Genomic DNA, 115,343 nt, shown 5'->3' with positions numbered 1-115,343 from the left:
TGGTAGGAAGAAAACTGTTGAGATCCGGTTTCTCCATACGATCCTCTAATCCGAAGATTATTCACGATATTCTGATTCTGCATGAACTTCTCGTTATGCACGTTCCACCCGATACCGGCACTCCAGAACGGGGCAAATTTATTTTTTGTCCCGAACAACGATGAACCATCCACACGGAATGATAAATCCATGAAATAACGATTGTTATAAATGTAATTGACATTCCCGGTAAAACCAACCCGACGAGACAACTCTTCCGTACCTTTCGGTACCCCATTTTTCTCATACTGCAAAGCATTACCAATGAAATCCAATTTACCATCAGGAAATCCTTCCACGATAAACGTGTAGAAGTGATTTTTCTTCTGGGCTATAGAGTAATCGAATCCGGCATATAGCTGGTGTTTTTCATGAAATATCTTTGAATAACTCAACGTCACGTTTGCATCGATATTAATATCCTCACCCGTTCCGTAAGTATACTTTCCTTTGCGAAAATAACTATCACTATCTGTAGCAGTCGCAAAAGTCGTGTGATCGGCAGGTAAATAATTATCAGAAGTACTATTTTTCTTTTGTAAGCCTAATTGAGCTCGTAAACGCAAATCATGATTAATGCTCCATTCAATAGAAAAATTATTCGTGATCAAGGTATATTTATCCTCGTCGATTACCCCCAACTGGGCATTATAAAGCGGGTTATACTGTTTTGTCCCTTTTATCGTGTACACCTTGATATATTCTCCATTCTCATCTTTTATCCGGTAATACGGATTCATTTTGGCATAATCAGAGAATGTTCCATATTTACTTTCTTTTCCTTTGTTTATATCAATACTAGTCTGATTCTTAAAGAGCACATTCTTCACGGAATATGACAAAGTTACCGTACCACTGAAAGTATTTCTCTCGGATCCCTTCATCGCTCCTATAACAGAATTATAAGAAATATTTGTTCCCCAACGAAAAGACTCATTTCCACCCTCTAGACGCAAATTATATTTCTGACCAATACCGGTCTGTACCGGTTGGCTCAACCAATGCGTGTTCACACCTTTCAACACCTCCGAATATAATTGACCATATTTCTCCTTTAACGCCCGATCGTTAACGACATCATCTTCATCATCATAGAGTCCGACAATCCGCTCCAATTCCAACTTGTCACGGGCATTCAATAAATCGTATGAAGAAAGGTCTGGCATTTCAATATTCATTCCTCCTTGCACGTAAATTTTCAATTTACCGGCTTGAGGAGCCTTCGTGGTAACAACAATAACACCATTTGCACCCCGAGAACCATAAATTGCCGTGGCAGAAGCATCTTTCAGTATGTTGATACTTTCAATCTCCTCGTCATTAAAATCCATTAATTTCTGCAAAGTAATCTCGAATCCATCCATGATTACTAACGGAGCATTCAGTTGTTTGGATGCTTGTTGATTTAATTCATCCACGCTCATGGGTAAAGAGGAATTACCCCGGATATTAATCTCTGGTATCACGTTCGGGTTACTTCCCAAAGCATTGTCCATCACTACATTGATTGAAGGGTCGATGTTACGCAACGTGGCTAACAGATTTTGGCCTTTGTACATCTTCAACTCTTTGGCAGAAACGGCCGTAACAGCCCCCGTGTAACTTTCCTTGGATTTCGTGAAAATACCGGTTACAACCACGTCGTCCAATGTTTCCGAATCCTCGACTAACTTCACGTCTAGTTGCGTCTTCGAACCGACGGCAATTTCTTGAGTCTTCATCCCGACGAAAGAGAAGATCAAGACTTGCTCACTATCACCGGGTATTTCCAATTTATACTCCCCGTCAGCACCAGTTGCCGTTCCCAAGGTCGTACCTTTAATGATAATCGTAACTCCCGGCAACACGTTTCCTTGCTCATCCGAAACCTTACCTGTAATTGTTTTCGATTTTTTTTCTTCTTGGCTTACAGCCTTTTTACGAATAATGATCGTCTTACCATTTATCTCGTAACCGAGATCAGTCCCTTTAAGACAATCCGTTAAAATTTGTTCAATCGTTGCATCTTTAAAAGCAACATCTTGCCGGGCAAATGATTCCAGATTCACGTCACGATAAACGAAATCATAATCAGAATTCTTACGGATCTCACTGATAATCTCTTTTAAAGACGCATTTTTCAATGAAAACGTAATCTTTCTTTCCTGCGAATACGCATTCAGACTAATTTGGGTTGTGAAAATTAAGAAAAGGAGGAATAAAAACCGCCTCTTCCCGACGACATTAGAAATTTTCTTCATAACTTTGTTTTTTGAATTCAACAATTCCTCACGCCCTGTGCCAACAGGGAGTGAAATACGAAAAGTAGTGTTAGCAGCGCTACTTTTTATTTTACAATAACCGTGTTATCTTTTATTTCAAATTGTACTTCTCCGGTTTTACCAATTAATTCTAATACTTGAGTAAATTCTTCGTGTTTTTTCATGTTCAAAGAGAATTGATATGAACGCAATTCATCCCGACTATAGAATACATCAATGTTATACCATCGTCCCAAGTCGGTCAGGATTTTTTCCAACGGACAATTATCATACACCAAACGTCCGTCCACCCATGCCAAGTACAAATCGACATCCACGTCCCGAACTTCCAACCCCATCGTTGATTTATTAAACAACACTTGTTTATTCGGAACAAGCTTCACACTTTTACCTTCCACCCTTACCGTTACTTGACCACTTTCCAACGTGGTTTGTATATCCTTTTCGTCTTTATATGCCCGAACACCGAAAGTAGTTCCGGTAACCAGCACTTCCAATTCTCCGGCTGTCACTACAAAAGGATGTTCCGTATTTTTCGCCACTTTAAAATAGGCTTCACCGGTTAAATACACCTTACGCTCCTTACCCTGAAATTTCACAGGGAAGCTTAACGTTGATTCCGAATTTAAATAGATCATCGTACCATCCGACAGGGTAAGTAAATATTCTCCACCCCGAGGAATCTCCAACGTGTGAAAAATTTCCGTCGTGTCGGGAGAATCAATATCCCTGTATTTTAAAGATCTGGCGCTAACCAATAATAAACTGTCACTCTGAGCCAGATCAGAACGTAACACCTCGTTTTCCAGATCAACTTTACGCCCATCGGGTAAAATCAAAACGGCCCGGGAACCGGGAACTTGCACCTCATTCTTAGCTATCGGAAGAATTTCGGTTTGTTCTTTATCCCCGGAAAAATAAAAAACACCTCCCACGCTTAATATTAACACAATAGCAGCCGCATACGGGAACCATTTTATCTTCCGAACAGAACGACCGGATCGTGCTTTCTGTTGGAGTTGCCGCCATCCTCTCTCCTCCTCTTCTTCCGTTTTCACGAAACGGGAAATACTTTTTTCCACGTGTTCGCTTGACAACATTCGTTGAAAAAGTTCTTCATGCCTCGGGGAAACCGATCTCCATTCGTTCAGTTCTTTCTCCTGCGCATTGTCCGTCATTCCCTGTACATGCAGGAAAATCAACCGGGCTATATGTTCTTCTTTGCTTAACATCTTTTTTGGCTTTTATACTAAAGCGATTTGGGGTGCGTTTGGTGTAATAAAAAAATCACTTTTTTTCTCACTTTTTTATTATCATCTCTGTATTTGCAAGTTAGCATCTTCGTTTTCTGGCAATAGATGTAGAACTGATACAAGAGCATCTATTTATAAATCATTGATTTACAAGAAAGATATTTATAACGCTCCAAAAGATGCAATCAACGGGGTTACAAGTTAAAATATAATCCATATTTTTGCGAAAGAGAATTCAAATGATCAAAACACAATAAAATGAGAAAACTATTATTTTTATTCATGCTGATCTGTACCATGCAGTTACACGGGCAGACAGTCAGGGAATGGATGGGATTACCTCCCGTCCCGGTAGAGTTTCCGGCTTTCGGGGACATGAAAAACGTGGAAAACAAAACATTTTCCCAAGCGGATTTACTAACTCTTTCCACGTTTAATATCGAAAACCTAACCCCTGCCGTGGGCGAACAAGAACTACAATATCACTCTCTGACTTGGGAAACTGCAACCGTGAATGATAACATTGTTATCTCCCAAAATAAAAGTACCGTTCCGGCAATTGGATTGTATGCCGTTTACGCGGAAAACACGCAATGGATGAGCGGGAAACTGCAATTTTCATTTTACGGGAATGCCGAAGTTTACGTGGATGGAGTGAAAAAAATCACGTACACCAGCCACAAGGGAACCGAAGCCGTAAACCAAGAATGTACCCTGCAATGGGTTCCGGGAAAACATTCCATCATCGTGAAAAGCTTGCAAACGAAAGAAAGCGACAAACTATTTTCAGCTCAATTTATTGCAGATCCCGATTTCAAGGATGCCCCGGTGGAATTTACCTTATCCCCCAAACGCGGGAAAAATATACTGGATGTGCTTAACGGTCCCAGGATCGGAGGAATTCAAGTTTCTCCCAGCGGAAAATACCTGATCATGACAGAAGGTGAGATTATAAAAGGTAAAAGCAGTTCCATGACGAACGTGTACAGAATTGCCGACAAAGAAATCGTGTACACGTTCTACGGCAACAATGTCAGTAACTTGACTTGGATACCCGGAGAAGACAAGTTGTCTTACCTGATAAAAGAAGGAACGGGAAACTCCCTATACACCTACGACATTGAGCAACAAAAACTGGAACGCCTGTTCCGGGACGATCAGACGATCAGTTCTTTCTCGTGGTCACCGGACCGGAGTTATCTTATCTATTACAAAAATGAGAATTACACCCCGAAAGAATGGGAACTCCGCAAACTCGACGGGATCGAAGATCGACAGGCTTATTATCGCAATCGGTATTTCCTATGCAAATATGATTTGGCAACGGGCATACATACTCGCTTAACTTGGGGAAACCAAACGACTTCCATCATGGACATCAGTCACGATGGTAACCAAATTTTAATCAGCACCGGACGACCGGATTATAACGAATACCCGTACCGGAAACAATCTGTCTACCTGTTAAATGCCCGCACGAATCAACTTGACACGCTCTGGAAAGACCGTCTGGTTGACATTCAATGTGTCTTTTCTCCCGATGATTCAAAATTATTAATTGCCGGAGCGGCTGACGCTTTCGGACAAATCGGGGTAAAGATTGCTAAAGGACAGATCGTGAACGGATACGACACGCAGCTATACATTTATGACTTAAATTCCAAAGAAGTAACTCCGATTACAAAAGATTTCAATCCCGCTGTCTCCAACTACATCTGGCACACCGACGGGAATATCTATATCGTGGCCGGGGATACCGATTACGTTTACTTATTCCGGTATGGGAAAGACGGGAAAATCACGAGAATAGAATGTCCGGGTGATCTCGTACAAAAGATCAGTTTGGCTCAAAACGGGAATACCGGGATCTACACTGCCTCAGACGAGAGTTACCCGACGCGGGTCTATACCTTGGACTTGGCAACCCTCAATGCACAAGAATGGGCCGATCCGCAAGGTGAACAATACAAAAATATAGAATTCGGACAAGTAAAAGACTGGGACTACAATTACAAGAAAGGAACCACGATAGACGGACGCTATTATCTTCCGGCAAATTTCGATCCCAAGAAAAAATACCCGATGATCGTGTATTACTACGGGGGAACAACCCCGGTAGAAAGGACTTTCGGAGGAAGATGGCCATTCAATCTATACACTGCGAATGGATATGTTGTATATGTAATGCAACCCTCTGGTGCAACCGGGTTCGGACAAGAATTTTCAGCCCGTCATCAAAACAACTGGGGTAAAATCACGGCAGACGAAATCATTGCCTGCACGAAATCATTCTTGAAAGCACATCCTTTCGTGGATGCACAACGTGTCGGATGCATGGGAGCCTCTTACGGTGGATTCACAACCATGTACCTGCAAACCCGCACGGACATCTTCGCTTGTGCCATTTCACATGCCGGAATTTCCTCCATTTCCAGTTACTGGGGTGAAGGCTACTGGGGATATAGTTACAGCACGAACGCATCGGCTCATGCTTTCCCGTGGAATCGAAAGGACATCTACGTGGATCAAAGCCCGCTATTCAACGCGGACAAGGTAAAAACCCCCATGCTTTTGTTGCACGGTACGGCCGATGTAAACGTACCCACGGGTGAAAGTATCCAGTTCTACACCGCGCTGAAACTCTTGGGTAAAGACGTGGAACTCGTATTAATCAAGAATGCCGATCATGCCGTCGTGGATTACAACCAACGAATCATCTGGGGTAACACCATCATGGCTTATTTTGCCAAATACTTGAAAGGTGAACCCGCTTGGTGGGAAAATATGTACAAGGACAAGAACTTATAAATAATTTAAAATTGAGGATGTAGAATTTAAAATTGAATGCATCTAAATTCTACATCCTACATTCTACATTCTACATTCTAAATTAAAAAAATGGCACAGGAAATTGAACGTAAATTCTTAGTGAAAGGGAAATTCAAACCGGAAGTATTCAAATCTACCCGCATCACGCAGGGGTATCTCTCTTCCGTGCCGGAACGTACCGTTCGGGTGCGAATTAAAGGAGAACAGGGATTCCTCACGATCAAGGGAAAAGGGAATCATTCCGGCATCAGTCGTTACGAATGGGAAAAAGAAATACCTTTAAACGAGGCGGAAGAGTTATTACAACTCTGCGAACCCGGTGTTATCGACAAAACCCGTTATCTTGTAAAAGCCGGGGAACACACCTTCGAAGTGGATGAATTTCACGGGGAAAATGAAGGTTTGATCATGGCAGAAATCGAATTAAAGACAGAAAACGAGAATTTCATAAAACCTGCATGGCTTGATAAAGAGGTGACTGGGGATGACCGGTATTATAACGCCATGTTAACAAAACATCCGTACACGAAGTGGTAAAGTTTTTAGATACTTTGATTTCCCGACAGAAAAGCATACCTTTGCCGAAAATTTAAAATTTTCATCAAAAAAATATAGGCATGGATAAGATCCTTAATCGAGCAGCGGACAACATCCGCATCCTTTCAGCTTCTATGGTTGAAAAAGCCAAATCAGGGCATCCGGGAGGTGCAATGGGTGGCGCTGATTACATTAACGTGTTGTATTCTCAATTCTTGAACTTCGATCCGGATGATATGACATGGGCAAACCGGGACCGTTTCTTCCTTGACCCCGGACATATGTCCCCGATGTTGTATTCTATGTTGAGCCTGATCGGCACGTATAGCATGGAAGACTTGAAAAACTTCCGTCAATGGGGAAGTGTAACCCCCGGACACCCGGAAGTGGACTTCAAACGAGGCGTGGAAAACACCTCCGGTCCTCTCGGTCAAGGTCATGCCATGGCTGTCGGAGCTGCTATAGCAGAGCGTTTTCTGGTAGCTCGTTTCGGAGAATGGATGGCTCACAAAACGTACGCTTTTATCTCTGACGGTGGTATACAAGAAGAGATTTCACAAGGAGCCGGACGTATTGCCGGAACATTGGGATTATCCAACTTGATCATGTTCTATGATGCAAACGAAGTGCAGTTATCTACCCGTGTAAATGAAGTAACTCACGAGGACACCGCGGCCAAATATCAGGCTTGGGGCTGGAACGTGATCACGATCAACGGGAACAACGCTGACGAGATCATCAAAGCATTACAAGCCGCCAATGCCGAAAAAGAACGTCCGACATTGATTATCGGTAAAACCTTGATGGGTAAAGGGGCCATGGGTGCTAACGGGGAAGATTTCTCCGACAAAGTTTCCACTCACGGACAACCCTTAACCGGGGCCGGGGCTTCTATCGAAAAGACGATTGAAAACTTGGGTGGCGATCCGCAAAACCCGTTCACAATCTTCCCGGAAGTAGCCGAGTTCTACGCTAAAGTACTTGATGAAAAACGGGCTTACGCCAAAGCTAAAAAAGCAGAACAGGCAGCTTGGGAAAAAGCAAACCCGGAATTAGCAGCCAAACTGCACAAATTCTTATCCGGTAAAGCTCCCGAAATTGACTATAAAGCAATTCAACATAAAGCAAACATTGCCACACGTGCCGCCTCGGCTGACGTGCTGGTAGCCTTGGCTCAACAGGTAGAGAACATGATCGTTTCTTCTGCCGACTTGAGTAATTCTGACAAGACCGACGGATTTATCAAAGGTGGAGCCCGCAACCTCGTGAAAGGAGATTTCAGCGGGGCATTCTTCCAAGCCGGAGTTGCAGAGTTGACCATGGCTGTAATCTGTAATGGTATCGCTCTTCATGGGGGTATCTTCGTGGCTTGCGGAACCTTCTTCGTGTTCTCCGACTACATGAAACCTGCCGTACGTTTGGCAGCGTTGATGGAAGTTCCGGTGAAATACGTTTGGTCTCACGATGCCTTCCGCGTGGGAGAAGACGGACCGACTCACCAACCGATCGAGCATGAAGCCCAATTGCGTTTGATGGAAAAATTAGAGAATCATTCCGGAAAGATGAGTTTGTTGGCTTTGCGTCCTGCCGATGCAGCCGAGACTTCCGTTGCCTGGAAAATGGCTATGGAAAACACCTCCACCCCTACCGCTTTGATCCTGTCCAGACAAAACATCACGGATCTTCCGGGAACAGATCGTTATGACGAGGCTTTACAAGCAGAAAAAGGTGCTTACGTGGTATGCAAAACCGGAGAGAACCCGGATGTCGTGCTAGTTGCTTCCGGTTCTGAAGTTTCTACTTTAGTGGAAGGAGCCAAACTTCTTCAGGAACGGAAAGGGATCACCGCACAGATCGTGTCTGTGATCTCTGAAGGTTTGTTCCGTCACCAGCCACAAGCATACCAAGAACAAGTTATCCCGGCTAACAAATCGAAATACGGACTGACAGCAGGTTTATCCGTTACCTTGGAAGGTTTGGTTGGTTGCAATGGTCGTATTCATGGTGTAAACCATTTCGGATACTCAGCCCCTGCCAAAGTATTGGATGAGAAATTCGGATTCACCGGAGAATGTGTATTCAACGAAGTATGTGAAATGTTAGGAAAGTAATTTTCTAACACGCTAAATATCAAACGGGAGTAACCATGGTTACTTCCGTTTTTCTTTCCTTTCGTGACAACTAATTTTATTTATTCTAAAAAAAGAAGGAAATACTTGCATACACGATAAATATGTACTATCTTTGCCGACGCAAAACAGAAGATGTTTTGACTGATATTGCGGGATGGAGCAGTTGGTAGCTCGTTGGGCTCATAACCCAAAGGTCGTCTGTTCGAGTCAGGCTCCCGCTACAAAATAAGGATCGAGAAATCGATCCTTATTTTTTTTCCTCTTCCCCCTTATAGCAAACTTAATTTTCAGCCACCCCTTCTCTATCCTTACACTAAAACACCAAGGGAATACAGACACGACACTAATATAGCATATACATATACCAATGTTCATGCTATGTACTTGATGTGTTCATGCCATGTTCATGATCAAAGGAAAGGATAGTTCAACTTTAGCAAAAGTGTAGGTTATCATTAAATAAGTAGCACGCCTAAAGAAAGTTTCCTTATTATCGATTTTCTCTATAAGCCACCTGTTTTATCCGCTCTATGAACTCCTGTAAACGATCGGATTTCCGGTTACCCATAATCCAAAGATTACCGACTTCAATGTCTTTATCGTAAGAAGGCTGCATATACGTCTTGTCGAGAATCTCATACCCGTTACGACGATAGTAATTCACCCGGCGAGTGGTCATCTCATCCGTGGTCGGTTCCACTTCCAACAATCGCATACCGTCTAAATGTTCCGCAATATAATCCAACACCTGTTGCCCGACTTTCAGATTACGCATTGGGGTAAAAACGGCTAAATGTTCAAGGTAATAAAAATCCCGCATATCCCAGTAGATAAACAAACCGGCCAAAACACCATCCGTCTCTATGGCATTAAAATGCATCTCCGTTTTTTCCCGTATCAACCGTTCCAATTGCTTGATATTTCGCCTCTCCTCCTCCGGGAAAGCCTCCTTATAGAGTGGGATAAGTTTTTGTAAACGAATATCTGTCGGCTCCGTTATTCTAATCAAATTTACCATAACACGAATCTTTAATTTTATTTTCTTATTCTTATAAATGCCGGGATCAAACGTTTCATAGAAAAATGTCCCGGATGACTGGATAGGATCACGATGAACACGGCTACCAGCACGATAACAACTCCCAGTATCTGCCCCAACCCGAAACGTTCTCCCAAAAACAAAACTCCCATACTTACTGCCGTCAAGGGTTCCATACATCCCATAATAGCGGCCGTGGTTGACCCCACGTGCTGTATTGCCAATATTAACGTTAAATCGGACACAAGGGTTGGGATTAAAGACAGCAAAAAGATATGCACCACGGCATTCGCGTTCGGCATCATATCCAATCCCTGCCCTTTTAACAGGATGTTGGCTCCAAAGATGATTGTACAACAGAACAACATATAAAAGGTCATTTTTAATCCACCCATGTGCTGTATACAGGATTTATTTACCCCAACGATATATATGGCATAAGTCACCACGGTCGACAATACCATGAAAAGTCCTTTCCAACTCATCACTCCTTCCCCTTCACCACTACTTAATAAATAGACTCCCAGAATAGCCAGAACCGTGGCAATGATTACCGAGAGTGATATTTTATCTTTGAAAAAAGCAATCATGATAGCGGTAACCAACACCGGATAAAGAAAATGAATCGTTGTGGCCACCCCGCTAGGAATGTACAGGTAAGATGCTGTCAGAAAAAGTGAAGTAGAGGCATACGCTCCTCCTAACAGGAACATCGTTCCAAACTCCTTTAAAGTTATCCGAAGGTCCACACGCCGTAAAAGCAAATAGGCTCCCACGACCACCGCGGAAATGGCAAAACGATAAAATAATACGGAGTCCAATCCCACCCCCTCTTGCATTGCCGGAAGGGCAAACAATGGAATCAACCCGAACGTGGATGATGAAATCATCGCTAATAGTACACCTTTCAACTGCCGCATTTTATTTTCTGCTTTTTAAATTAACGGCCCCAAAGGTCTGTAAAATTCCCGACTTTTCAATTTACATATGTAAAAAATGTAATTCCTATGTCCTTAATCTGCAAGAGCCTCCCGTCTCCGTTGAATAATGCCTATTAATTCTATCAATTCCTTCTGTCCGGTTGTTGTTGCCAAATCAATGCAGGAATTCCCCTTGGCCGTCTTAATTTCAAAGTCAGCTCCACTCTCCAGTAAATACTTAAACAGATCTTTATTCTTACGTATGGCAGCAATATGCAAGGCTGTCTGGTGGGCATCATTGAGAGCATTAATATCAGCACCTAATTCAAGTAACAATTGAACCATATCCTTGTACCCATGATTTGCCGCCCAATGAATCGGAGTATCCCCGTCAACATCAGCACGGTGTACATCCGCCCCATTCTCCACCAGCATTTTCACGATTTCTTTCTGATTACCGACAACGGCATGTTGCAAGGGGGTCACTCCTGCATTATTCTGCGGGTCCGGTTGCACCCCGATACTCAACAACAAGCGAACATTTTCCTTCGCCCGACGATAAGCAGCAATATGCAAAGGCGTATCCCCGTAATCGGTTGGCGTTTCCAGATCATAACCCAGTTTCCACATTAAACCCAAAACATCAAACTGACCACTCCGGGCAACATAGTGAATCGGTTGTAACCCTTCATTATCACGGATATTCCCATCAGCACCACGAGACAACAACAAGCGAACCATTTCCTTTTGACGGAAAGCCGCGGCGATATGCAGGGCTGTCTGTTCATCCTTATCCATGTAATTAATATCCAACCCCTTATCCAGCACGAAACCCGCTAGCGCCACCATTCCCGCTTTAGCGATATAATGCAGTGGAGTACGTCCATGATCATCTACATAGGTAATATCAATATTCCCGCTTTTAAAGAGCATTTCCGCCACGCCCCGTTGCCCCGCAATACAGGCTTTCATAAAGGCGGCATCTAAATCGTCCGGGGTTGCAGTGATCGTGATTTGTGACTTTTCGATCAAACTGATAATCGCCCGTCGATTCTTTTGTAAGGCCAATTTATAAGGACTGACATTCTGTTCATTTCTACAATTCGGGTCTACACCTGCCTTTAACAACAGACTTACCCGTTCCAAATCATCATCCTGTACGGCATAGTACAAAGGATTATTCTGCCGGAAATCCTGAGTATCAGCATAAGCACCTCTGGTCAACAAGTGTTTTAATAATAAAGCATTACGGTTGCGGAATTGTCGGTCAGTTGCCTGCGCGCAGACAAAGAAAGGCGTACACATACCATTATTTAATGCATTTATATCCGCTCCCTTTTCCAACAACAAATCGATACATTCTATTGTCTGGGGAGTTGTCTCTTTTACCAGTATATGTAAAGGAGTATTACCATACTTATCTCTCTCTGTCACGTCAGCCCCCTTTTCCAGCAAACAACGAATCAACTCTATATTTTGCTTTTTACAAGCTAGATGTAATGGTGTCTCGCTATCCGTATTGGCCACGTTCACATCAACCCCGAAATCAATCAATAGCGACACGATTTCCACCTTTTCCCCGTCACAAGCTATATGTAACAAGCTATTATTTCCTTTCCCGCAAAAAGTCCGAACATCCGCACCTTTCTCCAATAACTTACGCACAATACGTCCTGTCGTGTGCTTACATCCAAAATAGAGAGGTGGAAGATCGTCATAAGTCATCAGATTTACATCCAGATCGTCTCTTTCCAACAATACATCCAACATGATATCAGGTTCATTTTCCTCTGGCGGGAATACTTTATTACGATCAAAAAGTCCAATATAAGTATTACGATAACTTTTCAAACGTTCATGCAGAATAGAATAACCACTCCGATCCTGTTCATTGATCTCTCCAACATGGGATACTAGTAAACGAATGATACGTTCGGTATACTCATCCGCGTTAATACGGCCAAAACTCTCCAGATCCAAACCATTTAACGGTTCCACCCGTTCAAGAAACAAGGGCAAAAGTTCCATCAAATCATCATAACGATTATAAAAAAGATAACTTTGAAGTAATTGACCTATATAATAGTATGGCTGTTCCCTCCCACCTGAAGTGACCGGGGTATCCGTGAGATCAAATCCCGTTTCCAGCAATTGACGAATAGCTCCCGTATCACGGCGACCAATAGCCACTCTCATTGATTCAAATTCAGATTGTTCCATTTTCATATTCCATGAATTATTTACCTCATATCCATAATTTTAATTGTAGTTTAGATCATTGGATTCCTGCCCTGATCCTACTTAACGACACCTGAGAAATTCCCAGAAATGATGCGATATGACGAAGCGGAACCTTCTTTAGAATCTCCGGTTCCCGTTCAACCAATAAATGATAGCGTTCCGAGGCAGACATGAAATAACGTTCCATGAATAATTTCTCGAATTTCAATATAATTCCGTCAGACATCCGTCGTCCCCAATTTGCCAGTTCAATATTGGAATCAAATAAACGATTTAATGTTTCGTTTGATATTTTCAACAGGTCACATTCTTCCAGTAACTCCACGTTCTCATACCCGGCAGTTGAAAACATATACCCGTTCATCGACAAAAGGGACATACCCTCGGAGGCAAACCAGATCGTAATATCCTTATCCTCCTTATGGAAAAATCCCCGGGCAAATCCTTTTATTACAAAATAAGTATATTTTGCAACCGTTCCTTCTCGCATCAATAATTCACCTTTAGGAAGAACAACTCTTTCCGTGTGACCGAGCAATAAACGAACGGTTTCATCCGATAACGGGTAAGCCTCCCTTATTTTCCTGATAAAAACCTCCATGGTCCAAACCTTTTCGGCAAAGATAATGTAAAATTGAGCAGAAACTTAAAATTAACTGCTCACATGTATAATTTTTCTATAAAAGAAATAAAATCTACATTTCTATTTACAATTTTGGTATACCTTTTGTCTATTCGACACTGTGTCGCCTGTTATAGGGTGTTTTTAAAGTTATACACGAATACAATTAATTAAAATCTAGCATATGAAAATTAGAAAGTCAATGATTATTTTGTCTCAAAGATTGATTGTAATTATGTTAGGAACTACACTTTTTGCCTGTGGAAACAAACAGATTGGACATCAAGCGGGAGTTCCTGAATATGCGGTCATCACAATTGAGCCTAGCGTATCAAAGTTGAATAATTCTTACCCGGCAACAATCAAGGGATGTCAGGACGTTGAGATTCGTCCAAACGTGAGTGGATTCATCACGAAGTTATGCGTGGATGAGGGTTCGGTAGTAAAGAAAGGTCAAACGCTATTTGTTATTGACCCCGTACAATACGAGGAAGCCGTGAACGTGGCCCGTGCTGCTGTTAAGGTTGCGGAAGCAGGAGTTGCAACAGCGGCGCTCACCGCCGAGAATAAAAAAATGCTGGCGCAGAAAAACATAATCAGCCAATACGAATTACAAACGGCAGAGAACACATTAGCACAACAGAAGGCTAATTTGGCCCAAGCCGAGGCACAATTAATCAATGCAGAGAAGAATCTGTCCTACACGCAAGTCTCCAGCCCCGCGGATGGAGTTATCGGGAAAATTCCTTATCGTGTCGGTAGTCTCGTTAGCCCCAGCATGACAACGCCTTTAACCACGGTATCAGACAATTCCAAGATGTTCGTTTATTTCTCCATGAACGAGAAAGATCTTCTCAAACTAACCCGTCAAAGCAATGGAGCTACCCAAGGAGTATTAAACCAAATGCCGGCAGTGGAATTACAATTGGTTGACGGATCAATCTATTCCGAGAAAGGAAAAATTGAAACGTTAAGCGGGGTAATTGATCAAACGACGGGTTCTGCCAGCGTGCGTGCCACCTTCCCCAATCCGAACGGGATCTTGCGTAGCGGTGGATCGGGAGTAATCCTGTTGCCGGAGGAATCAGACAACGCAATCATCATCCCTCAAAAGGCAACCTCGGAAATTCAGGATAAAAAGTTCGCTTTCATCGTGACGGACAGTGCTGTTGTGAAAACCAGAGAAATTACCATATTACCCATTAACGACGGCAAAAACTATGTTGTTACTTCCGGGTTAAACATCGGGGACCGTATCGTGGTTGAAGGCGTAGGTACATCCGTGAGAGACGGGATGTCCATTAAACCGATCACCCCGGCTGAATCGGCAGCAAAACGCCAACAGGCAATTGCCCGGTAAGCGGGAATGGAAGAACATAAACAAACTACTTTGAATGAATTGAGATTATGAAATTAGATAATTTTATTAAACGTCCCGTTCTCTCCACGGTGATTTCCATCATCGTCGTGATCTTGGGTATCTTGGGGTTGATTTCCATCCCCGTCACGCAATACCCGGATATCGCACCTCCTACTGTTCGGGTTAGCACGTCTTACACCGGGGCAAACGCAGAAACGGTGCTAAACAGTGTGATTGCCCCGTTGGAAGAGCAAATCAATGGTGTGGAAAACATGATGTACATGACTTCTACCGCTACCAACACGGGAGAGGCCTCTATCGAGGTATATTTTAAACAAGGAACAGACCCGGACATGGCTGCGGTTAACGTGCAAAACCGCGTGGCCAAAGCTCAAGGATTCCTACCTGCCGAGGTGACTCAAGTAGGTGTGATCACTAGTAAACGCCAAACCAGTATGTTGTTAGGTTTCACCGTTTACAGCACGGATGACCGGTTTGACCAAACGTTCCTTCAAAACTATATGAAGATTAACTTGATTCCGCAAATCCAGCGTGTTCCCGGAGTGGGCGACGTGATGGCGTTCGGTGCCGATTATTCCATGCGTATCTGGTTAAAACCTGACGTGATGGCACAATACAAGTTAATGCCTTCTGATATTACGGCAGCCCTGGCAGAACAAAACATCGAGGCTGCTCCCGGACAGTTTGGGGAAAGTGGCGATCAATCGTTCCAGTATATCATGAAATACAAAGGACGTCTCCAGACGACAGAAGAGTTCGAGGATATAATCATCCGGGCCACTTCCGACGGGGAAATCTTACGATTGAAAGATGTTGCCCGCATCGAACTGGGAGGATTAAGCTACGGCTACTCGAATAACGCGAACGGTCATCCCGGAGTTACCAGTATGATCTTCCAGACCGCGGGCTCCAACGCCACGCAGATCATTAAAGACATCGAGGCATTACTGGAAGATGTTTCCAAGGACTTCCCTCCCGGTGTTGAGTATAGCATACTGCTAAGTGCCAATGACTTCTTGTATGCATCTATTCATGAAGTACTGAAGACATTGATCGAGGCATTTATCCTCGTGTTCTTGGTTGTATTTATCTTCCTGCAAGACTTCCGGTCCACGTTAATTCCTGCCATCGCAATTCCGGTTGCATTGATTGGTACCTTCTTCGTGCTTTACCTGATCGGGTTCAGCATGAACTTGTTGACACTTTGCGCCCTCGTTCTGGCTATCGCGATCGTGGTCGATGATGCCATTATCGTGGTCGAGGCCGTCCACGCGAAACTAGATCAGGGATATAAATCCCCGCTTAAAGCCTCCATTGACGCCATGAATGAAATTTCCGGTGCTATCGTATCCATCACCCTCGTGATGATGGCCGTGTTCATCCCCGTAAGTTTCATCACCGGTACTTCCGGTACTTTCTACCGCCAATTCGGTTTAACAATGGCTGTTTCCATCGGTCTGTCTGCCATCAATGCCTTGACACTAAGTCCCGCATTATGTGCTATTTTCCTAAAACCGCATGACAAAGGTGAGGATCACAAGAAAAAAGGACTTATCAACCGGTTCCATGCCGCCTTCAATGCCGCTTATGACGTAACGTTAAACAAATACAAAAAAGGAGTTAGTTTCTTCATCAATCACAAGGTGACCACATTTATCACGGTCATTGCCAGCATGGTAGTCCTTGTATTCCTGATGCAGAAAACCCCGACCGGGTTAGTACCCAACGAGGATACGGGAACTTTCTTCGTGATCGTGGACCTTCCACCTGCCACATCGTTGGAAACCACGGAAGCCGCCTTGGCACAAGTGGACAGCTTGATTGCCAGCAATCCGGCCGTTTCCGACCGTACAGAAATTGCCGGGTATAGTTTCATTGCCGGGCAAGGTAGCTCTTACGGTACATTCATCTGTCGTCTGAAACCGTGGGATGAACGAAGTAAGGGACAGGATGTAAACAGCGTGATCGGACAATTATATATGCAAACCCAAGGATTGATCAAGGATGCCCGTGTTCTTTTGTTCGCACCTCCGATGATTCCGGGATATAGCTTGACGAACGGATTCGAATTCAATCTTCAGGATAAAACAGGTGGTGATTTGAACGAATTTTTCAATATAACCCAGAACTTCCTGGAAAAGTTAAATGCTCGTCCGGAAATTGCCGCAGCACGAACCTCATTCAACCCGAATTATCCACAATACATGGTAGACATTGACGTGGCCAAGTGTAAAGAAGCCGGGTTATCCCCCAGCGTGTTACTTTCTGCATTGCAGGGATATTACGGTGGTCTGTACGCCTCTAACTTTAACCGTTTCGGAAAATTGTACCGTGTCATGATTCAGGCGGATGCCAATTTCCGTGCAAACCCGGAAACCTTAAATCAAATTATGGTCAGAAACGGGAATGAAATGGCACCAATCACCCAATTCGTCACCTTACGTAAAGTATACGGTCCGGATAATATCAAGCGTTTCAACATGTTTACGGCCATTAGCGTGAACGGTTCTCCTGCCGACGGGTACAGCTCCGGGCAAGCCATCAAAGCCATCGAGGAAGTGGCCGCCGAAACGTTACCTACCGGATACGGATACGAATTCTCGGGTATGACCCGTGAGGAACAAAGTTCCAGTGGAAACACCACTGCATTAATATTCGTACTTTGTCTCGTGTTCGTGTACCTGCTGCTGAGTGCCCAGTACGAGAGTTACATCCTACCCTTGGGTGTTATTCTTTCCGTACCTTTCGGGTTAATGGGTAGTTTTATATTTGCACAATTTATGGGTGTTGAAAACAACATCTACATGCAGATTGCATTGATCATGTTGATCGGTCTGTTGGCGAAAAACGCCATCCTGATCACCGAGTTTGCTCTCGAAAGACGTCAATCCGGAATGAGCATCGTTTCCGCTGCCGTGCTAGGAGCTTCTGCCCGTCTCCGTCCGATTTTGATGACCTCACTGGCCATGGTTATCGGTTTGTTACCGATGATGTTCGCTAGCGGTGTTGGTGCAAACGGTAACAGCACGTTAGGCTCCGGTGCAATTGGCGGTATGTTAATCGGTATGATTTGCCAGATTTTCACGGTACCTGCCATGTTCGTTGCATTCCAGTATCTGCAAGAGAAGATTAAACCGATCGAATGGCATGACACGGATAACACGGAACTTGAATCTGAAATAGAACAATACACAAAATAAAGAAAGATGAAACAAGTTGTTATATACACGATATGCATGGGCGCCCTGTTAAGCAGCTGTAACATTTACAAGAAATACAACCGTCCGGACGTGGATGTGGAAGGCCTGTACCGGGACCCGGTTTCTGTAAATGACACGCTGGTATCGGATACCACGAATATGGGTAATTTACCCTGGGAAGAGGTATTCACGGACCCCCAATTACAGAAATTAATTCGTCAGGGACTGGAACAAAACAGTGACCTGCAAACTGCCATCTTGAAAGTGAAAGAGGCAGAGGCAGGGTTAATGTCCTCCCGCTTGGCATACCTACCTTCCCTGGGATTATCTCCCCAGGGAACAGTAAGTAGTTTTGACAAGGGCGCCGCCACGCAGATTTACTCGCTCCCGGTAGTCTCTAGTTGGGAACTTGACCTGTTCGGCAAATTAACAAATGCCAAACGCGGAGCAAAAGCGACCTTATTACAAAGCGAGGCATACAAGCAAGCCGTTCAGACACAAGTCATCTCGACTATTGCCAACACCTACTACACGCTGCTCATGCTGGACAAGCAACTGGCCATCACGGAAGAGACAGCCGTATTATGGCAAAAAAGCGTGGAAACCATGAAAGCGATGAAAGAGGCCGGGATGGTAAACGAGGCCGCTATCGCGCAAAGTGAGGCTAACAGCTACATGATTGCCGCCTCCATTCCCGACTTGAAAAAAAGCATCCGGGAAGCAGAAAACTCACTTTCCCTGTTATTGAAACAAGCCCCGCAACGTATCGAACGGGGAAAACTGGAAGACCAATCCCTCCCTACCCTGCTGAATGTAGGTATACCTGTTCAATTGCTATCGAATCGTCCGGACGTGAAATCCGCCGAAATGGCATTGGCCAGCACGTTTTACAACACGAATCAAGCCCGTTCGGCATTCTACCCGCAAATCTCGATCAGCGGAACACTCGGATGGACGAACAGTTCCGGCTCATACATCACGAACCCGGGTAAGATGATTGCCTCTGCCGTGGGATCACTGACACAACCGATCTTCAACCGGGGAGCCCTCACCGCCCGTTTAAGAGTTGCCAAGGCACAACAAGAAGAGGCCTTGATTAGTTTCGAACAGGCTATATTAAACGCGGGAAGTGAAGTTAGCAACGCGTTGGTGCAGTACCAAACGGCACAAGATAAAATCGAACAACGTGAAAAGCAGATATTTTCTTTAGAAAAATCCGTGGAATACACGCAAGAATTACTAACTTTAGGAACATCCACTTACCTGGAAGTGCTCACGGCACAACAGTCCTTGCTTAGCGCACAACTCTCCGGAATATCCGACGAGTTCCAACGCATACAAGCCGTTGTTAACCTGTATCATGCCCTGGGTGGTGGACGAACCGAATAACCTTTAAATACAAATTATCATGATAAGTCCACTAGCTTACGTTAATCCCGATGCAAAAATAGGAAAGGATGTTACTATCCATCCTTTCGCCTATATCGACAAGAACGTCGAGATCGGTGATAACTGCACGATCATGCCGTACGCCAGTATCCTGAGCGGTACCCGCATGGGAACGAACAACACGGTCTACCAGGGAGCCATTATCGGGGCGACCCCGCAAGATTTCAAGTTCAAGGGGGAAGATACCCTTTTAAAAATCGGGAATAACAACACGATCCGGGAGAAGGTTATTATTAACCGGGGAACTAACACGACGGATTGCACGATTGTCGGTGACGGGAATTTCCTGCTGGAAAGCGTGCATCTGGCACACGACACCCATCTCGGTAACAACTGCGTGCTGGGAAACGCAGCCAAGACAGCCGGGAATTGTATTATCGACGACTACGCAATCTTAGGTGGTGGCGTAATCGTGAAACATGGATGCCGCATTGGGACTTGGGCCCTGGTGAAGGACGGATGCCGGGCCAACAAGGACGTTCCCCCTTACATCGTTGCCGCCCATAACCCGATCGCTTACTACGGGATCAACGCTTACATTCTGCGTAAAGAGCAGAAACTCACGGAAGAAATCATTGATGACATAGCCAAAGCCTACCGCCAAGTATATCAATGTGGGACAAGCGTTGAAAACGCCCTACTGAGAATCAAGGAGACCATTACTGTCGGACCGGAAATTCAACGCATTATTGATTTCATAGAACAATCCACGAAAGGACTGATCGGTACAACCATGTGACACTAACACTTTTCTAGCAAATAACGATTCGGGGCTGCCAATTCACATTGAACAGCCCCGAATTCATTTACCCCTTATGCCATCAGTGTCCCTGTACTCTCTCGTCGGTATCATGAATGAATATCAAGGATAAATCAGGAATAAATTGACGACACGTGTCGAATACTTATCGAACACTTATCGAATAGTTATCGAACACTTACTAGCGAATCACAAGTACAACAAGCTTTATAGTGTATCTCGTCCAATACTTTCACGCTCCCAGCATTCTCCACATTCCCCATGCCACGAGCATAACTAATAGCAAAATTCCCAGAAAAGCAAACATGAAACGGGTGTAATACACCTTTTCGTCATGTTCTCTCGATTTTATGTCTCTTTCGATTTGTTCCATTTCCCCTTCCGCCAACTTGTTCGGATAACCCATTAAAGGTTTCTCATTCATTTTCTCAACGAGATCTTTCATCCGGTCACGACGCTCCTGAATCATTTTTCGATTCTGTTTCGTGCGTCGAATCATATCAAATACGTGTCCTTCGCCTCCCATGACGTTCATAATTTAGTTAGTAATATCGTACTATAAATATATGAAAAATAATTATAAAAACCAATTATTTTATAAATATCGCTTCATAATTAAAACCCGATATACATTATGACTATTGGCCGTAGATAAGGCGCTCGCTAGGGACAGGAGCTGTCCAAAAAGTCATTTTATTTCAAAAAACTCCTCCGTCACTTCGTGTCACCTCCTCTATAAACAGAGGAGGTGCTGGTAACTTATCCCGAAGACAGGGAGTATTTCAACTCTCCCTCTGTTTATAGAGGGAGTACGGCGAAGCCGGGAGGGAGTTTGAAAAATGACTTTTTGGACAGTTCTAATTTTGGGAACTCCCGTCTATTTCGTGTAAGTCAATGGAGTCGTGATCCAGTCCAGATGTTGCCACGGACGTACTTTCTGCATGATATCAAAACTGGATTGCAGGAATTGATGTACGGCATCAAACGGGTCATCATAAGCCAAAGCATCTTCCAGTGTCAGAAAAAACTCTTTCTTCTCGGGCTTGAATATTGCCATCGCGGGACGAATCAAATGATCATTACCTTTTATATCACTTATGAAAGGATAAGGCAACCCGTAGAAAGCAGGACGAGGATAATTTACGTCTCCCGGCCAGAAACCGCACTCGAAATAACGTTCATCAAAAGCATGATCTGAAATCGGTTTATTCATGCCAAACGGAGCCGATTCACCGCTATACACAATTCCAGTGAGGTCCATCGTACCGAAATAATAAGCCGGTCCATCCACTTTTCCCCGGAAACCGGAAAGGAATCCCCGTAATGCCTCATGTGCAAAAAGATGGTTCTGGTGCCAAAGTTGTACGGCCTCCTTATCGTAATGATGATGTTTAGTGTCCTTGTCAAAATCAATCGGATCGTAGAACTCCTGCGCACGGACATTGATCGCTGTCGGGGAACCGATCTCTTCCAGTCCCTTCATGAACTGTTTGTAGAATTCCATCACGGAAAGCCCGTTCTGTAAAGTAAACGTAACCACTTTCCCGTTTCCGTTACGGAAAATGACCAAATGTTTCATAAAATTTGCCTGAATCTCGAAAGGAGAATCATCACCGGGTATAATTCCCGTGGATACCCCTTCCACCGTCAAGTAAAGACGCACGTGAGCCCACTCGGGACGTTGATGACAACGCATCAATTTCACTTTACCCAACATCTGAAGGTACATATGCAGCGTGTCGGCAGTTCCTTGCCAATCCGTATAATTTAAAAATTTCTTGTTCATCTTATTATTTTTTATTTCGTTATCTTTTTTCTTTAACGGCCAAGGAGTTAAAAAGGTTCTACTTTTCCACCGTCTAGTTACTTTAAAGTTGATTTTACTAACAAATGATAAATTTAAGGAAACTATTTTTTAACATTCCCGTTATACCTTGAAAGATAAAAATGGATATGAAATATAAAAGACTGTTTCTAGGAATATGCCTAACGTTACTGGTGGTGATAAGTCAGGCACAAGAACGGGTGTTACCGAAGTTCAAACTCGGGGGAGCGCTCCGTTTTAATTACAATTTCTGCGATTGGAAACCCGGACATCGTGACCGGGGTGGAGATTTTGGTTTTGACGTGTTATACTTCAAATTGTCAGGTTCCTACCGAAATATCATTCTAAGTGCGGACTACCGCTTTTACAGTAAAGATTTCGGTGGTCCTATGCTGAAATACGGGTGGATCGGCTACCAGTTCAACGACAAAAGCCAAATGCAACTGGGGCTAACGGGAGTGCCTTTCGGTATTCAACCTATCGCCTCGCACAACTTCTTCCTGCAAATCGCTTATTACATCGGACTGGAAGACGATTCTGATATGGGAATCAAGTATTTATATCAAGGTGACACGTGGGATTTTACTCTCGCTTTTTTCAAGAATGCAGATGAACTACTTTTCGGGTCAGATAACGAAACTTCCGATGATCGATACGGTTACGACGTGGCCGGACGGAACAAAGAGATCAATCAATTCAACGGACAAGCCTTTTATAAATTCGGGGAATCTACCCGGCAACGATTAGGCGGATCGGCAGAGTTCGGACAACTTTACAACCTCGACACCCGCAAGAACGGTACACATTACGCTTTCGCCCTACATTATGAACTAACCACGCAAAAAGTCAGTCTGAAAGCACAATTGACAACTTATGCCATGAATCCTAAAAATGGCGAGGGAGACGACGATGAGCTGATCTCGATGACGGCTTACGGGGCTCCCTATCTGGTAGCCGCCAAAGCAAACGTGTACATGTTGGGAGTCGGGTACACGATCCCGGTAAACAGGAAATTTCTAAAGAAAATACAAGTGTACAACGACTTCGGTTGGCTCGACAAACAGAACAACGATTACAAAGATAGTTTCCAGAACGTCACGGGATGTATGCTGGACGGTGGTCCCGTGTGTATTTACGTGGATTACGCTCTAGGTAAAAATCACGGGTGGCTGGGACCTGATTTCAACGGTTTCGGTGCCGGTGGCGAAAGTGATTCCTGGCATGCCCGTTTTAACGTGAACGTGGGTTATTATTTTTAACTTTTAAACGTAATGCAAATGATAAAAGAGATTTACACGCTATACGTGGAACGTTGGCACTTTTTCTTGGACCTCACGTGGGAACACCTGCAAATATCGCTGACATCCATCGTGATCGCCACGATTGTCGGATTGGGGCTAGGAATCATGATCAGTATGTACCGCAAGGGTTCATCCACCGTGTTGGGCCTCACGAACTTCATTTACACCATCCCATCAATTGCCTTGTTCGGTTTCTTGATTCCTTTTTCCGGAATCGGTAACACCACGGCCATCATCGCTTTGAGTATTTACGCCCTGCTCCCTATGGTCCACAATACCTACACGGGAATTATCGGTATCGACAAGGAGATTATCGAGGCGGCACGGGGAATGGGCAGCACAACCTTCCAGATACTCTATAAAATACAGATTCCTCTGGCATTTCCTGTTATCCTGTCGGGAATACGTAACATGGTCGTGATGACCATTGCCCTCACGGGTATCGCCGCATTTATCGGTGCCGGAGGATTAGGAGTAGCCATCTACCGGGGAATCACAACCAACAATTCGGCCATGACGATTGCCGGGAGTTTATTAATAGCCCTGCTGGCCTTGCTGGCAGATTGGGGCGTGGGACGCTACGAAAAGTATATTAAAAGAAAACGTAAATTACTATGAAAAAATACATGAAAAACGGACTACTTGCACTATTCATTGGCCTCGTATTCCTGTCGGGATGCGAGTCGAAAAAAGACACGATCCATATTGCCACCAAACCGATGAGCGAACAATTCATTCTCGGAGAGATGCTTGCCCTACTCATTGAAGAAAACTCCGATTTGCACGTGAAAATCACGAAAGGCGTGGGTGGTGGCACGAGCAACATTCATCCGGCCATGATCAAGGGAGATTTCGACCTTTACCCGGAATACACGGGTACAGGCTGGTTGGTGATCTTGAAAAAAGACACGCTACTCCCACCTGACCAATTATTCTCCGAGTTACAAAAAGAATATTCCCGGGAATACGGGCTGAAATGGGTTGCCCCGTACGGCTTTAACAATGCTTATAGCTTGGCTGTAAGTAATGAAATGGCAAAAAAATATAACTTAAAAACATTTTCCGATCTGGCCCTTTATCCCGATTTATTCACTTTCGGGGCGGAATATGACTTTTACGAAATTAATGACGGGTACGCAGATCTCTGCGCCTACTATAACCTCAAATTCAAGAAAAACTTGGATATGGACATTGGATTGAAGTACGAAGCCATGAGATCCGGCAAGATTGATGTGATCAACATTTTCACGACGGATGGACAGTTAAGTCACGCAAATCTTACGATTCTAAAAGATGACAAACACTTCTTTCCTTCCTACTATTGCGCAACAATAGTACGAGAGGAAACATTGAAGGAACACCCGGAACTGGAAAGGATACTGGAAAAGATGAACGGTATACTGACTGATCAGGAAATGGCCGACATGAATTACAAAGTCGACGTGGAACATCGCACGGAACGGGAAGTTGCCGTGGAGTTTTTAAAGAAAAAAGGTTTACTTAATCCACAATTGAGTTATGGAAAATAATGTTGCTATTCGTTTTGAACACGTCAATAAATCATACGGAAACCGGGAAATATTAAAGGACTTCAACTTGGAGATCCGGAAGGGCGAGTTCCTAACCATTATCGGAAGTTCCGGTTCTGGGAAGACAACCGTACTAAAGTTAATTAACGGGCTGATCTCTCCCACTTTCGGGATCATTTATGTCGATGGGAAAGATATTTCGAAGGAGAACCAAACACTTTTACGTCGTAACATCGGGTATGTCATTCAAGGTATCGGACTGTTTCCTCACATGACCATTCGTAAAAACATTGCTTACGTCCCCAGCCTACTGAATCACAGGAATAAAGAACGTACCCGCAAAGCGGTGGAACGATTGATTGACGTGGTCGGTCTTGACAGGGATATGCTCGACCGCTACCCGGCAGAACTGTCCGGTGGTCAACGCCAACGAGTTGGTATCGCCCGAGCCCTTGCCGCAAACCCGGATATCCTACTCATGGACGAACCGTTCGGGGCGGTTGATGAGATTACACGCAAAATGTTACAGAGTGAAATTATTCGTATTCACGAGCAGTTAGGAGTGACTATCGTGTTTATCACCCACGATATAAAAGAGGCCCTAAAACTGGGTACCCGAGTTATGGTCATGAACAAAGGGCTTGTTGAGCAACTGGACACCCCGGATCATATCAGGAATACCCCGGCAACACCTTTCGTGAAAGAATTAATAGAAGGCTGACATTTACAAGTCAGTCTTTTTCTTTCCATTTCACATCACTATTCTTTTTGATGTATATCCGCAACGCGACATAAACATTCCAAAGTAAAATAACCAAACCGACAAACAGTATTAGTTTTAACACCACATACAAAATTCCAACCACTCCTCCTAACATCATACTTATTATTATTGATTAAACACTTATTTCTATCTAGTTAGGAAAGTTAATGAATATTTTTAATATCTCCTAATAAATCAGCTTTTATGAAAAAATACTTTCTCCGTTTTATTTATAAAATTTGCTTATATTTGCACGAAACGTGCGTACTATGAGAAATTACAACCAGTGTGAATCCGGTCTTATCTACAATGAATTTTCCGTCATTCTGATACAGACCTTTACTTCTGCCGGAATTGAAATTCCCTTGAACCCCGAAACGAATTTCTTCATCAAAAAGGATGATGACGGGCATTTTGACGACCAGTTGTTTACCCATTCGGATAAAGTCATCAACCGTTATCGTTTGAAAGGGTTCGATATATGTATTGACATTGACGGGAACGCTCCCGCTAGGCTATGGGGACACGTACATGTACGGGCTGCCGTATTCTTCAACAAGACAGTTGAAATCTCCTACCGGATTATCGTGAGCCCGACAGGAAGAATTAACGGGACCAAATTTTGCCAAACAGATGTTCCATTCAACACGGATCAACTGATTGCCGTGGCGGGGATCGTGCAACATGTGGAACATTGGGTTTACAACAACAAGAAGAAAGGCCAAGAAATCGACGGTTCCTTGAAAGTCGTTTCAATCAGTGACCTGCACATCGACGAAGAATCACACGTCCACACGACAACCGTGAAAACAAAAGGTGTTACTTTCGATGAAGTACAAAAGCGTTACCGCTATTTTTTTGACGGGCAAAGACAAAAAGATTCAAGAAAAAGTAAAGAATCCAAAGAGTTCGAATACGGATGGCATAATTATATCTTTCTGGATATTTGGGAAAGTATCGGTCACGAGGGACGAATCCGTTTTGACCAGATGCGGGAAGACCAAGTTATCGAACATATCGAACAATGTCACAAGGCGGAACTCGTGGGCCTCATGAGTCTTTACCCCGAAGAGTGGCCCTACCGCATGGATTCCAGTTTTGAAGATATTTGTGGGAAAAACATCGCCATTGACACCGATGATCTTGTGCTGGCAAATGAAAACATGAGTCTCGTTATCGGTACGTACGGAAACCGTGGGAAAGAAGCTCCCACCGACTGGAAAAAACACTTGGCCCGACGAGACCGTTATCACGTCAGTTGGCCGGAATATCTTGTGTTAGTCGAAATCCTGTTGGCTAAAAAACACACGATCAACTACGTGCTGAATAAATATATCTTCAATTCCCGACAAGCGATCAAGGATAACAGTCACCCGGAATCAAAGGACGGACAACAGGGATTCACAATCATCAATGACAAGATTCTGGACATGATCGAGCAGAATGCCCGCCTAAGCATCAGCTTATCCGATGTAATACTGCAACTCGATTCGGTACGCTACCTGCGCTATATGTCTCACAAACACATGTACCACGAGACAAGCCGAAGACTACGAATTGACGCAGACGAGCAGCAATTAAAGGACATCACGGAAAGAGTGGATAAATCCTTGACAAATGCCAACAATATAGCTGATCTGAAAGAGGCTAACAGCACGAAGAATATTCTTCTTTTCATTTCCATAGCCTCCCTTTTCGGAGTATTATTGGAAGGTAACGGCGAGGCTCCCGTATTTTCGATGATTTCCAAAGAATTTGGGATATTCACAGCTGTCGTTCTGGTCGTTATCACTTCTATTGGTATATATTTCAGTATGAAAATCATGATCCGGGTAATTATTCACTACCTTCGGAAAAAACATAGTAAAAGAAAATCACACCAAATTTAATTTATGTATATGATACAGACATATTCTATCGATTACAGGACGCAACTCTGCGAGTTTTTCTCTCGCATTATCGAATCACACAAAGCCTACATTTCCCACGGGGAACTACAAATGGGAATCGCTCTCGATAGTAACGAGCTTGCTCCTAATTACAAGGAAATGTGGCTAAATTATCTCGATCGACAAGTAGAAAACCCGGACAACACGCTCCTGCTATATCTGGAAAACGGAACAATTATCGGGTTCGTATTGTTCGGCATCACGAATGACGGAGCCAGACCTTACGGGGTTATCTTTGACCTCAGTGTCGATCCCGCGTACCGGGGAAAGCGTATCGGACAGGAACTCCTGCAAAAAGCGACGGAAAGTTTCCGGGACAAAGGAATACAGGATTGTTATCTCGAATCGGGCGTCAACAACCATTCTGCCCATCAATTCTTCGAGCATCACGGCTTTAAACAAGTATCCGATATTTTCCGGTTAAAATTGTAGAAAACGAAATTAACAGATTAATTTCTTCAAAGGGATTCCGGTTGTGTTGATTGTTTCAAGATTATTGATTGCCAATTGACACCACGTTTCCCATTTTTCCCCGATATTGAATTGACATTTCCAATACTCCTGCAATTCAGCATCATCAACCTGCTGAATAAATTCTTTTATTGCAGATAATTCCCGGTAGAGTTTCCCAATCACTTTTGACACACCAGGATAACTCTCTCCGTTTTTCGTAATACACTCCTTCCCTCCTGCCGAGAAAATATCTCTTAGATTCGGACAAACAACTCCTTCTTGAGTTGCAAGCCAAACAGCCATACGATTGAATTTATCCGAACGATTACTTAATAACTCTGGGAAAAAGATAAATCCTTTAATTTGGTATTTCTGTTTCTCTTGCGGAGATAGCGAACTCCACATACGAATCACAAGGTTAGATACCTTAGAATGATCATTATCCAACCACCATAATTCTTCCCCTTCTTTAAGCCGGGAACGATAGTAATCAAGAATGGTTCGAATCGGATTCGGTTGACAACGCAATTCATCATAAGGAATTCCCAACTTGTCAAAAATTGTTTCTCCTTTTAATAAATTCATATCTACCAAATAACGAGGAGAGTGGGTTACCACGACTTCCGATAAACACTCTTCGTAAGGCTTGCAAACAAAACAAACCGGTTCACACATTTTTCCAAACAAAAGGTATACTCGCTCCACATCTTCCACTCGAGTCCCCTCGGCAACACTACTTCCCGTAGACTTCCAATGATTAGCTTTCGTTGTTTTCACCTCAACCCCGTAATAACCACCAATAACAATATCAGGAAAACGTTGCCCGGAATATTTCACGATCTGATCTTCAAAACATGTCCCGACAGCACATTGTTGCAATACCTCCACGACTTTGTCTTCTAATTTACTACCTAATAAACCAGTATACCTTTCCGGAAACGTCAATGCTTCCCGATTCATGAAGTCTATTACTTTTGCTAATAGCTCTTCGAAAGCACGATCATCTTGCATATGAAAACTAAATAATGACTTCATCAGGTTCGAAATAAAGATCCCACAAATTCTCAATTCGTTTTCCTATATGGTAAGCCAATAAAGGCGGAACAGCATTTCCTATAATCTTATAGGCTGCCGAAGGACTTAGAATATATCTCTGTTTGTTTTCCTCATGAGGAATCACAAATTCATAATCAAGAGGGAAAGTCTGTATCAACGCACATTCTCGCGGGGTTAAACGACGCTCTTTCAATCCCTTTTTCAATTCCTTGTCAATGATACCGCCATGTTCTTTTGACAGTCGTCGATATTCAATGTTACCATGATGTTCAGCCCGAATCGTCGGCCCGATCCCGTTAACATCCACCTCTGTCTGACCTTGACAATGAGTACCCATAAACTTGGCTTTGGAATAGACCTTTTGTGCAGGATCATCACTATCTTCCGGTTCCTTCAGCCCGGCAAACATCCCTCCCACCGTCTGGGGAGGCATTAATCCCTTATTCTTAATATGATATGCATGACTGGGCGACGGATAAGGCACGTATTCATCGGGGATAACATCACGCATCAAAGCCTCACGGGCTGCGGGTGTTAACGCAGATTTACGTATACCGATAAAAATTACCCTCTCACGGGATTGGGGGACACCGTAATCCGCAGCGTGCAGAACACGAGGTTCCAGCACGATATACCCATCTCCATCTGCCCGGGAAAAATCCTGCTGAATAATCTCCTTTACATTGGAAAGATTTACCAATCCTTTCACGTTCTCCGCGATAAACAGCTTGGGCTTCGTGATTTCAATCACCTCTTTCATCCACATATATAACTTACCGCGGGTTTCTTCCGAGGCAATCTCCCCATCAATAATTTTTCCCTTATGATCTTTATGAGAATTGAAACCGTTACGTTTCCCCGCCACACTGAAATCCTGACACGGGAAACCTCCTGTAACCACATCTACTTTTTCCGGGAAAACCAATTCCCCTGCCCTGTGCCGTTTCACGAGATCCACGATACTTTCCTCCCGGTAAACATCCGGCGTGTAACCGTACTTGGCGAAATAATGGGTCCAAGCCGTCCGAGCCTCTTTCAAAATATCATTGGCAAAAACAAGTTGAAAACGAGTAGAATGTAATTTTACCAAATCACCTCGCTCTTGCTTTTCAATAAAATCAGGATTACTTTTTTCATTAATACATCCCTTATGGATAGAGAATCCTCCTTCCAATCCTAAATCCATTCCACCACAACCTGAAAATAAAGATAATACCCGAATCGTTTTAGATGCCATTTACTTGTACGTTTTTACACCTACAAAAATAACAATATTTATCGGGTTATTGACACTGCTCGGAAAATTTATCCGCCATTTATTCCTTCCTTGGTTAATCTACCATTTAACCAATTCCCCCAAGTGTTACATCCCCGGGTTCACAACGTTAATTCCGTTACAATCCCACCACTTTCATTCCCGTGAATGCCTCGCTCGCAGCATGATCAAAGAAATTGATTAACTCCGCGAAACTTATCCACGTGTAAACAACAATACTCGTGATGACGACCAGTAGTAGAACTACGATTACCATTTGATTCCATTTAGTTTTCATCTCTTTTCATTTTAAAAGTTACTAACTCAAATCAAACTCTCGCTCCTATCATTGCTCACTGTAAATATATAACATTATTTTGTATTTACCAAACATTTTCTTAATAGAATCATAAATTTAACATCGTGTAAAATATATTCCGAAACACCACTCACAAGTCCAGTTCCCGACGACAATGAATCAGCCGGTCACGCAAATATTTGATACTTTTGTTCTTTTGAACCTTCACCGTGTTCACACTAATGCCCAATTTATCGGCAATTTCCTTCCCGGAGAAACCACTAATACTTAATTTCATGATCTGCCGTCTCACTCGCGGTAAATGACCAATATGAAGATGTAGCAAGCGCACGATCTCTTCCTGCACGGTGTCCAGCATGAAATCCTTCGAGAAATCCTCGTTTTCTTTCTCTTGGTCTATTTTATCAAGAATCATCGCCCTCTTTTTCTTGTTACGGATATATAATAAAGAATTATTATACAAAGATTTATACAAGTACCCCATCAATTCCCGGCCGGAAGCGAACCGAATATCCGAGTGCCAGAGATTCACCAGCAAGTCCTGCACGATGTCCTTGGAGCAATCCATATCCTTCACGATCGACTCCACGTACACACACATCGCCGCATAGCAAGACGTGTAGAGTTGCTCCCAGCATCTTTCATTCTTCGCATTAATGCCCGACAAAATAGATTCAAGGTTTACCATATCTATTTCTATTAGACTTCAAAAACCATTTACATCGAGATAAAACATCAATTGAAGACACAAGAACAGCCAAGGAGCGAAGATTCGATAATCAAGCGATTATCTACCCCTCGTCAGAAGAATTCGTTTACATTTTCCTTTGTCAGCTCTGCGTTTGTTACAATTTGTTTATCTAATAAATCCTATCACTTAGTACCACGTATTCAGAATAAAAATACCTAAAAATGAGATAGGTACTACTTTAAAAGACAAAAAATAAACGACTTTAATAAAATTGTTTAACAATCCAGCCGTGTAGCCGGATTGTTAAACAGCCTTCTATCAACACTCCTTAAATCCTATATTGCATGTTTAGCCGGACCATCATACCGTATATCGATAATCTTGCCATAACTCTTGGTTGACATCCACTTCGGGGTTATACCCGTGCCAAAATGAGAGTTATTCACGTTGAACATATATATTTCCCCGGTTTCAAGCGCCACGGTTAAATCCATCCCCATCGCACCTCCCCCACTTCCTGATTCTGTCGATGAGATCCGGGTAATCTTCCGTCCACCAAAATCAAACAACTTCACCGGATCCGTTCCTCCCGTTCCCCGGAATATATATCCCCACAACTCGCTGTCATTCACCCCGGAACTAAAGAACAGAAATTCATATTGCCCGTTGGGAGAAACAAAGAATTGGCCATCTTCATGAATCGCATATTGGAAAGCCGCCGGGAAAGCCCTTTCAATCTTGGGTGTCGCCTTGTTTATCCACAAATCATAATCTCGAGCAAACAGGAAGGTATAGATACAATATTGCCCTACGTTCGCACTCCCTGCCCGGTTATCCTTGTAAAGCATAAACACGTCGGCAGTATTCCTTGGACGACCCGATTCCGACTCGACTTTTCCCACGTAAGAACCACAATAAAGAATGTCTATATCTTTTAAGTCATTCAAAGCGAGAGTTATTCCATTGACAGGTTCAGTAAACACTTCAGTAATCGCATTCGCATCCCCCCAAACTCCCTCGTATTCCAAATCATTCTCATTCTGAATATAAAGCAAACGATCATGCAGAACATCAAGAGCAAAAGTTCCCGTAATATCCCCGGAGTAAGACATCCGTATCAAACGATCAATTTTCATTCCTCCTTCTATCGTGGCAGGAACATCAATGTATTTACCCGTGAACCATACATCCAGATTTTCCACCGCTTTCAAATATACCCCCCCATCTTCAGAGAGTAGAACATGACACTTTGAATTCGCCACTGCATCCTTGAAGTTCACGTTAGGTAACACACCATTCATGAAATCATCTTTCAAGTAAAGCGCCCGACGATAATCCTGATTTCCCATGTAAACTGGGCCAATACCCCCATTTTGAAGAAGAAGTAACATTCCGGGGGCTGACGTACTTCCACCTGCCAACCAATGGTTCATGATCTTCACCGGACGACCACCCAGTTCCTGCCCCTCATTCTGCGTCGGGTAATAATTCAACATTTCGCGGAAACGATACACGTAATTATCCCCCTCCCAACTACTCACGTCTTCAAGTATGGAGAAACAGGCCTTGCCATCCACCTCGGAAAGCACCATCCACGCCTCTGATGTCGATTCACTATTCGTTGGCCACATGGCTAATTCTTCATGAATGATTTGATAACCTGTCACCGTGTCTGTAATAAACAGGGAAATCCTTATGAAACCACCCATATCCGTCTCCCAAACCAACTTCTTGCCGAACCCGATCGTTTTCAACTCATCGGTAGTCCCATTCTCGGCAATCCACTCGAATTTCAAAGCGAGAGCCGTGGAATCACCCGTGTATTCAAGAATAGGTTCGACCTCCACCACGTCACCTACCGTTAAAGCCCAGAAACTCCCAAGCTCTTCCTCGTTCGTGATATAACCGAGAACTTTCACCTCAGGAATCCCCGTGTAGTCATAATTTCCCTTATCGTCAAAACAGCCGTAAAGGAAAAACATCACAACCGCACACCATATATATTTATGTATCTTCATGACATTCATTTTAATTATCCAACAATAGGAACACTCATTTCCACGTCTCCATCCATGACCGGAGTTCCGGCATTTTTCAATTCCAGCAAGTGGTATTTCAACTTCAAAGCGTAATACCTTAATTCGGTAGGACCAAAATTAGTCATATCACTAATGCCGGTAGCCTCGATAAATTCCGCATATTTAGCATCACTATAATCACCCAGGTAATAACGTGCGATATGGGCATCCCACCAAGCCGGAGCTATCGCCTTCGAGGTAAAAGCAATCCGCTGACTACGTGCATTTTTTGTCGGTCCGATTTCGAAATCAGTTGTCGGAGAGACTTTCAAAACTACCCGGAACATCTGGTTATCCAATTTTGCCGTTTTGATCAATTTCAACACGAGCGTGTCACGTTCCTCGCCTGCCTGCCATGTCCTCTCGGATTCGAAATCGAAATCCGTTCCCTTTACGGCAGTAGTCAAGCTCTCATCTACTTCAATCCGGTAGGTCATGTTCTCTGTCACCGGGTCACCGGCAAATAATAACTCCAACCGAATATCATGCGTGGTCTCGTCCGGGTAAAAGAAAAAAGACTCGGTAATACTATCGGCCGTTATTCCCTTCGCGAAGTACAAGTACCTCGTCGAATCGTAAGTCGTGAACTTATCCTCGGAACAAGCCGCAAAAACGCATATGGCCACGAGAATTATAATTATGTATCTCATCTCAATTTACTTTTTTAGGTTTACAAATTCTAAAAGACCACTTCTTCGCTTTTAGGAACAGGCAACGTGTACAGGTTCCGGAAATCAACATTTTGTAGCCCGTCAAAAACAGGCAGGTTCAAGCGCTTGAACAAATAGAAAGATTGTCCTTCACCGATAAATTCCTTCCGGGCATCTGTCAACATCGCCTCGATATACCCCATTTCCGTGGTGATCGTGTTCAAGTCATCCATAGAAATATCACCCCGGGAACTTCTGATTTCTCGTAGCAAATCCACGGCCTCACTTACTTGCCCGATAGATGCCAAGTACTCACCCTTGATGTAATACAATTCACTCTTGCGTAAAATAGGAAGATATGCAACATCATTATTCCCTTTTTTACTCTTGATAGACAAGTAATTTCCGCTCAACATACTGAGCAAGCGTTCAAATCGCCCGTCAATCTGGTGCTGTGCCGGGAACAAATCATAAACATTACGTATATAAAGCGGTCGCTCGGCCGTCATAAACGGGGCATTTATATCTCCCGCACGGGTATTGTAAACATTAAAAACCACGTCACTCAACAGGCGACCATGCCCCGGCTCAATCCAGTCCATGTCTTCAAAGCCCCACGGTTCCCACTTACCGCCCATCGCGAAAGCCTCCTCGATAGCATCGTACGCTTTCTTTTTCTCTCCCATATAGGAATACACGCGTGCCAACATTCCCCGTATGGACGCCATGTTCAGACGAGAACGTTGGTGACCGAAGAATTCCGCGATTTCACTCTCGGTATTCCAATCCGTCCAAAAACGTTCCATGATATGCCACATCCGGATAACTTCCTCGTTATAATAATCACTATAAACAATGGCTGAATCCCACGGGACCATACACGTGTGAGCCTCCAGTAAATCACGCTCCACGTTCTCCAACACTTGTTTTACAGTCAATTTATTATTAATCACGGACTCCGAGCTAGTCACGTAAGGAATCCACGAGCCATTTTCATTCACCGTGGGAGCCGGGGCAAAAAGTCGGAGCAAATCGAAATGTACAAATGCCCGCACGGCAAGAGCCTCTCCCCGTATTTTCAACCGTTCGGGTTCACCAAGCTCGAAAATACTGTTGGAGGCTTTATCCACGTGTTCGATAATATTATTACAATCGGCAATGACCTTGTACATCCCCGACCAAATTCCGTCGATTATCGACAGGACATTGGCATTTTCGTACTGGCGATCATTCACCTCTTGGTAGGCATTATCCAAATTCTGCCGGACATAATACTGTCCTAGAACATCCAGAAAACCCCACGTCAATTCCTGGGCATACAGACTACTGCTCCCCAGACTTTTATACAAACCGTTCACCTGCATCCGGAAACCGTTTCCCTTCTCGTACAGGTCATCACTACTCACTTGGGTTTCCGGGCTTACCTCGAACCAATCATTACAGGAAGTCAAGGCAAAAAATAGGAAGAATCCCATGATATATCTTATTGTTTTCATAATCACAAATTTAATTCGATTAGAATCTAACATTCACGGAAAAGTTTACCGAATTTGCATACGGGTAACTTAAACCTCTTTCAGCCTTCACCGTGGAAAGCCGCCACAGATCGTTCGTTCCGACTTCAATCCGGATATTCTCGATCCCGATCCGTTTCAACATCTCCCGGTCCAACTCGTAACCAATCGTCATGGAATTCCAACTCAACACGTTATTCCGCTGCATAAAACGGGAAGTCGGATCGGTGGTCTGCCTGTTATCCTTAATATCCTTATACATGACGACATCCCCGAATTTCTTCCAACGTTGGCTCATTGCACGACGATCCACGTTATATTCCTCAATCTTGGCATTTTCCACCTTGTCAATCAGCGTCTCGTTATAGAAATCGCCACCAAATTCATACAGGAAACTGGTACTGAACGTGATGTTTTTCCACCGTAAATTCACGCCGAAAGAACCGGTACCCCAAGGCATTTCATCCCCGATATTTCGCATCTCGGTGGCTATCCAATCGTAGCTCACCGTCCCATCCCGGTACACGTAAAGTTCCTGCCCGTTTGCAGGGTCTATCCCTAAGGATTTCAACCCGTACTTCGCAGAAAGGGATTGCCCTTCCTCGTATTTCGTCATCACCCGGTTCAAATTTGGATTGTCCTTGTCCCAGAGACTTTCGATTTCTTGGTTGTAATACTCGTTCACCGCATCATTATAAGCCTTCAAGGCATCGGATATTTTCTTTATCTTGTTCGTATTGTGTGCTAAATTGGCAAAAACAGCCACGTACCAATCCGCAGTACTAAGCAAGTCACTCCGAAACTGGATCTCGAACCCCTTGTTCTCGACCTTTCCCATGTTACTCTTGTACGTTCTGAACCCCGTGGAACTCGGCAACGTGACATCGGTGATCAGGCCGTTCGTGATTTCATTATACCATGAAAATTCAAGGTAAAGTAGATTCTTCAATAAACCCAACTCAAAACCGACGTCGAATTTATTGGTCTTTTCCCATTTCAGATCCCGGTTTCCGCGGGTCGTCATCAAACTTGACGCCGGACCGGAAACATACCATTCGTCAATATCAATCTCGTGAGTAGGAACTGCCGCGTATGGTGCAAAATTCACCTTACCCGTTTGCCCGAAGGAACCCCGTATTTTAAGATGATTGACAAAACCGTATTTCTCCATGAATGCGTACTTGTGAATATTCAATCCCAAACCTCCTGAAAAGAAAGGAGCGTAACGTTTGTCGGAACCGAACTCGGAAGAACCGTCAATTCGAAGAGATGCATCCAGAAGGTATATATCCTGATAAGAGTAGTTCAAACGGGCGAACATACCGAATAGACGAGTTTGCACTTCTTGGAAATTAGGTTTATAAGGCATCGACCGGGCAAATTCGGGTGAAGAAAACTCGGCAGACTGAAACCCTTTATAAGTTCCGGTATTCGTGCGCCTGCGTGTCGTTTTTACTTCCAATCCACCCCCGACATTGATGTTATGACTATTGATCGATTCATTATAGGAAATAGCCAGTTTCCCCTCCCACGAGGTGTATTCCGTGTTCGTTAAAGTTAAACTCCCCACGTTAGTCCGGTCATCACCATATTCCAGATTATTTTTAACGGACAAAGGATCAATAAAAGCCTCCCGTTTACCCGTGGAATGGCTGATGCCCAACTCTCCTTTTACCCAGAAAGTAGGCTTGATAAACCAATTCACGCTCAAGTTCTCAACCAGCACGTTAGTTTGTCCCTTGTCATAATTACCCAAATCGGCCTCGTATAACGGGTTGTACGGTTCGAAATCCAGTACCCGCGACCATTGTAAAATACGCAACATTTTACCGTCATCATCCTTGTAGCGCTCGTAAGGTAACATCTTGGTATATTGCGAGAATTCCCCGTAAGGAGATTCCTTCTCTTTGGTCACACCATAACTGATATAATTACTCACCTGTACTTTTGAGGTCGTGTAATAAATCGAGAATCCAGCATCGATACGATCCCGGTAAGATCCTTTCATGACCCCATTCTCGTTATTATACCCTAAATCAATTCCGTAACGGAATTCCTCGTTTCCCCCTTCCAGGTACAAACTATGCTTATGATTAAATTCTGTACGCAAGGGTTTCGCCAACCAATAGGTGTTCACTCCCTCCCGCACGTTTTTCAGTTTCCCCTGGTACTCCTCTATTCTTATTTTTTTAAACCAAAAATCCTCTCCTTCGGCCTCGTACATTCCGGATGCCACTTCTGCCTCCAGTTTCTGACGGGCATTCATCAGGTTATAATCATTCAAGTTAGGCATTGAAATCGTCCCGACCATGTTGTAAGTCACCCGCACTTCCCCCGATTTGGGGGCTACCGTCGTGATGACCACCACGCCATTGGCTGCCCGGGAACCGTACAATGCTGTCGCCGCCGCATCCTTGAGAATGGTTATACTCTCGATACGGTTCGGGTCCATATCATACACTTTTTGTATCGTGGTCTCGAAATTATCCATGATGAAGATCGGCAGATTGGGATTATTTTCCAAAGCTGATTTAGAGAGCGTGTTACGGTCCAAATCCTTCACCCCAATACTCGATTGTCCCCGGATCTGCATCTCCGGCAAGGCGTTCGGGTCGGAACCCCATTGGTTATTGGTCTTCACACGGAACGATGGATCGTATACCTCCAAGGCTTTCATGACGTTGGTTTTAGAAACCTTCAGTAATTCATCCCTAGAAACAGTCACGGAATTACCCGTAAAACTCGTTTTCCGGACATTACCGTAACCGGTCACGACCACTTCTTCCACCTCTTTCGTGTCAGATTTCATGCGCACCACTACTTCCCGCGTAAAGTTCGTGATCGCAACCTCTTGGGTCTCCATACCGACGAAGCTTACCAACAAGTAGATCGTATCCATCTTGGGTAGACTGAACACGAACATTCCTTGGTCATTCGTACTTCCCCCGATGCTGGTTCCCTTCACGATCACCGTGGCTCCGGGCAGACTCATTCCCCTCTCATCCAACACTTTTCCCCGGACGGTAACGGGCTCTAAGGTCTTCTGCCGCTTTTGGATCACGATCATGTTCTGAAACAAGCGGAAAGTATATTCCGTTCCTTCCAAACAAGCTTGAAGTACCTGTGAGGCAGGAACAGATTTGAAAGCATGTGTCACGGCCGGAATCTTCTGGATTTCCTCGTTATTGAAAAGGAAATCAAGTTTCGTGTGACGTTTGATGTAATTGATCACGTCTATAAAAGGAGCTTCGCTGAACTCCACGGTCAATCTCGGTTCATCGTTCGACTGTGCCCGACTGACTCCGATTCCAAAGGACTGCAACAGGATCACCAGCATCAACAACGTGCCGACTCTCCCGCGTTTTGCAGATAGATTAGACTTCTTCTTTTTCATATAGATCAGTTTTAATTTTCATAAGGGTGAAACCTTGCTTGACATCATATCCCATTACAATCTCCCGCACGGGTTTCACCACGGTTTGTAGATTAGTTAGCAGGTATACTTCTCCCATTTAGAATACCTATGATTCTATCAATTCATGTTTAAATGTTAATTTCTTGCGTGCTCTAATTTTGTTTAATGGTTATCATTCCATCCCTCAAGGAGAATTGTAGATTTGTCGTGGTACTTAATGCCTCCAACAGCTCTTTCAACGGCATAGTACTGGCAGGCGCCCCGGTGAAACGACGCTCTCTAATTCCCGGAACCGCATACAGTACTTCTACATCGTACCAACGACAAATCTTCCTCATGATCACATCCAGTCTTTCGTTACTAAAACCGAATTTTCCATCCATCCATGACACTACGACATTTATATCTGTTTTTTGAACCGTCATCCGGTTATCACTTGTTATCGACACTTGCTCGCCCGGTAGCAACCGAACCGTATCACGCCCGGAAGTGGTTTCCACTTGCCCGGTTAACAAGGTAACACTCGATGCGAATTCATCATCATAACTCATCACGTTAAAGCTGGTTCCCAGAACCCGCACGTCAAAATTCTTGACCGAAACGATAAACGGGTGTTCCTCGTCTCTTGTCACCTCGAAGTAGGCCTCTCCTTCCACGTATACTTTTCGCTCTTCCCCACGGAAAGCCACCGGATATTTCATTGTTGACTGTGCATTCAGCACGACCCAGCTGCTATCAGAGAAAATGACTTTCTGCCTCTCTCCTTTGGGTACGATCAGCGTGTGGTATTCGACCACGCTTTCCAAGGTATCGTTCTTCACGTACTTGTAGTTCAAGGTTCTCAGACCCTCAGAATGTAATATTCCTCTCATATCTAACACGGTAGCCTCGTTTTTATGAGTCAACGGGATCATTTGATTATCCCCTAGGATTAGACGAACGCTACTCCGGTCGATGGTTGTCTCGATCACGACTTCCAGATTCTCTTTAGGAAAATCCACCGTCGTCCGCTCCGACCACCACACGCCACCAGCCATGATAAAGACAAGCAAGGAGGCTGCCACGTAAATCGTACGACGCACGCTCGTGGTCAAGATTCTCCGTTTCTTATGTTTCCGGATTCGTTTCAAGAAACAGGAAAAATCGGCAATCTTATCGTATTTCTCGTATTCTTTAAAACGTCCCATGATAAAACGATCATCTTCCAGATCCCGTTTCAGTTGTGCCCACTCCGGATCTTCCAACAACTCGTCCAAGCGCTCCTCTTCGGGTTGCGTGAGCGTTCCTGCCCAGGATTTTAGAATCAAATCCAATATGATATGTATGCTATCTATACTCATAACTATCTAAAGAATACTTGAAATACAAATTGGTACTACTTTTCCAAGGAAATTATCTTCCCCTTCTTCTGATGGACACGAAAATCGCACCGATCAGTAGAGCAATCGGGATAAACCACTTGAATAGTATATCCGTGACTTTTACTCCGGTTTTTCCCAAGAACAAACGATTGTCTATCGACTTCGGACGACGCACATCTACAGGAGCTTCCCCGTCTGAAAGCCACGAGAAGGAACCCAAGATTATGTAGAAATTACCAGACTCGACTTCTTCACGGGATTTAAAGAGTTCCACGTTGCTGATACAATCCGCGTCCCCCAGTATCACGATCTTCTGTTCCCGATCTCCCATCGGACGGGACAGAGCCACTGCCGTCGTGTATAGTTGTTCTATCTCCCCGACTGCCGGGTTAAAGCGAACCGTGTCGTCGATAAAGTTTATCGTTTCCAACTCGTTCCACACGCCAAGGGTATCGGCCTGCAAGACCGGGGTCACCTTGAATCCCTTGTCCTCAGTATATTTCAATCCGGCAGCCCCCGGCATAACGGCACTCATTTTCCAGTTATCCATTGTCTCGTAGAAATACGATAGCTCTAATGCTCCGGGCGTCGGTCGGGACATCACCAAATCAGGTTGGAAGTTCTCCGTCGGTTTGACCAGTACTCCTTCCATGAGTTCCACACCGAAGAGCTGAGTCAACGGGTTCATGTAGTCCCGGCTATTCGGATCACCCACGATAAACAGGTTACCTCCCCGGTCTATATATCGCTGTAGACGTTCCATCTCTTCTCCGGTGAGGGGTTTTGCCATGTCGGCAATGACCAGAATATTAACTACGGTCGGGATGTCCTCGTTCAGGTTCACTTCCTGCACATCAAATCCTTGATTCAAGAGAGCATAGCGGAAACGTTTATCACGGGCGAAACAGGCATAATCCCGGTCTCGATAAAGATTCATGTCCCGTTCCCCGTGTCCGGTCAGGAATCCAACCGTGGGCAGTTCCATGACCATCCGTTTAAAGGCGGCTGAAATCTCTGCCTCGGAAGGGTCACGCCGCATGTCATCAAATTGTCGCAGGAACATCTTCTCGCCACTTTCCCGGGTCACTTGACGGACAAAGCGATTATCCTCCGGAGTTAAGTCAATGATCTGTTTGATCTGATCGGGACTTAAATACCTCGAAAACTTGATTTTATAGGAGTGTGCAATCTGTCTGGCTCTTTTTTCTAAAGGAAGATCAGATAGAAATCCCCTTCTTTTTGTGTTTTGAACCGAGTCGTAATAGTACACGTATTCCATCTTGATCTCCGGTTTAAAACGAACGTATTCCCGGAAATTGCCCTTATCGTAATTCTGATAACGAGGAATGGCTTTCATGAAATCATCATCCAACAGGTTACTATAGGTTGTGATTGTCAGACCACCCTCCAGTTTTTTAACGATTTCCTGGCTATTCGGGGTGAGCGTACGGCTCTTTTCCCGGGTCGTATCAACATATCCCATCAGATGAGGGCGGGAACTCAGATAACCGACAACAGCCACCACGAGGAAGACTCCCACGTATTTCATGGCATTCCGTCCCTTGGAAGCATGGCTTACCCGAGACGATAGTTTAATGATCGAGAACCAAAGGAACATTCCCGGAACCATGATGAAGTAAATCATATCCTCGCTGGAGATCAATCCTCCCGTGAAACTTTCTGCCCGTCCCCGAAGCGATAACCAGAAGGTTATATCCCGCACGAAATCAATATCCTGCCAAATTCCACTCACGAAGTTTAAGAACGTCAGAAGTACGAAGGTTCCCACCGCCGCGATGATCTGGTAAGAGGAAATCGTTGACATGAACAGACCGATCGAGGCATACGTGCATATCAGCAAATAAATACCCAATATCCCGGTAAGAATATAGCATAGGTCAAAGTTTTCCACCACGAACAGGCTGTAAATCACGTAAAGCACAAAGATTCCCACCAACAACAGGGCAAAAATCATCATGGAAAGGAATTTTCCCAGAATGATCTGTGAATTCGTCATGGGCGAAGAATGCAGTAACTTAATCGTACCCCCTGCCAAATCACGGCTAACCAATCCCATCGTCAACAAAGGGATATAAAGGAAAAGATAATCCTGTATATTATAGAACAGGCGATTGAAAAGCGAAGCACTGATAAATATCGTATCATAGCCCATGGCTTGCTCCCGTTCGATCATTTCAATCATCCCGGAGAAAATCATCCCCGATTGAAACGTAAATATAATCAAAACCAACCAGGCTACAGGCGAGTAGAACAACATCTGCAACTCGGTCTTTGCTATTTTATATATCATATTCATAAAATAAACTTTTAAAGATTAACGGCCGCGGCGACGCACCCATATAATGATCCCGGCAAGAGCAAGGAGAACAGGTATCACGATCATGAACACGATAGACCAGACTTCCATGGCAGCCTCGCTGATATACAATTTCCGATCGATAGGTTCAGCTCCTGATGTATTCACTGGTAGCTCTTCATGCGACAACCAATAAAAAGCGGCATGCTTCAACATTCCATTAAAATTCCTAACCTCTCGTCGTCCCATTGCAAATTCCCCGTTACTAAGGAAATCCGTGTTTCCGGCAATAAGAACCCGTTGTTCTTGACCATTCACCTCACGGGTTAATGCTAAGGTTGTCGTGAAAGTTCCTGCTTGATCACCCGTTTCAGGAGTATACCGAACGGAATCCCGCACGAAATCCGTTGACACGATTCTATTCCAACAACCCGTCGTATCCGTTGAAAGTAACGGTGTAAATGTTATTCCGTCTGTTTTGGTATATTCCAAGCCCACGCACCCCGGCATGGCCACGCAGCCTTCTGTCTTTCGGATAAAATCCAAATCCGACCAATATACTACACCTTCATCCGTCGGGATAGCCTGAATCAAATCCGCTTGGAGTAACGGGGTCGGTTGTACTAATTGACCCGGCATGAAACGTACCCCAAACCGTTCGATAATCGGGTTCATCAATTCCTGCCGTCCGGGACCTCCCAGAACAAAAAGGTTACCTCCCCGGTTAATAAACTCTTGCAAATGATCCATCTCTTCTGCCAATAAAGGAGATCTTAACTCGGATATGACTAGAATACTGATACTATCCGGAAGCGGTGCATTTAAATAAACCTCCTCGATATCAAATCCTTGGTTAATCATCGACGAGCGGGAGTTTTTATCACTGGAAATCCGCTTGTATTCCCGATCTCCCTCCCGATAAATATTCCGTTCGCCATGTCCGGCAAGAAAACCGATCGTAGGTACATCTGATACCAACCGCTTGAACGCAGCCGAAATCTCGGCTTCTCCCGGTGAATCCTTCCAACCTCCTTGGAAATAGAAACGTAGATATGCCTTCTGGCCATTCTCCCGTTCAATGACACGGATCGTCTTGTTTCCCTCGGCACTCAAATCTTCAATCTTCCGCATCTCTTCCGGGGATAAGAATATAGAGAAGGGCACACCGTAGCTTTCACTAATTTGCTTTGCCCGCTCCTCGTCGCTCATATCAGGATACTGTTCATCCAGTTCCGAATTATTCGCATTATCGTAGAAATAAACATATCTGATTTTCAGATCCGGCTTAAAACGTGCATAAGGACGGAAAGTTTCTTTATCGAAATTAATATGATTGGGCAAAGTACTCCAAAAATCCTTATCCAATAAGTTCGTGTAAGTCGTGATTTTCACCTTTCCATCTAGTAACGCCACGATCTCCTGACTACTTTTACTCAATGAATTACTCTTGGTACGGGTAGAATCATGATATGCCATCAATGCCGGACGGGAACTCATGTACCCCAACATAATCGACACCAAAAACACGCCCAGATAAATTCCCCAGCGAGTAGTCCAGCTCCGTTTCTGTACCCGATTGATGAGCCGATAAACCGTCCATGTCAAAAACAGGAAAATCACGATCAGGAAATACAACACATCCTCGCTACAAATCAACCCGTAAATAAATTCTTCCGTCCGTCCCCGTATAGACAACCAGTAAGTAATATCCCGCACAAACTCGTAATCCTGCCACACGCCACCCACGTAATTAAACATGGCCAAAATAAACAACGTCCCGAAAGCCGCCATCACTTGATAAGAAGTCAAACTGGACACGAACAAACCAATCGCCGCATATGCACACAGCAACAGGTAAAGCCCCAACATTCCCGTCAACACGTAAGGAAAATCTATATTTTGAATCGTACATACCCCAAAAAGTACGTAAAACAACAAAATACCCATCATGGCCAACCCGAATATCATCAATGCCAAGTATTTACCCAACACGATTTCGGCATTACGCAAAGGAGCCGATTGCAGCAACTTGATCGTCCCGCCACTCAAATCCCGGCTAATCATGTTCATCGTGAGCAAGGGAATATAAAAATACAGGGTTCCCTGTACATTCCCGAAAAGTTGCCCGAAAATACTAGTCACTCTCCACGATTCGTATCCCATGGCCTGCCGAACTACAATATCTTCCAGCATCCCGGACATAATCATCCCAACCTGGTAAGCAAACACCACCAAAAGCAACCAAGCAATTGGTGAATAAAACAAAGACTGTAACTCCGTCTTCGCTATCTTGAATATCATTTTCATAAGCTCTCCTTTTTAGCGGTTCTTACTCTTGGCCGACAATTCGGCAAACACGCTATCCATGGAACTCTTCTCCATACGTATCTCCAACAATTGCCAATTCCGGGTCACACTCGCCTCCACGATCTGGGTAATCGCCTCCCGGGAATCCGAAAAGTTCACCCGGTAATCCATGCCTCCCATACTCACCGCATCCTCCACACCGGAAAGCATCTTCAACTCGTCCACTGGCGGGGCCGATGCCAAGCTCACGAATATCGTGTTCGGTACGATATAATTATCAAACTCTTCCACCGTTCCGGCAAAAACGACCTGTCCTTCCTCGATCATCCGGATATAATCACACGTAGCCTGCACTTCCGACAAGATATGCGTGGAAAGAATCACCGTACGTTCCTCGGCAATCTCCTTGATCAAATGCCGAATCTCCACGATCTGATTCGGGTCCAGTCCGTTAGTCGGCTCATCCAGCACGACAAATGCCGGGTTATGAATAATCGCTTGGGCTATCCCCAAACGTTGCTGATACCCTCCCGATAAATTGCGCACCAACCGTTTACGGAAATGGCTTAACCCGCATCGTCCCATCACCACCTTAATCGCCTCGGCCACCTCTCCCGTGGGAATACGACGAATATTAGCCGTGAAAGCCAAAAATTCCTCCACGGTCAAATCATTATACAGGGGTGGTTTCTGGGGTAAAAAACCGATATAGCGCTTGGCCTCCACCGGGTTCTCTCTCATACTTACACCCTTGATGAAAACCTCCCCTTCCGTCTGTTTCAACACCCCGCACATAATGTTCATCGTCGTCGATTTACCCGCCCCGTTAGAACCCAATAAACCGTAAATACCGTTTTCCGTTATCTCAAAATTAATATCCCGAATCGCCCATTGTACACTGTAACGATGAGATAAATGCTCTACCTTAACAATTGATTCTTCCATAAAGTATAGTTTTGAATAAATATTACCACACGTCTTACTTACACTTTATAGAATACCTGAAATAGAAAACGGTACTATTTTCTACCCTTATTTATCCCTGTTTAGGGCTTAGGCGATGCACATCCAAGACATCAAAAAAAATAAAGACGACACAACTCGGCTGTATCTCAGCTTTGTGTCGTCTTTATCTCGGCTTTGTTCAACGTTCTGCCAATTATATCGGTAGAAACACGATTAAATTACGCCATATTCTCCAAGGCTTGGGCCAACTGATCGGGACATGAAGTTGACTTTCGTCCGCAGCATATTCCCCGCAACCGACGGATGGCCTCATCTTTTTTCATTCCTTTCAACAAGGCCGCCACCCCTTGCGTATTCCCGGCACATCCCTTCTTGAAACCGACTTCCACGATCACATCGTCTTCCAACACGATATGAATCTCTTTCGAACAAACCTCTGCCGAGGGAATATATGTAATTTCTTTTCTTGCCATAATGACCATCTGAATTTGACGCTGCAAAGATAGAATTATTTCAAGAACCTCTCTTTCCCACGATATTAAAAAAGGAGAAATCCGCTTTACCGGAAATCTCCTTTCACACTTACACGATTCGTATTACAATTTATTCAGCCAGTAAATATTTCGTGAAATAATCCCTTTTCTTCTTTTCGAAATAAGATTTATAAGGTCCTTCAAAAGCATGGCCTTGATTCGGTAAGATCAACAAATCGAAATCCTTTCCTTGCAAAATCAACTCGTTCACCACCCGGTACGTGTTAGCCGGATGCACGTTATTATCCACCTCTCCTGTCACCAGAAGTAAACGACCTTTCAAGTATTTTGCCAGTTTCTGATTCGTTTTCACGGTAAACTTATAATCGTCCCCGATTCCTTGATAAGTCTCTCCCCACGTACGATTATAAATACGATTATCGTGATTACCCGATGAGGCCACAGCCACTTTGTAAAAATCAGGATAAGTACAGATTGCAGCAAAAGCCATCATACCACCCCCCGAGTGTCCGAAAATACCTACCCGATTCGTATCAATAAAAGAATATTTACGTCCCAATTGTTCCAATCCCGCCTTGTCATCCGCTAACGCATAATCCCGTAAATTCCCGTACCCGTAGGTAGCGTACGCTTTGTCCCGGAAGGGAGAACCGCCCCGATGTCCGAAACACACCACGATAATCCCCTTTTGTGCCAAAGCCGTGTTATTATAACGATCCAGCACGGTAAAATCCGTCCACACGGTTTCCGTTTGTGGCCCCGGATATACTTGCGACACGATCGGGTATTTCTTGCTAGGATCAAAATCATAAGGTTTCCACATAATTCCGTAAAGATCCGTTTTCCCGTCAGCCGCCTTCACGGTAAACTGTTCCGGATACTTCCAACCATACGCCAACAAACGAGAAACATCTGCTTTTTCCAAAACAGTCAGCAAGCGCCCGTTTATATCACGTACGGAAATTTGTGGTACCGTGTCTATACGGGAAAAATTATCCACGATCAGACCTCCTCCCAGATGAACAAACGTGCTATGTGTTGCATTTTCAGGGGTTAACAAGGTCAATCGTTTTCCATTAAAACCCACACGATACAAATAAGTATAATTCGGGTTTCTCCCCTTTTCCTTACCGAACCCGTACAGATAAATCTGTTTTTTCACCGTGTCAATCTTCATTATGCGTCCCGCTGTCCATTCCCCGGAAGTCACCGAATTCAGCAACTTGCCATTACCATCATAGTGATAATAATGTCCCCATCCAGAACGATCGGACCACAAAAGAATATCCTTTCCTCCATTCAACACCCGGCAACTAAATAACTCTTCATTCAGATATGGTTTACTCACTTCATGCAAAATCACCTTTACTTCCCCTGTTTTCGCATCGACCGAGCATAATTCAAATTCATTTCGGGTCCCTTTTTTACGGATGAAAAAGACCCGATCCTGTACATCTGCCACTTTCAGCACTTCCAATAGTTGCCCCCGCCATTTCACCACATCCACCTTTTTAAACATCCCCGTCTTCACGTTCCCGATAAACAACTCCTGTTTTAAAACAGCGGTATCTCCCGGTAATTCGTATTTGTACTCGCTGACTGTCGGTGCCGGTTCCCGAAGTGAATACACCAGAGGAAACGTCCGGATATTTCGTTTATCTTCTCTTGTAAGATAAAAAGTCCCGTCATCCGACAACCATTCGGTATTTGCCGTTTCAAACTCGTAATCTTTATCCCCATCAAAAGTCAGTTGTACCTGTTTTTTTTGCTCTTTATCTTCCAACCAAAGATTATACTCTTTCACGATCAGCTCGTATCTCAGATCGGGAGAAACCCCATACGGACGAATAGAAGGATATTTTTTGCGTTCAGAAGGAATCAAAGCCTTATTCTTGGCATCATACACGAATATCTTTCCCCCGACCTCTAATTTAGCCACCAACCCATTATCATCAAATTCCGGGTTATAATATATTCTCTCTTCTTCCCCTGGCAACATCTCCCGGACCAAACTATCTATAATCCGGTAGTTATATACCTCTCGTTTCCCCTCCTTCGGATCATAGGCATAATACGCTCTCTCGCCCGGTTGGTTCTCGTAAGAGTACCAAAACAATGGTTTGGTCGGGTGAAAGAAAGGTACAATCATCGTGGAACCGATCTTATCCTTCAGATTCTGCACGTCATATTTCTCGCCCACGTATGCCTCATCCGGATTAAGTAAAGTCTTTAAATAGTTGGCCAAATTAGAGGTTGAACCACCTTGAACCACCTTTCGGGCAATTTCCAATAACTGTTCATGATATACCCCGTTATAGGAAGGGAACCATCCCATCCCACCGAACATGATTTGTTGATTTTCATTGCTAAAATCGGCAACATGATCTTCCAGAAGTCCCCGAACCTTCAAGGAATCATTTAATACAACTGCTTTCGCCACGTCCATCATAACCAAGTAATCATTCTGACAAGGCAGAGGAATTGCCGAAATCCGTTGCCGATAGTACACGAAATCATCCGGATTACGTTCAAAATCCCGGAAATACCAACCTTGTAATACCCATTCCGTCATATCCCGGTAGAGAGCCGTAATTCGTTCATACACTTTTTCTTCTCCTTGTACCCTCACGAAATCCTGCCAATGCTCAAGCAAGTATCGCATATTCGTACTATTGACCCCTCCCAATGTTCTATCCGCAAACAAGAACCAGTTCTCCGGTTGTAAACGTTCTTCTGGCGAAATTTTATCGAAATACTCCTTCCCCAATCTAAGGCTTTCCCCTTTCTCAAGCAACTGCAATTTCAACTGCACGTACTCCCGTAAAAAATCATTGGAATACTTGCCCGTGGCATAAGTATCATCCATTGATTTCACCCGGTTATCAGGTTTCATCCCCTTTCTAATTTCGGCCATAAACACATCAGCCGATTTTCCCCCGACAAACTTATAAAGCAACTCACCCTTACCATTCAAAAGTAGGAAAGAAGGATAGGCCCCGATTTTGTACTTATCCGCATATTGTTTCCCATCTTCCGACAGCATATCCAATTTAACATTTACAAAATTGGAATTAAAAAAGTCGGCAACACTATCCAACGTGAAAACCAACGCCGCCATTGTCTTACAAGGGCCGCAATATTCCGTGTAACAATCCACGAAAGCCATTTTTCCCGCGGCAGTAGCCTTATTCAACGCATCCTGCAAAGTGGACTTTTCAAACTCAATTTCCCTGTTTTGTGATTCTGCCTGACAATATGCCAACAGTCCTACAAGTAAAAATAAAATCTTTCTCATATCCTTATTGTTTATCAAAATACTCTCGGTTCATTCGCATCAGCATCACCCGGTAGTTTTCCCGGGTAAGGGAATCTTGGTGAGTTTCACTCAATTCCTTCACTTTTCTCGCCAGTTCCACGAAATAGGCATGAAGAACTCCCGCAGACTCGTTTCCCAAGCCAAAAGAGATATTATTCTGTGCCATTGTTTGGGCAAAATCCGAAATGAAACAAACCTGTATTCCTTGTTTATAGGTAGTAACAGCCTTCCGGGTATCGAAATTTTCAAAAATAACCCGATCAACATAAGTGAATAATTCTTTCGCCGTGAACGCATTCTCCCCGTATGCACTTTCTGCCGCCACGAGGGAAGTTATGACTTTCGGATCTATAAAATGTTGCGTGATTTTCTCGGCCAATCCTACCATCATGTGGTTTATATCGTATGTCCCCGCTTGTTGCATCTCTTTGGAATGAACCCACTCCGGACGTTGTGTCAAAATTTCTGTCTCTAAATATTGTAAAGCCTTTTCCTGAAGTTCTCTCGGGACATAAATAACCGGAGATTCATTCACTCCTTTTATGACCGGACGAATAGAACGACCTCCCACCAATTTCACAATCTGAGTCAGATAAGTCTGGTATAGTGCAAGCGCTTTCAGCGAGAAATCGGATACACTTTTCCATGTATTCTGATCTTTCGGTAACTGGTTCATCCATTCTCCCAGTTGAGGATAAATCTCCCGTACCGATTCGATGCCTTTCACACTTGCCGACAAAATATCATTTGACAAGAAACCGTCTTGAGCATAGGGATCCCATTTATCCTCCGGGGCATAGAAAGCCGCCCGCATGGAAGGTAAGGCATCACTATTGCCATAAGCATAGTTAATCGCATCATAATCATACACGGAAACACGAGGGAAAAGATTCTTGACACTTACCCGGTCACCCGGTTGAGCGAGATAATTAAATACCATACCGGAAGTAATTGATGCCGATATTCCATATTTATTCAACCATTTCTCGGAACGAATATTGTCCGGGGTAAAAACGGTATTTCCTGCTTTATTAGGTTTCATTCCCAATACCTTGGCCAAAATCGATGCCAGTTGAACGGTCAACACATCTTGCCGTACCCCCAAACTATGAAGATCCTTCCGGATTCTCCCGTCCAGCCACCCACATTGCAAGAAATAAGTGCCTAACAATTCATCTGCCATGACATCCATCACGTTAATTCGGGCACATAATATTTCACCGTTCACAGGATTGGTAATCATGGAAGAATTAACATCGCTAAAAGCATTTCCCCAACGGAAAAGAATCGTCCGGTAAGTCAAGGCAGCATCTTTCGTCTCCGAACTATAACGGAAGACATTCTTCCATCCGGCACTCTCGAATGCTTTTTCCCATTGTTGCATGGCCTTCTTGATACTCTCAACAAAAGGAACCGGGGTGATCGGATCGATGTACACGCAAATCTGATTTTCCGGTTCAATAGTCAAACCTTTCTTCTGTTTTCTCAACTCCTTCACGGGAGCCGAAAGATGCCACCTCTGTATATACTCTTTTTTACGGGCCACGTATCTCTTGGTATCATATTCGGTAATCCCAATTGTTTCAAAACCATAAGCCGGATGGTTGGCTTTCAAGGTCACGGAATGTTCTGGCAGTTGCTGAATAACCATTTCCAATGTAAAAGTAGAGGCGACATCCGATCCCTGTTGCATTTGAGGATTCGCATAATAATCCGACTGGGTACGTGTCACAGAGAAGACTACCCCTTGATCTAAGATCCGGAAACCGTCAATTCCAGAAAGATTAGGATCCGGATGGCTTAATAAACTATAAGAACTCACTTTAAATAACCCACTTCCGGGATTATTCAATTCGTTCGTCAACTCGATAATCACCGACTGCTTATTTTCTCCCCAAGCCACTATCGGCAAGGTAAAATCTACTGGTACAAGTCCTGATTTTCGAATCGCATTTGCCATGCAATAATCTGTTGAATCCGCGGCAACATCTGTAACCCGGTTACGAATCACTTGAACCCGATTGTTTTTCCCGATCGAAAACCGGACAACTCCTGAGGCTTCGGAAAGAAAAGCCGAATATCCCCGCACCACTTGTGTCGTGATCAAAACCTCTTTTTCCATTCCTTCCATCGGAATCTCCAGGTAATATTTATCTCCTAAACGATAAACCGTGTAAAAACCGTTATCTATTTGTAAATCTTTCTGTTCCTTAAATTGACTGAATGTCATCGGTTCTGCATTATTTTGCGCAACAACCGGACGAAACATCAATAAAGTTACTATCAGTAACAAACATACATTCAATACTTTCATTCCTAATATATTTAGTTCAATTCAATCAATGATTTATTCTTTCCGCTCTCCCACAGAGTAATAAAATTATAAAGTGTTTTGTAGTGACTGACCGTCAACGCATCCTGTCCCTCCTCCGAAGCGGTCAACGCATATTGTTTTATTTTCGAAACCAGTTGCTTGATACGAACCCCAACCCCATTTAATAAAGTCGTTGGATTCTCCCCGTTCACGACAAGATCCTGCACGAACCCCTTTTGCAATGCCTTGTCATACCGGGATAATTCTCCGTTCCGGCCCTTTTCTTCAAAGAGAGTCACGTACATACGATCCAGCAACTCGTCAATGGTCAAACCATCCGGGTTTAATTGCCGATTTTTATGTAATATCGTATACTTTAATAACATTTTAGTTATCACCTTATTGGCCGGTTCTTGTTCATAATATTCGAAATTAATTCCGGTCTTTTCCATCAAATTAGGCCGAAAAAGCCATTCCGGTTCCCGACACACGTATTCTTCCAAGAAAGCAAGTGCCTCCTCTTCCTTTTCCTTAGGTACAGGTTGATACACCGTTAAACTTTCTTCCTCCCTCGTCGGGTTATCCGTGTAACTACCACCCACGTAACGAATCACGTGGTTCACATAATTCTGGTACTGACTCAACACTGAAAGATAGCGTCTTCGTAAAGCGTAATAATCCGGATCACTCGTTTTTGTCCATTCTTCCAGATGCTCCATGATATATTTCAAATTTTTCATTCCCAAGCGATTCGCCTTGATGATGTCATCTCCACTATCTTCAGATTGTACCCGGGGATCACTATAATCCGTTTCCACGATATAAAACATCTTCGGGTCCTTCCGCTTTTCATCCACCCAAGCACGTAACTTCAAATTGTTTTCCACCAGATTATTTGTTTCCTGAAGACAACGATACCCCCATTCTATCGCAAACTCGTCGTATATCCCGATACGAGGCAATAAATCTTGCGGTTCCAAACCATCTTCCGGTTGTGCCAGATAATTAAAACGTTGATAATCCATAATGGAAGTTCCCAAACCATGTTCACGGATAAAAGTCTTGCTACGCAAACTATCCACCGGATAGGCCGTACTACCGATAAAATTATGCCGAAGTCCTAACGTATGTCCCACTTCATGAGTCAACACGGTTGCCGCCAGTTCTCCCATTACCTCATGGCTTAGAGGGTATTCTCTTGCACGGGAATCAACCGCCCCACACATCACGAAATACCAACGTTGTAACAAATCCAGAACCGAATGAAATATCGCAATATGCGAGGTAATAATTTCCCCGGATCGAGGGTCAAACACCATCGGACCGTAAGCATTCGGGATCGGGGAGGCTTTGTACGATACTAACGGATAACGAATATCACCTTCACAATATTCAGGGTCTTCTTCCGGCGAGGGAGCTAACTTTCCGTAAATCGCATTCTTGAATCCGGCTTTCTCGAAAGCACCCTGCCACGCATTTACCGCTTTTATAAAATAAGGCACCAAATAGCCCGGGGTTGCCCGATCAATATAGAAAACTATCGGTTTCACGGGCTCCACAAGTTCTCCCCGCAAATATTTCTCCATATCCTCCGGTTTCGGCTCCAAACGCCAGCGGGTTGCAAATGCCACTTTTTCCATCTGGTCATTCCGTTTCGTCATCCCATCCAATACGAAGGTAAAATACCCCACCCGATCATCAAACATTCTTTGTCTCATCGGTTTCTCTGGTAAAAGATACCATGACGCCCCCACCTCCCAAAGAGAAGAAGTGTACCCGCCATCCTTCACTTCCCCGTCAACAGCATAACCACGCATGGAACGGAAGTTTATATTTTCCGGGAAAGCTTTTACATCCAAAGCATAGGACTGCTCCTGCTGATAACCGCCTAATTTTAAGGCGACCTTCGCTCCCTTCAAGGAAAACAAATCACAATCACTCAGAAACAAATCGGTAATATCTACCAAATAACTATCAGCAGATTTGGCTTTAATCTCCAAAGAATACATCACGGGAGAGATCACATTTTTAATATAATCATCATACAAGGCGGGAGTATCTCCCAAGTAAAATACCTGGGGAGATACAATTTCAATTCTATCCTGATTCTTGATAAAACGAATCAACCGATCATACACGGAGTCCCCGCCATACCCAAAACGAGCATCCGTACTCCGCTCTTTCTGTGCCGTTCCCTTTATGATCGTTACGGCCACCAGAATATCCCGTTCAAGTTTATCATCTGGTACTTCCAGATAATATCTTCCATCCTGCACATAAACATGAAAGAACCCAGCATCTTTCGGGGTATCTTTATGAATAAATTCATCTATAGACACCTCTTTCTCATCCTCTTTCTGAATCACACGATTCCCAGCCCCGCTACTTAATACGTACAGGGAAAACAATATAATCAACAAATATTTCATACTAACGATTTAATATATTGCCCACTTTTTGCAAATCCATATTATAATTCTCGATAAAATAATCCCGTACCATATCATACCGCTTTTTCAAAAGACCGTTTACATCTTTGACCGGATTCAAGATACCATCCCAATTCTTTGATGTTGAATCCCAATCACTATTATATTCAGGAACCCGAGTTAAAAACTCTTCCGGGCAAAGTACCATCATCATCATAAAGGTCTTCCAATCATTATCTTCTGAAATAGCGGAATTTACTAACTGAGGGATTCCCGCCGCCCAAAGTTTCGAAGCAGTATACATATCAGAAGAACTAATATCGTAATTGGCACTTTCTCCAAATTCCGTTGTCGGAGCCGTTTTACCCCGCCCAATCATACTCTCTATAAAGGTTCGGCTAATGCTACTCCGGAATGCTAGTGAATCCTCCTTTGTCATCTGCGTTACTACAATATTCCCGTATGACACACATATATTGTCATAATTATACCAAGATTGAACTTCTTGGCTTAAATATTTCATCTGCACGGGTGTCACCGAAAAATCCCAAGTCACATACACAGAATCAATTTCTGAACAAAGCATAATTTTCACTGGAAGAAATTCCTTCAAAAAATCATCTGAATAAGAGGAGAACCATAACTTTTCGATCACGTCTAACTGCTCTCCCACGTACTTTTCATCGGCAGGGGTAACTAGGTATCCTTTTGTACCATCCACCCCCAAAACACCATTCATCCACCCGGAAGGAGTCCAATAAGTATCCTTATCTGTAAATTTATATAATAAACAAGAACCGTACTGATTGTAATATTCCACAATTACATCATCATAATCATGTTCCCCTTGAGGAACTGAATAACTGGAAATAATCTCCGATGGAGATAACTCTTTCTCATCATAACAAGCTACCGCACACAAGAGCCACGATAACAATATCATATAAAAATAAATTTTCCGTTTCATATTTATCTGGGATTTTGTTCTAATCTGTAATTTCTCTCTATCGCATCATAAGGAATAGGCAAAGCATAAAGCGGGGAATTACTTTCCAATATATATTCTCTCTCTACCCCCTCGGTGTCAATATATACATGAGTAACCGATAATCCCAAGCGTTTGATGTCAAACCAACGGAACCCCTCTTCTAGACTCAATTCCAATCTACGTTCCATCAAACAGAATTCCAATAACTCATTAGCATCCGTAATCTGTTCGTCAACATAAGAACCCGTCATATACCTTGTCTCTCTTAACACGTTCAAGTCATTTAACGCCAACACCCGGTCTCCATCGTTCCCCGTGGCTAAAGAACGACGAATAAAAGCCTCCGCCCGGTTTAAATAAGCTTCTGCTATACGGATACCATGGTCTGAACCATTGGAGGTATTGTAAGCTACTTTAGTTCCGTACGTACACCCGAATGGAGTACCATAATACATTTTATATCTCAAATCATTCGTTGCATCATAAAGACGTAACAAATCAGAAGAGACTTCCCAAGGTACATCATATCCCCAAGTTACATTTGTTGTGAAGAAAGCACCTCCTCCACTAAATGAATTTACTCCATAAATCCAAATAACTTCCGAACTTACATCACTATTATAAACACTCTTACCACTTCCATCCAACAAAGCCAAGCGGGTCAAATCCGGACCTTGAGCTATAGCCAAATCCGCATATTTAATCACGTTATCCATATCTTCATCACGTCCCATATAAAGATATAAACGAGAAAGTAAAGTATAGGCAGCAACGTTTCCTACACGCCAAACATTATCTGGTGTATAATTTTCTTCTAATAAAGTAGCTGCTGTTAACAAATCTTTTTCAATTTGCTCGTACAATGCTTTCAAAGAAACCCTACGAGGAAAATCATCTGTTAATTCCATTGTTAATATTAAAGGAACTCCCAATGTCGTATTTACGTCTATTCCCGGAGCATTATATGGCTGACAATATATCGTCGCTAATTTCAAGTAATAAAAACTCCTCAAAAATAACGCTTGCCCTACTAACGCATTCTTCTCCTCCTCTGTACCAGATATTTCAGAAACATAATCAATGACAACATTACACCCTTTGATTTTTTCATAATACGTTTTCCAAGAATTCACATCTGTCGGAAAAACTTCAATTCCATCAAACATCATCGGGTTAAACGTAAACACCGGAGTTCCATTTTGATGAACGGTGGCATACGTATCATTCGACAACCCGTTACACTGGACCTCATCGGTCAATAGCATTAAAAATGTCCCAGTTGCCAGCTGGTAAGGGTAAGCTTCTTTATACATTACCCCCCTCAAATCTTCTACGGAAGAAGGTTTTATCTCGTCCTGACTCGACTCTTTGAAGAAATCATGACAGGAAGTACATAACAAATACAGAAGTATTCCTAAACAATATATAGATCGATAATTCTTCATAGCAATATCAACTAAAAGGTTACATTAAGATTAAATGAATAAGAGCTGGTCAATGGTTGAGCCCCTGTCGCTACTTCCGGGTCCCGCCCTTTAAAATCTTTACTCGCTATTGTAAACGGGTTAGAAACGCTTGCTCCTAAACTGATAGACTTACATCCCATCAACTTCGCTGCTTTTTCCGAAAGGAAATAACTCACTGAAATATTATTACACTTCAAAGAAGATGCATTCACAACCCGAACATTACTATAATTATACATTTCATAGACATTACTATAGGTTGAATTATTCGGAAGATAAAAATTAGTAACATTTTTATCCGGTAACCCCGGGAATTTAGCATCCATATCCCCCGGTCTCCAACGCTCGTTCAACTCGGATGACAAATTTTCGTATTCAGAAGGTAAAGTCTGGGATTCATAAGCGGTCTTCAAAAACTTCTTTCCGCCTATCTGTAAATAAAAACCTGTTGACAGAGACAGTTGCTTATATCGGAAGGACATGGATAAACCTCCCGTAAAGTCCGGATCCAATTTACCCGCATATTTCATATACGTGGTAGGATCATTCAATGGATCTCCATCCCCGGATGTTTCCAGATTAATAATCGGATAACCTGTTTCTTGGTCTATCCCCTCACAATCAAACGCCCAGAAGGATGACACGGCATATCCCTTTTTGTAATACTCCCCAGAAGTCGCTGTTTTCCATGTCAAATTTTGTACACCAACTTTTGTTATCTCATTATTATTTTTAGAGGTATTGACATTCATATCCCAAGTAAAATATTTCGTTCGGACCGGGGTAAAACTCACACTTAACTCATACCCAGAATTATTCATACTTCCCCCATTTACCGGCATATTCTCAATACCATATTCACGGGGAACCAACAATGAAGTAATTATGTCCCTCCCTTTCTTCATGTAATACTCAAACCCAACTCGGATCTTATTATCGAATAGAGCTAAATCCACTCCGTAATTATAAGATGTCGTCTTTTCCCAACGCAAATCCTCGTAAGGCAAGGATGTGATTTCCAACAATTCATCTCCTGTATTAACATCCGTCACAGCACTAGATGCCCCGGAGGTAGGTATCTTAACGATTAAACTCGGACTATAATTTGTAGCCATATTACGTTGGTAACCAAAACTAAAACGTAAACTCAGATCAGATACGATATTTTGTCTACTGAACCAAGATTCACGGGCCACATTCCAACGAAGTCCTCCTGCCCAAACCGGATTAAAATTCTCGTTAGCATAACGTCCAAAACGATTTGATGCATCCACCCGGACACTAAAATTCACAACGTAACGTCCATCGTAAGCATAATTTAACGTCAGATAGCCGCCCATTTGATTCGTTTTTCGATCCGTAATTTTACGAGTAAATTTTTTTATCAATTCATTTTCATAAGTAGTTCCTCCATAAGGATTTATTCTCACAGCAGGCACAGTGGCAAAAGATTTTCCCCGATCTCTTAAATAACCATAAGAAGTGGTCGAAAAACCCGTATTTTTTGTACTGGACAATTCAATTCCTAACATTGCAGTTAACGTATGCACCCCATTAAACACGACATCGTATGAAAGTGAATTTCTCCAATTCCACGATATGGTCTTATTTTCATCTTGATTATATTCTCCCCCCACAGGAAGTTGTGAATTTTTGTAGTCAGCATCAATAGGCTTACGAGTACCATAATCATAACCACGTATTTGGGCAATATACTCCGTCCTTTCCGTTGCCCATGATTCTCCAATAACAGATGCAATATTGACACTCCCCAACATTTGAAATCTCAATGACTCTGTAAAATCATAATTCAAATTCAGATTCGTGTTAATAGACATATTTTTATTCGAAGTACCTGTTTGATCCCGTTCGTTTATAAAATTAAATAATTTAGGTCCCGGAGTACCATCTTTCAGATAATAAGCCAATTCTCCGTTATTTTCATAAGCAGCTATTGATCTATTAATTGTAGTTGCATAAGAATATGGATCTACAATATAAAAACCATCCGTTGTCGCTTGGGAACCGGATAACGTAAAAGACGCACGCAACTTCTTACCCAAATTCATATCTAAACCAACATTAGCACCATAAGATTCCGTATCATTCCCAATAGCCGTACCTTTCGTTGAATTATACGACAATGAGGCATAATAGCGCACATCTTCACTACCTCCCGAAATAGAAAGTGAATGAGAATGACTAAAAGGTGTTCGGAAAAGAATATCAAACCAATCAGTATTTGTAGTTTCCAACTTCGCCACACGCTGTTCAAATTCATCTTTTGTAATCTCTTTCTTTAAATACTGGTTCAAAGCCCCAGCATAACCAATATTATTATTCGTCCAACTTGCTGTTAGACCTCGTTGAAAAATTTCTCGGGAAACCTCCACACGTTCTTTGGAATTCATCAGTTCCAATTTATCATAGGTCACTTGCTCTGAAACATTTAAACGAGTCGAATAGGAAATGGAAGCTGCTCCTGATTTTCCTCGCTTTGTTTTAATCACGATTACACCATTTGCCGCACGTACACCATAGATTGCCGTGGCGGAAGCATCCTTCAATACCGTGATACTCTCAATGTCATTCGGATTTAACCAGGCAATAGAACTCCCTACAAAATTGCGGATATAGTCAAAGTTATCAGAATTAATTTCTCCTGCACTATCAAAAGTTTTCGTGTCAAACGGGAGTGGGTCTTCTTGAATAATCCCATCCACGACCCAAATCGGCTCCTGGCTACCTAACAACGTCGAAGTTCCCCGAACTCTTGTTTTTTGTCGTACCCCGACCAGTCCACTTGTATTTGTGATAACAACACCCGGTAATCGCCCCTGTAATGCCTGTTCCAACGTATTAGTTCCACTGAAATGCAAATCTTCTGCTTTAATGGAAGAAACAGAACCGGCCATCCTACTCCGATCAAATTCCTGGTAACCTGTCACAACAACCTCTCCCAACTGAGTCACGTCCTCCTTCATAACAACCGTGTATTCCAACTTATCTTTTTCAAGTTTCAGATACTCGGTCTGCATTCCAATAAAACTGACAATCAAAGAATCTACACCTTGAGGAACCCGAATTGAAAAATTTCCTTTGGAATCCGTCACGGTTCCGATGGTCATTCCCTTTAATAACACGGTTACTCCCGGAAGTGGTTCTTTCTTTGAATCAATAACTTTTCCCTTAACAATGACAAACTTGTTATGATCATTTTCAACCTTCCGTTTGATCACCACGATCTCATCCTTCACGTCATACGTGAAACCTTCCTTCTCTAGCACTCTCCTCAACACGGATTCCCAATTCTCCCCGTTTGCTGTCACGGAAATCGGTTTCGCATCTTTAAACAGCAATGAATTATACAGGAAATTCAATCCTGTCTTTTGTTTCATCACTTCCACGAACCTCTCTAATTTCACTTCTTGCAAATTCAAAGAAATCGTGTCTCGCACGGCTTTCGCTCCATATCCCGACAAACTACTCAATGTCAAGATAAGCGTTAAACTCATCACGTGAAAAAAGCTTCTACATTTTACAAGCCTTTTCCACCTCAAGAATGGATTTTTTTTCATAGATTTGTAAATTACTTGTTAAATGAGATAATGGACATCGAACCTGAGAAATTTGTAGTCCGTTATCTCGTTTTTATTTAAATAGGATCACTTGATTTCCTTCCACCCGATACTTCATATCCCCGGTACGAGTCAAAGCATCGAAAAATACATTTATATCATCATAACGTTTCAAATTGCCCGTAAATGGCAAATCAACCAAACTCTTATCTTGGAAATCCACGGATATGTTATACCATCTTTCCAAAGTTTTCATAATCTCACCCAAACTCTTCTCCTTGAACACGTAAATTCCGTCTTTCCATCCCACGAACTCTTCAACATCCACCTCCTGTTTGATCATTTTCCCATCTTTAAAAGTTACTACCTGTTCTCCCGGTAAAATAACAACAGGCTTCATCCCCTCTCTCTCAACGCTCACTTTACCCCTTACCAAAGTAGTATAACTTTCCGGTTCACTCGCATAAGCACTTATTCCAAAGGCTGTTCCCAACACCCATACATCTCCAAAAGAAGTTTTCACGATAAAAGGTTTTTCGTTTTTTGCCACATCAAAAAATGCCTCACCCTCCAAAACCACTTCCCGACGGTCACCGACAAAGACTACCGGATATTTCAACTTCGTCTCCGCATTTACCCATACCTTCGTCCCGTCATCTAGTTTAATCATACATTCACCACCCCGGGGAACCTCAAGTTTATTATAAACAACCTCTGTCGTTTCTTCTTCACTTTTGTGATAAACAATCTCTCCATTCCTATATTCAATATTCATCCCCTTCTCTTGTAATACTCGTGCGGTTATTTCCTCAACGTGAACTTCCGTTCCATCTGCTAAAGTCAATGTAGCTTTTTTCTCCCCAGCCGGAATAATCTTCGAGGCTACCGGAAGCGGAGCGACATTTTCTTTCTTCCCAAAAGTCATCCATAATGTAACACCCAATGCTAACACCCACACGGCGGCAACCACAGCAACCCAACGTACGATTCTGATTCGTCCGGAATGTCCCCTTCTTTCCTTAAACTCACGATAAGCTTTTTGGGAAGAATACTTCTCGTATTCCATAAATTGCTTTTTCAAATAACCACGATCACTCAACTCTTTGTATACATCTTGTAAGGATTGGTCATCCAGCAATTGATCCAATTCCTTTTGCTCCTTATCACTTAAATCTTTTATCAACGATTTTTTGATCAAAGACGCATCATCATATATGTTTTTCTTTTTCATCATCTGTTATCTTCTACATTGTATACTCATAATACACAACTCCCGATTTCAGATGACACGAAGAGGCTCTTTTTTTCAATTAAATTAAAAATAAACACACGGAATCTTGCAGTTTTGAACGTAAAGATTTGAATCCACGACTTTTATGAGTCTTGACCGTATTTACACTTATCCCCAATTTTTCTGCAATTTCATCCCATGAATACCCTTCAATACTCATTAGAATAACCTTCTTCTGTTCCGAAGGTAACGCTTCAATATACACGTACAACTGCCGGGTTACTTCCTCCCGAACCGTTTGAGCATACACATCGTCAGCCGTAAAATCACTTTCTGCTCCTATTGAGTTCAATATCGTATCATGAATCTGGTTATTCCGCACAAACACCAACGCATTGTTATAGCAAGCCCGATATAGGTAACGAGTCAAATCTTGTATGGAATCAAATCTTTTTTCAGACCTCCAGATGGCAATAAAAACCTCCTGCACCAAATCCTCAGTACTCTCGGAGCCTTTCAATATCCGATTCACGTATGCACACAATGCCGCATAATAATGATCGTAAAGACTTGCCCAAGCCTTTTCGTTCTTGCGATTTACCCCGGATAAAATCAACTCCTCATCTATCATTTCATCTAAATTTTCATCACCCAAAAAGCAAATATACGAAATAAGATTAAAAATCAAACATAAATAATAACCTCACGGCTTTACTTCCCCCCACATTAAACTAGCCCTACGCCCTAGTCACCCATCACTCAAACATATTTCACCCTATAACAAATATACTTCACCACATACCCCGAATCCAAACAAAATCCTCTCAAATATCTATTTTATCGAGGATAAATACAGGATGAATGCTCCGTGGTCTAAATGAAGTATAAATTAAATCAGACAAAAGGCCAGACAAGCCTTAGCCCAAAAACGAGGTAAGCCATGACAATATTACCCCCATTTCACCGCAGGTAATTCGAATACCGCCCCATCATAACACAATTCCGTGTTTGGAAAAATCTCCCGTGCTTGTTCCAGTAAAGGGGTCGGATCGGGATAACGGGACGAAAAATGTCCTAGCAGAAGGTGTTTTGCTTCGGCAAGCATTGCCATTCGCGCTGCTTGTCCTGCTGTACTGTGAAAAGTTTCTTTGGCCAATCCTTCAAACTCGTTCCCGTAAGTAGATTCGTGATAGAGTAAATCAACTCCTTGTACGTATTCGGCAAAAGATTCTCGGAAAAGCGTGTCCGTCATGTAAGCATAAGAACGAGGAGCAGGCGGTGCCGTTGTTAAACGACTATTTGCAATCACTTCCCCCTCGGACGTGATAAAATCCTCCCCCTTCTTCAAACGGTGCATAAAAGCCACGGGAACATGGAAAGCATCAGTCATCTCCCGCTTAATATTTCTCTCCTTCTCTTTCTCGGCAAACAGGAATCCAGTCACGGGAGCCTCGTAACGGTGTTTCAGTGGGAAAGCATGAACCGTCATCATACGGTCCTCGTATATTAAACCGGGTTCACGGTCTAGGTAATGAAATATCAACGGGTAATTCAGCCGGGAATTCATCACTTTCAGCTGGAACTCGATGATCTCTTCCAAACGCTTGTCTGAATAGATATGTAATTCAGCCCGACGGTTCTGTAATGAAAAACTGGATAATAGACCAATTAGTCCGAAAAAATGATCCCCGTGTAAATGGGAAATAAAAATATGATTGATCTTATTGTATGGCACCTTAAAGCGTCTCAACTGTTGTTGAGTACCCTCACCACAGTCAATAAGAAAGTACCGCTCAAGTACATTGAGTACCTGAGCGGCAGCATTTCTTTGAAGCGTGGGTACGGCAGAACCGCACCCTAATATAGTCAATTCGAATTTCACAAATTAATTGTTCTTTTCTTCCTCTTCTTTAGCTTCCATTTGGTCTTTCAAAGCAGCCAACTCGGTGATGTCACCTAACGTTGTTTTTTCCAGTTTCTCTTTTACTTTCTTCACTGCTTTTTTAGTAGCGCTAGCCTCATCTTTCTTCTTGGCATTATCGGCAGCCTTTTGCTCGTCTTCGAAAATACGAGAGTGAGAAAGAATAATTCTCTTGGCACCCTTGTTGAACTCGATCACCTTGAACGGTAATTTCTCGTCAACCTTAGCCTGAGTTCCGTCTTCTTTTACCAAGTGGCGAGGAGTAGCAAATCCTTCTACACCGTAAGGTAACGCAATAACAGCACCCTTGTCGAAGATTTCAGTAATCGTTCCTTCGTGGATAGAATCAACGGTGAAGATCGTTTCGAATACATCCCACGGATTCTCTTCCAATTGTTTGTGACCTAAGCTCAATCTTCTGTTGTCCTTGTCGATTTCAAGAACTACAACATCAATCTCAGCACCAATTTGAGTGAATTCTGCCGGGTGTTTTACTTTCTTCGTCCAAGACAAGTCAGAGATGTGGATCAATCCGTCAACTCCTTCTTCAATCTCTACGAATACACCGAAGTTCGTGAAGTTACGCACGATAGCTTTGTGTTTCGTGCCAACAGCATATTTCTCTTCGATATTTTGCCACGGGTCGTTTTTCAATTGTTTGATACCCAAAGACATTTTTCTTTCGTCACGATCCAAGGTAAGAACAACAGCCTCTACTTCGTCTCCCACTTTCATGAAGTCCTGGGCTGAACGCAAGTGTTGAGACCATGACATTTCAGATACGTGGATCAAGCCTTCTACACCCGGAGCGATCTCAACGAAAGCACCGTAATCAGCCATAACCACTACTTTACCTTTCACGCGGTCACCCACTTTCAAGTCTGCACTCAAAGCATCCCATGGGTGCGGAGTCAATTGTTTCAAACCAAGAGCGATACGTTTTTTCTCGTCATCGAAGTCAAGAATAACAACGTTCAACTTCTGATCCAACTCAACGATTTCGTTCGGATGATTTACGCGACCCCAAGAAAGGTCAGTGATGTGAATCAATCCGTCTACGCCACCCAAGTCAATGAATACTCCGTAAGAGGTGATATTTTTAACAGTACCTTCAAGTACCTGTCCTTTTTCCAATTTAGAGATGATATCTTTCTTCTGTTGTTCCAATTCAGCCTCGATAAGAGCTTTATGAGATACAACAACGTTTTTGAATTCTTGGTTGATCTTAACCACTTTGAATTCCATGGTTTTACCAACATAGATATCATAATCACGAATCGGCTTAACATCGATTTGAGAACCCGGTAAGAATGCCTCGATACCGAATACATCAACGATCATACCACCCTTCGTGCGACATTTAACGTAACCCTTGATAATTTCGTCGTTCTCCAACGCCGCATTAACACGATCCCAGCTACGTAAAGCTCTTGCTTTTTTGTGAGAAAGAGTCAATTGACCTTTCTTGTCTTCTTGAGTCTCAACGTAAACTTCTACTTTATCTCCCACTTTTAATTCCGGATCGTAACGGAATTCGTTCAATGAAATGATACCGTCTGACTTGTAACCGATGTTTACAACGACTTCTCTCTTGTTCATTGAGATAACAGTACCTTCAACAACTTCTTTCTCTACTACAGATGAAAGAGTCTCGGCGTACCTGTTTGCCAATTCTTCTTTTTCAGATGCGGGGATTACATCATCATTTGCATAAGCTTCCCAGTCAAAATTCTCGTCAGCCTCAGCGCTTGTTGTTGCCACGGGAGCAACTTTCTTGGTTTCTTCTTGTGCAAGTTCTACTTGCATTTCTTTTTGTTCTTCTGCCATAATAAATAATAAATGCTTATCTCCTAATAAATTAGACATTATGTTTTTATAACACGGGCGCAAAAGTACAAATAAATATCAACCCTCCAAACAAAATGCACTGAAAAATAACGAGAAAAGGAATAAAAAAACGGGGAAAACTCCCCGTTTTAACCTACTATTATAGTTTCACGTTATACAACGAATTCGGACAATATATCAGTCCCTCTTTTCCCATCGGTTCCCCTTCCCCTATGGCGTCATAAAAACCTTCTTTGGGAGTCCGGAAAATAGAAATATCTCCTGTTTTCATATAGCCGTCGAAATCATAAATATCAGATATATTCACAAGTTCTTGGGGATATAGAAACCAGTCAACTCCACAACGCTCCCCTTTCTCGTTACAATAAGTATACTCATCATAGATTCTAGTGAATATCAATCCGTAAGGTCTTCCATCCTGATTAAGACATATCGGGTTATTTGTAATAGCATATAATCTTGTCCCGCCATCTACTTCAATGAACCAATTCACTGCACATCTAAGATCATTACTCTGTTTCGCCAACTCTTTCTGGTATTTATATTTACCATTATTAATAATCACCTTTTCTTTGCCGGAAAAAGTATTGATAAATCCCACTCTCCCCTCAAACAATTCTTTCCGACAATCTTCGGCCACGATTACCTCGTTCACACTCGAAATATTACCATCCATTTTCTCGAATCCCAGCTTAATTTTCTTGGAAGATCCTAAAGCAACTGGCTGAACGGATATCGTGTAATTATTTTCCCGAATACTCCAGTTCACGTGTATGATCAAATCATTATAGTCATAATCTCCTTCCCGACTATCCTCAAAAGCCACGACCTGCCAAGTATTTAACACACCTTGATAATAATTATTCTCATTCTTTACATTTTCAATCGTGATCGGACTATTTTCAGATGCCCGACCCAATTTAGACGCCCAGAAAGTAGGGATCGAAATTGTTGTTGAATAAGTACAAATTGCCAAGGTATCATCATATAACTTGACAATCGAGGCATACCCCTCCGGAACGATGACCTCCATATCCTCGTATGGTTTCAACAGATTCAGATCTGCCTCCGGAGCTTTATACACGTCTTTATCACTACATGATAAAAACAATGAAATACAACTCAAAATATACACCACCTTTTTCATACACAAAGAATTATTTATTTTTACAAAGGTATGACTATTCATCCACACAACAAAGAAAATAGCGTATTTTATACATTCCAAAATGCAACTATATAGCAAATACAACAATTATCTATTCTCTATATATTGTCTCTCGTGAAAAATTAGGAGGATAGGTCTCAAACGTGTTAGCTTCATATGTTGAATAAAAAAAGAAAGGATCGACTTCCATCGATCCTCATTTTGTAGCGGGAGCCTGACTCGAACAGACGACCTTTGGGTTATGAGCCCAACGAGCTACCAACTGCTCCATCCCGCAATATAAGCAGAACTTCTTTCGTTTTGCGAGTGCAAAGATAGAGTATCTATTTTACATTTCCAAATATCAGATGATAAATTATGTCTTCACTACATTAAAATGAAACAAATAATTAATAATAATCCTTGTCTATTCTAAAATAAAATGACAATTTTGTGTCGTAATAAATATCAAATTAGATTTATAAACGACACTATTTATGAAAAAAAGTTTTACCTTTTTGAAAGTTAGCTGTGTGGCTGCACTCTTGTCTATTATGGGGATTTCTGAGGGCCTTGCACAAGGACTTAGGACTTCCTATTTCATGGACAACGTTCCGGCCAGACTTAAAATGAACCCTGCCTTGCAACCCGCCAGAGGATATTTTAATATCCCGGCTATCGGTGCCATCGGATTATCTGCTTCTTCCAACAAATTGAGTATCGATGATTTTATCGACATTATCGAAAACGAGAATGACTTTTTGAATAGCGACAAATTCATCAGTCGTCTGGACAACAAGAACACGATGAATATCGACTTGACGGTGGACATTATTTCTTTCGGTTTTTACAGCGGGAAAGGATTTTGGACTGTAAACTTGGGAGCCCGCTCCATCATTAGTGCCTCCATCCCAAAGAGTATGTTCGAATTTGCCCGTTACGCTAATATTGATCCGGATTTAGACGACAGGCTCAACCTCGATTACGACATCCGGGATATGGAACTCCATGCGGATATTTTCACTGAAATAGGATTAGGATATTCCCGTCCCGTAACAAAAGACCTGACTGTCGGGGGACGCGTGAAAGTTTTAGTTGGATTAGGTAACCTAGATGCTAAAATTGATCAGATCACCGCAAAAATAAACACGGAAGATATTTTAAGTTATCAATCTTGGAAAGTAAAAACCAAAGGACGATTGGAAACTTCCATGAAAGGATTAGAATTTGGGTATAATTCAGATGGTGGATATATTGATGATATTGACTTTGATTCTCCCGGAGTATCCGGTTATGGATTCGGTATCGACTTAGGGGCAAGTTACAATTTTCTTGGTTGCATTAATGTATCGGCAGCCATCCTCGACCTAGGATTCATTAGTTGGACAAAATCATCAACCACGATTGCCACGACAGACAGCGAGCATGATTACGGTGATTTCACTAATTTCGATCCAGATAATTATGAAACTTACGAGGCTGGAGATGTGTTCGACTTCGACTTGATCCAATTCCAAACGGAAGAGAAAACCAAAAGCCGGAGTACCAGTCTTCGTTCAACCTTGAACCTCGGAGCAGAATATACCCTTTTGAATAACAAGCTCGGATTCGGTCTGTTGTCCTCTACTCAATTCACCCAGCCTAAAGCTTACTCCGAATTGACACTTTCAGCAAACTACCGTCCGAGAAACTGGTTCGGGGCAACATTAAGTTACTCTTTCTTACATAGTGACTTTGAAACGCTGGGAATAGGCTTGAAATTAGGCCCTGTTTTCATCGGTTCCGACTATTTGATGACCAAATCAGCAGGTGACGCCAACCGGGTAAATGCCTACTTAGGTGTTAGTGTTCCTCTTGGTAAAAAGAGATTAGACTATCGTAGATAATAAATCTCCGGATATAAAAATGGGAAGTTTCAAATGCAAACTTCCCATTTTTTATGTCCTCACACGGACACTACTTTTCCCAAGGGAACATACCAAATATAACCTGCCACATCGGTATAGCCCATCTGTCGTAATGTTTTACAATAAAAACCAACCTGCCGGATATACGATTTCTCTTCTTTCTGACCGAATTTATAATCCACAACAATGGCTTTTTTCCCATCAACCATAACCCGGTCCGGACGAGCTTTTCCCGAGTTACAGAAAAGTATATCCCGTTCATTAATAACCTTATATCGACCATCAAACCATGCCGAATGGACTGGGTTATTCAAATAAGACACCACCTGCTCCCGGTAATTCTCCCTTTCCACCAAGGTAAGTAAACCCGAATGATACATATCATTTACCGCCCGATCGACATCATCCACCGTCTCGATACGGCGGAATATCTCATGTAATATCTTCCCTTCGTCAACGGCAGAAATCTCTACTGTCTCCGGGTCCGTGTAATCTTCATATTTATACCGGACACTCACCCGCTCGTTCAATTCATAAATCGGATATTCCGCCAGACTTAATGTATGATCGTCTTCTATTTTTTCCTTACCGGCTATCAACTGTTTCTCCCCGATGATCAAGCTCGAATTCTCGGAATTCCATTCCGGCATCCCGCTTGCCTCCAAAACTTGAAAGAGAAAAGCACCAATATCTGACGGTTTCCCTTCTTTCGTTATCTTGGGTGCGTAAGGCAGAACATACAACTCCCGTTCCGCCCGCGTGAACGCCACGTAAAGCAGATTCAAGTTGTCAACATAAGCCTTCATGTGCTCACTGAGGTAATCCTCCCGGAAATGACTATCTGCCAGTTTAGAGGAATAGTTCAATGGTGCATACTCCAAATCCCTAAACCCCTCCTCTCGATTCTGACACCATATCCGGCGCCCGTGACGGGTATCATCAAGATCCCAGGCGCAGAAAGGAGTAATAACCGTTTTAAATTCCAACCCTTTGGATTTATGTATCGTGAGAATTCGCACGGCATCCACTTCTTCCGAAGTAGATAACACTTTTTTATCCTTTTCCTTCTCCCACCATTCAAGAAAAATAGGAATACTGTTCGTGTTGTTTTTCTCGTAATCAAAGAGAATATCTTGGAAAGCGATCAAGTAAGGCAATTCTTCCATCCTAACCCGTAAACCGAAAGCCTCGATAATCGTCTCCGTGATCTCGAACAAGGAACTAAATGTCAGTTTCTCCGGCTCCCGTAAAAACGGCAAGTCGATCGTGTCAAGAAAACTCTCGTCCGTACTACCGGCTTTGAAAAGAACATCTTCCCGTGAAGTATCTTCACCCCTGACAAAAGTTCGGTAATTATAAAGCAACACCGTTCGATTCACCGCGTCATACGGTTCCACCATGTAACGTAGCACGTTAATAATTAATTCCACGTAAGGCGACGAGGAAACGTATAGCGAATCATTAGATATAAAAGGTATCGGAAAAGGAATATTCTCCCGCTTGTTATATTCTATCAAGTAATCGGCAACGAAAGCACCTTCTTTACCGTTACGCACAAGAATCACACAGTCTTTCAGTTCTCCACCCCGGTACATCGTGTCATTGACAACATCCACGATAGAGTCCATGATCTCCGCATCACTCCCCTCTTCTTGTTTTTCCCCACTGAAACGAATCTCCACGTACCCACTTCCCGAACGGCTCACAAGTTGCTCCGGCCGGGAATAAGCTTCTGTGATCGAACGGGAATAAACATTCTCTTCTCCACATTCATTGTCATACAACTCCTTTAATTGCCGTGCAGCCAGGATAAAGAACCGATTATTGAATTCCACGACCTCCTTGTAACTCCGCCAATTATGCTCTAGAATCACGTTATCTGTACCGAAAGTAGCCAAATCACGCTCTACCCCTTCCGCCAACAAACGCCAGTCCCCGTTACGCCATCGATAGATACTTTGTTTCACGTCCCCCACGATCATAGCCCTTCCTCCCTCGGAAAGCGTGTTCACGACAAGTGGCAGGAAGTTTCCCCATTGCATGGTCGAGGTGTCTTGAAACTCGTCAATCATGATATGCTTGTAGAAATTCCCTGTTTTCTCGAACAAGAAAGAAGTATCATTCCCGGCAATCAGCATGTTAAGTAAACGGGTGGTGTCACTCAGTAACATGAGTCCTTTTTCGTCACAATAATCTCTCACCTCCCCGTACAAGTCATTCAGAATCCCCAATTGGTAAAGATTCTTCGAGAGCAAAACCGCAGACACGTAATCCCGAAAATTCTCGTCATAAAACTCGACACTTTCCCGCAAGTTCGTATTCAGTTCCGGGTAGATATGCTCAATCAATGTCCGGATCGACGGATCATGCTTTTTGGTCACCCATTCATCCGGATTATCTATTGCTTTTCGGGCAGAATCGGGAATCTTATCCAGACTCTTATCCCGCAATTTGTAAAAATAATTTATAAAACTTCGTTTCCCTCCTTTAAAATCTTCCGCATGCAATCCATTCTCCTCGATATTCCGGCAAGCAGACTGACCGAACATCTCCATGCGATCCTCGAAACGGGAGATCACACCTTGCAAGAACATCTTATAACCTTTCAGGAATCCTCGATCGTTAAACTTGTCCCTCACATCCTTGTCGAAGAGCATATAACTCTCTCCAAACAACTCCTTCCCCAGCTCCGCGATCTTACTCTTCACGCTCCACGATTTGGCATCCTCCACGCTATCACTCATCAACTCGGTAATCCACGCCCTTAGCTCCTTATCCTTATTCATGCGTTGCATCACTTGATCCACGGCTCGCTGTAACACGTAGTCACTATCCAACTCGACATTATAACCGGGAAATATCCCCAGTTCACGGGTAAACGCTTTGATTACCCGTTGAAAAAAACGATCAATTGTCGTCACGGATAACCGCCCGTAATCGTGCAGAATCAAAGTACGTAACACTCCGGCCCGTTCCCTTACCTGATCGTCTGTCAATTTCAGCGTCCGTTTAAGTTCCTCCCGGTAATCACTCTTCTGACCTTCCGCCAGCTTGTTCAATTCCCGCACGATACGGGATTTCATTTCTTCCGTGGCCTTATTGGTAAAGGTCACGGCAAGCACATTTTTATACTCAGAAGAAACATTGAAAACGATCTTGAAATATTCCATCGTTAAAGCAAACGTCTTCCCCGCACCGGCTGAGGCCCGATATACACGCAACATAGGCAATTGAAAATTGAAAATTGAAAATTGAAAATTAGAGGGATTAATCCTGAACTAAAAGTCGATTTTCAATTTCTGTAAACAAAATAAAATGGAGAATTGAATTTGAAAAAAGACACTTTTGCCATTTTCCATTTTCAATTCTCCATTTTCAATTATTAAAGTCTTGAAGTTAATATCGCTCTCACATTATCCACGTTCACATCATCGATACCACCTAGAGCAAAATCCCCCCGTTCACGGAAACGCTTTTCAATACGGTCGATCGTGTCGATACCCACGCCATAATCAGACAGGCGGGTCTTCACGCCCAATTCATTGAAAAATTGTTCCGTACGGGCAATCGCTTGATCGGCAGCATCGGGCTGATCTGTGTCAATATTCCACACACGTGCGGCATATTGCAACAATTTCTCACGACGTTTAATTTTCGTGGCATTCATCACTCCCGGTAAAACGATCGCCAGCGTGATTCCATGATCCAACCCGTTGAAAGCGGTCAATTCATGACCGATATGGTGAGTTGACCAGTCTTGCGATACCCCGCAGGCAATCAAACCGTTCAACCCCATCGTGGCTGCCCACATGAAGTTGGCCCGATCTTCATAATTCGGTTTCTCGGCATGAATCAACTTCGGTCCCAACTCAATCAAAGTCTTCAAGATTGATTCAGAGAAACGATCTTGAATCTCAGCTTGTTCCGGGAAAGTATAATATTGTTCCATGACATGCACGAAAGTGTCAACCACCCCGTTAGCCACTTGTTTCATGGGCAATGAATAAGTTACCATCGGGTCCAGTACAGAGAATTTCGGGAACACATGGCGAGAATTAAACGCCAATTTTTCCAAAGTGGACTGGCGAGTGATCACACCGCCACTATTCATTTCCGATCCTGTAGCCGGAAGGGTCAGTACAGCACCCAACGGAAGTGCCGCATTCACCCGTGCGCCTTTTGCCACGATGTCCCAAGGTTCATTCCCCTCGAAACAAGTTGCAGCAGCAATAAATTTCGTCCCGTCAATCACGGAACCTCCTCCTACAGCTAGAAGAAATCCCACGTTTTCCTGTTTTGCCAATTCCACGGCCCGCATCAAAGTCTCGTATTTCGGGTTCGGCTCAATACCCCCGAACTCTACAATATCAAACCCTTGCAACGCATCCATCACTTGTTCGTAGACACCGTTTTTCTTGATGCTTCCACCACCGTAGGTCATCATAACTTTCATCCCTTTCGGAATCCATTTTGCGATCTCGGCAATTTTTCCTTTCCCGAAAAGAATTTTCACGGGATTGTAATAATCGAAATTTCTCATGCTTTAAAATCGTTTATAACTGTTCCATAATTTTGGTTTCATCCTTGATACGTTTCTCTAAACGCTTTATGTAATCCGTAATATATACGGACAAGTTGTCATTGATGTTATTTGCTTGTAATGTTTTCAAAGCCGCCTCCAATAAAGCTTTTGCTGACGAAAAGTTACCATCTTTTTCATAGAACCATGCCAAGTTCACCGCGGCACGAGCCGCTACCCTGGGCTTCAGGTTCAAGGCCGCATTCCATATCCGCTGAGCCTCTTCATCATTCTCGTTCTCAAAATGATAGTAACCGAGATTCAACAGACGGTTATTCGTGTAAATCCTACGTTGTTCGGGTTTCCATGTCGGCGTCAAACGTTCCGCGTACTTCACCCCGTTATTGTAGAAGAAATTACATATTATATCATAATTATTTCCCTCGAACAGCGTCTCGTCCACATCATCCAATTTATGAGTAGTTGCGGAATCCACCACAACACCATCCGGGTCATATAAACGCACGAAAAGATTGGTATCAAGCATCAACCGACTCGCACCATCCAACCCGAACTTACAATATTCCACCGAGAGAACATATGTTTGTCCGGAAATCTTTTCCAATGCGGCAATACCTGCCGGGGAAATCGGTGCAGGGGTATACCCGTCCGGAATATATCCCGTGTTCAATCCCAACCCTTTAACCAGTAAGATAGGTTGTACCCCGTTACGTAACCCGTCACGCACCCCATTATAGAAATGATTGACAACCTCGTCTCTCCGTAACCGCAAACTAGCAAACAACTGGTACGCAGAGAGAGAATCCGACTCATGCACCAATTTCCGGTCGATAAACAAAATTTGTGCATTCTTGTTTCCGATATTCAGCTCTCCCGGATGCAACACGTCTATATTCAGCACTTTGTAACTACTACATGAGGCTAAAAAGCCCACAAATAAGAACGCCCCGACTATCTTTAGCCCGGCTTTCATCTTATATTTTACACGCCTTTCCATGAAATTACTTGTTTGTTTTATTTTAAGTTTACAAAAAGTGAGCCACAATCACGGCCTGACTTTTCGGCAACCATTCAAATACGATGTTTTAAAAGTAGAAATATTCCGGGAAATAACCAAACGGTCATCGAGAAAAAAGAACTTCCCGGATAAAGCGCATGAATCGTCAATAAATTATTAGTTTCCTTTAGGACGGTATAAATAAACTAAACGTCGGAATACCGTTGGATATATAGTAGATTATTCATTCCTTTGCCTAACTATTTAGATGGAAAAATGAAAGAATCCACGACTATCAACATCAAGGAACTCGCCCGGCGGGTATCCCCGGATTATACCTCGGAAAGTCTAATCATTTATAACCACGTGACCAATGAAAAAGCATTCATTGGAGAAGAAATTAAGAAACAGGGGATCATCGTGACAGAAACCTGTTCTTTCTCGCTTTGCACCCGGGGAGAAACAGAAATCATGATCAACACCCAAAACTATCGTATTAAAAAGAATCACTTGATTGTCGTGCTACCCAAACAAGTCATCAAACCGATTCATACAACACCGGATTACGAAGCGAGGATTATTTTCATTTCGCCAGACTATTTTAAAGAGAAATGTCAAGAAATGATTCCCTTGCGGTTCAAAATGCAATATCATCCGGTAGTCGGACTCAATGAGGATGAAATTAAACTATTGGAATCATATTATTCATTGCTATCTAGGAAAACAGATAAACTGAATCCTCATTTTTCTGAACTAGCCGTACATAAACTAGCACATGCTTTATTTTACGATCTCTACAATTTCGTTTACCGTCATATGCAAGATAAAAATTTCGAGTTATCACACCCCGATAGCATATTCAACCGTTTCATCACCCTCGTTGAAGAATATCACCTCAAAGAACGTGACATTATTTTCTACGCGAACAAATTATGCCTGACTCCTAAATACCTATCATCAGTCATTCATGTTGCAAGTGGAAAATTTGCCGGGGAATGGATCGACTATTACGTGATCACGCTGGCAAAATCCCTACTTGTTTCAAGTACCAAAACCATACAAGAAATCGGTTATAGTCTGAATTTTTCCTCTCCACCCGCCTTCACGAAATTCTTTAAACGTATCATGAAGATGTCTCCGCGGGAATACAGGAACAATCAATTAAACAACACAACACGCAAAATATCATGATTGACCAGATAAATTTATTCACTAGCGACGCGTCTATTCGATACAGTATAATATTAAACATTATTCTATTGGCCGCTATCGTCATTCTCTCCCTCGTTTTCTACTTGATAGCACGAAAACGGAAACACGAAAGACTGGTAAAGGAAAAGCAATTAGACACGCAACAAAAGTTCGCTCGTGAACTTCTTGATTCCGTACCGGCTGGATTTATACTATTAGCCCCGAATGGAAGTATCAAACAAGTAAATCATCAGGCCGCAGCCGAACTAGGAATACAGAAACAAGACATAAAGAATAAAAACATTCGGGAAGTATTTTCAATTTCCCATGAGAATATCAATATTCTGGACGAACTCTTAGGGCGCCTGCAAAAAGACGAGCAGGAAGTTACGCTCCCACCTGACACGTTCATTTACGGGACCATCAACACGACCTCTTTTCTAGCGAAAGGTTATTTCAAAAATGTTATCGTAGAAAAAGGCTCAAATTGTATCATATTCACGTTTCGCAACGTCGTGACGGAACTTACCCAAGAATACGTGTTAAATATGGCTTTACGTCGCACGAAGATATTTCCCTGGTCATATGACACGAAATGTAATCTGATGACTATTGATCCCCGTTATTTCGAACATCTTGACATTCCGGCCGGGGATTGTACGCTGACAAACGAACAATTTGCCCAATTGGTACATCCCGATGACATAACCGGAGTACTCGAAGCACTCACACTCCAAGCCCAAGGGAATTTTATCGAAGATCCTGTGAGCTACCGTCTTCATCGGGGAGACGGAAAATGGGAATGGTTCGAGGCTCAATCTTCTTATCTCGGACAAGGAACACAAATTCCTTTCCGGCTCGTTGGCGTCTGCATGAGTACACAGGAACACAAAAAAATTGAAGAAGAATTAACCAAATCCCGTGACAAAGCACAACAAAGCGATAAACTTAAAAGTGCATTCCTCGCCAACATGAGTCATGAAATTCGGACACCATTAAATGCCATTGTCGGCTTTTCCAATTTACTGGTTGATGGAGATATGGCCTTCAAGAAAGAGGAAATCAAAGAATTTTTATCACTGATCCACTTGAATTGCGAACAGCTACTGGCACTTATATCCGACATACTCGATCTCTCAAAAATAGAATCCAACACGATGGTTTTCAACATAACAGAACAACCGCTTACGCCTCTATTACAAAATATCCTACGAGCCCAACAAATAAACGTCCCGCAAGAGGTAGAATTACTTCTGGACCTTCCTGCAACCGACACGATCATCACGACCGATCCCCTACGCTTAAAACAAGTCATTAACAACCTGATCAACAATGCTATCAAGTTCACCTCCAAAGGAACAGTCACACTCGGTTACAAGCAGAATAACGATCAGGTTTCCATTTTCGTGAAAGACACAGGTACCGGAATTGACGAAGATAAGATGAACCGTATTTTCGAACGATTCTACAAAGGTGACAATTTTGTTCAAGGAACAGGACTAGGCTTAGCAATCAGCCATACAATCATAGAGCATCTAAAAGGGACAATCACGGTAACCTCCAAAGTTGGAGAAGGCTCCTGTTTCACAATTCAACATCCGGTAAAAAAAATGGGGTATTGAATTTCAATACCCCTACCGTCTCCATCTACGACAATTATAACCAAACTTTTAGGCAGATATTACATATTCATTCCCCCACAAACGTGGATTGTCTGACCTGTCACGTAAGCAGACAAATCAGAAGCCAAGAATACGCATACCTTTGCAATATCTTCCGGAGTACCGCCTCTCTTCAATGGAATTTTAGCAGCCCACTCCTTACGCACGTCCTCGGACAATTGTGCGGTCATATCGGTAATGATAAATCCCGGAGCAACAGCGTTAGCACGAATATTACGAGAGCCAAGTTCTTTGGCCACGCTCTTCGTGAATCCGATAATCCCGGCTTTAGATGCAGCGTAGTTTGCTTGTCCGGCATTACCACTCACTCCTACCACGGAACTCATGCTGATAATGGAACCCGATTTCTGACGTAACATAACGGCAGACACGGCTTTCGTGAAATTAAACACAGATTTCAAATTCACGTTGATCACGGCATCCCATTGTTCCTCACTCATACGCATTAACAAGGTGTCTTTCGTGATACCAGCATTATTTACAAGTATATCTACACGTCCGAATTCTTTAACAATCTCATCCACGGTAGCATTCGTAGCCGCGAAATCAGCAGCATTGGAAGCAAACATTTTAGCTTTCACACCCAAAGCGGCAATTTCTTTTTCGGTTTCCTGAGCTATTTCATCATATCTTAAATCGGTGAAAGCGATGTTCGCTCCTTGACGGGCAAATTCCAATGCCACAGCCTTTCCGATTCCTCTTGATGCCCCCGTGATAATGGCGGTCTTTCCTTCTAATAACTTCATAATTACAGTTTTATTTAAACCTAAATTTAAACCGGAACCACTTGTCAAGTGATCCCGCGGTGGGAAAATCCCACCCGATCAAGCGACAAAGTTAGTGATTTAATTCAAACCAAGAAATTATTTTCACTTCGATTGTTTATTCTCCTAAAAAGCATTACACTTGTAGTTACAAGATACACCTCAGGCATTTTATATTACACGCAACCAATAACAATACAACATGAAAAACAAGAACCGACTAAAAACATTACTTTTCTCCCTACTAGCAATTCTATTTACAGGATGCGATTACTGGTGTCAGGACGAGTACCACGTGATTAACAATACAGACGACACGCTCCGGATCATCGTGAATTACGACACGCTCCGGCTATATGGGAATTGGAGAACCGAGGAAAACATGGACACTCGATTGGACGACACCACTCATGTCGTCTACCCCCACACCAAAATAGTATTGGAAGAAGGATCTGAACTATGCGGTAAATATTATAAACCAGATGATTACAGGTTTGAAGACAATGACCTTCAATTCTGGGGAAAATGGATTCAACATATCTATGCCAATACAACTCCCGTGGAATACTCCTACTGGAATTCGGAAAAATGGACATTTAAATCCAAACGAAGATTAAGAAAATATGAACTCATCTTTGACAAACACGAATAAAAATATGGAACAAAAGATTCAACCCAACAAACAAGAGCATTCCCCAACGTACACAGAGGAGACATATTATCTTGTTTATAAGACAGAAGAACATAAGAACAAAAAAGAAATATGGAAATAGAAAGTCTGATAAAAACTGTTATTCAGTGTGCTTATGATGCAAGAACACATCTTGCTGCGGGTTTTCTTGAGAATGTTTATCAGAAAGCATTGATAATAGAATTAAAAGAAAAAGGTATTCATGCAGATACAGAAACTCCTATAAATGTATATTACAAAAATGAAATTGTAGGAGAATTTAGAGCGGACATAATCGTAGAAGGAAAAATAATCATTGAACTTAAAGCGGTACAACATCTCCTTCCCATACACGAAACCCAATTAGTAAATTATTTAACCGCTACCAATACAGACCACGGCTTATTAATAAACTTTGGTGGTGAACGTATCGAAATAAAAAGAAAATTCAGAGAATATAAACATATATAACCACCCATCAGAAAAATATGTACTTTTGTCTTTATGTCTAAAAATAAAAACTTGTCTATGATGGAAATAAGCCAAGCAGCCCCAAAATTTCAGGATGTGTCAATCGCACCGATGCACACAGCGGAACACCTACTAAATTCTCAGATGGTCAAATACTTCCATTGTGAACGTTCTTTCTCCGCCCATATAGAAAAAAAGAAATCCAAATGTGATTACCACTTCAAAACGGCACCTTCTGCCGAAGACATTGCCACCGTAGAGCAAGCGGTAAACGACATTATACAACAAAACATCAACGTAGAAGAAATTTTCTACCCGATCGATCAGGTTCCGGCAGGCATCAACCTTACCCGCCTTCCTGAACCGGGTATAAAGACCGTGCGGGTAATTCGTATCGGGGATTACGATCAATGCGCCTGCATCGGACTTCATGTCACCAACACGGCCGAGATCGGCACGTTCCGCATCATCTCGTTCGATTTCAATGATGGAGTATTGCGTATTCGTTTCAAACTCGGAAAATGAAATAAGAGTAAATAATAAACTTTTCCCCGAAAATGAACTTTTTTGTAATGTCTGCATTACAAATTGATTATTTATTTCTACTTTCGCGCTAACGATTGCGAGTAACTATATATTTAAAATAAAAATATCATGAATCTCCTTGAACAAATCAAAGAAAATGCGAAGAAGTGCAACAAACGGATTGTACTTCCGGAAGGAACAGAAGAACGTACGTTGAAAGCAGCCGACATCTTGATAGCTGAAGGTATTGCTCAAATCATCTTGATCGGTAATCCGGCTGAAATTAAAGCGTTGGCCGAGAAATTCGAATTGAAAAATATCGGTAAAGCCACAATCATCGATCCCGAAAATCACGAGAAGAAAGAAGCGTATGCAGACCTTTTGGTTGAACTTCGCAAAAGTAAAGGTATGACAAAAGAACAAGCTTTGAAACTCGTTCTTGACCCGCTATACCTTGCCACTTTGATGATCAAGAGCGGGGATGCCGACGGTGAAGTTGCCGGGGCAAAAAATGCTACCGGAGACGTGTTACGTCCTGCGTTACAGATCGTGAAAACCTTACCGGGTATGTCTGTTGTATCAGGAGCATTCTTGTTATTAACCAACAAACCGGAATATGGAGAAAACGGCCTAATCGTGTGTGCCGACTGTGCCGTACTGCCTAACCCGACCGCAGAAGAATTGGCCCAGATCGCCGTGGCTACTGCCGGAACAGCCAGAGCTATCGCTAAAATCGAACCGAGAGTTGCCATGTTAAGTTTCTCCACCAAAGGATCAGCTAAAAACGAACTGGTTGACAAAGTAGTGAAAGCAACGGAACTCGCCAAACAAATGGCTCCCGACGTGATGATCGACGGTGAAATGCAAGCTGATGCGGCCCTCGTGGCATCGGTAGGTGCCAGCAAAGCCCCGGGCAGTCCCGTGGCCGGTAAAGCTAACGTGTTGATATTCCCGAGTCTTGAAGTTGGAAACATCAGCTATAAACTCGTGCAACGTATTGCAGGAATTGAAGCGGTGGGTCCCGTCCTCCAAGGAATGGCAGCCCCGATTAACGACCTGTCAAGAGGTTGTTCCGTAAGCGACATCGTGAACCTTGTTGCCATCACGGTAAATCAGGCAGCGGCAAAATAGACTTTTATAGACTCAACAAGTATTACCATTTTCAAATTAAATTATAATGAACGTATTAGTTTTAAACTGCGGTAGCTCCTCTATTAAATATCAATTGCTTGACATGGCAGGAGAACCGACGTTACTCGCTAAAGGATTGGTGGAAAAGATCGGTTTACCCGTGGGAAGTTTCACTCACAAACCGGAAGGAAAAGATAAATACGTGGTAGAAGAACCTATCGCGGACCATACAGCCGGGATCGATCTGATCTTGAAAGCTCTGGTTGACCCGAAACATGGGGTAATCAAGGCCTTGACGGACATTAATGCCGTGGGACACCGCGTAGCTCATGGAGGTGAATTCTTCGCCAAGAGCGCCCGTGTTGACGAGGACGCCAAGAAAAAGATCGCCGCTTGCTGCGAGTTAGCTCCACTTCACAATCCCGCAAACTTGAAAGGAATCGAGACCATGGAAAAACTGTTACCGGGTATACCACAAGTAGCGGTATTCGACACGTCATTCCACCAAACTCTTCCGAAAGAAGCATATATCTACGGGCTCCCGTACAAATACTACGAGGATTATCGTATCCGTCGTTACGGATTCCACGGAACCTCTCACAAGTTCGTGGCTGAAAAAGCATGTAAAATACTGGGATGGAATATTGAGGAGAAAAAAATCATCACTTGCCACTTGGGTAATGGTTCATCCATAACCGCCATCAACAAAGGTAAATCCGTTGACACCTCCATGGGTTTCACTCCCAATGCCGGTGTGATCATGGGAACCCGTACGGGAGACCTTGACTTGGGAGCATTATTGTATATCTGCGAGAAAGAAGGTTTAAATGCGGCACAGGCAAACGACCTAGTAAATAAGAAATCAGGATTGCAAGGAGTATCTGAAGTTTCTTCCGATTGTCGTGACTTACAGGCTGCAGCTGAATCCGGAAACGACAAGGCTCGCCTCGCCCTTGATATTCTTGCTTATGACGTGAAGAAATACGTGGGTAGCTACGCTGCCGCCCTAAACGGAGCGGATTTGATCGTCTTCACCGGGGGTATCGGGGAAAATGACAGTGAAGTACGTGAACAAGTATGTACCAACATGGAATACATGGGTGTTCACTTTGATGTTGCCGCCAATAAAGGCGTTCGCGGACAAGACAAAGTACTGTCTACCGCCGATTCCAAAGTAATCGTGATGAGCATCACCACGGACGAGGAATTGGTTATCGCGACAGACACCATGAATCTAGTGAAATAAGCTATTATTTCTATATAGAAAAAGAACGATCTGCATCACAGATCGTTCTTTTTTTATATACGTTCAGTCATCATGCTTGAAAAGACAACCGATTGATTTTCTTGCCAGTTAGAACTTGGATTTCCCGAATCTTAGACTGTTCCTCTTCCGAACAGAACGTCACCGCCGTACCGAGATGTCCCGCACGCCCGGTGCGCCCGATACGATGTACGTATGTTTCAGCCACATCAGGCAGATCATAATTTATGACAATCTCCAACTCCTGAATATCAATTCCTCGCGCCGCAATGTCAGTGGCCACCATCACCCGGATAGCTCCTGCCTTAAAGTTCGACAGAGCTCGCTGGCGTTGTCCTTGTGATTTATCCCCGTGAATCGCCTCACTCTTGATTCCGGACTTCTTCAACAAGCGGGATATATTATCCGCCCCATGCTTGGTACGTGAAAAAACAAGCACCGACTTTTTCTCTTGTTTCAACAAGGAAACAAGAAGTTTCTTCTTTTCCGGTTTCTCCACGAAATAGACACATTGTTCCACCGTGTCAACGGCAGAAGAAACCGGGGTTACCTCCACCCTCGTCGGGTTTGAAAGAATACTTCTCGACAAATTCACTATATCCTTAGGCATCGTTGCCGAGAAGAACAGCGTCTGGCGCTTTGTCGGCAGCATGGGTAACAAACGTCGTATATCCGCGATAAATCCCATATCCAGCATCCTGTCAGCCTCATCCAGAACAAAATGCGTAATCGATGAAAGATTCACGTATCCCTGCCGGATCAAATCGAGCAAACGTCCCGGTGTGGCAACAAGAATATCTACTCCTGCCTGTAACAGATCCGTCTGCGGTCCTTGTTTCACTCCGCCGAATATAATCGCGTGCCTAATCCCCGTGTACTTCCCGTAATCCGTGATATTCTCTCCGATCTGGATAGCCAATTCCCGGGTCGGTGTCAGGATTAAAGCCTTAATAACCCGTCTTTTCACGAGACGTCCTTTATTCCCTCGTGTTTCTGAACGATTTTCCTCCGAACGATCGGCCAGTAAATGTTGCAGGATCGGTATAGCGAATGTCGCTGTCTTACCGGTTCCGGTCTGGGCAATTCCCAGCATATCGCCACCACCAAGAGCCACAGGTATACCCTTCTCTTGTATCGGGGTGGGCTTTTCATATCCTTTTTCACAGATAGCCTTTAAAATAGGCTCTGCAATCTCTAATTCTCTAAATGTCATAATAAATAATTGTTACGTTTAAAATTGCCTCCAGCCATTTTCGATTCGTACATATAAACCTACTCGGGCAAAGAAACTGTCTGAACAAAGAAAGCTTACAAAGGTCAATTCAACGATGGAAAGAGCCGAACGGAATATGTCCGGAAAATACAAAGAAGATAAAGATCAAAATGAACTCACAATGTTTCATTGTACAAAGATAGTTAATATAATTCAGTTTACACCATATTTCTTGGAATAATTGCAAAAAACCTTGTCTCAACAGCTTATTTCTCAGAAAAAAGAACGTTTACTTCCTTTCATCTGTCGAATTCGTTATATTTGCCAATCAATCACTAAAAACGTAAAAGATGGGCGTGTTTCGTAAATTTCCCCGCACCTTTTGGGTGGCTAATACTATTGAATTATTTGAACGCTGGGCATGGTATGGTTTCTTCATGCTTTTTGCCAATTACCTCACGGGATCATCCGATATGGGTGGTCTGGAATTCACGCAAAGTCAAAAAGGAATCCTGATGGGTGTGGGAACGGGAATACTCTACTTCCTACCCGTCTTGACCGGGGCCATAGCTGACCGCTACGGTTACAAAAAAGTACTGGCTCTCGCTTTCGTGATCTACACGTCCGCCTTCATCTTCCTACCCATGTTCTCCACGTTCACGGGAGTATTCCTCATGTACCTTTACTTGGCTCTGGGTGCCGCCCTGTTCAAACCGATCATCTCGGCCACAATTGCCAAGACCACAACGGATGAAACAGCCTCCATCGGGTTCGGCATCTACTACATGATGGTTAACATAGGCGCTTTCTTCGGACCGATGGTCACCCTTTTGTTCAAAGGATCGTCCAACCTCGTGTTCTATGTATCGGCTGGTATTATCGCGCTGAACTTCGTGCTACTTCTTTTTTACAAGGAACCCCACCGGGGAGTCGTGCAGCAGACTTCTCTCACTCGCACCTTCGGGGATATATTCCGGAATATGTTCAGTATCGTGAAAGACTTGAAATTCGTGGTATTCCTGTTCATCGTGGCCGGATTCTGGACCATGTACAACCAACTCTTCTTCACCCTACCCGTCTTTATCTCGCAATGGATAGACACGAGCGTGTTGTACCATTTTTTTGAAAAGTACATCCCTTTCATCAGCACCAACTACAGTCCGGCTCCGGGAGTTATGGATGCTGAATTCGTGACGAATTTCGACGCTCTCTACATTATTATTTTCCAGATTATCGTGTCGAGTGTCGTGATGCGCATGAAACCCCTTAAATCCATGATTTCAGGATTCCTTGTCTGCTCCATCGGAATGGCCCTCACCCTATTCTCACAAAACGTGCTGTTCACGCTTGTGGCGATACTGATCTTCTCGCTGGGAGAAATGGCCGGATCTCCGAAAATCACGGAATATATCGGCCGGATTGCCCCACACGACAAAAAGGCTCTCTATATGGGCTACTCCTTTATCCCCGTCTTCATTGGTAACGTTTTTGCCGGAATTATCTCCGGTGTAGTCTACCAAAACATGGCGGATAAAGTGATGATCACTCGTCAGTTTGTTGCCGAAAAAGGCCTCCATTTACCGGACGGTTTGTCAAATAACGCCTATTTCGATCATGTAGCCCAACAAGTCAACCTCACCCCTCACGAGTTAACCAACCTACTATGGAACGAGTATTCCCCCTCCGACATATGGATGGTAATACTGGCTATCGGGCTAGGCACTACCTTGTTGCTCTACATTTACGACCGGGTGATAAATAAAACTAAAAGATAAAAACTAAAGGATAAAAGTTTAAAATCTAAAATCTTAACATCCTCATTCTGCAGCGGACAATCAATAAAGCATTATATTTGTACTCGTAACACTAAAATAAAAGCAAAACATGAAAAAGAGTTATATTGTAATAGGAGTAATTATCGTCATCGTGATTGGAATCTTCATGTGGTTTAAAGGAAGTTACAATCAGATGGTAACCCGGAGTGAGAATGTATCCTCCCAATGGTCGAACGTGGAAAATCAATACCAACGTCGTCTGGACCTGATCCCGAACCTCGTGAACACGGTGAAAGGCTACGCGGAGCATGAACAGAACACGTTGACCCAAGTTGTGGAGGCCCGTGCAAAAGCCACGCAAATGCGGGTAAACTTTGATCAACTGGACGAGCAAACTATCCAGAAATTCAATAATATGCAAGGCGAACTTTCCTCTGCCCTCTCCCGTTTGATGGCGATTTCCGAGCAATACCCGGACTTGAAAGCCAATGAGAACTTCCGTGACTTGCAAGCCCAACTGGAAGGAACAGAAAACCGAATTGCCGTTGAAAGACGCAAATTCAACGAGGAAGTGAAAGGTTATAACGCCTACATTCGTTCATTCCCCAAAAACATCATCGCCGGGATGTTCGGTTTCCTCCCGAAACCTTACTTTGAGGCTGCCGCCGGTGCAGAAAAAGTTCCGGAAGTTAAATTTTAAACAACTACCCCACCGGCTCCCCCTGTGTAAGGGGGAGAGACGGACTCAAGGAACGCTATAATGCTACAATATAGCGCATCCTCCCCCTGTGTAAGGGGGAGTTAGAGGGGGTAGTTGAAAAGATAAAAATAGAAAATCAAAAAGCGTTGGCCTCGTGCGACTGGAATCTAAAATCTAAAATCTAAAATTCATCAGCTTATGTCTCCCGAAAAAGCCTTTACCCAACAACAAAAAGACGCCATGGTAGCCGCTATCAAGCAAGCGGAAAAAGACACGTCCGGGGAAATCCGGGTACATATCGAAAACCGTAGTAAAATAGACGTACTTGACCGGGCTGCCGACGTTTTTGCCCACTTAAATATGCACAAAACGGCACAAAGAAACGGGGTACTGATCTACGTGGCCTTACTCGACCACAAATCCGCAATCCTGGGAGATGCCGGGATTAACGCCAAAGTACCCGCAGACTTTTGGGATTCAATCATGAAAAACATGGTTGCAAAATTCAAGGAAGGCAAGATCACGGAAGGTATCTGCGAGGCTGTCATCTCTGCCGGGGAACAACTGAAAGCGTACTTCCCCTACCAGGCTGACGACGTGAACGAACTTCCCGACGAAATTTCCTTTCAGTAAAGGAATACCACAGGTTTGTACGAACAACCTGTTTTCTAATTTGTAACTTATAGCAAAATGATAAAAAGACTCTTCATATTATTCACCGTCATCGCGGGAACCCTGCTCTCCGTTCATGCTCAGGATATTCCGGAACCCATGACCCCGAAACGCATCGTGAACGACTTCACGGGATTATTCAGCACCCAAGAACGGGCAGCGCTGGAAAAGAAACTGGTAAACTTCAACAATAACTCCTCCACCCAAATCGCCGTGGTCACCGTACCTTCACTCAACGGGTACGACATCAACGACTACGCTGCCCGTCTCGGGGAAAAATGGGGTATTGGACAAAAGGGAAAAGACAACGGTATCGTCATTCTGATTAAACCCAAATCCGGAAGAGAAAAAGGAGAAGTGGCCATTTCCGTCGGTTACGGGTTGGAAGGTGTCGTTCCGGACGTGACGGCCTCCCGCATCATCCGTAATGAAATCATTCCCGCTTTTCAGGCAGACAACTACTACAAAGGTATTGACAAAGCCACAGACGTGCTGATCGACTTGTCAAAAGGCGAATACACCGCGGACGAGTACAAGAAAAAGAATGAAGGCAATCCCTTCGACATCGTGATCGGGTTCATTGTTTTCGTGATCATCCTGTCACTCATATTCCGGAAACGGGGCGGCGGTGGTTACTCACCCGGTCACACCTCCGGTCGCGGCGGATTCTTCATCTTCCCCATGGGTGGCGGCAGTAGCGGTGGATTCGGAGGATTCAGCAGTGGTGGCGGGTCATTTGGTGGATTCGGCGGTGGTTCATTCGGTGGCGGTGGTTCCAGTGGTAGCTGGTAACGATCACCGGATCAACTGATCCACTCGATAAAACGATCAGCGTACTTGATATACAGTAACACCCACACCAGAAAGCGGGCAAAACGCCCCACGAGCATATAGAAAGCGGACATCTTCGGACGGACACGATAAAATCCGAGGGCAATGGCAAACAGATCTCCCACGATCGGCAACCACGTGAAAAGAGCAAGCCAAACACCGTAACGATCCACGTGTCCTTTCTGTTGCTCCAGCTTTTCCCGTTTCACCTTGAACCAGCGTTCAATCCAGTCCCAGCGTCCCAGCCACCCGATCCAGTACGAGGTCAATCCTCCCAGCCAATTACCTACCGTGGCTATCGCCAAGCATCCCCACACGTTTCCTCCTAACGCCAACACGCCTACCAACAACACGTCGGCACTCATCGGGATCACCGTCGACGCCAGAAAAGAACCGATAAACAACCCCCAATATCCTAAACTTACCAGTGTATCCATAACTTAATTTATATCATCATTCGGTTTCTTCGGGTCACGCAGAAATTCCAAGTTCCATACCCTCTCTGCTTTACGCCCCAGCAACCAGAAAGATACAGCCAGTATAAAAAAGAACAACCCGGCATGCATGACATCCCACAGCAGGGAGAAATACAACGTGTAAATACCCAACAGAAAAAAAGTGATCCCGAACCCACGGGCAACGGCATCATCCCGTTTCAAACCTACAAATATAGCCACTACCGAACCGAAAAGGATCAGCAAATTCCAAGCCCACAACTCCACCTGTTTCGTGGAATACCAGCGAATCCAGCTTTCCGAATTCCCGAATATGGAAAGAAACCACAACGAGATAAACAGGTAAAGCATTCCCACCACGTATGTAGAGTAATCAAAAGTCGTGAACCACTTCTTTCCGACCAGCAAAAAACGACACGCTACCAGCAATCCCCCGAAAGCCACGTAACGCTGCGGGTAATTCAGGCCTAGAAAATGATTGCCCCAGTCACTCAGATACCCTGTCTCGGCCCCGTACCACGCTCCCAGCGACAACAAGGCAAACACCCACACCTGCACCGACGAAAAGTAAAAGCCCAGCACGGCATAAATCACCGCCGCCAGCAGGAAAAGCAATGAAAAATGCCCGCTCCCGTTATCCATAGCCGCCCCCAAGTAACCGACCGAGACGGCCGTCAGCAACACGCCCAAAAAAAGAATCGTCTCGTTACTGAAAACCTTGTAAGGCATCCGTTTCCGTCGTCGCCAACCCCAGTAATACACCAAGGCTGCTCCCACGGCAAACACGCCGCTGACCAAAGAATAAGAAGAAAGAAACAATCTTTCAAGCAAATCCATGATCAAATGATCCGCCAACACCGACACCACGGCGATCACCCCGCACACGATGGCAATCCAAAACGAGTACTTCGCCAACTCCTTCCACTCGAAAGAACGCACCGTGTAACTTCCCTTCAACCGATCCGCCGTACTCACGTCAATCGTGCCGTCCGCCTCCCATCGCTCGATCACCCGTTTCAACAAATCCCCTTGCGACTTATTTAACTTCATGCCTGCTTTCTTTTATAATTCGACGTAAAGATAGAAAATAAATGTAACCACACGAATAATTAATTATTTTACCTTCGCGGTGTAAATTGAAAAGCTATGCAAGAAGATACTTTTTATCAAATACGCCGTGAGCTACACCAACACCCCGAACTCTCGGGCCACGAAGCACGGACGGCCCGTTTCGTCGAGGATAAATTACAGGTATTCCACCCGACCAAAGTCATTCGCCACGTGGGCGGCCACGGGCTGCTCGTTGAATACTTCTTTTCAGAAGACGGCCCCACTGTCCTGTTCCGGGCAGATATGGATGCCGTCGCTGTACAGGAACCGGACGATATACCCCACCATTCACAGACCCCGGGAGTGGCGCACAAATGCGGCCACGACGGCCACACCACCATACTACTCCGGTTTGCTCGAATGCTGTCAGAACATCCGTTGACAAAAGGACGTGTACTGCTACTTTTCCAACCGGCAGAAGAGAACGGTACAGGCTCAAAAGCCGTGCTAGACACGAAAGTACTGGAGTATTACCAGATAGATAAGGCATTTGCCCTACACAACATACCGGGCTACCCGTTGCACGCCGTTCTCTGCAAGGAAGGTAGTTTCACGTGTGCCGTGGTGAGCGTTTCCATCACGCTCACGGGAAAAACCTCACACGCCGCTGAACCACAGAAAGGTATCAGCCCTATTCCCGCCATGCTCACGATTGTTGATGAGTTATCACGCTGGAATAACACCGATATGCAATCCGACGACTACTTTCTCTCTACCATAGTAGAAATACACGTCGGGGAAGAGGCATACGGAGTATCGGCAGGAAACGGTGTGATCCGGGCCACGCTTCGAGCCAAGACCGACAAACTGCTACACCAACACGCCGAGCAACTGAAAAATCTGGTAGCCACCGAGTGCGAACGTACTCCCGGCTTGCAACACGAGATGGAATGGTTGGAACCGTTCTCTGCCAATGAAAACGACCCGCAGTCCGTAAGTCTGGTAAAAAATGCGACCATTCGCAACAATTTACCATACATAGAATTACAGACTCCATTCAGCTGGGGCGAAGACTTCGGCTTATTCACACAGCAATATAAAGGAGCCATGTTCGGTCTGGGTTCCGGGGAAAACTGCGCCCCGCTCCACTCCCCGCAGTATGACTTCTCAGACGAAGTGATTGAAACAGGAGCAATCCTGTTTTACACGATCGCCGAAGAAAATCAGGGACTATGATGTAGGCGTGTCTCTCTATACTTGTGCCGTAGTCTCGTTAGTAGGTTAACGATAGGTTAACGATAGGTCAACGATAGGTTAACTACACGAACCGTATTTTTTTAATTGATCTCTTCTTGAAATATACATGAGATATTAAGGAGAGTACGGCACAACATTTCTACAAGTCACTGGCAATAACGAGGGGGGTAACATCCCCTTCCACGGGGGTATCCATCCCCGTTACCTGATGATTGAGTGATTATTAGGTGACAATTAGGCGCTATCGCCGCCTACTCGCCCGTTTATCGCCCGATCATAGCCGCCATTTTAACAGATGACAATTAAAAATAACATGATTGAAAACCCCGTCCTATAGCCCCGTAACAAGGCCATATACAAGCAAGAACAAGATTTCAGGCCATTAGATCCCGAAGAAAACCACTGGATTAGGGATAATCTCACTTATTCCGTTACCGCATCATAGACACCCGACCAGGAAAATCCCCAATAAGCGTTTGTCTCGGTAGGCCATATACTGAGTGGTATGTAAGTTGCAATCCCGCTAAATTTTTCCTCCGGTATTGATATATAATAAAATGGATTCGTTACATTTTTATAGATAACAACCTGATTATCCAAAAAATCACGATACTCCTTGTAAAGTCCTTCTCTTCCCTCAGTCATATACTTCATATATTCTCCCAAGTCAAAAAATCTATCATACTTGGAGTATTCCACCATAGGATAACAATAAACAGCTTTCTGATATATATCAGCCACGTAATCCTTCTTCCCTTGCAAGATCTCACGAGTAAGATCAAATAAATGCTCCATCCCATCCATCTTTATTAAAGCAATCGTACCAAATCGATTAGTGGCATTATACGTGTTATAATAATCCCAAAATTCATCACACACTTTCACCAAATCCTTTTCCAAATTCGTCCCCTTCCCCCAGAAATAAGGCATCACCCGGTTATAAGGGAAACCCGGTGCCGGAAGTTCAGCCGGAGAGGCAATCACGTATTTAGCCTTGTCCCGCAAATCATAAAGCACTTCAATGGAAGACATTAGACAAGCATCGAACAGGATAAATTCCAGATTCTCCTTATTGAAAGGAATTGCCTTTGCCATATCTCGTGTATCCATTTGGCTTGGCCCGGTATAGTCCGTGCCGAAACTCCGGGTCAGCACTGGCTCTGCATATAACATCCGATTACTCCGACCAAATCCCCCTGAAGGAATCCACCCTGAAGCATGTGAACCAAGAATTAAACCATACGAATCTGATGGGTATAAATCCTGCATCTCATTCAATATCTTTTTCAGAACTTCCGGATCCGCAGAATCCATCTCCTCATACGTTTTTAGTACTTGTTTCTCCACCTCTTTTCCTTTAAATCGGAACGTGTAAAGCTCCGGTGCAGCATTGGGAGCATCAAAATAGATCACGATATTCGCATTATAACTCTTCTTCCAAGCGGACATCATGGAACTGATATTCTTTTGCATATGCCCCGAAAGATTATTATCTCCCGCCAAGTAAACCATCAACGTCCTTGTCTTCTGTGGTTCCACGTTATCTTTCTCGCAGGACACGAGGAAAAAGAAAAGAATCACACCGATATATTGAATAATTCGCATAACTTCCTTACAATAATTACATAAACTTGTGCAAGATAGTAAAAATCACTGATATATTCCCATTTTATCAAGCCTTTCTTTCATGGTTGACAAAATCATACATGGAAAAAACGGGACAGTTTCAGTTCGTGAAACTTTTCGTTACTTCGTTCTGTTTTTAGTGATCGCCCGAATCCGGCTCAGATGTTCCGAGGAAATCCCCAAGAAAGACGCAATATGCTGCAACTGCACCCGACGCAGTATCTCCGGTTTTTCCCGCAATAACTGCATATACCTATCGGCCGCAGGTTCCGAGAGGTTGGCAATCAGATGGTGTTCTGTCCTCACAAATTCCCGCTCAATCAATCGCCTTGCCCAGTTACAAATAACAATATCGTTACAATACAAATCTTGTAAATCCTTCCCACTCACCCGGTAGAGTTCCGAATCTTCCAAAAGCACCATAGTCTCGTAACCTTTCTCCCCGTACACGTATCCCCTGGCAGATATAATCACGTCTCCCTCCTGTCCGAACCAGATCGTGACCTCCCGGCCATCAGCCTCAATAAACGCCCTCGCCATCCCCCGCTTGATAAAGTAGATATTTCTCTCCAACTTCTCGTTGTTGAACAAAACATACCCTTTCGGGTAACTCACTTCCGTCAGGTAGGGTTTCAAGCGTTCCAACACGTTTTCATCAATCATACAAGATACTATTATTGTAAAAACAAATATACAGACTTCTTGATAATTATCAAGTATTTTCCCTCCCGGTCGCCCTAACTTTGTCCCGTAACACTTAATAAATACAACTATGCAATGGATTTTACTAGTATGTGCCGGATTATTGGAAATCGGCTGGCCCCTCGGCTTTAAACTTGCCGGATTACACCAGAAATACTTCTACCACTTCATCGCCCTTTCCGTGGTCTCCATGGGGCTGAGCGGGTTTCTGCTCTATCTGGCACAAAAGAGTATCCCCATCGGCACGGCATACGTCATCTGGACCGGAATCGGTGCAGTCGGTACCGTGCTATTGGGAATTTTCTTTTTCCATGACTCGACGAACATATATCGTCTCCTTTTCGTGTTCCTGATCCTGACGGGAGTTGTCGGGCTGAAACTAGTGCATTAATTAAATAGATAACACCTTCATGAAACAATTCTTACAATCGAATTCAAGCCGGAACCGTCCCAAATTGTTGGAAAGATACAACGGAAATTTCAACGCCTTATCCTTCCCCGTCTTACGACACATCCCCAGCTCGAACAACAAGCAATAGCGGGTAGTCATTACTTCCCGGCCACTCCGCCTGTTTTCCTTCTCGAATCCCGGTTCAACCGTCTCCACGCCATGCTCCCGATAGAACTCCGTCGCGAGACGGTTCACCACGTTCAGCCGCCAGTCGGCACTCCCGGTATACTTCACATCCCGGTTCAAAGGCTCCTGCATCCATCTCTCCCGTTGCACCTCCCGTTCCCGGCTCAAGGCATCCAGCAATTGCCGACGATAGCCATTCACCACGGAAGAAGGAATGAAAAGCACCGTTTCATCGTGATATTCCACCTCGCAACAATCGTACTCCGTATCCCCGCTTTTCCGCAATTGCCCTACCACACGTTCCATCTGCACGGGATTCGTGGCCACCTCGAACGTCTCGTCACTCCGTACCATCACGGAAACCCCATTCTCGTCCGTGGCTACCAATACCAGCCGGGCATCCTCCGCATACACGTCAACCTTCACTTTAATCTTTCGCACGGAAGTCCCTTTAGCAAGACGTGTTACAAACTCGTGGTCATAATTCCGGTACAACAACGTTCCCGGTTTCACGTTCAATCTCTCGTTACAAGTCAGACGATTTCCCTCGGCCGTGTTCACCTTCACACCCCGCAATTCCCGGCCATCAAAGTAACACAACCCATCAGCGTTATGCACGGGTTCCAGCAACTCCACCCACATCTGATTTCCCTTCACTTGCTTCACCATAGCCACCTTCTTCCCCATCGACTTCGGGGAATCCATGTTCACCATACCCGTTTTCCTCTGCACGAAGAAGTAGTCCGTGTATCCCCGGTTAAAACTCCGCTCGGGATCAGCCTCGAAACCGGCCTTCACGTATCCGGCACCCACTCGTGCCAAATCCTCATTGCGAGCCACAATTTCATCCAGACGGCCGGAGTAATAACTCGTGACATTTGCCACGTAATCCGCCTCCTTCAACCGTCCCTCGATCTTGAAAGAATCAATGCCTACTTCAACCAACTCCGACAAATGAGCCGATAAGTTCAAATCCTTCAGCGAAAGTACATACTTATCCTTCAGCACCACCTTTCCCGCATCATCCTCCACCGTCCACTGCATCCGGCAGGCTTGGGCACACTCGCCCCGGTTAGCCGATCGTTTCGTCAAGTAATGTGACATATAGCATTGTCCGCTTAAACTGACACACAAGGCCCCGTGAACGAAATACTCCAGCTCGGCTTTCACTTCCCGGCGAATCTCCCGTAATTGTTCCAGTGACAATTCCCGCGCCAACACGATACGTTGGAACCCTAACCGATCGAGAAACTTGATACGCTCCAGATCATAATTATGCATCTGTGTGCTGGCGTGCAACGCTATCGGTGGCAAATCCAACTTCAGTATGGCCGGGTCCTGCACGATAATAGCATCCACACCGATCCGGTACAGGCTGTGAATCAATCGTTCTACCTCCGGCAACTCCTCGTCATAAAGAATCGTGTTCAGCGTGACAAATACCCGGCAATAAAACCGATGTGCATAGCACACTGCCTTCTCAATGTCCTCCAGACTGTTCCCTACCGCTTTCCGGGCACCGAAAGCCGGACCGCCGATATACACAGCATCCGCACCGTTATTGATAGCGGCAATCGCCACATCAACATTCTTTGCCGGGGAAAGTAGTTCCACTCTTCTCATCTTCTACCCTCCAACGCACTGACATCCACGTCCGGATAATCGGTTCCGTGTACCACAGGAACCTCAATCAACGCTGTCGACGGGAAATATTGTTTCAAGTAATGTTTGAATATCGTAATCGAATCATTCGTGATCCACTCACTATCATTCGGGAAACGATTGTACACGAGACACACCACCTTAATTCCCCGCATACGGCAAAGCTCTAGGCTCATCAGCGTGTGGTTAATACTTCCCAGTTTGGAAGACGCCACGAGAATCAAAGGATAATCATGCTCCTGAATATAATCTATCGTGAAATAATCCCTAGTAACAGGCACGTACAGTCCCCCGGCTCCCTCCAGCAACACCATATCGTACAAAGCATCCAGTTTACGGGTTGAAACCGTAATCCGCTCCATATCCAGCGTCACCTTATCAATCTCCGCCGCCAAATGAGGCGAGGCCGGATACGTCATCACGTAAGGACACGTCGTCCCGTCCTTATCCACAGGTTGCGGTTCGATTCCCATAATCTCCCGGTGTTTCAGAATATCCTCTGATATACCGACCCATCCCGTCTGTATAAACTTCTGGGTAATCACGTTTACCCCTCTCTTTCTCAAAGAGCGAGCCAGTAACCCGGTCACCACCGACTTTCCGGCATCTGTATCTATTCCACTTACAAAATATACCACCTTATTGATTTTAGATTTAATAATTTTAGATCCTACTAATTTCTTGATTTAGTGATTTCCGATTTAGTGATTCCCACCCTCTACGCGACGCTCTTTTTAATCACCTAATCATTGAATCGGCAATCACTGAATCTTTCCACTCTCCACTTTTAGTTTTTAGCTTTTAACTTTTAGCTTCATTTCCTCCTGCACACAAAATAAAGCGGATGGTAAGTTAGGGCAACCTTTCCGTCAATGGCAAAGCGGGCGTTATAGTCCTTGATAAAGGCATCCACCCGTCCTTTCGTCCAGATTGTCGAATCACCTGAAACATTCACCCCCGTCTTTTTCAGATGTTGGAGTACCGCTAACGGGGTATCAAATTCAAGCATATGAAATTCTTCCTCTATCAATTCGATTTCGAAGTAAGGTTTCAGCATCTTTTCCAGTTCTTCCTTATTCCGATAATCAAGCCCGCCCCCCGTGGTCAGTCGAATTTCACGCAAGTTAAATTTCCCAAAGGTACTGAACACCAACACTCCCCTTTGCTCCAATCGCTTGGATAATTTCTTGAACGTTTCTTCCGGAGTCGTAAACCACTGAAAAGTGGACGCAGAAGCAATCAGATCAAAACTAAGGGGCAAAAACAACTTCTCCACATCCCCCGGGAAACAATGCTTCAGCGGCACATGATTAACCGTCGCCGCATGATAACACAACTCCTCCACCAGATCGTTCAAGTACAACCCGTCACTCGGAAAAGTTCGTTGCAGTTGCGAGGTCAACAAACCCGTACCGCAACCGATCTCCAATATCTTCTCCGGCACACGCTCCACGGATGACAAAATCATGGGAACCATCCGATCAACGACCATTTTCTGCACTCGCGCATTGTCATTGTAACTGACCCGACTCCGCCTAAAACGCTGTTCTACCTCTTCTTTATTTATTTCCATATCTTTTCCCAATTATCTAACACGTAAAACGGGTAATGTCCCCCCGGTAGCGTAATAATCTCGACACGATTCCCCCACCAATTCCGTTGATTTTCCACCGGGAAGATAACATCCTCCTCGGAAACATAAACCCGGTCCCAGTGCATTTCGGGCATTTCCCGTGCCGACTGCTCCCGGATAAGTCGCAATTCGTCCCTTTGCTCATCAATAGCCCTGCAAGGCCTGTTTTCCTCGAAACGTTCCATTTCTTCCTTCCCGGAAAGCATACGGGCAAAGAACTTGTCTCTTCCTTGTTCGGTCATGCCCCGTTCGGTCAGCAAATATATCTTGGGATGAATCCCGTAATACTCATCCACCGGGCGTTCTGTCCCGTTGATAGCCACCCGGCAGGAAACCGGAATATTCCAACGGCTCAATAACACCGATGCTGCCCACACACCCATCGACCAAGCCACGACCCGGACACTCTCGTACCCCTCAACCTCCGGTGCATCCTCCCCGGAAATATCCCGGTAATCGTAGAACAAAAGCAAATCACCTATCCCTCCCACGTGTTGCACGGTACGTTCATCCATACCCCAACCGCAAAAAAATAACGTGAGCACCCGGTTTCCCTCTTTAGTAATCCATTTCCTTTTCATAATACTTAATTGGGTTCATAAAGTTCGTAAGGTTTATAAAGTTCATAAAGTGACGGGTGTCCTTCGGACAATATTTACCGGCAGCCCCAGCTGCCGTCAACAAAGCGCCCCGCAGGGGTCCACTACTTTATAAACCTTATAAACTTTATGAACTCATAAACTAACCTCTATAAACTCCATCAAACAATCATAATCCTCCTCCGGAATCGCTGCATTCAACGAGAACCGGATACGAGCCTCGTTCTTCGGCACGGTCGGGTATCTCACAGGCAACACGAAAAAACCGTTATCTTGGAACAACTCGGACATATAAACACTATTCTCGTTACTTCCACACAAGAAAGGCACGATATGAGAATCTCCCCGGGTCTCGAATCCCCGGTTTGCCAGTGTCGCTCGCAGTCGTTCGGCGATGCCTGTCAGTTTCATGCGATAAGAGTAAAAATCCGGCATCCGGTTAAGGATAAAACGTGTCCATGCCACGTTTACCGGAGGCAATGCTGTGGTGAAAATCAAACTGCGCTGTGTGTTCACCAAGAAATCCCGAAACATCTCGTCACAAACCACGAAAGCCCCGTAAGATGCAAATGCCTTCCCGAAAGTACCTACGATAAAATCAATATCATCCATGCAGCCCTGCTCCTCGCAACATCCCAGCCCGTTCGTACCTCGAACCCCGACAGCGTGCGCCTCATCCACGTACAGGAACGTATCGTATTCCCTCTTCAGATCACACAACTCCTGCAAGTCTGCCACGTCGCCATCCATGCTGAAGATTGACTCCGTCACGATAAACACGTTCTCGTACTCCTCCCGATGATTAAACAGGATTTCCCGTAAATGCTCGTAATCTAAATGACGGTAACGCAACATCTCGGCCTCGCTCAACCGCAAGCCGTCGATAATACTGGCGTGTACCAGCTTATCTGCCACGATCAAGTCCCGTTTCCCTGCTAATGCGGGTAATATTCCGATATTTGCATGATAACCGGAATTTAACACCAAGGCGGCCTCCTTCCCGTACAAATCGCTCAAATCATTCTCTAACAGGTTATAATACTCGTGATTCCCCGATAGCAAGCGGGATGACACGGCACTATACGACAACAATTTCACGTCCGTCTCCTTACGAAAATCCTCGTATAACGCCGGGTTCGACGCCAACCCCAAGTAATCGTTCGACGAGAGATTCAGCATCTCCCGTCCGTTATAATGTATCAGGAAACCGTTATGCTGCACGTCTCGCAGCACCCGGTAATTCCCTGATTCCTTTATCTTGTTCAGTTTATTAATATATCGTTCTTTATTCATAGTGTTTTGCCTTCGGCAAAGTTACAAATTACAAGTTACAAGTTACAGGTTACAAGTCCTTGCATTTTCAATTACTTCAAGTACGAAATCACGTGCAACAAGGCGGATGTCAGCCTTTGCAGTTCCCAATCACGGATGATGAAAGGCGGCATGACATACACCAGCTTACCGAACGGACGCACCCACACGCCCTCTTTCACGAAAGCGGCTTGAATCAGTCCCATGTTCACGGGTTCCTTCATCTCCACCACGCCGATAGCGCCCAACACCCGCACGTCCGCCACGTTCGGGAATTCCCGAGCCGGGGCAAGCTCTCTTTCCAACTGGTCTTGAATATGCCCGATCATGGTTGTCAAATCGTAACTCCTGATCAGATCCAACGAGGCGTTTGCCGCAGCACAAGCCAGCGGATTACCCATGAAGGTAGGACCGTGCATGAACACACCGGGATCTTTCGCGCAAATCTGGGTAGCTACTTTCTCCGTCGCTATCGTGGCAGCAAAACTCATGTACCCGCCCGTAATCGCTTTCCCTACACACATGATGTCCGGCACGATACCCGCATGATCCACTCCCCACATCTTACCTGTGCGCCCGAAACCGGTGGCGATCTCGTCACAAACCAGCAACACGTCGTAATCGTTACACAACTCCCGCACCTGCCGCAAATAATCCGCCGAGTAAAACCACATACCCCCGGCTCCCTGCACAATAGGTTCCAGTATCACGGCAGCAATACGGTTGTGGTTATTCCGCAGGCTTTGTTTCAGTTCTTCAATATGCTCCGGTAGGCAAGGCTCCCCGTAACGGGCTTCCGGTCGGTGAATAAAATACTGCATGGGCAATGATCCCCGGAATATATTATGCATCCCCGTCACGGGGTCACACACGGACATGGCATTCCACGTATCCCCGTGGTATCCCTTCGTGATCGTCAGAAAATGGCGTTTATCGTCTCTCCCGGCAGCGTACCAATATTGTAGGGCCATCTTCATCGCCACTTCCACGGCCACCGAGCCGGAATCACAATAGAATACCTTGTCAATCCCATCGGGGGCCAATTCCACCAGTTTCTCCGCCAGTTCCACCGCAGGACGATGTGTCAGCCCTCCGAACATGACGTGTGACATACTCTTTAATTGCTCTTCAATAGCAGCGTTAATAGCCGGGTGATTATACCCGTGTACCACGCACCACCACGAGGACATTCCGTCAATCAGACGCGTCCCGTCCTCCAGTTCAATATACACACCTTCTGCCCTCTTCACCGGGTAAACCGGAAGTGGGTTAACCGTTGACGTGTAGGGATGCCACAAATGCTCCCTGTCAAACTTCAATAATTCTGCCGTGTCCACTTTATAAAGTTAAAAGTTATAAGTTAAAAACTAAAAGTTAAAGATTATCTTCTGTCGTAAAACCTAGTCTTTTCACCTTCTCCATATCCTCTATCACCTTCGAGCCGATCGTGGTCAGAAGATCACCCACGATAGCCGAGTTAATCCCAGCCCGGATAGCATCTTCCTCGATATGAGCGATCAGCGCCCGTCCCCCGGCAAAGCGCAGGAAGGCATCAGGATGGATGAAACGGAAAACAGCCACCGTCGTCAGCACCTCCTCGTCCGCGAGTGGTGCCGCTCCTTCCAGCGGGGTACCCGGAATCGGGTTCAGCACGTTCATCGGGATAGATTTCACGCCCAACTCCCGTACCGTCAGCGCCAAGTCCACGCGATCTTCTATCGTCTCGCCCATGCCGATGATCCCCCCGGAACACACTTCCATCCCCAGCTCAAGCGCATGGCGGATCGTCTCGATCTTCTCATCCGTCGAGTGGGACGTGCAAAGAGTAGAGAAATAGCGGCGGGACGTTTCCAAGTTACAATGATAGCGGGTTATACCCGCATCTTTCAGTCTTTTCAATTGCTCTCTCGTCAGTAACCCCATGGAAGCGCAAAGGTTAATCTTCATCTCCTGCTTGATCTTCACGGCATACTCGCACAACTTGTCAATATTCTTATCCGACAAGGAACGCCCGCTCGTGACGAACGAAAACTTATTCACCCCGTACTTGGCATTCAGCCGAGCCAGCTCCATGCAGCTCTCCTCGTCAATCAGCTCGTACTCCTGCACGTGCGTTTTGAACACGGCCGACTGCGCACACCACTTACAATTCTCGGAACAACGTCCCGAACGGGCGTTCACGATCGAGCAAGTGTCAAAATACCGCCCGGCAAAACGATCCCGGATAGCCCCGGCCGCCTCGTACAAAGCCTTCTTATCTTCCACCCGTGACAAGGCCAACGCCTCTTCCCGGGTAACCTGTCCCCCCTCTTCCACCTTTCGCTTTAATTCCTCTATAATATTTTCTTCTTTCATTTCCTGTTTCCTGTTAAAAAATAAAAAAGGTACCCTGTCCAAGGACAGGAATACCTTCAAATTTCAAATTATGATAAGAATTAATGAAGACATCCTCCATACCCGTACGAGTCGGCAATAGCTTGAACCCCGCTCGTTTCACCTTCTCCACGTACCCTTCGAACGACCTCTCCAACCGCTCGAACACTTCCGCCAGCATCACGATCACGCCCTTCCTCGACGATTTCTGTAATGACATTTCGCAAATATGAATAGCCAGTCGCCCGATCCGAACATTCCGTCCCAGTGAGGCGAAAATAGCGTATCCTTTCCTGTTCCAACGGGAAAAACACAACATCAAACCGGATCGTATGGCACGTTTATTCATATCAAAATGTTTCCATTACAATAAAACGTCGCAAGTTAATAAAAATCTTTGTTAATTGGAGGAATAAATTCGTGTATTTCTCCCGCGGATAATTCCATGTACTCCGACTCCACGCATGAGCAGGATCATGACAAACTACTCCTAATAAAAATATAAAAAGACCGGGTGACCAATGCCACCCGGGAAATTGCGCATCAATATATAAAAATCCATCTTTTCGTCATAAAAATATGTAGCGCGAAACTTAAGTTCAGGTTAAGTATATTATAATTATCTTTCCTCTTGTAAATCCCCCGGGAGAATATGAAATCCCGGGGGTCCCGTTTTTCGCTTTCGTCATCTCGACGATAGATTTTCATATAACGATTTGTCAAATATACAAATATTTTTACAAAATATAGCTATACGGCTGCATTTTTGTTTATTATTTTCAACCGAATGTCAATTTAAACGATCGTGGCTATGAAACATAAATCGTAAATCCTATCTTATTTTCTCTTGCCATTCCGCCAACAAATCTTTAGCTTTGTACAAAACAAAACATCATGGAAAAAATAGACTTGAATAAAATATACAAGCGGAAAAAGAGTGACCGCGACATTTTCCAGGAACTCATGCCCTTCAAGGTTAAAGAAATCCTGCTCATCGCCAACTACTACGACTCCTACACCATCGAACGGGAAGGACAATTCTCCGGAAAGATATTCGGTGAATATCTCCAACTGAACCTTTTCGCCGCTCCCCGTTTCACCTCCGTGGCAAACGAGGAAGGAGCCTTGCACGAGTTGAAAAAACGCCATTTCGACTTGATCATCATCATGGCAGGATTGGACAAAGAAACCCCCATCCTCACCAGCCGTCACATCAAAGAACTCTACCCCGACATCTGCCAGCTCATGCTGGTCAACAATAACGCGGACCTCTCTTACCTGCTGAGTTCTGAAAAAGAGATCAGCGAATCCATCGAGCGGGTATTCGTGTGGAACGGTTCCACGAAAGTGTTCCTCGCCATGGCCAAATACCTCGAGGACAAGATTAACCTAGAAGCCGATACCAAGCTGGGCGACGTGCGGGTTATCCTCGTCGTCGAGGACTCTGTAAAGTATTATTCCCGCTATTTGCCCCTACTCTACACCGAGATCATGAGCCAGACGCAGGCCATCATCGCCGAGGAACCCTCCAACGACGAGATGGGCGTGATCCTCCGGATGCGGGTGCGCCCGAAACTGATCCTTGTCAGTAACTTCGAGGATGCCGTGGGCATCATCAACAAATATCGCAACAACATTATCGGTGTCATCTCCGACGTCCGCTACGCCCACAACGGCGTGGAAGACGAGGACGCCGGGGTCAGTCTCATAAAATACGTGCAGCAACTTGACAACAAGATTCCTTGCCTACTCCAAAGTCACGAAGCCGACAACGAGCGCCGGGCACGGGAAGTGAACGCCCATTTCATCAACAAGAACTCTCTCACGCTAGCACGGGAAATACAGGACTTCATCAAAAACCAACTCGGTTTTGGAGATTTCATCTTCCGGGACCACAATGGAAAGGTCATCGACCGGGCACACAATATCGAGGAATTCCGCCAGAAACTCATGACCATCCCCGATGAATCACTGGAATACCACGCTATTCGCAACGGAATCTCCACATGGCTCATGGCACGAGCCGAAATCAACCTGGCGAAAAAACTACGCCGCTACAGTTTCAGTTACTTCAAAAGCCCGGACGAAATACGCCGTTTCATAGCGAACGTTTTCGAGGCATCGAAACTCAAGAAACTACGGGGACGCATCATCAAGTTCAACCCGAAACTCGTGAACTCCAACCGCTACATCACCCTGCTCGGTGACGGATCGCTCGGTGGCAAGGGGCGAGGATTGGCATTCCTCTCCAACTTCATCGAGAATGTTTACCTCAAGAAACTCATCCCCGACCTACGCGTGGCTATCCCCAAAACAGCCGTTATCGGCGTGGATGAATTCGACAACTTCCTAGAGACCAACAACCTCTACGACGTTATCTTCGAGGACAAAGAATACGATCACGTCTTAGAGGTCTTCCGCACCGCACGCCTCTCCGAAAAGTTGCGTGACAACCTGCGGAAGTACCTTCAGGTCATGACTAAACCGCTAGCCGTGCGTTCCTCCGGGCTTTTCGAGGACTCGCTCAATCAACCGTTTGCCGGGGTCTATTCCACCTACCTGCTCCCCAACAACCACCCGGACTTCGAGCGTCGGCTGGAGGATGTCGAGAACGCCATCAAGCTCGTATTCGCCTCCATCTACTCGCCGGAATCCCGGGCATACTTCAACGCCATCGACTACATGATCGAGGAAGAGAAAATGGCCGTAATCATACAGGAAGTCATCGGTAACGAGCATAACGGACGATATTACCCCGAAATCAGCGGCGTGGCCCAATCCTACAACTTTTACCCCTTCTCCTATATCCAACCGGAAGACGGGTTCGCCGTCACTGCCATCGGGTTGGGTGCTTACGTTGTGGGCGGTGAAAAGACGCATCGTTTTAGTCCCGCCTATCCCAAGTTGCAACTGGCCTCCACGCAGGACAAAATCAAGGCATCGCAACGCTACTTCTACGGCGTGAATATGCTCGCACAGGATTACGACCTCTACCGGGACGGGGAAAATGCCGCTATCAAAGCGTATGACATCTCGGAGGCCGAACGTGACGGTACGCTAGAATACACCGCCTCCGTCTATGACTTCATGAACGACCAGATTACCTACGACTTTTCCGTCAAGGGACCCCGTATCGTGGACTTTTCCAAAATACTCCAGTACGACTATTTCCCACTGGCACCTACCCTGCAAATCCTGCTGAACATCTTCTCACAGGCCATGGGATCTCCCGTCGAGATCGAGTTTTCTGTTAATTTCGAAAACGGCACGCCCATCTTCTACCTCTTGCAGATCAAACCGCTGATCAAAAACGAGTATAACATCGACATCGACGACCTGTCCATCGACCCGACCCACGTGCTGTTAAAGGCTGATAAAGGAATGGGGAACGGAAAATTGCAATACATCCGGGATGTCGTGTACGTCGATCCCGACAAATTTGACCGATTACGTACCGAGGAAATCGCCGAGGAGATCAAACGCCACAACTCGCAGATCGCCCGGGAAGGCGACAAGTACCTGCTCATCGGACCGGGACGCTGGGGTACACGCGATCCGCTCACCGGGATACCCGTACAATGGTCCGACATAGCCAATGCCAAAGTCATCGTGGAGCAAGGACTTCCCGATTTCCCGCTGGATGCCTCCCTAGGCTCGCACTTCTTCCATAACGTCACCTCCATGAAAGTGGGTTACTTCGCTATCCCCTTCCAGTCCGCAGATGCCTTCATCAACTTTGACATCCTCCGACAACAAGATGTCATCGAGGAGTTTAAATACTCCCGCCATGTGCGATTCAAGGCTCCACTGACCGTGTGGATGGACGGGAAGAAACAAACGTCGGTGGTTACGTATTAGTCATAAAGGGGCTGTCCAACCGCTAACTTACCGGTTTCGGTACCGACGGTTTCACGGCCTTCTTCCCACTTCGGGCCCATGGTTCCACCTCGATCTTCGGGCCCGGCAATAACCAAGCGTTTTCCAGCACGGTCCGAACTCTCTTCCTCTGCTCAAGTGTAAAACGATCCAAATAACCAAACTCGTAGTCCATAATATTATCGGCTATGAATACCCTTCCGTTCAACGCCACCCGTTGAATAACTTTCCGGTAATTATCATCACTGTAAGGGAAGGTTTCATCCAGTTCACTCAAAAACGTTTCATACCCATTCACACAATAATCCGGCGTGTCATCACAATAATCCCCAAAATTCCCTTTACCATCCACGAAGGGATGTAACAGTCCCAAGTAATGCCCCATCTCGTGAGCCAAAGTAAACACGTCATAATCGAAAATCACACCCAGCAGCTCGTACCTTGAAAACATATGGGAACGATTCCATGCCACACAATGAACGTGGGCATCGGGTAGATGGTCGGCATACCAATCAGAAAATAAGACACCCGGTAAAACCACACTCTCCGGTAAGTAAGGAAAATGCGCACAGCCTGAAGGAATACTTTTTGAATCGAATATCACAACATTAATATACTCCTTCGGATCCCATATCCAAGCACAATCCCCGAACTTATTACCAACAAAATCAAACATATCCATCGGTAACCCTTCCCGAAACTCACGACGAACTCCCGGCTCCTCCAATAATTGCCCGTTAGGATCGTGAGTTGCCAACACGAATTTCAGATTCATATCCACCGGGCCGTCCCTGTACAACTCGTTTACCCGTTCGAGACAAGACGATAAATAACCAACCGGAATATCATCCTCCGGGACACGATAAAGCACGTGAAAGATCACGGGCAACACGTATTCATACTCTTCCGTGGCAGCCACCTGTCGTAACTCGATTTCCAACGTTTCCTCCCGGTTACTCAATTCCAGCGACATCCCCCGTTCCTGCCGAGCGATATTTACTCCCACGTCCAGCACCAACGTATCGACTTTCTCTCCACTCTCCTGCCGTATCTCGCACCACTTTCCCCAGTTCCCGGTAACCACCCATTCCGAACTGCTCCGTACGGGAATTCGCAACTGTTCCCCCTCACTCCCGATCTCGAAGAAAGTCCCGTCGAATACCTTCAATCCTTCCCACTTATCGTCACTACACCCTGAAAACACCAACACTCCCAGAAATAATAAACATGATAATCCACGATTCAGCCTCATATACTTTACTTTTTATAATATTTCTTCCAGCCGAATCCCCACTCAAAAAACATATCCTCTCGTGACAAAATTAAACAAAATAATCAGAAATCAACTCACACTCCATCCCCGCCACGAGTCGGAGTTCCCAAACCTCCCTTTCAAAGCTATTCCTCGAAATAAAATAATCCAAAATGGCAGTAAATTCTATATATCAGGTTAAAATTATTAATTTTGTTCCTGCGTTAAACCAACTAAAATATTTGAAACATGACGATTGAAAATTACATTCAAGCCGGCTTACAGCATTTGGGTATTTACTCGGAAAGTATTTCCGACATCATCTACTTCATGGCCCTGCTTGTGATTATCGGTATCATCAACTGGATTATCCACGTGCTTACCCGCCAATGGCTAGCACGTATCGTACTAAAACTGACCAAACGGACGGCAACGAACTGGGATGATCTCATGCTCGATCAACGATTCTTTAACCGGCTGGGACTTCTCATCGCCCCCATCGTGATACAAATCGTATTCAAGGAATTCGAATGGACTCAATTTGCCTTCCTCATGAAACTGATCAATGTCTGGATCACACTCTCCTTCCTACTCATCGTGTCGAGCATACTGGACGGCATCAACCGGATATACGATAGTTACCCGATGGCCAAAGACCGACCGATCAAGGTGTTCATTCAAGTGATCAAGATATTCTTCTACTGTGCCGCAACCATCATCGTGATCAGCATACTGATCGATAAAGATCCCGTTGCACTACTTGCCGGACTGGGAGCCATCTCCGCTGTCCTCATGCTGGTATTCAAGGATTCTATTCTAGGGTTCGTGGCCGGAATACAGTTAATCTCCAACCGCATGGTAAACATCGGTGACTGGATTGTCATGCCCAGTAGTAATGCAGATGGTGACGTGATCGAGATCAACCTCACCACAGTGAAAGTACAAAATTGGGACAAAACCATCTCCACGATCCCCACTTACAAGCTCGTTTCCGAGTCTTTCACCAACTGGCGGGGAATGCAGGAATCCGGCGGACGACGCATTAAACGATCCGTCAACATCGACATCTATTCCGTGCATTACCTCACGAACGAAGACCTTGAAAACCTTAAACAATCCGCACTGCTCAAAAGTTACATAGAGGGCAAGATGAAGGAACTGAACGAATATAATGCCAGCGTGGAAAACCCGCTTGACAAACGCCGCCTGACCAACATCGGGACTTTCCGGGAATACATGGAGGCGTGGCTTGCCGCCAATCCCAACATTAACCTCGACATGACCCACATGGTACGGCAACTACAACCCACCCCGACGGGCATCCCGTTAGAAATCTATTGTTTCTCGGCACAAAAACAATGGGTAATCTACGAACGGGTACAAGCCGACATTTTCGACCACTTGTTTGCCATTCTCCCACTTTTCAAACTGAAAGTGTTCCAATACCCGACAAACATGGAGTGGATGCAGGAAAACTAAAAGATAAAAACTAAAAGTTGGAAGCCGTGAATGACTTCCAACTTTTAGTTTTTAGTTTTTATCTTTTATCTTTCTAGTAGCAATCCCAATGATACAACACCCGGCTAAAATCCCGTTTAGCCAAGTTCTCCGGACGGATAAAGAAATTGCACACGCCGGAATCCCCCCACACGATCTTATAGTCATCAGTTTCATCTGAATCCAACTGGAACAACAAGATTGAATTTTCCTTCAACTCCTGATGATACTCCCGCGGGTCAAGCTGCGTGAAGAAGGGATACCCTCCCATACGATGCCCTCCCATATCCAGTTGGTCGTAAACCTTATCCAGCTCATCCTCCGGGGCTCGGTCCAGAGAGGCCACCCGTGCATCGGGATTCGCCTCGTTATAGGCATCCAACAACAATTTATCGAAACGATAGTCTCCGCCCCCCATCGGCATGGACGATTTCTCGAAATTCAGTCTTAATTCACCATCCACCGGGAAACCATCCGGGTACTCCACACCCTCCGTCGGTAAAACAGAAAGTAAAGCCGTCTCATCTTCCACTACTTCCTCGTGATAAATCACCCGGAATCCCTTCTGCTCTTCCGGATTCTCGAAATTCAACCCGTGGGCATTTTCTCCCGCAATATAAAACTGGAGAATTCCCTTTGTCGGAAAACCATCCAACGGCGGCATCTCGCTGAAATTCACCTGTGCCAAGAAACGCAATGGCAACAACTTTCGTTCTTCCACCTGTTCGAGAGCCTCTCCTGCGGCTGCGGAAGGCACGGTGGTTGTACCTCCATCTAACCCGGCAAATGGTCCGGCCGCCACGCTCGCAGCCACCGCAGGTGCTTGTCCTTCCGTGACAACCGTACTTCCCGCCTCCTCGTAAGGATAGTCAAACCCTTTAGGCATATAGGGCATCCCCCCGATCTTGCTCTCCCAGGGTTTAGTTGTTCCTTTTGACGGGATCAGCGTCACGCACTCTGTCGTTGTTTTCTCCTTGATAACCCGCAGTATTCGATCTGCTGAAGTCTCTTTCTTCCCTTCATTTCCTCCGCCTCCGAATATTTTATTAAAGAATCCCATAATATCGTCTTATTAAATGATTTCCGTGCCAAAAATACAAAAAGAAACTAAAAGTTAAAAGCTAAAAACTAAAAGCTTGGTATTAGCCTGCCTTACCTAGGCTAATATTAGGCTTAAAACAGGCTACATTTAGTTAAACAAGCAGCCTACCATCCGGAGAAAATAGCAAACATATCCAAAAAATAGTCCTATTTAACGAATCTCCAAACGCAGGTAAGTCATATCCACACAAGGTTTTCCGTTATCGATGATTGGTTCCGGGTAATTATCCGTAAAGAAATTCTTCACCACGTGGTCCTGCACGAAACCGTAACGCTCGTAATACCCCACGCCACCCTCGCTCGTCCCCACCCACAAACAAGAAAAACGATTTTTATAATAACCGGCCAGAAAAGAGAGAATGTACATCCCGTACAATTTCCCTTGATACTCCGGCAACACGGCCAAATTCTTGATTTCCCCCTTTTCATCAACAACAGCCTCCCCGATCACCTTCCCATCCCTCTCCAGAATGAACATATCGCCCTCCTCCAAGTAACGGTCAACCATCGCCTCGCACGGGTCCGCATCCAGTAGAAGATGAAGATACGCTTTCTTATCCCCCGTCATCTTTACCATTCGCTGCGGGGGATTCTTCAAACGCAGGTACAGGATCGGGTAAGGTTTCCCGCAACCGTCCGTTTTCGTGCGGCGTTCCACCTCAAACCCCATCCGGGCATAAAAGCCCACGGTCTGCCCGTTTTGCTCGTTCACGGCCACCGTCTCCGCATGAACATCCTCGATCGCCCACTCGATAAGATCACGACCGATGCCCTTTCCCCGGTAATCCGGATCCACGAAAAGCATCTCGATAGATGTCATGTCATACCCCAAAAAGGCTACAATTTCATCCCCTTCATAATGAAGTAGCAAGGGCAACTTCTCGCAATTCTCACGCACAAAAGGCCTGTAAAACTCTATATCTTCTTCCACGAGGAAATCATGGGTGGCTCGCACGGAGGCCTCCCATAATTCCACGCATCGTTCCACGATTTCCGCTCTGTTTCTTTTTTCCTTCACTGTATATTCTTTGATAACCACATCCCTATATCTTGTTTTGCCAAGGCCGCTGCCATCAAGTCCGGGAACTTGTCCGGGGTACAGGCAAATGCCGGAACACCCAGTTCTGCCAAGAATTGAGCATTCTCCTTGTCGTAGAAAGGCGCCCCGTCGTCATTCAGAGCTAACAACACGATCAACTGCACCCCACTCTGCACGAGAGAAATCATCTTCTTGCGCATCTCCCGCTCGTTACCCCCCTCGCACAAGTCGGTCACGAGAACCAGCACCGTGTCCGCAGGGCGAGTGATCACCGTCTGACAATACCCCAAGGCCCGGTCAATATCCGTACCGCCACCCAGTTGTACGCCGAAAAGCAAGTCCACCGGGTCCTGCAAATCATCCGTCAAGTCAACTACCGAGGTGTCAAACACCACCATACGGGTCTGTACGGCCGGAATCGAGGCCAGCACGGAGCCGAATATTCCCGAATAGACCACGGATGCCCCCATCGAACCACTCTGGTCGAGACACAGCACTATGTCCTTCAACGCCCGGCGTTTCCGGCCGAAACCGATACGAACCTCCGGGATAATCGTCTTGTACTCCGGCTGATAGTTCCGTAGGTTTTTCTCGATCGTCGTCTTCCAGTCAATCTCGTTGTAACGGGGATTTCTCCGCCTGCTGGAACGGTTCAAAGCCCCGGTAACGGCCTGTTGCATGGGTGACGATAGCTTTTTCATCAGCTCGTCCACCACTTTACGTACGACTTCCCGGGCAATAACCTTGTTCTTCTCCGGTATCACCCTGCTCAAGGACATCAACGTTGCCACCAGATGCACGTCCGGCACCACCGATTCAAGCATCTCTTTCTCGGTCAGTAACGAAGTCAAGTTCAGTCGCTTGATTGCGTCCTTTTGAATCACTTGTACAACTGTCTGCGGGAAAAACTCCCGGATGTCTCCCAACCAACGGCTCACCTTGGGAGCCGAACCACTCAATCCCCCTTTACGGTCACTATCGTACAAAGCATTCAAGGCAGCATCCACGCGACTCTCCTCGGCAGAGAGGGAAACTCCCGTTCCATCCGCCTCGTTTCCTCCCAGTATTAATCGCCATCGCTTTAAAAGAGCTTCTTCCATTTTAGATTTTAAATTTTAGATTTTAAATTCCTCCTACACAGGCCAACGTTTTTTGATTTCCTACTTTTATCTTTTAGTTTTTATCTTGGTAATTATATACTACTTTACAGTCCATTAAGGTAATGCTTGTTTTCATACTCAAACTCCTCCGTCACTTCGTGCCACCTCCTCTATGAACAGAGGAGGAGCTGGTAACTCTTCCCAAAGACAGGAAGTATTTCAACTCTCCCTCTGTTTATAGAGGGAGTACCCCGAAAGGGGGAGGGAGTTGGTTTACTGTAAATTCGTATATAAGTTCCTTTATCTTTTACCTTTCTCGTTCCAACTGCACAATTGTTACACCTATTAAATACCTAATAATCTCTCTATCAACGGGATTACCCTCCGGGCATCTTCCCCGTTAAACGCCTCGCTTTCCGCATTTACCCGTTTCACGGCAGAAGTTCCCTTGGCTTTCTCACCGAGTTTACGACGTTCCGGCAGGCTGTACTCGCTGAAGGTTCGGCGAAGTATGGGCAATAACTCCATGAAACTCCCATCATTCAGAGTGGCCAACCAACTATTCACCAAATCCCATAACTGATCGTCCAGCAACAAGATAGTACCCGATGATTTAAGGAATCCTTCAAACCAGAATGCCGTGTCGGATGCCGTGTTCCCGGGAGACGTATAATAACTCAACGTTTGGGCCGTTTCCTCGTATCCAAGGATATTCTTATCCCGCAATAAACGAGTACAATAACCGGACAGCAAGGGATGAGAACCCCGTGCTTCCCGGATCTTGTTCACCAGTTCCGTCCACATCTCCATCAATCCCGGTTGGTTCGCCGTGGCCATAGCATAATCGACAGCCACCAATCGCTCCATGACCTCCGTAGTCGCATCCTCGTCCACGTTCGTGCAAGCCAGCACTCCCCCGGCAAGCACACGGGCCATCATGGCGTTCAGCATATCGTTGACCTTCCCGTAATCCAAATTCCGCACACTCCCGTAACGAACCACGTTCACCATACCGGGGATAGTCTTCATCATCTCCAGCACATCGGTTGTCGAGGCGGAAAGCGCATCCAACCGGGACGTCATTTCTTCCACGAGAGCGGGCAAATCCGCAGGAATCACCCGTTCCAGCAAGTCCACCAACTCGGATATAGACGTGATGTCTTTCGACAAATGGGTGTTATACGCGATAACTGCCTCGGACAAAGTATTTCCCCACACGGCCTTCTCGATCACGGCAAGGGTCTGCTCCGGTTCGTAATAAACGGACCAAGCCTCCTTGAAAGTTCCCTTCCCATCAACCCGTAACGGACGGGCCATCTTTATACCGAGCAAGTTCAAGCGGTGGAAAAAGATACTCCGCTCCAAATCCATCGGTTTCCGCAAATCCAACTGGAATTCCTTCACCTCGGTCGTAAGGGGTAAGCGCAAGCGTTTCAACAACTTCTCCACATCCACGAGAAGAGGAACTTTAGGTACATCATCCGGTACGCTCCCCATGCGATCGCTGATCACCAAGGCCTCCCGGATCACTTGTAACAGAATCGGGTCACCGAATCCCATTACCGTAGTCACGGCATCATTATATTCCTCCAAAGAAGGACGGGGCAAACCACGTAATGCGGCTGCAACTTGTGCCAAACGCACGGCCTCGATCACGTGAGCCACGGAAATATCCATTCCTTTCGTCCGGAAAAGGGCGGCCACCTTGCTCATCCAACGGGTTCCGTCGTCATCCGGATAATGCCATAAATGATCGTACCACCCCGGGGAAACGATTCCCGCCCCGTAACCGCTCCGGAAAGACAACCGATCGTAGGTCCACGGAATCCACGTACACTCCACCTTCACTTTCGGTAATCCCTTCAATAACTCATTGTCTTCTTTCTGCGTGGGCATCTTCTCCAGACCCGGCACATGCCAAGCCCCGCACACCACGGCTATACGTTTGAAACCCTCTTTTTGGGCAGCCCGGATCATTTTACGCATCCACGCTTCCCGCAACAAAGTCTCCCGATCGGTCTTTGGGAAATACTCCCGTAACACCGAAACAGCCTCTTTCACGGCGGCAAACACCTCCTCGTTACGCTGACGATTCTCAAAGTTCACTTCCCACCATAATTCCGGATCATCGTACCCGGCCGCCTTCGCCAGATGAGCAAAAGGATCAACGGGCAGTAATTCCGGAACGGCAACTTCCCGAACTTTTTCCGGGGTCTCGGTTGCAGACGCCTCCCCCTGTACTTCATCGCACTCCCCCTCTTCGCCGGTTTTCCCGACCTCAGCTTGTTCCTCCCGTTCTTTCCAAAGAGCTAAATGATGCACCAGAGGTAAGTCAAAAAAACGTAATGACACCTCCTTTTTCATGGCATAGCACATGGCCTGCCATTCGGGTGAGAACTCGGCAAAAGGATAAAACACGGCCCTTCGAGGCTCGTCGGGCTGATACGCCAGCAAGGCCACGGGCGGTTTCATCTGCTCATGAAGTACTCCCGGCAAAAGCGGCTCCGCCTCCGGGGGACCTTCCAATAAAATAACATCGGGTTCCAGTTCTTCCAAGTACGCTCGTACGTTCTTGGCTGACCCCGGACCATGATGCCGTATGCCTAAAAAATGTATTCCATCAACCATTGTATAAATTAAATGACTACGTGATTGTCGATTACATGATTCCGTGATTCTACAATCACCGAATCGGAAATCACTAAATCACCGAATCAATCCGACTTCTAAATCTAAAACTAGTCACTATAACATTTCCCTAGATGCCCTATAAATGTCCTTCCAGCCATCGCGTCCCTTCACGACCGTTTCAAGGTACTCCTGCCATATCACCTGATCCTGCACGGGGTCCTTCACAACCGCCCCGATAATTCCCGATACAAGGTCCGTGGCGTTTAACCGACCATCACCGAAATACCCGGACATGGCCAAACCGTTATTCACGACGGAGATGGCCTCGGCCGTACTCAGCGTACCACTGGGAGTTTTCAACTTGGTCTTACCATCTTCGGTTGCTCCCCGACGTAACTCCCGGAAAATGGTAACCACTCGGCGAATCTCTTCCAATGCAGGTTTCTCTGCCGGAAGGTCCATAACGGCCTCGAAACTCTCCACCCGGCGACGCACGATGTCGATTTCCTCGTCGATCGTGTCGGGCAAAGGCAGGATTACCGTGTTGAAACGGCGTTTTAGAGCGCTTGACAAGTCATTTACACCCTTGTCCCGGTTATTGGCAGTAGCGATCACGTTAAAGCCCCTGATAGCCTGTATTTCACGATCCAGCTCGGGAATAGGCAACGTCTTCTCGGAAAGAATCGTGATCAACGTGTCCTGAACGTCCGAACCGACACGGGTCAACTCCTCGATGCGGGCCAGTTTACCATCCTTCATTGCACGCATAACGGGAGTTTGTACAAGAGCCCCCTCGCTGGGACCTTCGGCTAATAACTTGGCATAGTTCCACCCGTAACGAATAGCCTCCTCGCCCGTCCCTGCCGTTCCCTGCACGATCAGGGTAGAATCACCGGATATAGCCGCCGCCAGATGCTCGCTTACCCAGCTCTTGGCTGTTCCCGGTAGACCATACAACAACAATGCCCGATCCGTAACCAACGTGGCCACAGCGATCTCCATCAAACGACGATGCCCGATATACTTCGGGGTCACCTCGAAACCGTTTGCCAGTTTCCCGCCCATCAGGTAGGTAACCACCGATTGCGGGGATAGTTGCCAATTTTCCGGTACTTTATTTGTCTCGTTTTTCTTTAACTCGTGCAACTCTTCCTCGAATTGCTGTTCCGCATGTTGTCTTAATAATAAACCCATATTTTTTCTTTTTGATATTTGTCTCTTATACCCAAACAATTTTAGATGAAAGAATCCTTTAAAAAGAGCCAGCCCCGTGCGGCTGAAATCTAAAATCTAAAATTAAAACGCCTGTATTATTTCCTTTTTCATCAATAACAGTTGTTGCAAACGAACCGTGAACTCCCAGTGGCTGGCACTACTCTCCCGTGACGTCCCTAAAGTGGACACGTAATCATACATCGAGGCAGGAAGGCGTAAAGCCAGCGCCTCGCAGGTCGGACGGTCATAATAACAATAGTCCATGGCGTAAATCATCTTCAACACGCCCCGGGAGAATTTCTCTCCCCACTCGCTATCGTCCTCGTCGAACCATTGACTGATGTAAAAATTCCGGTCGGCTTTCCCGCTTAAATTCAATTGCTCCCGCTGTTCCACGGATAATAAGGGAACCAATTGCATCAAGTCGGGAGACTGAAGTACCCGTTCATCTTTCAGCACGTGGTAGGCCCAATCCCGATTTTTATAACCCAGTATCGTATCTGTCAAGTAAATATGTTTTGAAAAAGGGGGTGATTTACGCATCCGCTGGGCTGCCGTCTCCGGATCACAATCGAAAAACTCGCACCAAAAGGACAAAGGCATACATTGTGCCATTTGTCGCAGGATATAATCACTGTCGCTCTCGCCTTTATTACTACTCACTTCGTTTATTCCTAACTTCTTGAATTCTTCCGTGTAAGCAATCGGGTCCACAGACCAACCAAGCAAACGACGATAATGCAAATGTTTCTTTAACGTCTCGGCAAACAAGTGCAAGATTCGGGATTCCGGGATCATACGTAACAAACGTAGGGCCTCGTCCCGCACGGTAGAACTCCGGTCACCACCCCGTACTTCCTCTAAAAAATCCTCATCCGCTACCGACAAACCGGTCTCCAGACAAGCCAGA

Annotated in this window: 87 protein-coding genes and 2 tRNA genes (2 of these 89 cut by a window edge); 30 read left to right on the top strand and 59 right to left on the bottom strand. The window is 44.6% G+C overall.

Annotation, left to right across the window (positions count from 1 at the left end):
• Positions 1-2,279: the 5' portion of a SusC/RagA family TonB-linked outer membrane protein gene (locus tag F1644_RS00655; protein WP_118302439.1), read on the bottom strand. The gene continues 1,048 nt to the left of window position 1, outside the view; 2,279 of the gene's 3,327 nt are visible here — the first part of the coding sequence; its start codon is at positions 2,277-2,279; the stop codon falls past the left edge of the window.
• An 86-nt stretch (positions 2,280-2,365) separates the two neighbouring features.
• Positions 2,366-3,532, bottom strand: coding sequence for a FecR family protein (locus F1644_RS00650; RefSeq protein ID WP_118302441.1), 1,167 nt, complete (start codon positions 3,530-3,532; stop codon positions 2,366-2,368).
• A gap of 279 nt (positions 3,533-3,811) precedes the next feature.
• Here F1644_RS00650 and F1644_RS00645 point away from each other — a divergent pair, with 279 nt between their 5' ends.
• The 4 genes from F1644_RS00645 (at position 3,812) to F1644_RS00630 (ending at position 9,272) form a co-directional block, all read left to right on the top strand.
• On the top strand, positions 3,812-6,361 hold the full coding sequence (locus tag F1644_RS00645; protein WP_229782380.1) for a S9 family peptidase: 2,550 nt from the start codon (positions 3,812-3,814) through the stop codon (positions 6,359-6,361).
• 90 nt (positions 6,362-6,451) lie between these two features.
• Positions 6,452-6,919 carry a CYTH domain-containing protein gene (locus F1644_RS00640; protein WP_087420183.1) on the top strand — a complete coding sequence of 156 codons (468 nt, stop codon included), beginning with the start codon at positions 6,452-6,454 and terminating at the stop codon, positions 6,917-6,919.
• 80 nt (positions 6,920-6,999) lie between these two features.
• On the top strand, positions 7,000-9,030 hold the full coding sequence (locus F1644_RS00635) for a transketolase family protein (protein ID WP_189021486.1): 2,031 nt from the start codon (positions 7,000-7,002) through the stop codon (positions 9,028-9,030).
• Between the two features lie 169 nt (positions 9,031-9,199).
• Positions 9,200-9,272: transfer RNA gene (locus tag F1644_RS00630), tRNA-Met, on the top strand.
• 269 nt (positions 9,273-9,541) lie between these two features.
• Here the strand turns inward: F1644_RS00630 and F1644_RS00625 are convergent.
• The 4 genes from F1644_RS00625 to F1644_RS00610 form a co-directional block, all read right to left on the bottom strand.
• The gene (locus F1644_RS00625; RefSeq protein ID WP_118302445.1) at positions 9,542-10,069 is read right to left on the bottom strand and encodes a GNAT family N-acetyltransferase; all 528 of its coding nucleotides are present in this window, start codon (positions 10,067-10,069) and stop codon (positions 9,542-9,544) included.
• A 17-nt stretch (positions 10,070-10,086) separates the two neighbouring features.
• Positions 10,087-11,010, bottom strand: a complete 924-nt coding sequence (locus F1644_RS00620; RefSeq protein WP_118302447.1) for an EamA family transporter — start codon at positions 11,008-11,010, stop codon at positions 10,087-10,089.
• A gap of 93 nt (positions 11,011-11,103) precedes the next feature.
• Positions 11,104-13,236 (bottom strand): ankyrin repeat domain-containing protein, encoded by a 2,133-nt coding sequence (locus tag F1644_RS00615; RefSeq protein WP_118302449.1) that lies wholly within the window; start codon positions 13,234-13,236, stop codon positions 11,104-11,106.
• A gap of 49 nt (positions 13,237-13,285) precedes the next feature.
• Complete coding sequence (locus F1644_RS00610; RefSeq protein ID WP_087420179.1) at positions 13,286-13,852, bottom strand: Crp/Fnr family transcriptional regulator; 567 nt, start codon at positions 13,850-13,852, stop codon at positions 13,286-13,288.
• 205 nt (positions 13,853-14,057) lie between these two features.
• Here F1644_RS00610 and F1644_RS00605 point away from each other — a divergent pair, with 205 nt between their 5' ends.
• The 4 genes from F1644_RS00605 to lpxA are packed head-to-tail and all read left to right on the top strand — an operon-like array spanning position 14,058 to position 20,642.
• Positions 14,058-15,233, top strand: coding sequence for an efflux RND transporter periplasmic adaptor subunit (locus tag F1644_RS00605; protein ID WP_189021485.1), 1,176 nt, complete (start codon positions 14,058-14,060; stop codon positions 15,231-15,233).
• 47 nt (positions 15,234-15,280) lie between these two features.
• Positions 15,281-18,454 carry an efflux RND transporter permease subunit gene (locus F1644_RS00600; RefSeq protein ID WP_118302453.1) on the top strand — a complete coding sequence of 1,058 codons (3,174 nt, stop codon included), beginning with the start codon at positions 15,281-15,283 and terminating at the stop codon, positions 18,452-18,454.
• A gap of 6 nt (positions 18,455-18,460) precedes the next feature.
• On the top strand, positions 18,461-19,843 hold the full coding sequence (locus F1644_RS00595) for a TolC family protein (protein ID WP_087420176.1): 1,383 nt from the start codon (positions 18,461-18,463) through the stop codon (positions 19,841-19,843).
• Between the two features lie 19 nt (positions 19,844-19,862).
• On the top strand, positions 19,863-20,642 hold the full coding sequence (gene lpxA / locus F1644_RS00590) for an acyl-ACP--UDP-N-acetylglucosamine O-acyltransferase (RefSeq protein WP_087420175.1): 780 nt from the start codon (positions 19,863-19,865) through the stop codon (positions 20,640-20,642).
• Positions 20,643-20,895: 253 nt separating this feature from the next.
• Here the strand turns inward: lpxA and F1644_RS00585 are convergent, their stop codons facing one another.
• Both F1644_RS00585 and F1644_RS00580 read right to left on the bottom strand, forming a co-directional pair.
• The gene (locus F1644_RS00585; RefSeq protein ID WP_147344448.1) at positions 20,896-21,198 is read right to left on the bottom strand and encodes a hypothetical protein; all 303 of its coding nucleotides are present in this window, start codon (positions 21,196-21,198) and stop codon (positions 20,896-20,898) included.
• Between the two features lie 342 nt (positions 21,199-21,540).
• On the bottom strand, positions 21,541-22,449 hold the full coding sequence (locus F1644_RS00580; RefSeq protein ID WP_118302457.1) for a DUF5996 family protein: 909 nt from the start codon (positions 22,447-22,449) through the stop codon (positions 21,541-21,543).
• A 167-nt stretch (positions 22,450-22,616) separates the two neighbouring features.
• Here F1644_RS00580 and F1644_RS00575 point away from each other — a divergent pair, with 167 nt between their 5' ends.
• Genes F1644_RS00575 through F1644_RS00560 form a run of 4 tightly spaced genes read left to right on the top strand, consistent with a single transcriptional unit; the run spans position 22,617 to position 26,039 of the window.
• Entirely contained in the window at positions 22,617-23,747 is a 1,131-nt protein-coding gene (locus tag F1644_RS00575; protein WP_118302862.1) for a hypothetical protein, read from the top strand.
• Between the two features lie 18 nt (positions 23,748-23,765).
• A complete protein-coding gene (locus F1644_RS00570; RefSeq protein ID WP_087420632.1) occupies positions 23,766-24,407 on the top strand; it encodes an ABC transporter permease in 642 nt (213 codons plus the stop codon).
• Positions 24,404-25,318 carry a glycine betaine ABC transporter substrate-binding protein gene (locus F1644_RS00565; RefSeq protein WP_118302459.1) on the top strand — a complete coding sequence of 305 codons (915 nt, stop codon included), beginning with the start codon at positions 24,404-24,406 and terminating at the stop codon, positions 25,316-25,318. Before F1644_RS00570 ends, F1644_RS00565 begins: the two co-directional genes overlap by 4 nt.
• Positions 25,308-26,039, top strand: a complete 732-nt coding sequence (locus F1644_RS00560; RefSeq protein ID WP_087420170.1) for an ATP-binding cassette domain-containing protein — start codon at positions 25,308-25,310, stop codon at positions 26,037-26,039. Before F1644_RS00565 ends, F1644_RS00560 begins: the two co-directional genes overlap by 11 nt.
• 10 nt (positions 26,040-26,049) lie before the next feature.
• On the opposite strand, the gene F1644_RS00555 is transcribed toward F1644_RS00560, so the two are convergent.
• Positions 26,050-26,199, bottom strand: coding sequence for a hypothetical protein (locus F1644_RS00555; RefSeq protein ID WP_158571833.1), 150 nt, complete (start codon positions 26,197-26,199; stop codon positions 26,050-26,052).
• 151 nt (positions 26,200-26,350) lie between these two features.
• On the opposite strand from F1644_RS00555, the gene F1644_RS00550 reads away from it, so the two are divergent.
• Together F1644_RS00550 and F1644_RS00545 are read left to right on the top strand one after the other, a co-directional pair.
• Positions 26,351-27,970, top strand: coding sequence for a hypothetical protein (locus F1644_RS00550; RefSeq protein ID WP_087420169.1), 1,620 nt, complete (start codon positions 26,351-26,353; stop codon positions 27,968-27,970).
• A 9-nt stretch (positions 27,971-27,979) separates the two neighbouring features.
• Positions 27,980-28,462: a GNAT family N-acetyltransferase gene (locus tag F1644_RS00545; protein WP_087420168.1), complete on the top strand. Its 483-nt coding sequence runs from the start codon at positions 27,980-27,982 to the stop codon at positions 28,460-28,462.
• Positions 28,463-28,471: 9 nt separating this feature from the next.
• Here the strand turns inward: F1644_RS00545 and F1644_RS00540 are convergent, their stop codons facing one another.
• From F1644_RS00540 to F1644_RS00415, 26 genes are all read right to left on the bottom strand, one after another.
• Entirely contained in the window at positions 28,472-29,518 is a 1,047-nt protein-coding gene (locus tag F1644_RS00540) for a hypothetical protein (protein WP_118594257.1), read from the bottom strand.
• Positions 29,502-30,776: a DNA cytosine methyltransferase gene (locus tag F1644_RS00535; RefSeq protein WP_087420166.1), complete on the bottom strand. Its 1,275-nt coding sequence runs from the start codon at positions 30,774-30,776 to the stop codon at positions 29,502-29,504. The genes F1644_RS00540 and F1644_RS00535 overlap by 17 nt, the downstream gene beginning before the upstream one ends.
• Positions 30,777-30,933: 157 nt before the next feature.
• Positions 30,934-31,092, bottom strand: a complete 159-nt coding sequence (locus F1644_RS00530) for a hypothetical protein (protein ID WP_158571832.1) — start codon at positions 31,090-31,092, stop codon at positions 30,934-30,936.
• 151 nt (positions 31,093-31,243) lie between these two features.
• Positions 31,244-31,801, bottom strand: coding sequence for a sigma-70 family RNA polymerase sigma factor (locus F1644_RS00525; RefSeq protein ID WP_118302461.1), 558 nt, complete (start codon positions 31,799-31,801; stop codon positions 31,244-31,246).
• A gap of 338 nt (positions 31,802-32,139) precedes the next feature.
• The gene (locus F1644_RS00520) at positions 32,140-33,822 is read right to left on the bottom strand and encodes a PKD-like family lipoprotein (protein ID WP_158571831.1); all 1,683 of its coding nucleotides are present in this window, start codon (positions 33,820-33,822) and stop codon (positions 32,140-32,142) included.
• A gap of 14 nt (positions 33,823-33,836) precedes the next feature.
• A complete protein-coding gene (locus F1644_RS00515) occupies positions 33,837-34,532 on the bottom strand; it encodes a DUF4843 domain-containing protein (protein ID WP_087420163.1) in 696 nt (231 codons plus the stop codon).
• Positions 34,533-34,561: 29 nt separating this feature from the next.
• A complete protein-coding gene (locus F1644_RS00510) occupies positions 34,562-36,028 on the bottom strand; it encodes a RagB/SusD family nutrient uptake outer membrane protein (RefSeq protein ID WP_158571830.1) in 1,467 nt (488 codons plus the stop codon).
• Between the two features lie 19 nt (positions 36,029-36,047).
• Positions 36,048-39,440, bottom strand: coding sequence for a SusC/RagA family TonB-linked outer membrane protein (locus F1644_RS00505; RefSeq protein WP_118302467.1), 3,393 nt, complete (start codon positions 39,438-39,440; stop codon positions 36,048-36,050).
• Positions 39,421-39,558 carry a hypothetical protein gene (locus F1644_RS00500; protein ID WP_158571829.1) on the bottom strand — a complete coding sequence of 46 codons (138 nt, stop codon included), beginning with the start codon at positions 39,556-39,558 and terminating at the stop codon, positions 39,421-39,423. Before F1644_RS00500 ends, F1644_RS00505 begins: the two co-directional genes overlap by 20 nt.
• Positions 39,559-39,613: 55 nt before the next feature.
• Positions 39,614-40,801 (bottom strand): FecR family protein, encoded by a 1,188-nt coding sequence (locus F1644_RS00495; RefSeq protein WP_118302469.1) that lies wholly within the window; start codon positions 40,799-40,801, stop codon positions 39,614-39,616.
• 52 nt (positions 40,802-40,853) lie between these two features.
• Positions 40,854-43,139 (bottom strand): Gldg family protein, encoded by a 2,286-nt coding sequence (locus F1644_RS00490; RefSeq protein ID WP_118302471.1) that lies wholly within the window; start codon positions 43,137-43,139, stop codon positions 40,854-40,856.
• Between the two features lie 18 nt (positions 43,140-43,157).
• Positions 43,158-45,446 (bottom strand): Gldg family protein, encoded by a 2,289-nt coding sequence (locus F1644_RS00485; RefSeq protein WP_118302473.1) that lies wholly within the window; start codon positions 45,444-45,446, stop codon positions 43,158-43,160.
• Between the two features lie 12 nt (positions 45,447-45,458).
• Positions 45,459-46,391, bottom strand: a complete 933-nt coding sequence (locus tag F1644_RS00480) for an ABC transporter ATP-binding protein (protein WP_118302475.1) — start codon at positions 46,389-46,391, stop codon at positions 45,459-45,461.
• 239 nt (positions 46,392-46,630) lie between these two features.
• The gene (locus F1644_RS00475; RefSeq protein WP_118302864.1) at positions 46,631-46,885 is read right to left on the bottom strand and encodes a TIGR03905 family TSCPD domain-containing protein; all 255 of its coding nucleotides are present in this window, start codon (positions 46,883-46,885) and stop codon (positions 46,631-46,633) included.
• A gap of 130 nt (positions 46,886-47,015) precedes the next feature.
• Positions 47,016-50,201 carry a prolyl oligopeptidase family serine peptidase gene (locus F1644_RS00470; protein ID WP_118302477.1) on the bottom strand — a complete coding sequence of 1,062 codons (3,186 nt, stop codon included), beginning with the start codon at positions 50,199-50,201 and terminating at the stop codon, positions 47,016-47,018.
• Between the two features lie 4 nt (positions 50,202-50,205).
• Positions 50,206-52,536 (bottom strand): DUF5117 and DUF5118 domain-containing protein, encoded by a 2,331-nt coding sequence (locus F1644_RS00465; RefSeq protein WP_118302479.1) that lies wholly within the window; start codon positions 52,534-52,536, stop codon positions 50,206-50,208.
• Between the two features lie 11 nt (positions 52,537-52,547).
• A complete protein-coding gene (locus tag F1644_RS00460) occupies positions 52,548-54,965 on the bottom strand; it encodes a zinc-dependent metalloprotease (RefSeq protein ID WP_118302481.1) in 2,418 nt (805 codons plus the stop codon).
• A gap of 1 nt (position 54,966) precedes the next feature.
• Positions 54,967-55,932 carry a hypothetical protein gene (locus F1644_RS00455; protein WP_118302483.1) on the bottom strand — a complete coding sequence of 322 codons (966 nt, stop codon included), beginning with the start codon at positions 55,930-55,932 and terminating at the stop codon, positions 54,967-54,969.
• 2 nt (positions 55,933-55,934) lie between these two features.
• The gene (locus tag F1644_RS00450) at positions 55,935-57,398 is read right to left on the bottom strand and encodes a RagB/SusD family nutrient uptake outer membrane protein (protein WP_118302485.1); all 1,464 of its coding nucleotides are present in this window, start codon (positions 57,396-57,398) and stop codon (positions 55,935-55,937) included.
• An 11-nt stretch (positions 57,399-57,409) separates the two neighbouring features.
• Complete coding sequence (locus F1644_RS00445; protein WP_118302487.1) at positions 57,410-60,997, bottom strand: SusC/RagA family TonB-linked outer membrane protein; 3,588 nt, start codon at positions 60,995-60,997, stop codon at positions 57,410-57,412.
• A 73-nt stretch (positions 60,998-61,070) separates the two neighbouring features.
• Positions 61,071-62,231: a FecR family protein gene (locus tag F1644_RS00440; RefSeq protein ID WP_118302489.1), complete on the bottom strand. Its 1,161-nt coding sequence runs from the start codon at positions 62,229-62,231 to the stop codon at positions 61,071-61,073.
• 76 nt (positions 62,232-62,307) lie between these two features.
• Positions 62,308-62,859 carry an RNA polymerase sigma factor gene (locus tag F1644_RS00435; RefSeq protein ID WP_118302491.1) on the bottom strand — a complete coding sequence of 184 codons (552 nt, stop codon included), beginning with the start codon at positions 62,857-62,859 and terminating at the stop codon, positions 62,308-62,310.
• Positions 62,860-63,177: 318 nt separating this feature from the next.
• Positions 63,178-64,110: a ribonuclease Z gene (locus F1644_RS00430; protein WP_118302493.1), complete on the bottom strand. Its 933-nt coding sequence runs from the start codon at positions 64,108-64,110 to the stop codon at positions 63,178-63,180.
• 3 nt (positions 64,111-64,113) lie between these two features.
• Positions 64,114-65,955 carry a 30S ribosomal protein S1 gene (gene rpsA, locus F1644_RS00425; RefSeq protein WP_118258729.1) on the bottom strand — a complete coding sequence of 614 codons (1,842 nt, stop codon included), beginning with the start codon at positions 65,953-65,955 and terminating at the stop codon, positions 64,114-64,116.
• Between the two features lie 181 nt (positions 65,956-66,136).
• Entirely contained in the window at positions 66,137-67,144 is a 1,008-nt protein-coding gene (locus tag F1644_RS00420; RefSeq protein WP_118302496.1) for an LruC domain-containing protein, read from the bottom strand.
• 225 nt (positions 67,145-67,369) lie between these two features.
• Positions 67,370-67,442: transfer RNA gene (locus F1644_RS00415), tRNA-Met, on the bottom strand.
• A 199-nt stretch (positions 67,443-67,641) separates the two neighbouring features.
• On the opposite strand from F1644_RS00415, the gene F1644_RS00410 reads away from it, so the two are divergent.
• Positions 67,642-69,030 (top strand): DUF5723 family protein, encoded by a 1,389-nt coding sequence (locus F1644_RS00410; RefSeq protein ID WP_118302498.1) that lies wholly within the window; start codon positions 67,642-67,644, stop codon positions 69,028-69,030.
• A 59-nt stretch (positions 69,031-69,089) separates the two neighbouring features.
• On the opposite strand, the gene F1644_RS00405 is transcribed toward F1644_RS00410, so the two are convergent.
• The 3 genes from F1644_RS00405 to F1644_RS00395 all read right to left on the bottom strand — a co-directional run bounded on the left by F1644_RS00405 (position 69,090) and on the right by F1644_RS00395 (position 74,588).
• Positions 69,090-72,275 (bottom strand): UvrD-helicase domain-containing protein, encoded by a 3,186-nt coding sequence (locus tag F1644_RS00405; RefSeq protein ID WP_118302500.1) that lies wholly within the window; start codon positions 72,273-72,275, stop codon positions 69,090-69,092.
• Between the two features lie 158 nt (positions 72,276-72,433).
• Positions 72,434-73,591: an iron-containing alcohol dehydrogenase gene (locus tag F1644_RS00400; RefSeq protein WP_087420145.1), complete on the bottom strand. Its 1,158-nt coding sequence runs from the start codon at positions 73,589-73,591 to the stop codon at positions 72,434-72,436.
• A gap of 13 nt (positions 73,592-73,604) precedes the next feature.
• Positions 73,605-74,588, bottom strand: a complete 984-nt coding sequence (locus F1644_RS00395; RefSeq protein WP_118302502.1) for a DUF6340 family protein — start codon at positions 74,586-74,588, stop codon at positions 73,605-73,607.
• 252 nt (positions 74,589-74,840) lie between these two features.
• On the opposite strand from F1644_RS00395, the gene F1644_RS00390 reads away from it, so the two are divergent.
• Entirely contained in the window at positions 74,841-75,779 is a 939-nt protein-coding gene (locus F1644_RS00390) for a helix-turn-helix domain-containing protein (protein WP_147344447.1), read from the top strand.
• The gene (locus F1644_RS00385) at positions 75,776-77,401 is read left to right on the top strand and encodes a PAS domain-containing sensor histidine kinase (protein WP_118302506.1); all 1,626 of its coding nucleotides are present in this window, start codon (positions 75,776-75,778) and stop codon (positions 77,399-77,401) included. The genes F1644_RS00390 and F1644_RS00385 overlap by 4 nt, the downstream gene beginning before the upstream one ends.
• A 59-nt stretch (positions 77,402-77,460) precedes the next feature.
• Here F1644_RS00385 and fabG read toward each other — a convergent pair whose 3' ends face one another.
• A complete protein-coding gene (gene fabG / locus F1644_RS00380; RefSeq protein ID WP_087420141.1) occupies positions 77,461-78,207 on the bottom strand; it encodes a 3-oxoacyl-[acyl-carrier-protein] reductase in 747 nt (248 codons plus the stop codon).
• A gap of 220 nt (positions 78,208-78,427) precedes the next feature.
• Between fabG and F1644_RS00375 the strand changes: the two genes are divergently transcribed.
• The 5 genes from F1644_RS00375 to F1644_RS00355 all read left to right on the top strand — a co-directional run bounded on the left by F1644_RS00375 (position 78,428) and on the right by F1644_RS00355 (position 82,268).
• Positions 78,428-78,877, top strand: coding sequence for a hypothetical protein (locus F1644_RS00375; protein ID WP_118302508.1), 450 nt, complete (start codon positions 78,428-78,430; stop codon positions 78,875-78,877).
• Between the two features lie 111 nt (positions 78,878-78,988).
• Complete coding sequence (locus F1644_RS00370; RefSeq protein ID WP_118302510.1) at positions 78,989-79,366, top strand: GxxExxY protein; 378 nt, start codon at positions 78,989-78,991, stop codon at positions 79,364-79,366.
• Positions 79,367-79,426: 60 nt separating this feature from the next.
• Positions 79,427-79,891, top strand: coding sequence for an alanyl-tRNA editing protein (locus tag F1644_RS00365; RefSeq protein ID WP_118302868.1), 465 nt, complete (start codon positions 79,427-79,429; stop codon positions 79,889-79,891).
• Between the two features lie 129 nt (positions 79,892-80,020).
• Entirely contained in the window at positions 80,021-81,022 is a 1,002-nt protein-coding gene (gene pta, locus F1644_RS00360) for a phosphate acetyltransferase (RefSeq protein ID WP_087420137.1), read from the top strand.
• 46 nt (positions 81,023-81,068) lie between these two features.
• Positions 81,069-82,268, top strand: coding sequence for an acetate/propionate family kinase (locus tag F1644_RS00355; protein ID WP_118302512.1), 1,200 nt, complete (start codon positions 81,069-81,071; stop codon positions 82,266-82,268).
• 70 nt (positions 82,269-82,338) lie between these two features.
• Here the strand turns inward: F1644_RS00355 and F1644_RS00350 are convergent, their stop codons facing one another.
• Positions 82,339-83,499 (bottom strand): DEAD/DEAH box helicase, encoded by a 1,161-nt coding sequence (locus F1644_RS00350; protein ID WP_118302514.1) that lies wholly within the window; start codon positions 83,497-83,499, stop codon positions 82,339-82,341.
• Between the two features lie 350 nt (positions 83,500-83,849).
• Between F1644_RS00350 and F1644_RS00345 the strand changes: the two genes are divergently transcribed.
• From F1644_RS00345 to F1644_RS00330, 4 genes are all read left to right on the top strand, one after another.
• The gene (locus F1644_RS00345) at positions 83,850-85,274 is read left to right on the top strand and encodes an MFS transporter (protein ID WP_118302516.1); all 1,425 of its coding nucleotides are present in this window, start codon (positions 83,850-83,852) and stop codon (positions 85,272-85,274) included.
• 109 nt (positions 85,275-85,383) lie between these two features.
• Complete coding sequence (locus tag F1644_RS00340; RefSeq protein WP_118302518.1) at positions 85,384-85,974, top strand: LemA family protein; 591 nt, start codon at positions 85,384-85,386, stop codon at positions 85,972-85,974.
• Positions 85,975-86,172: 198 nt separating this feature from the next.
• On the top strand, positions 86,173-86,607 hold the full coding sequence (locus F1644_RS00335) for a TPM domain-containing protein (RefSeq protein ID WP_087420132.1): 435 nt from the start codon (positions 86,173-86,175) through the stop codon (positions 86,605-86,607).
• Between the two features lie 57 nt (positions 86,608-86,664).
• Entirely contained in the window at positions 86,665-87,438 is a 774-nt protein-coding gene (locus F1644_RS00330) for a TPM domain-containing protein (RefSeq protein ID WP_118302520.1), read from the top strand.
• Positions 87,439-87,449: 11 nt separating this feature from the next.
• Here F1644_RS00330 and F1644_RS00325 read toward each other — a convergent pair whose 3' ends face one another.
• Together F1644_RS00325 and F1644_RS00320 are read right to left on the bottom strand one after the other, a co-directional pair.
• Positions 87,450-87,914 (bottom strand): YqaA family protein, encoded by a 465-nt coding sequence (locus F1644_RS00325; RefSeq protein ID WP_087420130.1) that lies wholly within the window; start codon positions 87,912-87,914, stop codon positions 87,450-87,452.
• A 3-nt stretch (positions 87,915-87,917) separates the two neighbouring features.
• Complete coding sequence (locus F1644_RS00320) at positions 87,918-88,982, bottom strand: DUF2157 domain-containing protein (protein WP_118302522.1); 1,065 nt, start codon at positions 88,980-88,982, stop codon at positions 87,918-87,920.
• 96 nt (positions 88,983-89,078) lie between these two features.
• On the opposite strand from F1644_RS00320, the gene F1644_RS00315 reads away from it, so the two are divergent.
• Entirely contained in the window at positions 89,079-90,218 is a 1,140-nt protein-coding gene (locus F1644_RS00315) for a M20 metallopeptidase family protein (RefSeq protein ID WP_118302524.1), read from the top strand.
• Between the two features lie 444 nt (positions 90,219-90,662).
• Here F1644_RS00315 and F1644_RS00310 read toward each other — a convergent pair whose 3' ends face one another.
• Positions 90,663-91,844: a clostripain-related cysteine peptidase gene (locus tag F1644_RS00310; RefSeq protein ID WP_118302526.1), complete on the bottom strand. Its 1,182-nt coding sequence runs from the start codon at positions 91,842-91,844 to the stop codon at positions 90,663-90,665.
• A 141-nt stretch (positions 91,845-91,985) separates the two neighbouring features.
• Positions 91,986-92,528, bottom strand: coding sequence for a Crp/Fnr family transcriptional regulator (locus F1644_RS00305; RefSeq protein WP_118302528.1), 543 nt, complete (start codon positions 92,526-92,528; stop codon positions 91,986-91,988).
• Between the two features lie 109 nt (positions 92,529-92,637).
• On the opposite strand from F1644_RS00305, the gene F1644_RS00300 reads away from it, so the two are divergent.
• A complete protein-coding gene (locus F1644_RS00300; RefSeq protein ID WP_118302530.1) occupies positions 92,638-92,958 on the top strand; it encodes a DMT family transporter in 321 nt (106 codons plus the stop codon).
• Here the strand turns inward: F1644_RS00300 and F1644_RS00295 are convergent, their stop codons facing one another.
• The 8 genes from F1644_RS00295 to F1644_RS00260 all read right to left on the bottom strand — a co-directional run bounded on the left by F1644_RS00295 (position 92,959) and on the right by F1644_RS00260 (position 101,071).
• A complete protein-coding gene (locus F1644_RS00295) occupies positions 92,959-94,767 on the bottom strand; it encodes a peptidase U32 family protein (protein ID WP_118302532.1) in 1,809 nt (602 codons plus the stop codon).
• Entirely contained in the window at positions 94,764-95,453 is a 690-nt protein-coding gene (gene bioD / locus F1644_RS00290; protein WP_118302534.1) for a dethiobiotin synthase, read from the bottom strand. Before bioD ends, F1644_RS00295 begins: the two co-directional genes overlap by 4 nt.
• Before the next feature lie 167 nt (positions 95,454-95,620).
• Entirely contained in the window at positions 95,621-96,379 is a 759-nt protein-coding gene (gene bioC / locus F1644_RS00285) for a malonyl-ACP O-methyltransferase BioC (protein ID WP_087420122.1), read from the bottom strand.
• Positions 96,370-97,020: a DUF452 family protein gene (locus F1644_RS00280; RefSeq protein ID WP_118302536.1), complete on the bottom strand. Its 651-nt coding sequence runs from the start codon at positions 97,018-97,020 to the stop codon at positions 96,370-96,372. Before F1644_RS00280 ends, bioC begins: the two co-directional genes overlap by 10 nt.
• 153 nt (positions 97,021-97,173) lie before the next feature.
• A complete protein-coding gene (locus tag F1644_RS00275; RefSeq protein ID WP_118302538.1) occupies positions 97,174-98,331 on the bottom strand; it encodes an aminotransferase class I/II-fold pyridoxal phosphate-dependent enzyme in 1,158 nt (385 codons plus the stop codon).
• Between the two features lie 71 nt (positions 98,332-98,402).
• Positions 98,403-99,686, bottom strand: a complete 1,284-nt coding sequence (gene bioA / locus F1644_RS00270; protein ID WP_118302540.1) for an adenosylmethionine--8-amino-7-oxononanoate transaminase — start codon at positions 99,684-99,686, stop codon at positions 98,403-98,405.
• A 37-nt stretch (positions 99,687-99,723) separates the two neighbouring features.
• A complete protein-coding gene (gene bioB, locus F1644_RS00265; protein ID WP_209279501.1) occupies positions 99,724-100,704 on the bottom strand; it encodes a biotin synthase BioB in 981 nt (326 codons plus the stop codon).
• Positions 100,705-100,717: 13 nt separating this feature from the next.
• Positions 100,718-101,071, bottom strand: a complete 354-nt coding sequence (locus tag F1644_RS00260) for a hypothetical protein (RefSeq protein WP_118302542.1) — start codon at positions 101,069-101,071, stop codon at positions 100,718-100,720.
• Positions 101,072-101,616: 545 nt separating this feature from the next.
• Here F1644_RS00260 and F1644_RS00255 point away from each other — a divergent pair.
• The gene (locus F1644_RS00255) at positions 101,617-104,580 is read left to right on the top strand and encodes a PEP/pyruvate-binding domain-containing protein (protein ID WP_118302544.1); all 2,964 of its coding nucleotides are present in this window, start codon (positions 101,617-101,619) and stop codon (positions 104,578-104,580) included.
• 22 nt (positions 104,581-104,602) lie between these two features.
• Here F1644_RS00255 and F1644_RS00250 read toward each other — a convergent pair whose 3' ends face one another.
• Entirely contained in the window at positions 104,603-105,850 is a 1,248-nt protein-coding gene (locus F1644_RS00250) for a M43 family zinc metalloprotease (protein WP_118302546.1), read from the bottom strand.
• A gap of 249 nt (positions 105,851-106,099) precedes the next feature.
• Here F1644_RS00250 and F1644_RS00245 point away from each other — a divergent pair, with 249 nt between their 5' ends.
• Positions 106,100-107,329, top strand: a complete 1,230-nt coding sequence (locus F1644_RS00245) for a mechanosensitive ion channel family protein (RefSeq protein ID WP_087420115.1) — start codon at positions 106,100-106,102, stop codon at positions 107,327-107,329.
• A 73-nt stretch (positions 107,330-107,402) separates the two neighbouring features.
• Here the strand turns inward: F1644_RS00245 and F1644_RS00240 are convergent, their stop codons facing one another.
• The 6 genes from F1644_RS00240 to F1644_RS00215 form a co-directional block, all read right to left on the bottom strand.
• Positions 107,403-108,407, bottom strand: a complete 1,005-nt coding sequence (locus tag F1644_RS00240; RefSeq protein WP_087420114.1) for a YwqG family protein — start codon at positions 108,405-108,407, stop codon at positions 107,403-107,405.
• Between the two features lie 192 nt (positions 108,408-108,599).
• Positions 108,600-109,466, bottom strand: coding sequence for a GNAT family N-acetyltransferase (locus F1644_RS00235; protein WP_168044188.1), 867 nt, complete (start codon positions 109,464-109,466; stop codon positions 108,600-108,602).
• Complete coding sequence (locus tag F1644_RS00230) at positions 109,463-110,587, bottom strand: VWA domain-containing protein (RefSeq protein WP_118302550.1); 1,125 nt, start codon at positions 110,585-110,587, stop codon at positions 109,463-109,465. The genes F1644_RS00235 and F1644_RS00230 overlap by 4 nt, the downstream gene beginning before the upstream one ends.
• A gap of 345 nt (positions 110,588-110,932) precedes the next feature.
• Positions 110,933-113,215 carry a DUF5682 family protein gene (locus tag F1644_RS00225; protein WP_118302552.1) on the bottom strand — a complete coding sequence of 761 codons (2,283 nt, stop codon included), beginning with the start codon at positions 113,213-113,215 and terminating at the stop codon, positions 110,933-110,935.
• A gap of 117 nt (positions 113,216-113,332) precedes the next feature.
• The gene (locus tag F1644_RS00220; protein WP_118302554.1) at positions 113,333-114,412 is read right to left on the bottom strand and encodes an ATP-binding protein; all 1,080 of its coding nucleotides are present in this window, start codon (positions 114,410-114,412) and stop codon (positions 113,333-113,335) included.
• Between the two features lie 102 nt (positions 114,413-114,514).
• Positions 114,515-115,343, bottom strand: the 3' portion of a protein-coding gene (locus tag F1644_RS00215; protein WP_118302556.1) for a DUF5691 domain-containing protein. Its footprint extends 644 nt past the window's final position; 829 of the gene's 1,473 nt are visible here — the last part of the coding sequence; the start codon falls outside the window, past its right edge; its stop codon occupies positions 114,515-114,517.

It is taken from the genome of Butyricimonas paravirosa, from assembly GCF_032878955.1.
Taxonomy (GTDB): domain Bacteria; phylum Bacteroidota; class Bacteroidia; order Bacteroidales; family Marinifilaceae; genus Butyricimonas; species Butyricimonas paravirosa.
The sequence above is the reverse complement of the archived record's forward strand: the minus strand, read 5'-3'. Positions and strand labels throughout refer to the sequence as shown.

Bases quoted from the DNA above. Each gene is read 5' to 3' on its own strand.
- F1644_RS00650 (WP_118302441.1), bottom strand. From the start codon at position 3,532: ATGTTAAGCAAAGAAGAACATATAGCCCGGTTGATTTTCCTGCATGTA.
- F1644_RS00645 (WP_229782380.1), top strand. From the start codon at position 3,812: ATGAGAAAACTATTATTTTTATTCATGCTGATCTGTACCATGCAGTTA.
- F1644_RS00640 (WP_087420183.1), top strand. From the start codon at position 6,452: ATGGCACAGGAAATTGAACGTAAATTCTTAGTGAAAGGGAAATTCAAA.
- F1644_RS00635 (WP_189021486.1), top strand. From the start codon at position 7,000: ATGGATAAGATCCTTAATCGAGCAGCGGACAACATCCGCATCCTTTCA.
- F1644_RS00625 (WP_118302445.1), bottom strand. From the start codon at position 10,069: ATGGTAAATTTGATTAGAATAACGGAGCCGACAGATATTCGTTTACAA.
- F1644_RS00620 (WP_118302447.1), bottom strand. From the start codon at position 11,010: ATGCGGCAGTTGAAAGGTGTACTATTAGCGATGATTTCATCATCCACG.
- F1644_RS00615 (WP_118302449.1), bottom strand. From the start codon at position 13,236: ATGAAAATGGAACAATCTGAATTTGAATCAATGAGAGTGGCTATTGGT.
- F1644_RS00610 (WP_087420179.1), bottom strand. From the start codon at position 13,852: ATGGAGGTTTTTATCAGGAAAATAAGGGAGGCTTACCCGTTATCGGAT.
- F1644_RS00605 (WP_189021485.1), top strand. From the start codon at position 14,058: ATGAAAATTAGAAAGTCAATGATTATTTTGTCTCAAAGATTGATTGTA.
- F1644_RS00600 (WP_118302453.1), top strand. From the start codon at position 15,281: ATGAAATTAGATAATTTTATTAAACGTCCCGTTCTCTCCACGGTGATT.
- F1644_RS00595 (WP_087420176.1), top strand. From the start codon at position 18,461: ATGAAACAAGTTGTTATATACACGATATGCATGGGCGCCCTGTTAAGC.
- lpxA (WP_087420175.1), top strand. From the start codon at position 19,863: ATGATAAGTCCACTAGCTTACGTTAATCCCGATGCAAAAATAGGAAAG.
- F1644_RS00585 (WP_147344448.1), bottom strand. From the start codon at position 21,198: ATGAACGTCATGGGAGGCGAAGGACACGTATTTGATATGATTCGACGC.
- F1644_RS00580 (WP_118302457.1), bottom strand. From the start codon at position 22,449: ATGAACAAGAAATTTTTAAATTATACGGATTGGCAAGGAACTGCCGAC.
- F1644_RS00575 (WP_118302862.1), top strand. From the start codon at position 22,617: ATGAAATATAAAAGACTGTTTCTAGGAATATGCCTAACGTTACTGGTG.
- F1644_RS00570 (WP_087420632.1), top strand. From the start codon at position 23,766: ATGATAAAAGAGATTTACACGCTATACGTGGAACGTTGGCACTTTTTC.
- F1644_RS00565 (WP_118302459.1), top strand. From the start codon at position 24,404: ATGAAAAAATACATGAAAAACGGACTACTTGCACTATTCATTGGCCTC.
- F1644_RS00560 (WP_087420170.1), top strand. From the start codon at position 25,308: ATGGAAAATAATGTTGCTATTCGTTTTGAACACGTCAATAAATCATAC.
- F1644_RS00555 (WP_158571833.1), bottom strand. From the start codon at position 26,199: ATGATGTTAGGAGGAGTGGTTGGAATTTTGTATGTGGTGTTAAAACTA.
- F1644_RS00550 (WP_087420169.1), top strand. From the start codon at position 26,351: ATGAGAAATTACAACCAGTGTGAATCCGGTCTTATCTACAATGAATTT.
- F1644_RS00545 (WP_087420168.1), top strand. From the start codon at position 27,980: ATGATACAGACATATTCTATCGATTACAGGACGCAACTCTGCGAGTTT.
- F1644_RS00540 (WP_118594257.1), bottom strand. From the start codon at position 29,518: ATGAAGTCATTATTTAGTTTTCATATGCAAGATGATCGTGCTTTCGAA.
- F1644_RS00535 (WP_087420166.1), bottom strand. From the start codon at position 30,776: ATGGCATCTAAAACGATTCGGGTATTATCTTTATTTTCAGGTTGTGGT.
- F1644_RS00530 (WP_158571832.1), bottom strand. From the start codon at position 31,092: ATGAAAACTAAATGGAATCAAATGGTAATCGTAGTTCTACTACTGGTC.
- F1644_RS00525 (WP_118302461.1), bottom strand. From the start codon at position 31,801: ATGGTAAACCTTGAATCTATTTTGTCGGGCATTAATGCGAAGAATGAA.
- F1644_RS00520 (WP_158571831.1), bottom strand. From the start codon at position 33,822: ATGAAGATACATAAATATATATGGTGTGCGGTTGTGATGTTTTTCCTT.
- F1644_RS00515 (WP_087420163.1), bottom strand. From the start codon at position 34,532: ATGAGATACATAATTATAATTCTCGTGGCCATATGCGTTTTTGCGGCT.
- F1644_RS00510 (WP_158571830.1), bottom strand. From the start codon at position 36,028: ATGAAAACAATAAGATATATCATGGGATTCTTCCTATTTTTTGCCTTG.
- F1644_RS00505 (WP_118302467.1), bottom strand. From the start codon at position 39,440: ATGAAAAAGAAGAAGTCTAATCTATCTGCAAAACGCGGGAGAGTCGGC.
- F1644_RS00500 (WP_158571829.1), bottom strand. From the start codon at position 39,558: ATGGGAGAAGTATACCTGCTAACTAATCTACAAACCGTGGTGAAACCC.
- F1644_RS00495 (WP_118302469.1), bottom strand. From the start codon at position 40,801: ATGAGTATAGATAGCATACATATCATATTGGATTTGATTCTAAAATCC.
- F1644_RS00490 (WP_118302471.1), bottom strand. From the start codon at position 43,139: ATGAATATGATATATAAAATAGCAAAGACCGAGTTGCAGATGTTGTTC.
- F1644_RS00485 (WP_118302473.1), bottom strand. From the start codon at position 45,446: ATGAAAATGATATTCAAGATAGCGAAGACGGAGTTACAGTCTTTGTTT.
- F1644_RS00480 (WP_118302475.1), bottom strand. From the start codon at position 46,391: ATGGAAGAATCAATTGTTAAGGTAGAGCATTTATCTCATCGTTACAGT.
- F1644_RS00475 (WP_118302864.1), bottom strand. From the start codon at position 46,885: ATGGCAAGAAAAGAAATTACATATATTCCCTCGGCAGAGGTTTGTTCG.
- F1644_RS00470 (WP_118302477.1), bottom strand. From the start codon at position 50,201: ATGAGAAAGATTTTATTTTTACTTGTAGGACTGTTGGCATATTGTCAG.
- F1644_RS00465 (WP_118302479.1), bottom strand. From the start codon at position 52,536: ATGAAAGTATTGAATGTATGTTTGTTACTGATAGTAACTTTATTGATG.
- F1644_RS00460 (WP_118302481.1), bottom strand. From the start codon at position 54,965: ATGAAATATTTGTTGATTATATTGTTTTCCCTGTACGTATTAAGTAGC.
- F1644_RS00455 (WP_118302483.1), bottom strand. From the start codon at position 55,932: ATGAAACGGAAAATTTATTTTTATATGATATTGTTATCGTGGCTCTTG.
- F1644_RS00450 (WP_118302485.1), bottom strand. From the start codon at position 57,398: ATGAAGAATTATCGATCTATATATTGTTTAGGAATACTTCTGTATTTG.
- F1644_RS00445 (WP_118302487.1), bottom strand. From the start codon at position 60,997: ATGAAAAAAAATCCATTCTTGAGGTGGAAAAGGCTTGTAAAATGTAGA.
- F1644_RS00440 (WP_118302489.1), bottom strand. From the start codon at position 62,231: ATGATGAAAAAGAAAAACATATATGATGATGCGTCTTTGATCAAAAAA.
- F1644_RS00435 (WP_118302491.1), bottom strand. From the start codon at position 62,859: ATGATAGATGAGGAGTTGATTTTATCCGGGGTAAATCGCAAGAACGAA.
- rpsA (WP_118258729.1), bottom strand. From the start codon at position 65,955: ATGCAAGTAGAACTTGCACAAGAAGAAACCAAGAAAGTTGCTCCCGTG.
- F1644_RS00420 (WP_118302496.1), bottom strand. From the start codon at position 67,144: ATGAAAAAGGTGGTGTATATTTTGAGTTGTATTTCATTGTTTTTATCA.
- F1644_RS00410 (WP_118302498.1), top strand. From the start codon at position 67,642: ATGAAAAAAAGTTTTACCTTTTTGAAAGTTAGCTGTGTGGCTGCACTC.
- F1644_RS00405 (WP_118302500.1), bottom strand. From the start codon at position 72,275: ATGTTGCGTGTATATCGGGCCTCAGCCGGTGCGGGGAAGACGTTTGCT.
- F1644_RS00400 (WP_087420145.1), bottom strand. From the start codon at position 73,591: ATGAGAAATTTCGATTATTACAATCCCGTGAAAATTCTTTTCGGGAAA.
- F1644_RS00395 (WP_118302502.1), bottom strand. From the start codon at position 74,588: ATGGAAAGGCGTGTAAAATATAAGATGAAAGCCGGGCTAAAGATAGTC.
- F1644_RS00385 (WP_118302506.1), top strand. From the start codon at position 75,776: ATGATTGACCAGATAAATTTATTCACTAGCGACGCGTCTATTCGATAC.
- fabG (WP_087420141.1), bottom strand. From the start codon at position 78,207: ATGAAGTTATTAGAAGGAAAGACCGCCATTATCACGGGGGCATCAAGA.
- F1644_RS00375 (WP_118302508.1), top strand. From the start codon at position 78,428: ATGAAAAACAAGAACCGACTAAAAACATTACTTTTCTCCCTACTAGCA.
- F1644_RS00370 (WP_118302510.1), top strand. From the start codon at position 78,989: ATGGAAATAGAAAGTCTGATAAAAACTGTTATTCAGTGTGCTTATGAT.
- F1644_RS00365 (WP_118302868.1), top strand. From the start codon at position 79,427: ATGGAAATAAGCCAAGCAGCCCCAAAATTTCAGGATGTGTCAATCGCA.
- pta (WP_087420137.1), top strand. From the start codon at position 80,021: ATGAATCTCCTTGAACAAATCAAAGAAAATGCGAAGAAGTGCAACAAA.
- F1644_RS00355 (WP_118302512.1), top strand. From the start codon at position 81,069: ATGAACGTATTAGTTTTAAACTGCGGTAGCTCCTCTATTAAATATCAA.
- F1644_RS00350 (WP_118302514.1), bottom strand. From the start codon at position 83,499: ATGACATTTAGAGAATTAGAGATTGCAGAGCCTATTTTAAAGGCTATC.
- F1644_RS00345 (WP_118302516.1), top strand. From the start codon at position 83,850: ATGGGCGTGTTTCGTAAATTTCCCCGCACCTTTTGGGTGGCTAATACT.
- F1644_RS00340 (WP_118302518.1), top strand. From the start codon at position 85,384: ATGAAAAAGAGTTATATTGTAATAGGAGTAATTATCGTCATCGTGATT.
- F1644_RS00335 (WP_087420132.1), top strand. From the start codon at position 86,173: ATGTCTCCCGAAAAAGCCTTTACCCAACAACAAAAAGACGCCATGGTA.
- F1644_RS00330 (WP_118302520.1), top strand. From the start codon at position 86,665: ATGATAAAAAGACTCTTCATATTATTCACCGTCATCGCGGGAACCCTG.
- F1644_RS00325 (WP_087420130.1), bottom strand. From the start codon at position 87,914: ATGGATACACTGGTAAGTTTAGGATATTGGGGGTTGTTTATCGGTTCT.
- F1644_RS00320 (WP_118302522.1), bottom strand. From the start codon at position 88,982: ATGAAGTTAAATAAGTCGCAAGGGGATTTGTTGAAACGGGTGATCGAG.
- F1644_RS00315 (WP_118302524.1), top strand. From the start codon at position 89,079: ATGCAAGAAGATACTTTTTATCAAATACGCCGTGAGCTACACCAACAC.
- F1644_RS00310 (WP_118302526.1), bottom strand. From the start codon at position 91,844: ATGCGAATTATTCAATATATCGGTGTGATTCTTTTCTTTTTCCTCGTG.
- F1644_RS00305 (WP_118302528.1), bottom strand. From the start codon at position 92,528: ATGATTGATGAAAACGTGTTGGAACGCTTGAAACCCTACCTGACGGAA.
- F1644_RS00300 (WP_118302530.1), top strand. From the start codon at position 92,638: ATGCAATGGATTTTACTAGTATGTGCCGGATTATTGGAAATCGGCTGG.
- F1644_RS00295 (WP_118302532.1), bottom strand. From the start codon at position 94,767: ATGAGAAGAGTGGAACTACTTTCCCCGGCAAAGAATGTTGATGTGGCG.
- bioC (WP_087420122.1), bottom strand. From the start codon at position 96,379: ATGGAAATAAATAAAGAAGAGGTAGAACAGCGTTTTAGGCGGAGTCGG.
- F1644_RS00280 (WP_118302536.1), bottom strand. From the start codon at position 97,020: ATGAAAAGGAAATGGATTACTAAAGAGGGAAACCGGGTGCTCACGTTA.
- F1644_RS00275 (WP_118302538.1), bottom strand. From the start codon at position 98,331: ATGAATAAAGAACGATATATTAATAAACTGAACAAGATAAAGGAATCA.
- bioB (WP_209279501.1), bottom strand. From the start codon at position 100,704: ATGAAAGAAGAAAATATTATAGAGGAATTAAAGCGAAAGGTGGAAGAG.
- F1644_RS00260 (WP_118302542.1), bottom strand. From the start codon at position 101,071: ATGAATAAACGTGCCATACGATCCGGTTTGATGTTGTGTTTTTCCCGT.
- F1644_RS00255 (WP_118302544.1), top strand. From the start codon at position 101,617: ATGGAAAAAATAGACTTGAATAAAATATACAAGCGGAAAAAGAGTGAC.
- F1644_RS00250 (WP_118302546.1), bottom strand. From the start codon at position 105,850: ATGAGGCTGAATCGTGGATTATCATGTTTATTATTTCTGGGAGTGTTG.
- F1644_RS00245 (WP_087420115.1), top strand. From the start codon at position 106,100: ATGACGATTGAAAATTACATTCAAGCCGGCTTACAGCATTTGGGTATT.
- F1644_RS00240 (WP_087420114.1), bottom strand. From the start codon at position 108,407: ATGGGATTCTTTAATAAAATATTCGGAGGCGGAGGAAATGAAGGGAAG.
- F1644_RS00230 (WP_118302550.1), bottom strand. From the start codon at position 110,587: ATGGAAGAAGCTCTTTTAAAGCGATGGCGATTAATACTGGGAGGAAAC.
- F1644_RS00225 (WP_118302552.1), bottom strand. From the start codon at position 113,215: ATGGTTGATGGAATACATTTTTTAGGCATACGGCATCATGGTCCGGGG.
- F1644_RS00220 (WP_118302554.1), bottom strand. From the start codon at position 114,412: ATGGGTTTATTATTAAGACAACATGCGGAACAGCAATTCGAGGAAGAG.